Source organism: Pantoea sp. ANP04 (assembly GCF_041982285.1).
Lineage (GTDB): Bacteria > Pseudomonadota > Gammaproteobacteria > Enterobacterales > Enterobacteriaceae > Pantoea > Pantoea eucalypti.
The window spans coordinates 57672-173014 of record NZ_JAUTYS010000007.1 but is presented as its reverse complement, the minus strand read 5'-3'; the positions used below and the strand labels follow the sequence as shown (position 1 = coordinate 173014).

At 55.8% G+C, this 115343-nt stretch carries 94 protein-coding genes, 1 tRNA gene, 1 other RNA gene and 3 pseudogenes (2 of these 99 cut by a window edge); 31 read left to right on the top strand and 68 right to left on the bottom strand.

Features of this window, described 5'->3' with window-relative positions; genetic code table 11:
• The 5 genes from wecB to trxA all read right to left on the bottom strand — a co-directional run.
• A protein-coding gene (gene wecB, locus Q7C21_RS11790; protein WP_008926425.1) for a non-hydrolyzing UDP-N-acetylglucosamine 2-epimerase crosses the window boundary here: on the bottom strand, window positions 1–669 show its 5' portion. Its footprint begins 462 nt before the window's first position; only the first 669 of its 1131 coding nucleotides appear in the window; it begins with the start codon at window positions 667–669; its stop codon lies off the left edge, out of view.
• A 10-nt stretch (window positions 670–679) separates the two neighbouring features.
• Window positions 680–1729, bottom strand: a complete 1050-nt coding sequence (gene wzzE, locus Q7C21_RS11785; protein WP_375150738.1) for an ECA polysaccharide chain length modulation protein — start codon at window positions 1727–1729, stop codon at window positions 680–682.
• Window positions 1730–1759: 30 nt separating this feature from the next.
• The gene (gene wecA, locus Q7C21_RS11780; protein ID WP_003851958.1) at window positions 1760–2839 is read right to left on the bottom strand and encodes a UDP-N-acetylglucosamine--undecaprenyl-phosphate N-acetylglucosaminephosphotransferase; all 1080 of its coding nucleotides are present in this window, start codon (window positions 2837–2839) and stop codon (window positions 1760–1762) included.
• Window positions 2840–3119: 280 nt separating this feature from the next.
• The gene (gene rho / locus Q7C21_RS11775; protein WP_003851960.1) at window positions 3120–4379 is read right to left on the bottom strand and encodes a transcription termination factor Rho; all 1260 of its coding nucleotides are present in this window, start codon (window positions 4377–4379) and stop codon (window positions 3120–3122) included.
• A 351-nt stretch (window positions 4380–4730) separates the two neighbouring features.
• A complete protein-coding gene (gene trxA, locus Q7C21_RS11770; RefSeq protein WP_003851963.1) occupies window positions 4731–5063 on the bottom strand; it encodes a thioredoxin TrxA in 333 nt (110 codons plus the stop codon).
• 117 nt (window positions 5064–5180) lie between these two features.
• Between trxA and rhlB the strand changes: the two genes are divergently transcribed.
• Complete coding sequence (gene rhlB / locus Q7C21_RS11765; protein ID WP_003851965.1) at window positions 5181–6473, top strand: ATP-dependent RNA helicase RhlB; 1293 nt, start codon at window positions 5181–5183, stop codon at window positions 6471–6473.
• Window positions 6474–6479: 6 nt separating this feature from the next.
• On the top strand, window positions 6480–7964 hold the full coding sequence (gppA, locus tag Q7C21_RS11760) for a guanosine-5'-triphosphate,3'-diphosphate diphosphatase (RefSeq protein WP_003851967.1): 1485 nt from the start codon (window positions 6480–6482) through the stop codon (window positions 7962–7964).
• A gap of 43 nt (window positions 7965–8007) precedes the next feature.
• On the opposite strand, the gene rep is transcribed toward gppA, so the two are convergent.
• Entirely contained in the window at window positions 8008–10029 is a 2022-nt protein-coding gene (gene rep / locus Q7C21_RS11755) for a DNA helicase Rep (RefSeq protein ID WP_003851968.1), read from the bottom strand.
• Between the two features lie 75 nt (window positions 10030–10104).
• On the opposite strand from rep, the gene ppiC reads away from it, so the two are divergent.
• On the top strand, window positions 10105–10386 hold the full coding sequence (ppiC, locus tag Q7C21_RS11750) for a peptidylprolyl isomerase PpiC (protein ID WP_008926423.1): 282 nt from the start codon (window positions 10105–10107) through the stop codon (window positions 10384–10386).
• On the opposite strand, the gene Q7C21_RS11745 is transcribed toward ppiC, so the two are convergent.
• Window positions 10387–12447, bottom strand: a complete 2061-nt coding sequence (locus Q7C21_RS11745; RefSeq protein ID WP_003851971.1) for an AsmA family protein — start codon at window positions 12445–12447, stop codon at window positions 10387–10389.
• 63 nt (window positions 12448–12510) lie between these two features.
• The gene (gene pdeH / locus Q7C21_RS11740; protein WP_003851972.1) at window positions 12511–13284 is read right to left on the bottom strand and encodes a cyclic-guanylate-specific phosphodiesterase; all 774 of its coding nucleotides are present in this window, start codon (window positions 13282–13284) and stop codon (window positions 12511–12513) included.
• Between the two features lie 279 nt (window positions 13285–13563).
• Here pdeH and Q7C21_RS11735 point away from each other — a divergent pair, with 279 nt between their 5' ends.
• Window positions 13564–14496: a sugar kinase gene (locus tag Q7C21_RS11735; RefSeq protein WP_003851975.1), complete on the top strand. Its 933-nt coding sequence runs from the start codon at window positions 13564–13566 to the stop codon at window positions 14494–14496.
• A gap of 97 nt (window positions 14497–14593) precedes the next feature.
• Here the strand turns inward: Q7C21_RS11735 and msbA are convergent, their stop codons facing one another.
• Entirely contained in the window at window positions 14594–16351 is a 1758-nt protein-coding gene (gene msbA, locus Q7C21_RS11730) for a lipid A ABC transporter ATP-binding protein/permease MsbA (protein ID WP_003851977.1), read from the bottom strand.
• A gap of 482 nt (window positions 16352–16833) precedes the next feature.
• Here msbA and Q7C21_RS11725 point away from each other — a divergent pair, with 482 nt between their 5' ends.
• Complete coding sequence (locus tag Q7C21_RS11725; RefSeq protein ID WP_003851978.1) at window positions 16834–17706, top strand: alpha/beta hydrolase; 873 nt, start codon at window positions 16834–16836, stop codon at window positions 17704–17706.
• Window positions 17707–17708: 2 nt separating this feature from the next.
• On the opposite strand, the gene Q7C21_RS11720 is transcribed toward Q7C21_RS11725, so the two are convergent.
• The 8 genes from Q7C21_RS11720 to bcsR form a co-directional block, all read right to left on the bottom strand.
• Window positions 17709–19199 (bottom strand): pitrilysin family protein, encoded by a 1491-nt coding sequence (locus Q7C21_RS11720; RefSeq protein WP_187513408.1) that lies wholly within the window; start codon window positions 19197–19199, stop codon window positions 17709–17711.
• A 246-nt stretch (window positions 19200–19445) separates the two neighbouring features.
• Entirely contained in the window at window positions 19446–20735 is a 1290-nt protein-coding gene (locus tag Q7C21_RS11715; protein WP_003851983.1) for a dicarboxylate/amino acid:cation symporter, read from the bottom strand.
• A gap of 225 nt (window positions 20736–20960) precedes the next feature.
• Entirely contained in the window at window positions 20961–22967 is a 2007-nt protein-coding gene (gene hmsP / locus Q7C21_RS11710; RefSeq protein WP_375150737.1) for a biofilm formation regulator HmsP, read from the bottom strand.
• Window positions 22968–23083: 116 nt separating this feature from the next.
• Window positions 23084–26551, bottom strand: coding sequence for a cellulose synthase complex outer membrane protein BcsC (gene bcsC / locus Q7C21_RS11705; RefSeq protein WP_154926826.1), 3468 nt, complete (start codon window positions 26549–26551; stop codon window positions 23084–23086).
• Window positions 26544–28829, bottom strand: coding sequence for a cellulose biosynthesis cyclic di-GMP-binding regulatory protein BcsB (bcsB, locus tag Q7C21_RS11700; RefSeq protein WP_078805049.1), 2286 nt, complete (start codon window positions 28827–28829; stop codon window positions 26544–26546). Before bcsB (Q7C21_RS11700) ends, bcsC begins: the two co-directional genes overlap by 8 nt.
• A 4-nt stretch (window positions 28830–28833) precedes the next feature.
• Window positions 28834–31434, bottom strand: a complete 2601-nt coding sequence (bcsA, locus tag Q7C21_RS11695) for a UDP-forming cellulose synthase catalytic subunit (RefSeq protein WP_154926827.1) — start codon at window positions 31432–31434, stop codon at window positions 28834–28836.
• A complete protein-coding gene (gene bcsQ / locus Q7C21_RS11690) occupies window positions 31431–32162 on the bottom strand; it encodes a cellulose biosynthesis protein BcsQ (protein WP_375150736.1) in 732 nt (243 codons plus the stop codon). Before bcsQ (Q7C21_RS11690) ends, bcsA (Q7C21_RS11695) begins: the two co-directional genes overlap by 4 nt.
• Window positions 32162–32359 carry a cellulose biosynthesis protein BcsR gene (bcsR, locus tag Q7C21_RS11685; RefSeq protein WP_039658691.1) on the bottom strand — a complete coding sequence of 66 codons (198 nt, stop codon included), beginning with the start codon at window positions 32357–32359 and terminating at the stop codon, window positions 32162–32164. The genes bcsQ (Q7C21_RS11690) and bcsR overlap by 1 nt, the downstream gene beginning before the upstream one ends.
• A gap of 201 nt (window positions 32360–32560) precedes the next feature.
• Between bcsR and bcsE the strand changes: the two genes are divergently transcribed.
• The 3 genes from bcsE to bcsG are packed head-to-tail and all read left to right on the top strand — an operon-like array spanning window position 32561 to window position 35944.
• Window positions 32561–34099, top strand: a complete 1539-nt coding sequence (gene bcsE / locus Q7C21_RS11680; RefSeq protein ID WP_375150735.1) for a cellulose biosynthesis protein BcsE — start codon at window positions 32561–32563, stop codon at window positions 34097–34099.
• A complete protein-coding gene (gene bcsF / locus Q7C21_RS11675; protein ID WP_039658630.1) occupies window positions 34096–34293 on the top strand; it encodes a cellulose biosynthesis protein BcsF in 198 nt (65 codons plus the stop codon). Before bcsE ends, bcsF begins: the two co-directional genes overlap by 4 nt.
• A complete protein-coding gene (bcsG, locus tag Q7C21_RS11670) occupies window positions 34283–35944 on the top strand; it encodes a cellulose biosynthesis protein BcsG (protein WP_039658631.1) in 1662 nt (553 codons plus the stop codon). The genes bcsF and bcsG overlap by 11 nt, the downstream gene beginning before the upstream one ends.
• A 115-nt stretch (window positions 35945–36059) precedes the next feature.
• On the opposite strand, the gene Q7C21_RS11665 is transcribed toward bcsG, so the two are convergent.
• From Q7C21_RS11665 to Q7C21_RS11580, 18 genes are all read right to left on the bottom strand, one after another.
• Window positions 36060–37067, bottom strand: a complete 1008-nt coding sequence (locus tag Q7C21_RS11665) for a glycosyl hydrolase family 8 (protein ID WP_078805053.1) — start codon at window positions 37065–37067, stop codon at window positions 36060–36062.
• Window positions 37068–37075: 8 nt separating this feature from the next.
• Window positions 37076–37519: a cellulose biosynthesis protein BcsD gene (gene bcsD, locus Q7C21_RS11660; protein ID WP_375150734.1), complete on the bottom strand. Its 444-nt coding sequence runs from the start codon at window positions 37517–37519 to the stop codon at window positions 37076–37078.
• On the bottom strand, window positions 37519–41334 hold the full coding sequence (locus tag Q7C21_RS11655) for a cellulose biosynthesis protein BcsC (protein WP_182630215.1): 3816 nt from the start codon (window positions 41332–41334) through the stop codon (window positions 37519–37521). Before Q7C21_RS11655 ends, bcsD begins: the two co-directional genes overlap by 1 nt.
• An 11-nt stretch (window positions 41335–41345) precedes the next feature.
• Complete coding sequence (gene bcsB / locus Q7C21_RS11650) at window positions 41346–44252, bottom strand: cellulose biosynthesis cyclic di-GMP-binding regulatory protein BcsB (RefSeq protein WP_078805055.1); 2907 nt, start codon at window positions 44250–44252, stop codon at window positions 41346–41348.
• Window positions 44249–46360, bottom strand: a complete 2112-nt coding sequence (gene bcsA, locus Q7C21_RS11645; RefSeq protein ID WP_052250627.1) for a UDP-forming cellulose synthase catalytic subunit — start codon at window positions 46358–46360, stop codon at window positions 44249–44251. Before bcsA (Q7C21_RS11645) ends, bcsB (Q7C21_RS11650) begins: the two co-directional genes overlap by 4 nt.
• A gap of 48 nt (window positions 46361–46408) precedes the next feature.
• Window positions 46409–47212, bottom strand: coding sequence for a cellulose biosynthesis protein BcsQ (gene bcsQ, locus Q7C21_RS11640; protein WP_039658636.1), 804 nt, complete (start codon window positions 47210–47212; stop codon window positions 46409–46411).
• On the bottom strand, window positions 47203–47790 hold the full coding sequence (gene bcsO / locus Q7C21_RS11635) for a cellulose biosynthesis protein BcsO (RefSeq protein ID WP_039658637.1): 588 nt from the start codon (window positions 47788–47790) through the stop codon (window positions 47203–47205). Before bcsO ends, bcsQ (Q7C21_RS11640) begins: the two co-directional genes overlap by 10 nt.
• Window positions 47791–47971: 181 nt before the next feature.
• Window positions 47972–48349, bottom strand: a complete 378-nt coding sequence (locus Q7C21_RS11630) for a hypothetical protein (RefSeq protein ID WP_154926830.1) — start codon at window positions 48347–48349, stop codon at window positions 47972–47974.
• Window positions 48309–49331, bottom strand: a complete 1023-nt coding sequence (gene dppF / locus Q7C21_RS11625; protein ID WP_140916060.1) for a dipeptide ABC transporter ATP-binding subunit DppF — start codon at window positions 49329–49331, stop codon at window positions 48309–48311. The genes Q7C21_RS11630 and dppF overlap by 41 nt, the downstream gene beginning before the upstream one ends.
• Window positions 49321–50307 (bottom strand): dipeptide ABC transporter ATP-binding protein, encoded by a 987-nt coding sequence (dppD, locus tag Q7C21_RS11620; protein ID WP_003851998.1) that lies wholly within the window; start codon window positions 50305–50307, stop codon window positions 49321–49323. The genes dppF and dppD overlap by 11 nt, the downstream gene beginning before the upstream one ends.
• 12 nt (window positions 50308–50319) lie before the next feature.
• On the bottom strand, window positions 50320–51222 hold the full coding sequence (gene dppC, locus Q7C21_RS11615) for a dipeptide ABC transporter permease DppC (protein WP_003851999.1): 903 nt from the start codon (window positions 51220–51222) through the stop codon (window positions 50320–50322).
• A 9-nt stretch (window positions 51223–51231) separates the two neighbouring features.
• Entirely contained in the window at window positions 51232–52251 is a 1020-nt protein-coding gene (dppB, locus tag Q7C21_RS11610; RefSeq protein WP_003852000.1) for a dipeptide ABC transporter permease DppB, read from the bottom strand.
• Between the two features lie 171 nt (window positions 52252–52422).
• Window positions 52423–54033 (bottom strand): dipeptide ABC transporter periplasmic-binding protein DppA, encoded by a 1611-nt coding sequence (gene dppA, locus Q7C21_RS11605; RefSeq protein WP_003852001.1) that lies wholly within the window; start codon window positions 54031–54033, stop codon window positions 52423–52425.
• Window positions 54034–55212: 1179 nt separating this feature from the next.
• A non-coding RNA gene (locus Q7C21_RS11600) (RtT sRNA) lies at window positions 55213–55342 on the bottom strand.
• Between the two features lie 35 nt (window positions 55343–55377).
• Window positions 55378–55454, bottom strand: a tRNA-Pro gene (locus tag Q7C21_RS11595).
• 125 nt (window positions 55455–55579) lie between these two features.
• On the bottom strand, window positions 55580–57271 hold the full coding sequence (gene eptB, locus Q7C21_RS11590; RefSeq protein ID WP_008926413.1) for a kdo(2)-lipid A phosphoethanolamine 7''-transferase: 1692 nt from the start codon (window positions 57269–57271) through the stop codon (window positions 55580–55582).
• A gap of 318 nt (window positions 57272–57589) precedes the next feature.
• On the bottom strand, window positions 57590–58018 hold the full coding sequence (locus Q7C21_RS11585) for an organic hydroperoxide resistance protein (RefSeq protein ID WP_003848051.1): 429 nt from the start codon (window positions 58016–58018) through the stop codon (window positions 57590–57592).
• 95 nt (window positions 58019–58113) lie between these two features.
• Entirely contained in the window at window positions 58114–58578 is a 465-nt protein-coding gene (locus Q7C21_RS11580; protein ID WP_003848049.1) for a MarR family winged helix-turn-helix transcriptional regulator, read from the bottom strand.
• Between the two features lie 62 nt (window positions 58579–58640).
• Between Q7C21_RS11580 and Q7C21_RS11575 the strand changes: the two genes are divergently transcribed.
• Entirely contained in the window at window positions 58641–59237 is a 597-nt protein-coding gene (locus Q7C21_RS11575; protein ID WP_008926412.1) for an HD domain-containing protein, read from the top strand.
• A 38-nt stretch (window positions 59238–59275) separates the two neighbouring features.
• Here the strand turns inward: Q7C21_RS11575 and Q7C21_RS11570 are convergent, their stop codons facing one another.
• Window positions 59276–59572, bottom strand: a complete 297-nt coding sequence (locus tag Q7C21_RS11570; RefSeq protein WP_003848045.1) for an HTH-type transcriptional regulator — start codon at window positions 59570–59572, stop codon at window positions 59276–59278.
• Window positions 59573–60308: 736 nt separating this feature from the next.
• Here Q7C21_RS11570 and Q7C21_RS11565 point away from each other — a divergent pair.
• The 6 genes from Q7C21_RS11565 (at window position 60309) to Q7C21_RS11540 (ending at window position 67537) form a co-directional block, all read left to right on the top strand.
• A complete protein-coding gene (locus Q7C21_RS11565) occupies window positions 60309–61907 on the top strand; it encodes a gamma-glutamyltransferase family protein (protein WP_003848043.1) in 1599 nt (532 codons plus the stop codon).
• Between the two features lie 226 nt (window positions 61908–62133).
• The gene (locus Q7C21_RS11560) at window positions 62134–62850 is read left to right on the top strand and encodes a DUF3053 domain-containing protein (RefSeq protein WP_008926411.1); all 717 of its coding nucleotides are present in this window, start codon (window positions 62134–62136) and stop codon (window positions 62848–62850) included.
• A 432-nt stretch (window positions 62851–63282) separates the two neighbouring features.
• A complete protein-coding gene (locus Q7C21_RS11555) occupies window positions 63283–65217 on the top strand; it encodes a PTS mannitol transporter subunit IICBA (RefSeq protein WP_003848039.1) in 1935 nt (644 codons plus the stop codon).
• A gap of 95 nt (window positions 65218–65312) precedes the next feature.
• Window positions 65313–66461 carry a mannitol-1-phosphate 5-dehydrogenase gene (gene mtlD, locus Q7C21_RS11550; protein WP_140916058.1) on the top strand — a complete coding sequence of 383 codons (1149 nt, stop codon included), beginning with the start codon at window positions 65313–65315 and terminating at the stop codon, window positions 66459–66461.
• Window positions 66462–66525: 64 nt separating this feature from the next.
• The gene (mtlR, locus tag Q7C21_RS11545; RefSeq protein ID WP_181162247.1) at window positions 66526–67071 is read left to right on the top strand and encodes a mannitol operon repressor MtlR; all 546 of its coding nucleotides are present in this window, start codon (window positions 66526–66528) and stop codon (window positions 67069–67071) included.
• 103 nt (window positions 67072–67174) lie between these two features.
• A complete protein-coding gene (locus Q7C21_RS11540) occupies window positions 67175–67537 on the top strand; it encodes a YibL family ribosome-associated protein (RefSeq protein WP_003848030.1) in 363 nt (120 codons plus the stop codon).
• A gap of 9 nt (window positions 67538–67546) precedes the next feature.
• On the opposite strand, the gene Q7C21_RS11535 is transcribed toward Q7C21_RS11540, so the two are convergent.
• The 3 genes from Q7C21_RS11535 to Q7C21_RS11525 all read right to left on the bottom strand — a co-directional run bounded on the left by Q7C21_RS11535 (window position 67547) and on the right by Q7C21_RS11525 (window position 70957).
• Window positions 67547–68515: a VirK/YbjX family protein gene (locus Q7C21_RS11535; protein WP_003848028.1), complete on the bottom strand. Its 969-nt coding sequence runs from the start codon at window positions 68513–68515 to the stop codon at window positions 67547–67549.
• Window positions 68516–68716: 201 nt separating this feature from the next.
• Window positions 68717–69334: a superoxide dismutase [Mn] gene (gene sodA, locus Q7C21_RS11530; protein ID WP_008926407.1), complete on the bottom strand. Its 618-nt coding sequence runs from the start codon at window positions 69332–69334 to the stop codon at window positions 68717–68719.
• Window positions 69335–69616: 282 nt separating this feature from the next.
• A complete protein-coding gene (locus Q7C21_RS11525) occupies window positions 69617–70957 on the bottom strand; it encodes an aspartate aminotransferase family protein (protein ID WP_003849706.1) in 1341 nt (446 codons plus the stop codon).
• A gap of 207 nt (window positions 70958–71164) precedes the next feature.
• On the opposite strand from Q7C21_RS11525, the gene Q7C21_RS11520 reads away from it, so the two are divergent.
• Complete coding sequence (locus tag Q7C21_RS11520) at window positions 71165–71941, top strand: DeoR/GlpR family DNA-binding transcription regulator (protein ID WP_003849703.1); 777 nt, start codon at window positions 71165–71167, stop codon at window positions 71939–71941.
• On the opposite strand, the gene fdhD is transcribed toward Q7C21_RS11520, so the two are convergent.
• Window positions 71938–72762: a formate dehydrogenase accessory sulfurtransferase FdhD gene (fdhD, locus tag Q7C21_RS11515; RefSeq protein WP_039658642.1), complete on the bottom strand. Its 825-nt coding sequence runs from the start codon at window positions 72760–72762 to the stop codon at window positions 71938–71940. The genes Q7C21_RS11520 and fdhD overlap by 4 nt on opposite strands.
• A gap of 286 nt (window positions 72763–73048) precedes the next feature.
• Here fdhD and Q7C21_RS11510 point away from each other — a divergent pair.
• The 3 genes and pseudogenes from Q7C21_RS11510 to Q7C21_RS11500 form a co-directional block, all read left to right on the top strand.
• Window positions 73049–73426, top strand: a pseudogene (locus Q7C21_RS11510) (formate dehydrogenase cytochrome b556 subunit); the annotation flags it as partial.
• Complete coding sequence (gene fdhE / locus Q7C21_RS11505) at window positions 73426–74349, top strand: formate dehydrogenase accessory protein FdhE (protein ID WP_003849696.1); 924 nt, start codon at window positions 73426–73428, stop codon at window positions 74347–74349. The pseudogene Q7C21_RS11510 and the gene fdhE, both read left to right, overlap by 1 nt.
• A gap of 21 nt (window positions 74350–74370) precedes the next feature.
• Complete coding sequence (locus Q7C21_RS11500; RefSeq protein WP_003849694.1) at window positions 74371–74982, top strand: glutathione S-transferase; 612 nt, start codon at window positions 74371–74373, stop codon at window positions 74980–74982.
• Between the two features lie 136 nt (window positions 74983–75118).
• Here Q7C21_RS11500 and Q7C21_RS11495 read toward each other — a convergent pair whose 3' ends face one another.
• Entirely contained in the window at window positions 75119–75418 is a 300-nt protein-coding gene (locus Q7C21_RS11495) for a type II toxin-antitoxin system RelE/ParE family toxin (protein ID WP_003849691.1), read from the bottom strand.
• The gene (locus tag Q7C21_RS11490; protein ID WP_033743358.1) at window positions 75415–75699 is read right to left on the bottom strand and encodes a damage-inducible protein J; all 285 of its coding nucleotides are present in this window, start codon (window positions 75697–75699) and stop codon (window positions 75415–75417) included. The genes Q7C21_RS11495 and Q7C21_RS11490 overlap by 4 nt, the downstream gene beginning before the upstream one ends.
• Window positions 75700–76083: 384 nt before the next feature.
• On the opposite strand from Q7C21_RS11490, the gene Q7C21_RS11485 reads away from it, so the two are divergent.
• Window positions 76084–76293 carry a SymE family type I addiction module toxin gene (locus Q7C21_RS11485; protein ID WP_003849685.1) on the top strand — a complete coding sequence of 70 codons (210 nt, stop codon included), beginning with the start codon at window positions 76084–76086 and terminating at the stop codon, window positions 76291–76293.
• A 735-nt stretch (window positions 76294–77028) separates the two neighbouring features.
• Here Q7C21_RS11485 and Q7C21_RS11480 read toward each other — a convergent pair.
• The 5 genes and pseudogenes from Q7C21_RS11480 to glyQ all read right to left on the bottom strand — a co-directional run bounded on the left by Q7C21_RS11480 (window position 77029) and on the right by glyQ (window position 81275).
• Window positions 77029–77490, bottom strand: coding sequence for a hypothetical protein (locus Q7C21_RS11480; RefSeq protein ID WP_033761724.1), 462 nt, complete (start codon window positions 77488–77490; stop codon window positions 77029–77031).
• Window positions 77477–77821: pseudogene (locus Q7C21_RS11475) on the bottom strand (polymorphic toxin type 25 domain-containing protein); the annotation flags it as partial. The pseudogene Q7C21_RS11475 and the gene Q7C21_RS11480, both read right to left, overlap by 14 nt.
• A 24-nt stretch (window positions 77822–77845) precedes the next feature.
• A pseudogene (locus Q7C21_RS11470) lies at window positions 77846–78184 on the bottom strand (VENN motif pre-toxin domain-containing protein); the annotation flags it as partial.
• A gap of 100 nt (window positions 78185–78284) precedes the next feature.
• Window positions 78285–80354, bottom strand: a complete 2070-nt coding sequence (glyS, locus tag Q7C21_RS11465) for a glycine--tRNA ligase subunit beta (RefSeq protein ID WP_375150733.1) — start codon at window positions 80352–80354, stop codon at window positions 78285–78287.
• 9 nt (window positions 80355–80363) lie between these two features.
• Entirely contained in the window at window positions 80364–81275 is a 912-nt protein-coding gene (glyQ, locus tag Q7C21_RS11460; protein ID WP_003849680.1) for a glycine--tRNA ligase subunit alpha, read from the bottom strand.
• A 219-nt stretch (window positions 81276–81494) separates the two neighbouring features.
• On the opposite strand from glyQ, the gene Q7C21_RS11455 reads away from it, so the two are divergent.
• Complete coding sequence (locus Q7C21_RS11455) at window positions 81495–82490, top strand: acyltransferase (protein ID WP_003849679.1); 996 nt, start codon at window positions 81495–81497, stop codon at window positions 82488–82490.
• Here Q7C21_RS11455 and Q7C21_RS11450 read toward each other — a convergent pair.
• Both Q7C21_RS11450 and yieH read right to left on the bottom strand, forming a co-directional pair.
• On the bottom strand, window positions 82475–83407 hold the full coding sequence (locus Q7C21_RS11450; RefSeq protein WP_375150732.1) for a GlxA family transcriptional regulator: 933 nt from the start codon (window positions 83405–83407) through the stop codon (window positions 82475–82477). The two genes, Q7C21_RS11455 and Q7C21_RS11450, sit on opposite strands and share 16 nt — an antisense overlap.
• 13 nt (window positions 83408–83420) lie before the next feature.
• Window positions 83421–84080, bottom strand: coding sequence for a 6-phosphogluconate phosphatase (yieH, locus tag Q7C21_RS11445; RefSeq protein ID WP_039658648.1), 660 nt, complete (start codon window positions 84078–84080; stop codon window positions 83421–83423).
• Between the two features lie 151 nt (window positions 84081–84231).
• Between yieH and Q7C21_RS11440 the strand changes: the two genes are divergently transcribed.
• Window positions 84232–85545, top strand: a complete 1314-nt coding sequence (locus Q7C21_RS11440) for an NCS2 family permease (RefSeq protein ID WP_008926398.1) — start codon at window positions 84232–84234, stop codon at window positions 85543–85545.
• Between the two features lie 36 nt (window positions 85546–85581).
• On the opposite strand, the gene Q7C21_RS11435 is transcribed toward Q7C21_RS11440, so the two are convergent.
• The gene (locus tag Q7C21_RS11435; protein ID WP_375150731.1) at window positions 85582–86331 is read right to left on the bottom strand and encodes a 4'-phosphopantetheinyl transferase family protein; all 750 of its coding nucleotides are present in this window, start codon (window positions 86329–86331) and stop codon (window positions 85582–85584) included.
• 332 nt (window positions 86332–86663) lie between these two features.
• Between Q7C21_RS11435 and Q7C21_RS11430 the strand changes: the two genes are divergently transcribed.
• Entirely contained in the window at window positions 86664–87131 is a 468-nt protein-coding gene (locus Q7C21_RS11430; protein WP_375150730.1) for a 2TM domain-containing protein, read from the top strand.
• Window positions 87132–87174: 43 nt separating this feature from the next.
• On the opposite strand, the gene Q7C21_RS11425 is transcribed toward Q7C21_RS11430, so the two are convergent.
• The 6 genes from Q7C21_RS11425 to rpmH form a co-directional block, all read right to left on the bottom strand.
• Window positions 87175–87765, bottom strand: coding sequence for a malonic semialdehyde reductase (locus Q7C21_RS11425; protein ID WP_003849667.1), 591 nt, complete (start codon window positions 87763–87765; stop codon window positions 87175–87177).
• 265 nt (window positions 87766–88030) lie between these two features.
• Window positions 88031–89395, bottom strand: a complete 1365-nt coding sequence (gene mnmE / locus Q7C21_RS11420; RefSeq protein WP_375150729.1) for a tRNA uridine-5-carboxymethylaminomethyl(34) synthesis GTPase MnmE — start codon at window positions 89393–89395, stop codon at window positions 88031–88033.
• Window positions 89396–89487: 92 nt separating this feature from the next.
• Window positions 89488–91134 carry a membrane protein insertase YidC gene (gene yidC, locus Q7C21_RS11415; RefSeq protein WP_003849663.1) on the bottom strand — a complete coding sequence of 549 codons (1647 nt, stop codon included), beginning with the start codon at window positions 91132–91134 and terminating at the stop codon, window positions 89488–89490.
• Window positions 91135–91136: 2 nt separating this feature from the next.
• Window positions 91137–91394, bottom strand: coding sequence for a membrane protein insertion efficiency factor YidD (gene yidD / locus Q7C21_RS11410; RefSeq protein ID WP_008926397.1), 258 nt, complete (start codon window positions 91392–91394; stop codon window positions 91137–91139).
• Window positions 91358–91717, bottom strand: coding sequence for a ribonuclease P protein component (gene rnpA / locus Q7C21_RS11405; RefSeq protein WP_008926396.1), 360 nt, complete (start codon window positions 91715–91717; stop codon window positions 91358–91360). Before rnpA ends, yidD begins: the two co-directional genes overlap by 37 nt.
• Before the next feature lie 14 nt (window positions 91718–91731).
• A complete protein-coding gene (gene rpmH, locus Q7C21_RS11400) occupies window positions 91732–91872 on the bottom strand; it encodes a 50S ribosomal protein L34 (RefSeq protein WP_003849659.1) in 141 nt (46 codons plus the stop codon).
• A 597-nt stretch (window positions 91873–92469) separates the two neighbouring features.
• Between rpmH and dnaA the strand changes: the two genes are divergently transcribed.
• The 6 genes from dnaA (at window position 92470) to Q7C21_RS11370 (ending at window position 101176) form a co-directional block, all read left to right on the top strand.
• A complete protein-coding gene (dnaA, locus tag Q7C21_RS11395) occupies window positions 92470–93885 on the top strand; it encodes a chromosomal replication initiator protein DnaA (protein ID WP_003849649.1) in 1416 nt (471 codons plus the stop codon).
• A gap of 4 nt (window positions 93886–93889) precedes the next feature.
• Window positions 93890–94990, top strand: a complete 1101-nt coding sequence (gene dnaN, locus Q7C21_RS11390) for a DNA polymerase III subunit beta (protein WP_003849646.1) — start codon at window positions 93890–93892, stop codon at window positions 94988–94990.
• A gap of 220 nt (window positions 94991–95210) precedes the next feature.
• On the top strand, window positions 95211–96296 hold the full coding sequence (recF, locus tag Q7C21_RS11385; RefSeq protein ID WP_003849644.1) for a DNA replication/repair protein RecF: 1086 nt from the start codon (window positions 95211–95213) through the stop codon (window positions 96294–96296).
• Window positions 96297–96314: 18 nt separating this feature from the next.
• On the top strand, window positions 96315–98723 hold the full coding sequence (gyrB, locus tag Q7C21_RS11380; RefSeq protein ID WP_140034180.1) for a DNA topoisomerase (ATP-hydrolyzing) subunit B: 2409 nt from the start codon (window positions 96315–96317) through the stop codon (window positions 98721–98723).
• A 258-nt stretch (window positions 98724–98981) separates the two neighbouring features.
• Entirely contained in the window at window positions 98982–99791 is an 810-nt protein-coding gene (gene yidA, locus Q7C21_RS11375; protein WP_039658658.1) for a sugar-phosphatase, read from the top strand.
• A gap of 116 nt (window positions 99792–99907) precedes the next feature.
• A complete protein-coding gene (locus tag Q7C21_RS11370; RefSeq protein ID WP_140034179.1) occupies window positions 99908–101176 on the top strand; it encodes a DUF3748 domain-containing protein in 1269 nt (422 codons plus the stop codon).
• Here the strand turns inward: Q7C21_RS11370 and Q7C21_RS11365 are convergent.
• Window positions 101142–101510, bottom strand: a complete 369-nt coding sequence (locus tag Q7C21_RS11365) for a YceK/YidQ family lipoprotein (protein ID WP_283543753.1) — start codon at window positions 101508–101510, stop codon at window positions 101142–101144. The genes Q7C21_RS11370 and Q7C21_RS11365 overlap by 35 nt on opposite strands.
• A gap of 287 nt (window positions 101511–101797) precedes the next feature.
• Here Q7C21_RS11365 and ibpA point away from each other — a divergent pair, with 287 nt between their 5' ends.
• Window positions 101798–102214 carry a small heat shock chaperone IbpA gene (ibpA, locus tag Q7C21_RS11360; RefSeq protein WP_003849623.1) on the top strand — a complete coding sequence of 139 codons (417 nt, stop codon included), beginning with the start codon at window positions 101798–101800 and terminating at the stop codon, window positions 102212–102214.
• A gap of 431 nt (window positions 102215–102645) precedes the next feature.
• Here the strand turns inward: ibpA and Q7C21_RS11355 are convergent, their stop codons facing one another.
• The 6 genes from Q7C21_RS11355 to Q7C21_RS11330 are packed head-to-tail and all read right to left on the bottom strand — an operon-like array spanning window position 102646 to window position 108381.
• Window positions 102646–103557, bottom strand: a complete 912-nt coding sequence (locus Q7C21_RS11355; RefSeq protein ID WP_154926846.1) for an EamA family transporter — start codon at window positions 103555–103557, stop codon at window positions 102646–102648.
• A 21-nt stretch (window positions 103558–103578) separates the two neighbouring features.
• Complete coding sequence (locus Q7C21_RS11350; RefSeq protein ID WP_003849620.1) at window positions 103579–104079, bottom strand: YbaK/EbsC family protein; 501 nt, start codon at window positions 104077–104079, stop codon at window positions 103579–103581.
• Window positions 104080–104121: 42 nt separating this feature from the next.
• Window positions 104122–104922 (bottom strand): hypothetical protein, encoded by an 801-nt coding sequence (locus Q7C21_RS11345; RefSeq protein ID WP_008926390.1) that lies wholly within the window; start codon window positions 104920–104922, stop codon window positions 104122–104124.
• Between the two features lie 5 nt (window positions 104923–104927).
• Window positions 104928–105635: a class II glutamine amidotransferase gene (locus Q7C21_RS11340; protein ID WP_375150728.1), complete on the bottom strand. Its 708-nt coding sequence runs from the start codon at window positions 105633–105635 to the stop codon at window positions 104928–104930.
• Window positions 105623–106897, bottom strand: a complete 1275-nt coding sequence (locus tag Q7C21_RS11335) for an acetyl-CoA carboxylase biotin carboxylase subunit family protein (protein WP_039658662.1) — start codon at window positions 106895–106897, stop codon at window positions 105623–105625. Before Q7C21_RS11335 ends, Q7C21_RS11340 begins: the two co-directional genes overlap by 13 nt.
• A gap of 17 nt (window positions 106898–106914) precedes the next feature.
• The gene (locus Q7C21_RS11330) at window positions 106915–108381 is read right to left on the bottom strand and encodes a hypothetical protein (protein ID WP_375150727.1); all 1467 of its coding nucleotides are present in this window, start codon (window positions 108379–108381) and stop codon (window positions 106915–106917) included.
• A gap of 166 nt (window positions 108382–108547) precedes the next feature.
• Between Q7C21_RS11330 and Q7C21_RS11325 the strand changes: the two genes are divergently transcribed.
• On the top strand, window positions 108548–110008 hold the full coding sequence (locus tag Q7C21_RS11325) for a PLP-dependent aminotransferase family protein (protein ID WP_008926386.1): 1461 nt from the start codon (window positions 108548–108550) through the stop codon (window positions 110006–110008).
• Here Q7C21_RS11325 and Q7C21_RS11320 read toward each other — a convergent pair.
• The 5 genes from Q7C21_RS11320 to Q7C21_RS11300 all read right to left on the bottom strand — a co-directional run.
• Window positions 110005–111255 carry a valine--pyruvate transaminase gene (locus Q7C21_RS11320; RefSeq protein ID WP_003849606.1) on the bottom strand — a complete coding sequence of 417 codons (1251 nt, stop codon included), beginning with the start codon at window positions 111253–111255 and terminating at the stop codon, window positions 110005–110007. The two genes, Q7C21_RS11325 and Q7C21_RS11320, sit on opposite strands and share 4 nt — an antisense overlap.
• An 80-nt stretch (window positions 111256–111335) precedes the next feature.
• Window positions 111336–112310, bottom strand: coding sequence for a glyoxylate/hydroxypyruvate reductase GhrB (gene ghrB, locus Q7C21_RS11315; RefSeq protein WP_008926385.1), 975 nt, complete (start codon window positions 112308–112310; stop codon window positions 111336–111338).
• A gap of 74 nt (window positions 112311–112384) precedes the next feature.
• Window positions 112385–113665: an MFS transporter gene (locus tag Q7C21_RS11310; protein ID WP_003849602.1), complete on the bottom strand. Its 1281-nt coding sequence runs from the start codon at window positions 113663–113665 to the stop codon at window positions 112385–112387.
• A gap of 32 nt (window positions 113666–113697) precedes the next feature.
• A complete protein-coding gene (locus tag Q7C21_RS11305; protein ID WP_003849600.1) occupies window positions 113698–114657 on the bottom strand; it encodes a sugar kinase in 960 nt (319 codons plus the stop codon).
• A 9-nt stretch (window positions 114658–114666) separates the two neighbouring features.
• On the bottom strand, window positions 114667–115343 hold the 3' portion of the coding sequence (locus tag Q7C21_RS11300; protein WP_375150726.1) for a sugar phosphate isomerase/epimerase family protein. The gene runs 73 nt beyond the window's last position; the window shows 677 of its 750 coding nt (coding positions 74–750); its start codon lies beyond the right edge, outside the window; the stop codon is at window positions 114667–114669.

Sequence of the window (115343 nt, the reverse complement as noted above, 5' to 3'; positions counted from 1 at the left end):
CTCAAAACCGCCGCCAAAGCTTTCACGCCGGTGACCGGTAACCAGCACCAGTTTCTTATCCGGGTCGATAAAGGGATAGCGCGCCGCTAATTGTGCATTCAGATTGCAGTCATCCAGCACCCGATCGCGAACCCACAGCAGCGCATCAATGACCGTATTGCCGGTGACAATGATGCGCGAATCGGGCAGGTTTTCCTGCAACAGGTTCTGACGCGAGCGGGTGGTAGGGGTGAAGTGCAGACGGGCAAGATGACCGGTGAGTTTGCGGTTGCCCTCTTCCGGCCACGGCGAAGCGAGATCGCCGGTACGCAGACCGGCTTCAACATGTCCGACCGGAATTTGCTGATAAAAGGCGGCCAGGCTCGCAGCCAGTGTTGTGGTGGTGTCACCATGCACCAGCACAATGTCTGGTTTGAAATCGAGCAGGACGGTTTTCATGCCCTCTAAAATGCGACAGGTAATCTCAGTCAGTCCCTGCTCAGGGCGCATAATATTAAGGTCATAATCCGGTTCGAGCTTAAACAGACGCAACACCTGATCGAGCATTTCGCGATGCTGTGCGGTGACGCACAGGCGCGATTCAAAAGCAGGATCCTGCGACAGCGCCTGAACCAGTGGCGCCATTTTAATCGCTTCGGGACGAGTACCAAATACGGTCAGAACTTTCACACTGTTTCTCTCACTCATGCGTGTCTGACATCAGACGCGGACGACGTGCCAGCGCCACTCCCGCGCCTGTTAATGCCCCAACGGCACCCCACATAATCATCATGAACAGACGTCGCGGACTGTCACGTGATACCGGCTCTTCCGGTGTGCGCAGATAACGGTAGGTCTGAAACTTGCTGTTCAGTTTTGGTCCGGCCTGCAGCGTGGTCAGCATTGCTCTGTTCTGATCATAGCTGATATCAAAGCTCGGCCCCGTTGCGCGCAGGGTATCCAGCTGGCCCTGTAAAACCGGCTGACCCAGCAGGAACAGATCGCTGTCTGCCAGATTCTCACCCACTTCGCGCGTCTGCTTCTCATTAATGCCCTGCTGGCTGGCGATCTTCAGCGCCTGCTCCAGCCGATGCTGCTGGCGCTGGAACACCGCGTTAGCCACATCTTCCTGACGTTTCACCTGCGCCTGCAGCTGATCGGTACGTACCCGCCAGGCACCTTTTAACTCATCGTTCAGATGACGCGCGGCGCGCTCACTGGCGTAGGCAATGTACTGACGCAGTAAATTATTGGCGTCACCTGCCGTTTCCGCTTTGAGTTTGACGTTATCGGGCAGGTTATGGGCCGCGTCAGCAGGCGTAAACAGGATATTGCCGATCATATCGTCGAGCAGCGCAGCATCGTTATGCGCATTGCCGGTTTTGCGGCTCTTGAAGTAATCCGTCTGTTGCCAGAACTCACGACGCGTATCCCACGACGCGAGTTGCATGATGAACTCCTGATAAACCTGATCCATCACAGTCGGTAACGGTGCTGACAGGGTTAAGGTGTTGCTGCGCGCATCCAGATTGGTCAGGAATTGCTGCTGCGAATAGTATGAACCCAGCATGTTCACCGTGGGACGATCGGTGATCGCGGTGGTGCTCCAGACCTGTTTCAGCAGCAGCGTGACCAGCCAGGCGACCAGAGCAAACAGCAGTGCCAGCCCGATGATCCAGCGTTTGCCACGCCATAAACGGCCGCTCAGGCCGCGAATATCCAGTTCGTTGTCCACAACGTCAGAAGGCATGGAAGAAGTATCCTTTAATCAGCATCGGGTTCATTTATTTTTTGCTTCGCGGTAATGGCTCAGGCGGCGCTTAATGCGCCGGATACGTCGCGCCACGCGCCACGCATGTTTCAGGCAGTAGCCGTAAACCATGAAAGCGCCAAGGAACAACAGCAGCATCACCCACTCCGGAATGAACGCCAGATATTCGCCCAGCACACCGATCCCGGCAAGGATGGCCGCAGCAACAGTTATCAGCACAAAGGCCTGACGTGAGGTGAAACCGGCGCGCATGATCAGATGGTGGATGTGCTGACGGTCAGCCGAGAACGGGCTCATGCCTTTACGCAGACGACGATACATAATCGCCACCATATCCATCAGCGGAATGGCAATAAGCCAGAGTGCGGTGACGGGGGTAATGGGATGGCTCAGGCCCTGCGTTGTTTCCAGCAGAATCCAGATAATGGTGAAACCGATCATGGTACTGCCGGCATCACCCATAAAGACTTTGAAGCGGCGGCCAAGGAAGCCAAGATTAAGCAGAATATAGGGCAGCGTGGCGGCAATCATCGCAAAACACCACATCGCAAGGCTGGTCTGGCCATCGAAGTAGAGGATGATTCCCATGGCGGCAAAGGTGACGGAGGAGAGGCCGCCCAGCAGACCATCGATGCCATCCACCATATTAAAGGCGTTGATTGCAGCCCAGACGGCAAACAGTGTCAGCACATAGCCAAAGGGGCCAACGATAAGCTCGAACGGACCGACGATAAAGCCCAGGCTGAGCAGATAAAGTTTTGCGCCAAACATCATCACCAGCGCGACAATGGCCTGCACGACCGCGCGAAATTTGACGCTGATATCGAAACGGTCATCCAGTGCGCCAACCAGCACCAGCACCCCTGCGCAGCCCAGATAGAGCATCGCGTGTGGCAGGTAATAGTTGGTAATGGCAAACGTAAAGCAGATACCTGCGAACACAGAAATGCCGCCCACCAACGGAATCGCGCCATGATGGCGTTTACGTGAGTTAGGCTTATCAACTAAACCAATTTTTTTAGCTGCTTTTCGAGCAAAAAAGAGGAAAGCCAGGGAAAAGAGAAAAATTAATCCAAGCTCAGTACTCATAGTGAGTAAATTCACGTTAAACGCTCTCAGCTAACATCCCGCACAACAATACGCGAAAAAACGCGCCGGTCGCTGTGTCGGATTCCGAATTCTGCATTAAGAGACAGACGAACGGTCAAAAGTTCGCCATCACTACCACAGTCATTATAAATGCTCCTGCCAGTGTTCAATCCTATAGCTCACAAATGAAAAACGCCACGTTGAGACGTGGCGTAAGGTCGATTTTCTGCGCATCTGGACTAAAAAAGCCGAATCTGTGCTTCGGCCTGGCAATCCCGGATTAAGAACGCTTCATCATGTCGAAGAATTCATCATTGGTTTTGGTCATCGCCAGCTTGTTGATGAGGAACTCCATTGCGTCGATTTCGCCCATTGGGTGAATAATCTTACGCAGGATCCACATCTTCTGCAGCTCTTCCTGAGAGGTCAGCAGCTCTTCTTTACGCGTACCAGAGCGGTTGTAATCAATTGCCGGGAAGACGCGTTTTTCAGCAATTTTACGGGCGAGATGCAGTTCCATGTTACCGGTACCTTTAAACTCTTCGTAAATCACTTCGTCCATCTTCGAACCGGTATCAACCAGCGCGGTCGCGATGATGGTCAGGCTACCGCCCTCTTCCACGTTACGTGCAGCACCAAAGAAACGCTTTGGACGATGCAGGGCGTTGGCATCCACACCACCGGTCAGGACTTTACCTGAAGCAGGAACCACGGTGTTGTAGGCACGCGCCAGACGTGTGATTGAGTCGAGCAGGATGATGACATCTTTCTTGTGTTCAACCAGACGCTTGGCCTTTTCGATCACCATTTCAGCAACCTGAACGTGGCGTGAAGCTGGCTCATCGAAGGTTGAAGCGATAACTTCGCCTTTCACCAGACGCTGCATCTCGGTCACTTCTTCCGGACGCTCATCGATCAGCAGCACCATCAGCACGCAATCCGGGTAGTTATACGCCAGGCTCTGCGCGATATTCTGCAGCAGCATGGTTTTACCGGCTTTCGGCGGTGCCACAATCAGACCACGCTGACCACGACCGATCGGTGAAGCCAGATCGAGTACGCGTGCGGTTAAATCTTCCGTTGAGCCATTACCCCGCTCCATACGCAGACGTTTATTTGCGTGCAACGGCGTGAGGTTTTCGAACAGAATCTTATTACGCGCGTTTTCCGGCTTGTCGTAGTTAACTTCGTTAACTTTCAGCAGCGCAAAATAACGTTCACCTTCTTTTGGTGGACGGATTTTGCCAGAGATGGTGTCACCCGTGCGGAGGTTAAAACGGCGGATTTGGCTGGGAGAAACGTAGATATCATCAGGGCCGGCGAGGTAGGAGCTGTCTCCGGAACGGAGGAATCCAAATCCATCCTGAAGGATCTCCAGCACGCCATCACCGAAGATGTCTTCGCCGCTTTTTGCGTGTTGCTTCAGGATTGAAAAGATAATGTCCTGCTTGCGCATACGAGCCTGGTTTTCCAGTCCCATATTTTCGCCGAGAGTAATCAGCTCAGCAACCGGCGTATTCTTTAATTCGGTAAGATTCATAGTGATGGGTTCTTAAACTCGGGGTAATACTCGGAATGTTTGTCGTGAGTGGTATGGCAATTAATCCATGCCGTTAATGGCTCTTTTCGGCTCTTCCCGACGATCATCGTATGGAATGGCGATCGGTATGCAAGAAGGTGTCCGAATGTGATGCCAGAGTTGGAGCTAACCGTAAGATTGCTGAACCGTTCTATCTTTATAAGGTACAGGGCGACAGGGTTCAACAAGGGAAAACTTTAGATGCTAACTACAAGGTAAGTTCGTAATGCAGTATTGGTAACTTAGCACGCCTGAAAGTGAACGTCCAGCAGCAGGAGATAAATTCACCACTGCCAGACATTCAGTCCTGCATTACGCCAGATTGGCGTTCAGGAACTCTTTCAGCTGGCCTTTAGACAACGCGCCCACTTTGGTCGCGGCGACTTCGCCATTTTTAAACAGCAGCAGCGTCGGGATACCACGAATGCCATACTTCGGTGCCGTGCCTGGGTTATCGTCAATATTCAGCTTAGCGATGGTCAGCTTGCCATCATACTCTTCTGCAACTTCATCAAGGATTGGCGCGATCATTTTGCAAGGACCACACCATTCAGCCCAGAAATCTACCAGTGTAACGCCGTCGGCTTTCAGCACGTCGGTGTCGAAACTGTCATCAGTCAGATGAACGATTTTATCGCTGCTCATGTTTTACTCCACAAGATTATGCCTGGCGAATTGGCGTAAAATATACCAATGTTGGTTGACTTTATTTCATCGGATACGCTTTCGTAAAGCGATAGTAAGCTGATATTCTACCACACTATGAGCAAAACACACTTAACTGAACAGAAGTTTTCCGACTTCGCCCTGCACCCAAAAGTCGTGGAAGCCCTTGATACTAAAGGCTTTCAATACTGCACGCCGATTCAGGCGTTAGCTCTGCCTTTTACGCTTTCAGGGCGTGATGTTGCAGGCCAGGCGCAAACCGGTACCGGCAAAACGATGGCGTTTCTGACGTCAACGTTTCATCATCTTCTCTCTCATCCTGCGGCGGAAGGCCGTCAGGTTAACCAGCCACGGGCATTAATTCTTGCGCCGACGCGTGAACTTGCTGTGCAGATTCATGCAGATGCCGAACCCCTTACCGCCTCAACCGGCCTGAAACTGGGTCTCGCCTATGGCGGAGACGGGTATGACAAACAGCTGAAAGTGCTTGAGCAGGGCGTTGATATTCTGGTGGCAACCACCGGTCGCCTGATCGACTACGCGAAACAGAATCACGTTAACCTCGGTGCTATTCAGGTTATGGTGCTGGACGAAGCCGATCGCATGTTCGATCTCGGCTTTATTAAAGATATTCGCTGGCTGTTCCGTCGCATGCCGCCGGCTACCCAGCGTCTGAGCATGCTGTTCTCGGCCACCCTTTCTTATCGCGTCCGTGAACTGGCATTTGAGCATATGAACAGTGCTGAATATGTGGAAGTGGAACCGGAACAAAAAACCGGCCATCGCATTCAGGAAGAGCTTTTCTATCCGTCTAACGAAGAGAAAATGCGCCTGCTGCAGACCCTGCTGGAAGAAGAGTGGCCCGATCGCGCCATTATTTTTGCCAACACCAAGCACCGCTGTGAAGATGTCTGGGGCCACCTGGCTGCTGATGGACACCGCGTCGGCCTGCTGACCGGCGACGTTGCTCAGAAGAAGCGTCTGCGTATTCTGGATGACTTCACCAAAGGCGATGTAGATATTCTGGTCGCAACTGATGTTGCAGCTCGCGGCCTGCACATCCCGGCGGTAACCCACGTCTTTAACTACGATCTGCCAGACGACTGTGAAGATTATGTTCACCGTATTGGCCGTACCGGTCGTGCGGGCGCCAGCGGACACTCTATCAGCCTGGCCTGTGAAGAGTACGCGCTGAACCTGCCTTCGATTGAAGAATACATTGGCCATAGCATCCCGGTCAGCAAGTACAGCAGTGAAGCGTTGTTAACTGATTTACCGCCGCCTAAGCGTCTGCAACGCAGTCGTTCCGGCAACGGCCCGCGTCGCGGGGGAAATAACGCCAATCGTCGCGGCGCGCCTCGCAACAACAACCGTAAACGTTCAGGTTAGGGCACCATGCTAAGCGCATCGTCACTTTATGCAGCGATTGATTTAGGATCTAACAGCTTTCATATGTTGGTGGTGCGCGAGGTATCTGGCAGTATTCAGACCATCGCAAAAATAAAGCGCAAGGTTCGCCTTGCTGCCGGCCTGGATAAAAATAACCTGCTGTCAGCCGATGCGATGTCGCGTGGCTGGCAATGCCTCAGACTCTTCTCTGAACAACTGCAGGATATTCCCCCCGATCAGATTCGCGTGGTGGCGACCGCCACATTGCGTCTGGCTGCCAATGCGCAGACCTTTCTTGATACGGCTCAACAGATTCTCGGCTGTACTATCAACGTTATCAGCGGTGAAGAAGAGGCGCGCCTGATCTATCAGGGCGTGGCCCACACCACGGGCGGGTCCGACCAGCGTTTAGTGGTCGATATCGGCGGCGGCAGCACCGAGCTGGCCACCGGCGATGGCTCACATGCTTCGGTGTTGTTTAGTCTGTCGATGGGCTGTGTGACGTGGCTGGAGCGCTTCTTCAGCGATCGTCACCTGGCCAAAGAGAACTTTGATCAGGCCGAACTGGCGGCGCGTGAGATGATCCAGCCCGTGGCAGCGCAACTGCGTGAACAGGGCTGGCAGGCCTGTGTCGGGGCATCCGGCACGGTTCAGGCACTGCAGGAGATCATGGTGGCGCAGGGCATGGATGAGCGCATCACGCTGAATAAACTGCAGCAGTTGAAGCAGCGCGCTATTCAGTGCGGCAAACTGGAAGAACTGGAAATCGAAGGGCTGACGCTGGAGCGGGCGCTGGTCTTCCCCAGTGGCCTGTCGATCCTGATCGCCATCTTCCAGGAACTCAGCATTGATAGCATGACACTGGCGGGCGGCGCACTGCGGGAAGGACTGGTCTACGGCATGCTGCATCTGCCCATTGACCGCGATATCCGCACCCGCACGCTGCACAACGTCCAGCGCCGTTTCAGCATCGATGTCGAACAGGCAGACCGCGTGCGTCAACTGGCAGAAAGTTTCTTCCGTCAGGTTTCTGCGCCGTGGAAGCTGGATCAGCGCTGCCGTGAGCTGTTGCTCAGCGCCTGCGCGATCCACGAAATCGGCCTGAGCGTCGACTTCCGTCATGCGCCACAGCACGCGGCGTATCTGGTCCGTCACCTCGACCTTCCCGGCTTCACACCGGCGCAGAAGAAGCTGCTGGCCTGTTTGCTGCAAAACCAGAGCGGCAGCATCGACCTGGCGTTGCTGACCCAGCAAAACGCCCTGCCGCCGCGTCTGGCGGAAAGGATGTGCCGTCTGCTGCGACTGGCGATTATTTTCTCCACCCGCCGTCGCGACGACACCCTGCCTGCTGTGCGGCTACAGGCAGACGACGATGCCCTGCATCTGACCCTGCCCGCAGGCTGGCTGGAAGCGCATCCGTTGCGCAGCGAACTGCTGGAGCAGGAAAGCCACTATCAGTCTTACGTCCACTGGTTGTTAACCCTGTCGTAATGGTACCCGTGTGAGGCGAAATGTCTTCGCCTCCTGCACCGGTTTAACTCTTTTTCGCCTTATCCAGCATCGCTCTCAGACCGGCGACACGGCTCTGTCCGGTTTTCATCCGCTCTTCCGCGCTGACCACTTTGCGCTCGGTCTCCCATTGCAAATCGTCCTGCGGCAGCTCCAGCAGAAAACGGCTGGGTTCAGGCCGGATTAACTCGCCATATTGCCGGCGTTCACGACACAGGGTAAAGGTCAGCTCTTTCTGCGCCCTGGTGATCCCGACGTAAGCCAGCCGTCGCTCCTCTTCGATATTGTTCTCATCAATGCTGCTCTGATGCGGCAACAGCCCCTCTTCCATGCCCACCAGGAACACATAGGGGAACTCCAGTCCTTTAGAGGCGTGCAACGTCATCAGCTGTACCTGATCCAGCTCTTCATCACTTTCACCGCGTTCCATCATGTCGCGCAGAGTAAAGCGCGTTACCACCTGCGCCAGCGTCATCGGCTCATCAATATCAGTGCCTTCCAGCATTTCTGTCATCCACTGAAACAGCGTGTTGACGTTCTTCATCCGCATTTCGGCGGCTTTCGGACTGCCGGAGGTTTCGAACAGCCAGCTTTCGTAGTCGATGCCGCGGATCAAATCGCGCACCGCATTCACGGGTTCACGTTCAGTGAGCTGGATAATCTCATTCAGCCAGTGGGTGAAGCGCTGCAGATGCTCCAGACCACGGCCACTTAGCGTCTGCCCCAGGCCGACATCAAAACTGGCATTAAACAGGCTCTTGCTGCGCAGATTGGCCCACTCACCGAGCTTCTGCAGCGTAGCCGGGCCAATCTCACGGCGCGGCGTATTGACGATACGCAGGAACGCGCTGTCATCTTCAGGATTGGTCAGCACGCGCAAATAGGCGAGCAGATCTTTGATCTCGGGTCGCGAGAAGAACGAAGTGCCACCAGAGATGCGATAAGGGATGCGGTTCTGCATCAGAAACTTTTCAAAGGTCCGTGACTGATGATTGCCGCGATAGAGGATCGCGTAATCTTTATACTGCGTCCGGTTGATAAAGTGATGTGCGATCAGTTCGCCGGTCACCCGTTCCGCCTCATGCTCTTCGCTGTTAGCGGTCAGCACTTTCAGCTCGCTGCCCTGCCCCAGTTCCGAAAACAATTTTTTTTCAAAGACGTGCGGGTTGTTAGCAATCAGGATATTCGCCGCCTTCAGGATGCGCTGCGAAGAGCGGTAGTTCTGCTCCAGCTTCACGACCTCCAGCGCAGGGAAGTCCTGATTCAGCAGCACCAGATTCTGCGGCCGCGCACCACGCCAGGAGTAGATGGACTGATCGTCATCGCCGACCACCGTGAAGCGCGCCCGTGCGCCAACCAGCAGTTTAACCAGCTCATACTGACTGGTGTTGGTGTCCTGATACTCATCCACCAGCAGATAGCGGATACGCTGCTGCCAGCGTTCACGCACCTCCTGATTACGCTGCAGCAGCAGCGTCGGCAGCAGAATCAGGTCATCGAAATCGAGCACGTTGCACGACTTAAGATGCTGGCTGTAAAGGGCATAGCAGTGAGCAAAAATATTATCCTGTTGCGAACGCGCCAGCGCGGCGGCACCCTGCGGATCGATCAGATCATTCTTCCAGTTCGAGATGGTGGAAATGAGTTGCTGTAACAGCGTCTTATCCTCTTCCAGCCACTCTTTGGTCAGCTCTTTCAGCAGCGCAAGCTGATCCTGATCGTCGAACAGGGAGAAGTTGGACTTCATGCCCAGCGCCGCGGTTTCGCGTTTGATGATCTCCAGTCCCAGCGTATGGAAGGTCGAAATCAGCAGGCCGCGTGCCTCTTTGCGGCCCAGGGTTTGCGCCACACGCTCTTTCATTTCGCGCGAGGCCTTATTGGTAAAGGTCACCGCAGCGATATGGCGCGCCTGATAGCCGCATTCACGAATCAGGTGGGCGATTTTATTGGTAATCACGCGGGTTTTGCCCGATCCCGCGCCCGCCAGCACCAGACAGGGACCGGTAACAAATTCGACGGCACGTTGTTGGCTGGGGTTTAAACGCATAGGAGAAATCGCCTGATTAGATCAAAAGAAAGGGGTTTATACTGGGCGGCAATTATACACAACCGAGATATCAACATGGCGAAAACCGCGGCGGCTTTACACATCCTCGTTAAAGAGGAAGCGCTGGCAAAAGAGATTCTGGCGAAACTGGCGAAAGGCGGCAATTTTCAGGAGCTGGCAAAGAAGCACTCAACCTGTCCTTCCGGCCGGAAGGGTGGCGATCTGGGCGAGTTCCGGCAGGGACAGATGGTACCGGCCTTTGATAAAGCGGTCTTTACCTGCCCGCTGCTGACGCCTTACGGGCCGGTAAAGACCGGCTTTGGTTATCACATTATCAAAGTGCTCTACCGCAACTAGTTACTTCTTCTGCTTCATCTGCTGCAGGACGGTGCTGCACTGGTTATCTTCGTTATCACTTGGAGAGATCAGTGCCAGCAGCGCCGCTGCAGGACCTACGACCGCGCCCAGCGCCACGGCAGCGGCACCACGCGCCAGCAGTGGCCCCGTTTTCACGCCCGCATCAGGATTTTTAAAGGTGCCGCGCACATAGAGCGGCGAGCGCAGCGTCACGATGCGAATGCCTTTACTCTCCGGATTCACCGACAAATCAAGCCGCTCGCTGGCGAAGTTTGCGTTGCCGGAGACATTGATAATCGCGTTCTCGGTGTCAAACACAAACAGGTTGGGCGTTGCCACACCATTCTGCAGTTTGAGATCGGTGGCGGCGCAGTTGATGCGCACCTGGTCATCGCCAAACAGTTTACCCACCACATAGTTACCGACATTGAGACCAGCAATTTCCATCAGGCTGCGGCTGATCAGACCGTCATTCATCAGCAGTTTGAGTTGACCGTTACTGGTTCCCAGCAGGTCGGCCACTGAGTTACCGGTGCCGGTAAAGCTGGCATCGCCATTGAGCTGGCCACGGCTGTTCTTCATCGCCTCCACCGTCGGGAAGAGCTGACGCAGTTGCAGCTTACGAACATGAAGGTCAACCCGACCGCGCATTGGCGAGTGGTCACCCTCCAGTCGGATAGTGCTGTTGAGATTGCCGCCCGCTACACCAAAGCGCAGCGGATCCAGCAGCAGATCGCCGTTTTTCATCTGTAAGTGGGTATAGAGATCGCTTAACGGCAGTGAATTACTGTGTTCGATCCGTTTGCCGCTGAACTTCACGTCGGCATCCATCACATCCCAGTTTTTGGTCTCGAATTTATCATGCGGCAGCACGCGATCAGCAGGCTGGTTCGATTTCTCACCGCGACGCGCTTTGGCCTGCGCGGTTTTTTCACTGCCTTTACCGGAGTCCACGCCAATGAGTGGACCCAGATCGGCCATACGCAGTTGCTCAGAGGTCATTTCGCCGCTGAGCGTCGGGCGAGGTTTGACCTGGCTGTAGATCAGCGAGCCATGAATATCGCTGTCACCAATGTGACCATTGAATTTCTCATAGCGGTAGACCGCGCCCTTTTTACCATTGAATTTCGCTATCAGATGGCCGTCAGTTTCATAAGGCGGTGTGTCAGGCAACAGAACACCGGTCAGGCCATAAAGATTAGCCAGCGTATCGCCCGAGAAGCGTAGTCGCACGTTAAGCCCGCCGAGGTTCATTGGATCCTGCAAACCGCCAGTCACCTGAACCCGCGTGGTGCCGTTGCGCACATCGGCCTGAATCGGGAAGGGGGTGTTCTGGCTTCGCAATGACAGCATGCCCCCAATCTTGCCGTCGCCAGTGAGTTTCTCGTTGTTGTAGGTGCCGCTGGCCTGCCAGCCAAAGACAAAGTCGCCTGCGCCTTTCTGCTGGTCATCGCCTCCGGCGATCTGCGTATACGGCACCGGTTTGCCCAGTGGATTGACCTGTACCGTGACATCGGCGCGGTTAATGGCGTCGCGATAACGAATCTGGCCCTGATCAAACAGAATATTATCCAGACGGAAGGACCAGGCCGATGGCGCGGCATTCTTCTCATCCTTGTCGCTGTCAGCAAGGGTAAAGGTCCAGTTGTTCTTTTTATCGGCGGTCTGGATCAGTCGCGCATCGGGTCGCTGCAGCTTAATCCACGGGATGAACAGCTCTTTATGCAGTAACGACAGGGGTGACAGCGTGGCGTCGACACGCTGCAGATGCACCATGGTGACGTCAGAAATGTCAGGCGGGTTGCCCAGCATAATATCTTCCGCATGGATCTGCGGCCACGGCACCCAGCGCCGCCAGCCTGCCTCGTCGCGATTTCGTGCCCAGTCGATGCCCAGATCCCCGCGTATCGCAAAGGGACGGTTTAATTCTGTTGAGACTTTCTGATTAATGGTGGGCTTCAGGCGGTTCCAGTCAAAGGTAGCGATCACAACGATAATCACCACAATCAACAGCACCAGAATACCTGCTACCCAGCTGACGATTTTCCCGGTACGCGACATTACGCTTTCTCCTTGCACATTCACGGTCTGCGTTAAAGATAGTCGAGACCACGAGCAACGGCATCAGGGAAGCTGGAGAGTGAGGTGATTCAATTCAGAAAAGGGGACGGGACGCGAAAAGTAATAGCCCTGTGCAGCAATCGCAGGCGACGCTTTGACCTGCTGCCACTGCGCTTCCGTTTCCACCCCTTCAACAATGACACCGTTACAGTAACGATTAATCAGCGCAAGCAGCATCGAAAAGAGACTCCGCCCTTCATCCGTCGTGCCCAGCATAATAAACAGGTCGCGCGACAGCTTGATGTAATCATATTTCAGTTCAGTCAGCGCTGAGAAATTTGCCATACCTGAACCAAAATCATCCAGCCACAGCGGCCCCAGTTCCGGTATTTTCGCCACTTTCTCCTCCTGCGGCAGCGCCTGATGCTCGGTGAGCTCAAACCGTATCCAGGGCAGCTGGGCAATCAGGCGGCGAATGGCGGGTCGTTGCTGAATGGCGAGCAGTGAAGGACCGTCTATGTTGACCGAAGCGACCATATCACTGCGCTTAAAAAATTCGCTCCATTCTGCCAGCAGTTCAAGCTGCTCATGCACGACATCCAGGCGCCGGGCAATATCGAGTCCGGCAAACCAGGCTTCAGGCGAAAGATTCCGTTCCGGTTCAGAAGGATGCGACACGGCGGTCAGGAGTTCAATGGCAAGTAATTGACCGGTAACCCGGTAGATGGGCTGAAACCGATAGCGTCGATGACATTGTTGCCAGAAGAGCGGGGTTTCCGGGTGGAGTTTAAGGTCGTTTGAAGACGGCAGCCATTGGCTAATACTCTCCATCACCATGCTATTTCCCTGAGTGGTAACAAGTCCCCAAAATGGGTGACTGAGCGATTATCAAAAGTGCCTGTGATATTAAGATGAACGGCATGGCAATATAAAACGGCGAGTTTATCAGCCGTCTCGCTAACATAATCGGCTAAACAAGCCGACGTTAGCCGCGTTTATCTGCCAGATCGAGGCTGTTTCATGCCTTAAGTTAAATTAAAACGGCGTTTTAAAATCATTGACGTCTGCCATACCAGACGCGAGACTAGGACGATATTTCACTACAGGTCTGAAACCATGACGCACAAGAAAATCGCCATTATTGGCGAATGCATGATTGAGCTGTCCGAAAAGGGTGAGAACATCAAACGGGGCTTTGGCGGCGATACGCTTAACACGGCAGTTTATCTCGCCCGCCAGGTCGATGAGCAGCAGTTGCGGGTCGATTATGTCACTGCGCTGGGAACGGATTCGTTCAGCGATCAGATGATCGCCGCCTGGCAGCAGGAGAAGGTGAATACGGACCTGATCCAGCGCCTCGATAATAAGATGCCGGGCCTGTATGTGATTGAAACGGATGCCGATGGCGAGCGTACTTTCTGGTACTGGCGCAGCGATGCTGCGGCGCGTTACTGGCTTGATAGCCCGCAATCTGAGGAGATAGCCGGGCAATTGTCGCACTACGATTATCTCTATCTCAGCGGCATCAGTCTGGCTATTCTGCCGCCGTCCAGCCGTGAGAAGCTAATGACGCTACTGGCCCGTTGCCGGGCAAATGGCGGCAAGGTGATTTTTGATAATAACTACCGCCCGCGTTTATGGGCCGATCGCGCCAGTGCGCAGGCTGCGTATCGCGCCATGCTGAACTGTACCGATATCGCCTTCCTGACACTGGATGATGAGCATCTGCTGTGGGGCGAAGCGCCGCTGGAAGAGGTTATCGCGCGAACCCGTCAGGCGGGCGCCAGCGAAATCGTGATTAAGCGCGGTGCCGATTCCTGTCTGGTGGTCACCGGCGATGCGCCGCTGATTGATGTGCCTGCGGTGCGTCTGGCGAAAGAGAAGGTGATCGATACGACTGCTGCCGGTGATTCATTCAGTGCCGGGTATCTGGCGCGCCGTCTGACCGGGGCTTCTGCGGAGGAAGCCGCGCAGCGTGGGCATCTGACAGCCAGTATCGTGATTCAGCATCGCGGCGCGATAATTCCGGCAGAGGCGATGCCTGAATGATGCTGTAGCCGTTAGCGTCGTGAAGATCGATCGGCGAATGCAGATGACGAAAAATGCGCCCGGAGGCGCATTTTTTAGCTTCTGGCATTCACACCTTTTACGCACACAGCGGCTGACTGAACTGCATCTTATAGAGCCGTGTATACGCGCCGTTCTTCTGCAGGAGCTGCTGATGCGAGCCGCGCTCCACAATCCTCCCCTCCTCTACCAGCAGAATTTCATCGGCCTTTTCAATGGTCGAAAGCCGGTGAGCGATGATCAGCGTGGTCCGGTTCTGCTGCAGCGTCTCCAGCGCAGACTGAATGGCGCGTTCAGATTCGGTATCCAGCGCCGAGGTCGCCTCGTCGAGGATCAGAATTGGACTGTCGCGCAGCAGGGCGCGGGCAATCGCAATGCGCTGGCGCTGTCCACCCGACAACAGCACCCCGTTCTCTCCAATCACTGTATCCAGCCCGTTATCCATTTTACTAATGAATTCCATAGCATGAGCCATCTGTGCCGCCTTTTCGATCGCCTCGCGGCTGAAGACGTCGGTACGGGCATAAGCGATGTTGTTGGCGACCGTGTCGTTGAACAGGTGAACGTGCTGAGAGACCAGTGCCACCTGCTCACGCAGCGAGGCCAGGGTGTAATCACGCAGCGCATGACCATCCAGCAAAATCTCTCCGCTGTCGATGTCGTAAAAGCGTGTCAGCAGGCTGGCGAGAGTCGATTTACCCGAACCGGAACGGCCCACCAGCGCCACAGTTTTACCGGCGGGAATGGTCAGGTTAATATGCTCCAGCGCGGGCGTTTCCGATCCCGGATAGGTAAAGGTGACATCGCGAAATTCTATATTGCCGGTCGCGCGTTCAACCACGTATGTTCCCTCATCTTTCTCCTGTTCAGTATCCAGGATGGCAAACAGTGTCTGACAGGCAGCCATACCGCGCTGGAACTGGGCGTTAACGTTAGTCAGTGACTTTAACGGACGCATCAGCATCAGCATGGCGGAAAACACCGCACTGATAGAACCCGCCGTCAGTGTGGCCATCACAGAGGGAAAACTCGCCGCATAGAGCACAAAGGCGAGCGCAGAGGAGGCGAGCAGCTGAATAATCGGATCGGAGAGCGAGGTCGCTGAGACCATTTTCATCCCCTGGCGACGCATGTTGTTGCTGACCTGTTCGAAGCGGGTCGTCTCGACCTGCTGGCCGCCGAACATCAGTACCTCTTTATGGCCTTTCAGCATCTGCTCTGCATGAGACGTTACCTGCCCCATGGTGTTCTGCATGTTCTTGCTGATACCGCGAAAGCGCCTGGAGACGATGCGAATCGCCAGCGACACAATGGGTGCCAGCACCAGCAGGATCAGGGAAAGCTGCCAGCTGTAGTAGAACATCATCACAAACAGGCCAAGAATAGAGGCTCCCTCACGGACCACCGTCACCAGCGAACCGGACGAAGAGGAGGCGACCTGTTCGCAGTCGTAGCTGATACGTGAGAGCAACGTGCCGGTTGATTGCTGATCAAAAAAAGCCACCGGCATGCCCATCATATGGCTGAACAGTCGACAACGCAGCGCCATGACCACTTTGCCTGACACCCAGGAGATACAGTAACTGGAGATATAGCCGCTCACACCGCGGACCAGGATCAGCCCGATAATCACCAGCGGCATCCAGATCAGAATGCCGTGGTTATTCCTGCCAATCACATCGTCAAGCAGCGTCTTCAGCAACGTCAGCATCAATGGATCGATTGCTGCGTTGACGATCAGGGCGACACCCGCAACCACCAGCCCCAGTCTGAAGGGAGAAATCGTCGGCCACAAACGAGAGAAGGTTTGCCGGGTAGAGAGATCGTTATCAAACATGGAATTCATCTTACCGTTGTGAATGAACGGCTGATGTTATGTTAAACCTCATCAACCAACAGGAAACTGCCCGACGCTGAACATTCCCAAATGAGACTGGCACTTAAGCCCCTGCAGCGAAGTGAACGTGATTCTGGCGGTAAAATCATTATGCTGTCTGAACAGCACACAGCGTGATATCCGGTAAATTTTGGCTAACAAAGCGAGCCATGCCAGCCATTTACCTTAAGCTGCAAATTCGTGGTTAATGACGGACTTCCAGCGGCATCCCTCTTCAATCCGCCTTATAATTTATTGATTAAAATTAATCATTTATATAAATAGATCCACCACCAGGCATAGTCCGAATCTGGTCAGATTTGCCCTTTTCGGATGGACGACTGCCTGAAAAAAGACCATCTTTTAATCAAAAGACAGCAGGACGCTGTTCTCTCCGGCCGCGAACAAAACAATTAAAATATTCCCCGCATCAGGAGCTATTTATGCACACAGAAATTATTAATATCTGGCCACACGGTGATGCGCCAGGCGCCAGCGATTCGCGCGCAGAGCCGCAGATCGTCGATATGGCAAAAGAGTATGAGCCTTACGATCGCGCAGCGACCGGCGTACGTTGCCCGGAGATGGCGATCTGGCATCCGGTCGAATCAAACGGGATTACCCTGCTGGTTGCACCGGGCGGTGGCTATCAGCGCGTGATGATCGATCGTGAAGGCAGCGCCCTGGCCACCTTCTTTACATCGATGGGTTACACCCTGGCGGTCATGACCTATCGCCTGCCCTATGATGGACATCATGAAGGTCCCGACGCGCCATTGGCCGATGCGCAGCGTGCGGTTCGCGTCCTGCGTGAACGGGCACAGCGTGGCCTGAACGGTAAATACATTGTGATGATGGGCTTTTCGGCGGGCGGCCACGTGGCAGCCAGTCTGGGAACGCGTTTCGCAGAGAAACTCTATCCGGTGCAGGATGGCGCAGAAAACTTCTCGCCGCGTCCGGATGCGATGGTACTGGTTTATCCGCTGATCAGCATGCGTGATGGCATTGCCCATGAGGGTGCCAGAACCCGCCTGCTGGGGGCGTGGCCGGATCAGAAAACCATTGAAGCCTATTCAATGGAAACCCGTGTTCATCCGCTGGTGCCACCGACACTGTTGATCCACGCCGCCGACGATGATGATGTCTCGGTGAATCACAGCATGGCGTTTTTTGGCGCGCTGCGTGAGCATAAGGTGCCGGCAGAGGTGCATTTCTATCAGAAAGGCGGGCACGGATTTGGTATCCGTGGCGTGGCAGATTTGCCCCTCGCCAGCTGGCCGATGTTAGTGACCGAGTGGCTCAGGGCAAAAACCTGACGTTAAGCGGCGGGCGGAACGTCTTTGACGTTGCTATCCGGCGGACTGGCTTCATTGCTGGTCGCCGGTGCCGCTGCCGGTGACATCACTTTGTCCCAGCTCTCCTGCAGGCTCTTCACGTTGGTTTCCGCTTCACCTTCCGGCTGAATCAGAACCATCATCAGTTCCTGCGTCAGCTGCTGGCGCAGCTCCTGGTTCAACTGTTCACGGGTCAGGCCGGCCAGGAAAGTCTGACGCAGCTTCTGATACTGCTCAGGCGCAATATCGACCACGGCGTTCTGCTGAGATCGCAGGCGCTGGCTCATCAGCACATCGGTATCGGTGCGGGCATAGGTGGTAAAGAGCTTATTCAGCTCCAGCAGCTTCTGCGCCATCAGCGCATCAAACTCCTCCTGCGGAATGCCTTTATCACGCACGTTCGCCAGCTCGCGCGCCACCAGATTCATATTCTGCGCCAGGTTGTCGTTGCGCCCGTCCATGTTGATCGAGCACTGCGCACGCTGATAGAGCACGCGGCAATCAAATCCTACCTGGATGCCCTGCGCCTTGCTGTCGCTGAGTGCACGCTGGACATGCCAGAACAGCGCTTCACGGGCCAGGTCGCCCTGCCAGTAACGTTGCAGATTCTGGGAGTCCCGAATCGGTTGCCACGGCGTATCCCACACCAGTGAGAGACGATCCTGCGTCATGTTGCTGCTCACCAGATTCACCGGCTCGTGCGGCAGCGGCGACAGGGTGGGCAGAGGTGCAGGCGTTTCACGTTTCCCGGTTAGCGCCGAGAAGGTTTTGTTGATCTGCTCAGAAAGGTTCCGGCTATCAACATTGCCAACAACGTAGAGCGTCATCGCATCAGGGGTGTACCACTGATGATAAAAATCGTTGAGCTGGGTTAAATCGACGGGTGCGCGCGGCTGCGCGGCGGGATCGTGCGCCAGCAGCGCAGAGCCCTTCAGGCGGTAGCGCCACCAGACATCCTGCGAATCTTTCGGCCAGGTCGCCACCGGATCGGAGGCGGCCAGCGCAGTGTTGACCACCTGTTCGGTGATAGCCATATTGCCCGCCGTGGCCGCCAGCCAGTTCAGTGCTTCTTTCAGCAGTTCGGGACGGTTATTCGGCAGACTCAGATTATATTGGGTGGAGTCATAGGAGGTAATGACAGGCGGCAGCGGACGCTGTGGATCCATCGCCTGTTGCCATAGCGCGCGTTGCTGGTTGTTATCAAGCGCGGTGTTATGCACCATCGCCAGGCGCGACAGCAGATGACTGAAGCCCGTCTGTTGCGCACTCTCTACCAGCGAACCGGTATTCACCACCAGCCGCAGTTCAATGCGGTCGCTGGGGCGTTGCGGTGTGGCCAGTAACTGCCAGTTAAATCCATTATCCAGCTTGCCTTCCTGCCAGGCCGGATCCGGTTGCAGCGTTTCTGCCTGGAGACCAAAGCTGCTTGCCAGCACTAATCCACCAACCAAAAGCCGAATTCTGGTGCCCTGCATGTGAACCCCTACTCAAATAATTCAAATATTGTTATCACTGGCGCATATTGCCGCTGTTATTAACGAATCGGCTGGCGCCGAATCGCGCTGTTATCCAACAACAAAGTGTTTGACCACAGGAAGCTCAGGATGTCGCGTAACGAAGTGAAAAACGTCAAAAAAAACAAGTGGGGTTTATTATGCAAATGCCCGCTGTCAGGGCAAGCGACAGCGGGCATTTGTGGGGATTTAAGTTAAATTCAATGATTAAATTGAAGATTCAGTCGCTTTATTCTCTTTATTTCGGCCTGCCAGCGTATCGGTCAGCTGTTTATGATCCAGCTGGTCGACCCATTTCGCCACCACCACGGTCGCTACACCGTTACCAATCAGGTTAGTCAGCGCACGGGCTTCGGACATAAAGCGGTCAATACCGAGAATCAACGCCAGACCCGCCACCGGCAGATGGCCCACCGCAGAGAGCGTCGCCGCCAGCACGATGAATCCACTTCCGGTTACCCCCGCCGCACCTTTGGAAGAGAGCAGCAGCACCACCAGCAGCGTAATCTGATGGAAGATATCCATGTGCGCATTGGTCGCCTGAGCAATAAATACCGCCGCCATGGTCAGGTAAATCGAGGTGCCGTCCAGGTTAAAGGAATAGCCGGTGGGAATCACCAGCCCGACCACCGATTTCTTGCAGCCCAGCTTCTCCATCTTATCCAGCATGCGCGGCAGCGCAGATTCGGAAGAGGAAGTCCCCAGCACAATCAGCAGCTCTTCTTTTATGTAGGCGATAAACTTGAAGATGCTGAACCCGGCAAACAGACGCGCAATCAGCCCCAGCACAATCACCACAAACAGAATACAGGTGATATAGAAACAGATAATCAGCTGGCCGAGTTGCACCAGTGAACCCACGCCATATTTACCGATGGTGAACGCCATTGCGCCAAATGCCCCTATCGGTGCCAGACGCATGATCATATTGATAATGCCGAAAATCACTTTTGAGAAATTTTCAATCACGTTGAAAATCAGCGTGCCGGTGTTACCCAGACGATGCAGGGCAAAACCAAACAGAATGGCAAACAGCAGTACCTGCAGAATGTTGCCGCTGGCAAAGGCGCCAATCACGCTGTTGGGGATAATATCCAGCAGGAAAGCGACGACACCCTGTTGCTCAGCCTGCTGCGCGTACATCGCCACAGCTTTGGCATCCAGCGTGGCAGGATCAACGTTCATCCCGGCACCTGGCTGCACCACGTTCACCACGATCAGGCCGATAAGCAGCGCGATGGTGCTGACAATTTCAAAATAGAGCAGCGCAACCGCACCGGTCCGTCCTACCGCTTTCATGCTTTCCATGCCAGCGATGCCGGTCACCACGGTACAGAAAATGACCGGGGCGATAATCATCTTGATTAACTTAACAAAGGCATCTCCCAGCGGCTTCATCTGGGTCCCTAACTCCGGGTAAAAATGGCCTAACAAAACGCCGATGCCAATCGCCATCAGCACCTGGAAATAAAGGCTTTTAAAAAGTGAGGTTTTCATAAACAGGTGTCCACTAACGCCGTGAGGTGATGTTGTCGGATTCGTTATTGTGACTGTCAGGCAACAGAGGTAGCGCCTGACAGTAACCCGAAAATAACACTCTGTTTACGTGATTAATACAGGGTGACAAACGCCCAGGAAACCCTGGGATCGTAATTCTGAACTGAAACGCTTCAGCAAGGGGTTTTGTAACTAAAATTCTCGCAAAATCAATGAATCAGGCAATTATTGCGGCAGTGAGGAGTTTTCAATCCACGCCTGATTAAATCGGGTCAGAGGCAGGGCTTCAGCGTAGAGATAGCCCTGCCCGATAGCGATACCGCGCGCCAGAAGCCAGTCGCGCTGCTCGGCTGTTTCCACGCCTTCGGCAATCACTTCAAGGTGGATAATCTCGGCGATAGCCGCGACGATACGGACCATTGTGTCGTCATGCGGTAGCGCCGCCACGAAGCTGCGATCCATCTTCAGCTTGTTTACCGGCAACGCTTTCAGCTGATGCAGATAGTTCAGGTTGGAGTAGCCCATGCCAAAATCATCCAGGGCCACGGCGACGCCGGTCTGCTGCAACAGGCGCAGCATCGACATCGCCTGTTCTGCATCATCAAGCTGAGCGGTCTCTGTCACTTCCAGCACCAGCGTGTCGGGTGCGATGCGGTGGCGCGTCAGCAGGGCTTGCAGATGAGAGACCACGCCGGTGTCCCGCAGTTGCACAGCGGAAATATTCACACTCAGCGGCAGCATAATGCCCTGGCGCTGCCAGCCAGCCAGAATGCGGCACGCCTCTTCAAACACCCAGCGACCTATCGCGCTAATCACGCCAATCTCTTCGGCGCTGGCAATAAATTCTTCGGTAAGACCATAACTGCCGTCTGGCTGGCGCATGCGCAACAGGGCTTCGGCGCCGGTTAACGCGCCGGTCCGCATATCGACCTGCGGTTGCAGGTAAAGCGCGAACTGATCATCATGCAGACCCTGCAGGATGTCATGCTCCTGAGTCAGACGCTTCTGCGCGCGCTCAGTCAGTGCGGCATCAAAGAACAGGATCTGATTTTTGCCCTGATGACGGGCCGACATCATCGCCGACGTCGCGCGGTCAAGCAGCTCATTCGCGCTCAGCGGCTGATCCTCATGCAGCGCCAGACCGATGCTGAGATTTGGGCGCAGCTGGAGCTGATGGAGGTTAACCGGCTGATTAAGGCGAATCATCAGATTACGCGCCAGACGCAGCGCGCGGAACGGATTGCTTGCACGCTTCATTAGCAGGACAAAATCGCTGGTCCCGGTCTGCGCCAGCAAAGTATGGTCGTCCAGGGTATTACGGATCTTCTCCACCAGCGTCAGCATCAGTGTATCGCGCTGCTCATCGCTGAGTACGCCGTTAGCTTCCTGGAGGGTTTCAATGCGGATGACCATCAGACCCAGTGACTGTTCAGGCATGCGCATGCACTGATCGACCAGCGCCAGAAACAGAGTGCGGTTGGGCAGATCGGTGACGGGAAAATGGGTCGTCAGCCGGCTCATCTCATCATGGATTGACTCCAGCACCTGCTGATTGCGGTTGTAGCTACGGACCAGCATACCGATTTCATCATCACGGTGGCTCTGCGGTAGCGACAGCTTGTGCGTCAGAATCGACTGGGGCGGCAGCTCCTGCAGTTCGCGAGAGAGATTGCGCAGCGGATGCACCACCAGCCGGTTAATGCACCAGCTGATCGCCACGGAAAGAATCAGCGCCAGCAACAGATAGGTGATAATCATGGTCGAGAGCGTGCTGAGGATAAACTGGTAGACGCGCGTCGAGTTAGCCTGCAACACCAGATAGGCCAGCGGCTTCGGCATCCCGGTATTTTCGACTGAATAGAGCGGCAGGGTAATCTGTACCGGCAGCTCAAACAGGCGGGCGACCAGACGCGGCACCGGTTTTTCCACCTCGAAATCGGCATGCAGTGCCTGGAACGCATTCGGCAGCACCACATCGGCGCGCGATAAAATACCGGCCGGTTTCAGGGAGTGAAGAATACGTTCGGCCTGAGGAATATCGGCGCGCAGCACCGCTTCCGACAGCGGCTGACGGACGGTGTGCGCGATATTCTCCATCTGCTGGGCGTAGTCAATTCTGCGCTGCTGCACAAAATGAAACAGTTGGATGACGATAAAGATACTGATGGTGATAACCGCAACCAGCGAAACTGTCGCCATCTGCTTTATCGTAAGTGACCGGCTTACGCGCAAAAATTCTCTCCTGACGATGAAAAAAGCCCAGATAGCAGACAGTACAATGCCCGCCAGTATATCCCATAAACTGACTTTTTTACCGTCTGAAAAGTCCGGCTTTTTCCCGATCGGGATTATTTAAAATCTGCGTAGGGAACCAGCGGCTGTGGCGGCATATCCAGATCCCCTTCCCAGCCCCCGGCAGCATAGCGTACATAGATCAGGCCGTGGCTCGGGGTGTAATCTTTCGCCTGCTGAATATCGACACCTGCTCCTACAAACCACGCCGACGTCAGCCGCCGCTCAACTACTGCCTGCAGCGTGTAGCCGATCCCCCCGCCGGCGCTGCTTGCGGAAGAGGGATTGCTGGCAAGGGTGAAGCCAGGATTAACCGGATAACGCTGCTGCGCATCCGTTTTCGAATGTGACCACGAAACTGAACCGCCCAGATCAAATGACCAGTTCTCCGTACGCTGCCGCCAGGTGACCGGCACAGCAAAGGAGAGATATTGCTGTGGACTGTAGTAGCCGCCCTGGCCGAAGGTGTAATCACTGAGATCCTTCTGATAGTGCCAGAGCATGCTGTTCAGCCCGATGGTCGCACGGCGATTGTCGGTGTTGATCAGCTTGTAGTAATAGCCGCCCATCAGGCGCTCGCGGCTGTTATCAGCGACATTCTTGCCGGTGATCTGATGCGCACTGATGTCGCCCCAGACACCATGCGCACCGCCCTGATCGTAACTCAGCCCGATGCTGCCGCCCGTTGCCACCACACCGCCCCAGCTTTTACTGCCGTTGACTGCCGGATCGCGCGTCCCGGCATAGGAGAGCAGCGAACTGGCAATTGGCCTGCGTGAAGCGGTCAGCGTCACACCGAGCTGCTTCACATCGGTTTTCCAGCTCAGGCCGCCGGTCCAGTTAGTGACTTCAAAACCCAGCGGCGTGGTGCCGAGGTCGGCCGACCAGATCGCATTATGCCAGCCAGCGGCCAGCGCCGTGCCACTGTCACGCTGGTGAGTCTGAGAAGTGCAGCCGCCGGAATTCACATCGTCACAGCTGCCAAATAAATCATTAAAGCTACCGTTTCGGGTGGTAAAGGTCCCTGCGGAAACGTCCACCCGGTCGAGCCGGAAAAAGCCGCGCCCATCGGCAAACGGATGTTCCGCCTGCAGCATGGTGGTGTGCGCCGTAAAGTCAGAGATGCCGCCCGTACCGCTGTTGCGTGAATAGTCCTGCTGCACTGTCAGCGTGGTTTGCTGCTGACGATAGAGATCGGCCGTGTCGCTGCGCAGGCTGCGCTTCAGCCACTCATCCTGCGGATCGTTGCGGGTGGCGCGGCTGATATTGCCACTGCTATCAATACCGCTGGCCGTCATCGCCTGACGATAATCGGCCAGTGCCTGTTCAGGCTGCTGCTGCGAACGTTCAAGTCGTGCCGCATCACGAAACACCAGCGCCTTATCCTGAGAAGGTGGCAGCGAGGCGGCGCGCTGTTTCAGATCGCTAAACAGCACGGCAGCCCGCGTGGTTTCACCCACCGCCTGCCACGCCAGCGCAGCACGCCTGTCCGCATTGACACTCGCCTGAATCGGCGGCTGTTGCTCAAGCGCCTGTAGGGCTTCGCTGTTGCGCTGCAGGGCAACCAGCGCTTCGATTCGTCCCAGCGCCGCATCGCCGTTTTCCGGCTCGCGAGACAGTACCTGCTGATAGCCTGCCAGCGCCTGCAGCGCGTCACCGCGTGCCAGTGCCCAGTCGGCCAGCGTCAGGTCACGTCGGCTGGAAACTGGCTGCTGCTCAAGCAGCGTTACGGCTGCCGGCTCCCGCCCGGCGGCGCGCAGCGCCTCGGACTGGGCATAGATCTGATTCTGTTTCAGGCGGTCAGCCAGCTGACGCATATCGCTGCTCCACTGCGCATCGGGCAGACGATGCAGCGTGGCCAGTGCCTCGCTGTCGTTATCGTTGCCCGAGAACCAGAGTGCGGTCGCGTAAAGTGCAGTCGCATCCTGCGGATGTTGCTGCGCGACCGCGCGCATTATCGTCTGCGCCTGCTGCACGTCACCACTGTTACGCAGCGCGCCAGCCAGCCGGTAACTGAGCCAGACGTCATCCGGAGCCAGCTCCCGTGCCTGGCGATATTTCTCTGCCGCCTGCGGCCAGCGAGCCTGCTGCGCCAGAGCATCTGCTTCCGTGCGCAGGCTATCGCTGCGCAGCAGGCGCAGCGTGTCAGCCAGGGCGCGCTGCTGCCCGGCGGGTAAGGTAGTAATAAATTCCAGCTCGCGTGCAGGCGACACAGCCTGATAAAGCCCCGCCAGCCGACGCACTGCGGTGATATTGGTGCCATCCAGCCGTCGCGCGCGCTGCCAGAACTGTTCTGCGCCCGCCGCATCTTTACGCGCCATCGCCACATCACCCAGGCCAATCAGGGCATAGCTGTCGCTGCTGTCATACTTCTGGGCCGCACGATAGTGCTGTCCGGCCCCTTCAATATCATGCTGCGCCAGCGCTTTATCGCCCTGCTCAATCGCCAGCCAGTAGCGATTGCTCTGCAGCAGCGACTGCCATTTGCCGATCAGCGTGCTCTGCTGTCCCGCTTTGATGGCGCGTTCCAGCCAGAGAATGGCGGCATCACGATGGCCCGCGCGGGCCTGGGTCTGCCCCATCGCCCCCATTAATTCGGCATTATCGGGATTCGCTTTCAGTGCCCGGTTCAGGATCGCCATCGCGTTATTCACATTGCCTGCATCGACCAGCGCCAGCGCGCGCATCCGTTCGCGATAAGCGGGATCGGCCAGCGTCGTCTGCTGCTTCGAGAGCGCCTCCAGGCCCTGCTGATGCGCATCGCCCTCGGTGAAGACGGTGAGATACTCTTTCAACTGCGCGACGCTACTGTCGCTGACCGGTTGATCGTTAATCTGTTTCAGCCAGAGATCAGCCGCGGCATCACGCCCGCCGCTGCTTTCCGCCAGCCGCTTCAGCTGGACTATCGCCTGCGCCGACTGCTGCCGGGCAAATGCCATGCGGGCAATCTGCAATCCGACGCCAACGTTGCCCGGATAGCGCTGTTCCATCGCCTGCAGCTGCTGCCATACGACCTCTTCCTGGCCAGGAAGGCGCGCCATCAGCCGCCAGTACTCCAGGGCGATGTTGGGATCGGGAAACACGCCGTTGAACAGCGCATCGTACGCGCTTTTTGCTTCCGCCAGCCGCCCTGAGGTAGCAAGCAATCGCGCCTGCTGCAGTTGCTGCCGCCCCTCTGGCGACATCATGCGCAGGCCTGCGGCAGACTCACGCGCCGCCGTCGAGCCGGGCGCCAGCCTGTTGAGCTGATCCAGCAACGTCTGCGCTGCGGTGATATCGCCCTGATGCAGCGCCAGACGCAGACGCGCCGCAAGCACCTGCGGATTATCCGGGTCCATCTTCTCCAGCCGGTAGAGCGATTGCTGTACCAGATCGTATTTGTTAGTCGACTCGCCGGTGCGGACCTGTGCCAGCAGCCACTCGACTGGCGAGACTTCCGGTCCGTCAGTCGGTGCGGCCAGCCCCGGCAGCGCACTTAGCGCACCAAGCAGCATGCCCGCCCGCAGTACCTGAGCGTTATTCATCTTCATCCAGTAAACGACGACGGGTAATAATTCGCATCAGACGCCACGTCATTAGCGCGAACAGCACCACCACAAAGAGTGTGCAGAGTGCCAGCCAGAAGGGATGGGTCGAGAGTAGCGACCAGAGACGCTCCCACCACGGCAGATGACCAACGTAGTAGCTCTCGCCAACCCGCAGACTGTTAACCCCTGACTCGCGGATAATCGCGGTGGAGCCAGACATTGCGCCACGCTTATCGCTGTCACTCATTGCCTCGTTGAGCAGTTGCCAGCCACGCGGCGTGCCATCGGCGAGCAGCGCAACCACGCTGCGCTGATCGTAAAACGGCGACTGGAAGCCAATCACCGTTGCCAGCGGGCCGCGGGAGCTGATGGCAGTGGTGCTTTCTGCCGTCTGATCGCGACCGCTTTGCGGATTCATCTGTGGCGTGACCCGTCGCACGGGTTCTTTCAGCCAGCTGGCGGTGGCGTCGACCAGCGCCGGGATCCGCAGGTCATTCTGAAGATCTTTGGGGATGACACCGATCATCAGCAGATCCACATCCTGCTTTTTCGCCGTGGCCCAGTCGTCGGTCAACTGAACGCGCAGTGCCGGATAGCCAGTCTGTGCACCACTATTGCCCATCGCATTCAACAGTGTGCTGACCTGCTGGACGTCTGGTTTTGGCGGCATCAGCACCAGGGTTTGCGCCAGATCGGCATAACGGCTGAACGGGAAGCCCGCATTTGCCCAGGCACGCAGTGATGGCATTTCGATGTAGTGGCGATAGCCAGAAAAATCGATGCTGGAACTGTCGTCCACCACCACATGATGACCGACCGGCGTCACGGTTTCACAACGCCCGTCAGCATTGCCACCAATAAAGGTGTTGGCATAGTCAAAATCGAAGCGCAGCTGGTTAACCACACCCAGGCGTAACGCCGGAATCAGCAGTTCATGGTTTTTGTCCAGCATTCCCTGAATCAGGGGAATATGCAGCAACTGCTGACCGGCCGTGTTTTTAGGCGGTAGCGGATAATCCTGGATGAACTGATTATTCAGGTTCACCGCCAGCCGTGAGCCATCCGACTGGAAAGGCGCGGTATAGCGATAGCTCAGATCCATGTCGATGCCGCGCGCGCGAACCAGGAAGAGATCGGGCGGCAGATTCAGCGTCAGGCTGATGGGATTGGGCTGCAGGCCGTCAGACTGCAGCTGGTTTTCATACTGAGTCAGTTCAGCAAAGGTGGTGCGGCGATCGGTGCGCACCCAGTTTGGCGCATCATAGGGCTGGCGCGGTGCCAGCAGCGTAACGCGGTCGATGGTCGAGGTGTCCCCGCGTAACAGCAACTCACCCTGCGCAATCCCCTGCACCGCCGTCAGCAAATCGTCGTCGTTGCGTCCCAGGATGAGCAGCATTTTTTCATAGGGACTGTCAGGCTGACTCACTATCTCCACGGTCGGCTTTACAACCGGCGGCAAATCTTTCAGAAAATCCGGGCGCGCATCGTTGGTGGCAAACACCACAGCATGCTGCTGTTGCGGCAGCTGATTGTAGAGCACCTGAAAGCGCTGTCCGCGCCAGGCAGCTTTGCTGCCGAACCAGGAGGCGAGAATCGCGGCAGCCCGCTGCTGCTTTATGTCCGGCTGGGCAGCAAACACCATCGGCAAGGTCAGCGGTCGCGTGTCGCGGGTATCAAAAAAGGGTTCAGGAAAATGGGAGAGGTCATTTTTCAGCGGCAGTTTTTGCAGCGTCAGATCGATGCCGCTCTCTTTGCCGATATCAAGCCAGATGGTGCTGTTGGCCGGATTTTCGCAGATGTTGGCGTAGTGACCAACCAGCTCAAAGCGCACGCGGTTAAAGTCAGCAATATAGTGAGGATCGATTGCCAGCTGCGTCTGAATCTCTTTACCCGGCTGGTCCGGGGTAATGGTGATCAGGCCGATCAGCTCATCGTTGAGATAAACCTTCAGCTGCGACAGCACAGGTAGCAGCGCAGGCGAGGGCCGATAGGTAAGATTAAGCAGCGCACGCGTCACCACCTCATCACTGCGCACACCGAACTCGATCTGCCCGCTGGTACGTGTTCCGCTCAGCGTCATGCTACCCGGCGGTGGTGCCAGCTTAACAAAGCTCAGCTGACTGTTACGCAGCGGTGCAGCAGGCTGTGGCGGCAAAGATTGCACCGCAGTTTCTCCGGGAGTGACCGCCATATTTTCCTGCGCCAGGGCGCAGCTTAGTGTTGTGGAACCCAACAGCAGCGCAGCGACCCACCTGTTTACTCTCGTTATCGTCATATCATCAACTCAATGCGTTTTTTGAAGCTGGCGCACGGATGCCTTGCGGCAACAGCGAAGCCAGCCAGCTCACCCCAACGGTAAGCAGGTTAAACAGCCGACGTAACTGCGGCGGGCCATATTCCGCCAGGCGCAGGTAACCTTTGAAACCGAGGATCATGATATCGGCGAGGCTTTGCACCGGCTTATCTTCCGGAAAACCGTCCTGCCACAGTGCCCAGGTATCGGCGCGAGCGAAGGTACACTGGATAAATTCAATATGCTGCTGGGTGGTCAGCTGATGGAGACGCACGCCAGCCCGGTGGCCAAAGACACGCTGCACCTGGCAGGGGAAGCTGAACTCCTGCTGTCCACGACGCAGCAGCAGCCACACTTTTTCATTCTCCCGCAGCGCATCCGGCTCGCGCATCTCCAGCCCGACGCCGCCATCCGAGTAGTCACGCAGCGTGCAGGGCAGCATATGACCATCTTCGCGTGCGATGGCGGCCGGCATGGCGATCTCTACACGGTGCGCCTCGCGGATCTGCCGGGCTTCAACGGAAACCGCCACCGCACCGCCAAGAATAATCATGTTATAGAGCACCCAAATCAGACTTACGCAGACGGTCAGTATCTCGTTGGCCGGACCGTGCTGCATGCGCCAGAACGCCATCAACACGCCCGCCACATTAAGCAACACCAGCAACATATAGGGTTTGGTTATCACCCAGTCCAGATGCTGCTCCTCGACCAGTCCGCCTTTCGCCGTGACGTTAAACTTACCCTTGTGAGGATTGAACAGCGCCACGGTAGTAGGCCGGGCGATATACCAGGCCAGCACCGTCTCGTAAACTTCGCTCCAGAAAGAGTGACGCCAGCGCCCCTGAATACGCGAGTTGGTCAGGCTGGTGTGCAGCATGTGAGGTAAAACATAGATAGCGATCGCCAGGGCAGGCGCATAGATGATGTAGGCATGGCAGAGTAAAAACGCCAGCGGTGCCAGCAGGAAGATCAGCCGCGGAATACCGGACAAAAAGTGCAGCATAGCGTTGGCATAACAGAGCCGCTGTACCCACTTCAACCCCTTACCAAACAACGGGTTATCAAGGCGGAAAATCTGCACCATCCCGCGTGCCCAGCGAATACGCTGCCCGATATGCGCTGACAGACTTTCGGTCGCCAGCCCGGCCGCCTGAGGAATGCGGATGTAGGCCGAGGTGTAGCCACGCCGGTGCAGACGCAGCGATGTATGGGCATCTTCAGTGACGGTTTCTACGGCAATACCGCCAATCTCTTCCAGCGCAGTGCGGCGCAGAATGGCGCAGGAGCCACAGAAGAAGGCGGCGTCCCAGGTATCGTTACCGTCCTGCACCAGCCCATAAAAGAGCGAACCCTCATTCGGCGTACGGCGAAACCGCCCGAGATTGCGCTCAAACGGATCGGGCGAAAAGAAGTGATGCGGCGTCTGCAGCATCGCCAGCCGGGGATCTTTGATAAACCAGCCCATGGCCATCTGTAAAAAAGCGCGTGTCGGCACATGGTCGCAGTCAAAGATCGACACGAAGTCGCTGCGGCAGTAGTTTTTCAGCGCGTGGTTGATGTTCCCCGCCTTGGCATGTTCGTTAGAGGGACGCGCCACATAGTTAATGCCAATGCTGGTGGCAAACTCGCGGAATTCCGGCCGGTTGCCGTCGTCAAGGAGATAGATATTCAGGCGATCTTTCGGCCAGTCGATACCCAGCGCAGCATAGAGCGTCGGTCTGACAACGCTAAGAGCTTCGTTATAGGTCGGCACCAGCAGGTCCACCGATGGCCACTGCGAACGGTCAGCCGGCATGGAGACGGGTTGCCGGTTAAGCGGCCACAGCGTCTGGAAATAGCCCAGCACCAGCACCACCCAGGCGTAGGTCTCTGCTGCAATAAGCAGCAAACCAAAGATCAGGCTCAGCGGATCGTCCCAGTTCAGCGTCGAGGTATAGCGCCACCAGAGGTAGCGGCACGACACGGTCAACGACAGCACGATCAGCATCATGGTAGGAAAACGACCCGGAATGCGCCGGACCAGCATCGCCAGACCCCAGAGCAGTACGACAAAAATAAACTGCGTCATCAGACCAAAGGGCTGGCTGATACAGAGCAGCGCCAGCAGTGAGGCAAAGAGAGCCGTCACGACAAAGAGGCTGCGTCGCATCGGCGGCGACAGGCGCTTCAGTCGCTGTTCGATGCGCGTATCAATGCCCTGGGTTTGCGAGCGGGCAATAACGTTGTCCAGCCAGCGATAGCCGTGCTGCCGCCAGCCAGAAAGTGCGCTCAGGCCCTTAACGCCATCGCGGGCGCTCGCCTGGGGGAGCCGGATCATAATCAGCCACAGTGTCTGGATCAGATAGCGCAGGATATCCAGCGGACGCGGACGCTCCGGTGAGATGTGCGGATAGAGGCGGCGGCGCTGCTGAATCACACTCTGCCAGCCCGGGCTTTCGAAGCGGAGCAGCATCAGGCCCAGAACAGACCAGAAAAGATGAAGTGCGCTGGCGAAGCGGGAGGCACCATTGCCTCGCGCAGTGGTATAGCCCCGATGCAGCGATTGCCAGGCGGGCGCAGTCAACAGCCAGCGCAACGGATTCAAGAATTTACTCCCTTCAGATTGAGTAACAGCCAGTTAGCCAGCGTGATGATCTCCTCGCTGGCTAACGCATGTGGCCGATATTCACCGACCGGCTGCTTCATCATCAGCGCCTCTGCCAGCGCCTCATCGCGATGAATCAGCAGCGGTATCAGCTGCGCCAGTGAAGCCATCCAAAGCTGATGCAGATCCTGCTGCAGACGGCTGTTAGCATTAAACTGATTGATAACAAAGCGGGTGCGCGCCGGAAAGCGGCGCTGGCTAAGGCGCAAATGACAATTGGCGTCAGGCTGGATGACACAGAGTATGCCGTCCAGCTGTTGATAGAGTGTTTCATGCCACGGCAGGGAGTCGGCAGGCAGATCAAAAATAATCCACTGATAGCGCGCCTGCAGGTCCGGCAATACCTGGAGCATCGGTGCGGCGACAGACTCATTCTGACGGGTGATAGTCAAAGAATGCTGATGAGAAAGCACACCATGTGGCAGCAAGTCAGGCCCATGGGGATAGCACAGCGCGCTGTGCTGCCAGTCTCCCCCTTCGCACAGGGCTTTCATCCAGCCATTCTCCTGCTGAGCGGGCAGATTGAAATGCATGCCGAGCTGACTAACCGGCGAGCCGTCGATCAGCAACACCCGCTCGCCGAGAGCCGCCAGCGCCCAGCCCAGTCCGGCACAAAGAGACGTTGTGCCGACACCGCCCCGCACGCCCTGAAGCGCTATCTGCGGCATCAGTGAGGTTGCTCAGGCTGGCTGGGGACCGTTTCGGCTAACAGCGTCCAGCGTGACAAAATCTCTTTCAGACGCTCTTCGCGCGCAATATCGACATAGCGAAAAGCGTGCAAAGAAAAGGCGTCACGCAAAGCACTAATATCATCCTGACGATCGCCATCGGCGGCCTCAGGGGTATGAAGATTTGGATTTTTCATTACTGTTCGCCAAAGATAAAACACTGTCAGACTCAGAATAGTCGCCTGCGCATAAAAAGGAGGTTCAAAAAGATTTTCAGCAACGCTGCATTTGCCAGACGTTGTGAGCCAGTTTGTCATTGGCAATGTTTAAATTTCTCAGGTTACATCCTGGCCTGTCTATAATAAGCTAGCCTGGACTGGAAAAATAACGAATTCAATATGAAAAATTCTTTTTCGCTAGGGCTGTTGCATGTTCAGCCTGAATTAACGGCATTGCAAACGCCTGGCTGTTATTGGGTGACGTGTGCACGGCAGGATGACGCCCGCATGTTGATTCGACAGGTGATTTCACATCAGCAGGCCGTCACGCTCATCAGCGCTGATCAACCGCCTCGTGATCTCCTGACGCCCGACCCGATCGGCGGCCCCGACCGTATCCCGCTATTTTCTCTTTCCAAAAGCAAACGGAGTCTTTTGCTGCTGGAAAATGATTTTCTGCGTACGCTTGGCAGTAAAAACGGACTGGTGATATTTAACAGCAGCGCAGCGCAATGGGATAAGCTCGATGACGCCGAATTAACCCGGTGGATAAAGGGTATGCGCCGCACGCTACATAAAAGCAAACTCACACTTTTAATCATTACCTCCGGCACCACCATAATAAACCTGAGTAATAATCTTCAGCGTTATTTTCGTCAGCTGGATGGCGTTGCCCATTTGAGCTTTCAGCAGGACAGCTGGCAGTATCGAATTAACTGGTGGTATGCCGCGGAACGCCTGCTCGCCGATCGTGCAATACGTCTGGGCTGTGAAGAAGATCGTTTCTTTGCCTTAAATGAAAAGCAGGAACCTTTGAGCCTTAATGACGAACAACATTATCTCGCGGACAAAATCGTGCTTGAGGGCGCGCCGCCGCTTTCACGCCAGTGGCAGCTCTTTGATGATAATGAGCAGGTCTGGTTCCAGGCACAGCAGGCTAATGCCGCGACAGTTATTTTTAGTCTGACCCGCAGCGACTATATCGGCGAACTGGCGAAGATGGTTCACAGCCTGCGTCGTGCTCGCGGCAACGGAATGAAAATTGTGGTACGTGAGATGGGGGCCAGCCTGCGTTATAGCGACGAGCGGCTGCTGCTGGCCTGCGGAGTCAACACCATCGTGCCGGCTAACGCAGCCATGTCGCGCTTTCTGACCACGCTGGAAGGTCTTCAGGGACAGGTGTTTAACCGTCGCGTTCCCGCCAGTCTTGAGGCGTTAACCGCCTCATTGCAGCCGCTGCATGAGAAAGGCTACCTGCGGCTTGAAGCCTTCTGTCAATCAGTCAGCCAGTTGATCAGTAATACCTTACTGCCGGAAAATGATAAGGGCCTGTTGGTGGCATTGCGGCCAGTGCCGCAGCTTCAACCCCAGCAGATTCTGACGCTCTGTAAACCGCGTCGCTTCGGCGACCTGGTCACGGTGCTGGAAGATCGCGTCATACTGTTTCTCTCCTCCTGCCGCTACAACGATCTCGATAAGGCCTTGAAATATATATTTTCATTGCCTCACGATGAGCTATTTGCAAACCGGATGGTCTGGTTCGAGGATAATCATATTCTTGCGGAAGTCAGCAATATTAAAAAACTGACGCCGATGGCGATTCAGGAACTGACGCCGGTTTCAGAATCTCTGCTCGAATCCACCCTCAAGCCAGTGGATGCGCCTGTACGTTCGGCACCGCAGCCCATCACTTTACTGCCGGAGAAAGAATCCCGATGAACCTGATGGACTGGGTACAGATTGCGCTGCTGGCTATTTTTATCCTGCTGATTCTAAAGCCTGTCTGGCAACGCTGGCTGCCGCGTCGCTGGAACGGCCTGCTGAATCGGCTGTTGCCTGCGCGTGCGCTAAAGTCTGAAGGTGACTGGCAGCGTCAATCTCCAAAAACGGATGCAAAAATTAATGAAAAATGATCAACCCGCTGCGGCCCACTCTTCCGGTTTGTGGTCCTGCTGGCGCGGACTGGGCGGCTGGAATTTCTACTTTTTAGTGAAGTTCGCCCTGCTGTGGTATGGCTATCTCAACTTTCACGCGCTGAGCAACCTGGTGTTTCTCGCCTGGCTGCTCTTCCCGCTGCCGACGGTACGCCTGCATCGCCTGCGCCACTGGGTCTCGATCCCCATTGGTGTCGGGCTGTTCTGGCATGACACCTGGCTGCCCGGACTCAGCAGCATCATGAGCCAGGGCGATCAGCTGGCGGGCTTCTCCGCAGCCTATCTTCTCGATCTGGCAGACCGCTTTATCAACTGGCAAATGATAGGTGCGCTCTTTGTCCTGCTGGTTCTCTATCTCTTTGTTGCGCAGTGGATTCGTATCACCGTGCTGGTTTCATTGATGCTGATCTGGCTCAACGTACTCACTATCGCTGGCCCGGCGATGTCGCTGCTACCGACCCGCGCAGCCACTCCGCAGGTGGTCCTGAATCAGACGCCAGCCGCCAGCCAGCCAGCCGCTACGCCGGATGGGCTCGATCAGTCTGCACCCGCGACCAGTACGAATCTGACCGCCTGGCTCAACCGTTTCTATGAGAGTGAGCGCAAGCGCGTTACCCACTTCCCCGACAGCCTGCCTGCCGATTCACAGCCATTCGACATTCTGGTGATCAACATCTGTTCGCTCGCCTGGTCAGATATGGATGCCTCGCAACTGCGTAATCATCCGCTGTGGCATCACTTCGACATCATGCTGACCAACTACAACTCCGCCACGAGCTACAGCGGACCGGCAGGGATTCGTCTGCTGCGTGCCAGCTGCGGTCAGACCTCGCACAGCGATCTCTACAAACCCACTGATTCACGCTGCTATCTGTTCGATAATCTGGCGAAGCTGGGCTTTAAAGAGCAGCTGATGATGGACCACACCGGCGTGTTTGGTAACTATCTCAAAGAACTGCGCGAAGGCGGGGATATTCAGGCACCGCTGATGTCGCAGGCGGGTATTGCGCCGGAGGTGACTTCATTCGACAGCACGCCGGTGTTCAATGATGCCCAACTGATGCAGCGCTGGCTCGACGATCGCAGCAAGAGCAGCGATGCCCGCAGCGCCACCTTCTATAACCTGATCCCGCTGCACGACGGCACCCGCGAACTGGGCAGCACCCAGACAGCCCCATGGAAGCCGCGCGCTCAGTTGCTGTTTGATCAGATCGACGCCTTCCTTACTCAGCTGGAGAAGTCAGGCCGTCGGGTGATGGTGCTGGTGGTGCCGGAGCATGGGGCCGCCCTGCAGGGCGATAAGATGCAGATGTCAGGGCTGCGCGACATTCCCAGCCCGGGTATTACGCATGTGCCGGTCGGGATTAAGTTTGTCGGCATGAAAGCCCCGCATCAGGGACAGCCACTCAATATTGATGCGCCAACCAGTCTGCTGGCAGTCTCAGAGATTGTGTCTCGCGTGGTGGATGGGCAGGTATTTAATGCGCCCAATGTCAATATGTCGGTGCTGACTGACAAGCTGCCGCAGACGCCAGTGGTGTCGGAAAACGACGGTGCAGTGGTGATGATGTATCAGGGCAAGCCCTGGATCAGGCTAAATGGCGGAGACTGGGTGCCCTATCCGGAGTAACGCATCACTGCCGGAAAGCAGAAGTGCGGGTCAGCCGCCGCTTAGCGCCTGACCCATTTTTATCGTGTTACTGTCGGCAGCAGAATAGCGGCCAGCGCCGCCGTTCTGCCTGTTATCAGCGCTTCTCCTGAAACGCCTGCCAGGTCAGCAGCTGCAGACTGGCGGAAAAGTAGTTCTGATCCGCAGCCAGCTTATCGCTCAGATAGCCGGTCTCATTCAGCGTGAGGTCGCGCACCGCCAGCAGACCGCCCTCAAGATGATAAGGTGCAGGTGCATTTGCCAGCACGTCGAACCAGGCGGGAGTCAGCATACGGCTGTAACCCTGCCAGACGCGCTGAAACGGCACCAGCGCCAGACTGTGCGGGTCATACCACCAGATGTTCAGCGGTACGCGAATCGCGTCATAACTGAAGCGGTTTGAGTAACCGACAGCCGGGGCAACCGAACCGTCGGCATTCAGCGCAACCCAGTCCAGCGGCAGACCGGTTTTGCCAAAACTCAGCTTACCCAGCAGCGTAAAACCATCATTAATCAGCTTATCCCAGACCTGCAGATGACTGCGCTCGCCAAACTCACGCCACGCCTGAAACAGGAAATAGGAAGGGTTAAGCACCACGTAACTGGTTTTATTGAAACCCTGCGCGCCCGGCAGCAGGACGGTATAGCCGCCAAAGTTCGTGACATCCAGCTTGATGATGGCGCGCTGAATACGGTCAGATGCCTGCTGGTAGCTCTCCACCTGCCATTTCTGAGCAGCACGCTGCAGCGCCCAGGCCAGCAGCACATCACCATCCGAGGCGTTGTTCTTATCAGCAACCGGATTGTCACTGCCTGGCACATAGCGCCAGTAGAAGAGATCGGTCTGCGGATTACCTAACTGGGTGCGTGTCCACTGCCACAACCTGTCAAACGTGGCGCGATCATTGTTGGCTACCGCCAGCAACATGCCATAACCCTGACCTTCGGTGTGACTGACATTGTTATTGGCGGTGTCCGTGATCCGCCCTTCCGCCGTCAGAAAACGACCTTTAAACGTGTCCCAGCCGCTGGCACTCGCCTGCGCACTGCAGGCCAGCAGTAAAACAGAGCAGATCCAGCCCATCCAGAATGGCTTACGTTTCATTTCCGATCCTATTGATATCGATAGTGCAGCGTGCTGCCATCATTGAGTTCAAGTGTAACCGGCACAATCCTGCTGCCGCCCTGGCCCTGTAACCAGCCTGAAAACAGTCCGGCTATGACTGCGCCAAATACTGCCTGCCAGTCAGCCGGAGAATGGGTATTGTCGCCAGCCGGTAAGGCGTGATACGTCATCAGCAGCGCCGTCTCTTCCGGCTGAAGCTGCACAAAGCCCCAGTTAAATCGCGCCAGCTGTAAGTTGGCCTCGCGCTCCAGATCCCGCACGGTGCGTGACGCTGGCAAAGGATAGCGGGTCGCCAGTGATTCACCCATTTTATAGAGAAAGGCCTCCGCCTCCCGCTGACCCGCGTTGGCCACCATCCCGTCAATCATCACGCTGACCAGGTCAAACCAGCCCGGCTGATGTGGATGTGATACCGCAGAATGTTCACTCATTACTTCTCTCCAAACAGATAACGGACATAGAGCTGCGCGCTGCTTTCGTTGTAGTCACCAAAGGTGTCATAGCCCAGCTGGCCGCCAATCGTCACATCTTTGTTGAGTTTGTAGTCCGCCCCGGCGTGCAGGTTGTAGCCGATGCCGTTTTTGCTGCCACCAGAATAGTAAGCGTCTTTTACACTGCCTCTTGCGGCAAGGGCTTCCAGCTCAGATTGCAGGCTGGCATTTGCAGGGAAGTACGCGCTCTTATCCTGACTGTAGGTCTGATAACCAGCCGCACCGCCAATATTCACGTTGAGATCGTCAAATTTACGTGAGAACTCTATCGGGAATGAGACCGACGCGTAGTTCTGCGGGCTGAAGTAGCCGCCCTGACCGTAACTGAAGTAGCTGAGGTTTTTCGAGAAATCCATCCACGACAGGCTCATGCCTACTTTCAGCTCGCGATCGTCACTGTGGAACGGACGGACATAAGCGCCAGCGGTTGCCTGCAGATTGTTATTGCTGGCGACATTCTCGCCAAGGTAGCTGTACGCGCCCGCGCCAGCATAGAAGCCTGCATCGCCATTGTCATAGCTTAACAGGGCGTTCGCGCCGTTCTTCGTGACGCGTCCCCAGCGTTTGCCGCTGGTTTTATCTTCTGCGCCGACGTAGGAGAGCAGGCTATCAGTAATCGCACGACGCTCACCGGTGAGGATCAGCGTCAGGAAGTCAGTGAGTTTCGGTGACCACTGCACGCCACCGACCAGTGTACTGAGATCCTGGCCCAGTGGCGTGCTGCCAATGTCCACTTTATAACTGTCGCCCTTCAGTGCCAGATTCAGCTCCACGCCAGAGGCGGTTTGCGAATCGGTAACGCCGTTCGGCAGATCATTCACCGTCGCACCGCCTGCGGCGACAACCCGGCCCTGACTCAGTGCATTGGTGCCGAAACGACGCCAGGCATCGGCTGCGCCACTACCCGCCGTGAGTGAGACCGGCGTGGCGGTAAAGTCGAGACGCGCCGTTTCAAACGGCACGGTTGAGAAGGTCAGCGGCGCTTTGGCTTCTGTCAGCTTACTGAGGCCTGACTCGCCATCACGCCCGCGCACCTGCACCATGCCCTGACTCCAGGTGCCGGTTTTCTCCTGAAGCGAATCCATCATGGTATCGACGTCGTGCAGAACCTGTGACTGATGAGAGACGGTTTCGCTGCCCGCGGCCAGATCGCCCTGCGCTGTGACGCCCGTTGCAATGCCCACAGGTGCCGCCTGCCAGGGCAGCACAGTGCCGTAGCTGGACGGCGAACGTCCCACTGGTGAGGTATTACGGTTGATAAACGGATTATCCGCCAGCGCCAGGCCGCCCACGCTCGGCACGCTGCCAGGCTGTGCACCCTGCAGGCCAATCAGCTGCCCGCGTGCTGAACGCAGATATGCCATCGCCTGCGAATGGTCGCCATTGGCTTCCGCGACTCGCGCCAGCAGCAGCAGTCGATCCGGCGTCTGCGTGGTGGTGTTGAGGCCGCGACTCAGCTCGTTAGCGCGTTGTAGATTGTTCTGCGCCAGCGCGACGTTGATGGCCCCGACGCGCGCATCCTGCGTCGGTGTATCCTGGGTCATCAGGTAGTCATAGACCACACCCGCATCCCGGTTCATCTTGCCGTCCTGGTAAAGACGGGCCATCGCAAACATCAGATCACGGTTCTGCGGATCCTGCTGTAGTGCGCCAATCAGCTTGTCATACGCCACCGCGTACTGGCGCTGCTGCCGCAGGCGATCCACTTCGTTAATGAGATAGCCGTTGCGAATACCCGCCAGCTGCGTCGGCGTACTGCGCGCCTGCAGTTCCGGGTTACTGAGGAAGCGCTGCGCCTCACTGCCGAGACCCGCCTGATTCAGCACTGCCATCTGTGCAGCATAATCGCCAGCATTGCCCTGCACGCCGCGCTGCAGGTTAGCCTGCACCACCGAAACGGCGCTGGTGAGATCGCCCGCCTGCGCCAGCTTCTGCGCCAGGTTTCCGGCATCAACCGGATTGGTCGGTGGCGTGACCGCGAGCGCTTTCAGGGTATTGGCTGCTGCTGCCGTCGCGCCCTGTGCCAGGTATTGATCGGCGGTGCTCATCTGCAGATTAAAATTCACCCGCTGCGCCAGTTCACGCATCGCCTCCGTTTTAGCATTAGCGGGAATGCGCGCCAGCAAGGCGCTGGCCTGCTGCCAGCCGCCGCTTTCGCTGGCATTGAGCGCACCAGCATACAGCTCGCTGGTGCTGGCCCCGTTGCGCATCACCGGTTGCATTACGTTGGCCGCCAGCAGCGTATCGCCCTGCTGACGATAAAGCCGCGCTAAATCGAGCCGCAGCCAGCCATCCGAGGGATAGCGCTGAACGCCCTGCTGCAACGTCGCGATGGCCGCGGCGTTGTTGCCAGCGGCAAGCTGACGCTTCGCCTGCTGACGCAACGCATCGGCTTCATTGGCCCGTGGCGTAACGCTCTGACGCACGCTGTCCGGCAGCGCGCCCAGCAGCGTACTGGCTTCGGCATTCCGATTCTGCTGACGCAGAACGTAGAAGAGTCCTTCTTTGGCGCTGCGGTTATTCGCATCGCTTTGCAGAATGCTGCGGTAAATTTGCTCTGCCTGCTGCGGTTGATTGGTGCGGCGCAGCACGTCGGCGCGGAACAGCCTGGCGGCCAGCCCTTTCTCACCGTCAGCCTGCACCAGCGGTTCACTTAAGGTCAGCGCCTGCGCAGTGTCCCCGCTTTTTAGCGCCTGCTGGGCGCTGGCCAGTTGTGCATAAAAGCGCGCATCGTCCGCCTGTTGCTGACGTGAAGCACCCTGATCGCCGCCGAGCTGTGCAGCGCGCTGCAGATAATCTGCCGCTTCCTGATAATGTCCGGCACGCTCGGCCACATAGCCCATACCCGCTAACGCATCAGCATCCTGCGGATTGGCGCCCAGCACTTTTTCAAAACTGGCCTGCGCTCCACCAACGTCACCGCTGTTCAGCGCGCTGAATCCGGCCCCTTTTTCTGCGCCACCGACATTTTTACGGTAGTAGTCGATTACCGCTGAGTCCTGCGGGTGACGCTGCTGCCAGGTCTGATAGAGTGCCGCATCTGACGGCTGAGGGCCAAGCCATAGCAGTGCCTGACGCAGTGAGCGATCGGCATCCTGATTACCACTCGCCAGCGCGCTCAGCATCTCAATGCCTTCGCGACGGGTCTGTTCCTGATAAGTCAGCGCCTTACCCAGCGCCAGCTTCGCCCCCGTATCCTGCGGGTGCTGAGCCGCAAACTGGCGCAGCGCCTCAACCGCCTGCGGCAGCAGCGTCCGGTCACCCGCCATAGTGAGATAATATTCTGCCGCGACGCTGGGTGGTGGCTCATTGCCGCTAAAGGTATTGCGCCAGGTCTGTAACGCCGCCGGAATATTGCCGCTGCGCGCTTGCTGACGCGCCAACGAAAGCTGCGCCTGTGGAATGGTCTGCAGCTGGCGTGCACTGTCCAGTTCGCCGAGGTGCGGATCGTTGGGAGAGACCTGACTAAGCCGGGCGCGATACTGCGCCGCGGCGGCATTATCGCCGCCCTGCTGTGAATAAAGTGCCAGCAGATAAAGTGCCTGGGTATTGCCGGGTTCAACCATCAGCACCTTTTGCAGCGAGGCTTTCGCCAGATCATCATGCGCTTTCTGATGCCAGTAAGAGGCCTGATCGAACAGCGCCTGCAGCGCCGGATTGGTGCTTTCCGCCGCCAGAAGCGGCGGTGACAGAGCCAGCGCGCTGCCCAGCAGCAACGCCTTACGAATACCGGCACTCAACAGATTATTTTTCATTATTATTATCCTTACTTCCTGCCGGAATCACGATCTTGCTTTGGGTTCAGACGCCGCCACGCATGACGCTTCAGCATCACCCAGGCCGCACTGCCCACCAGCGCAGAGAGCAGCATCGCCGCCAGCGCCAGCAGCACCGAATGCTGGTTGGCATACCACACCACCATCATGTACCAGGGCATTTCGCCGCTGGGGAATTGCGCCCCGACGCGGAAACTGCGAATACCGTTTTCATCGGTAATAATCGCGGTATCGCCCCGAATTCCGGCGTTAATCTGCGCCGAACTCAAATCGTTATGCAGTCGCAGCAGCTGATCGTCGCTGGTTGCCACCGTCATCACCACCAGCCGATCGCGATTCCACGGCGATCGGTAGCTGAGGAAGCCTCGCCACGCCTCGTTGGAGGAGAAATAACGGTCGGCATCCAGCTGCTGGAGACTCCAGTCGCCCGTCAGCCAGCCGCGTAATTTTTCCAGCGTATCGGGCTCTTTCACACCAAAGGTGCTGCTCGTGGCGTCATACGGTGATGCTGCCAGCATCGCCTGATTAAAGGCGCTGTTGCCGGTCGTACTGACCGCCAGCAGATCGCTCTGTTGTAAGCGCGCCATGTTGGTGCCGCCGTTGGGCAGACCAAACAGCACCTGATTCTGCGTCAGTGCCACCCCCGTAGCGTTACCGGCACGCGCCGCCAGATCCAGCAACGTCGATAGCTCGGCATTGCTGGGCGTTTCCGGCAGCAGGAGCGTGGTCTGGCCGAAATCGGCCAGACGCGAGAACGGGAACGAGGCACCCACAAAGTAAGAGAGGTTTGGCAGCATGCTGAAGTGACGGGTATGGCTCAGATCGATCCATGAGTCCTCTTCAATCCGGCTCTTAATGTTGTTGTTCAGGAGTACACCGCAGGGCGCATCGGCTCGCGGTTTAATATTGAAGTAGAGTGCAAGCTGGTTGTCGCCATAAATCAGATAGGGTTCGAGATTCAGCTGATACTGCTCCTGACGCGCGTCACCGCCTAAACGATGCCAGACGTTTTCCAGCAGCCCGACTTTATTCACCGTCAGGTTGCGCAGGAACGTACCGTTAAGCATGACGTTGAGAAACGAGTTGTCCTCATCAATCCAGCTTTCCGACGGGAAACGATAGTGCAGGTTGACCGGCACCGTTTTTCCATCCCACAGGAACAGGTCAGGTGCAGCGCGGAAGTTAACGCGTAGCGCATCATGCCAGATGCCACTGCTGGTCAGACTCTGATCCTTACGCAGCAGTTCGCTCAGACGTACCGGTCGGTCGGTGTTAATCCAGCGTGGTGCATCGTAAGGTTTGCGGTTGCCAATGGTCTGTACAGGAACCTGCAGCTGGCTCTCATCGGTCGCGAATGGCTGCGTCGTCAGCCGGTTCGCTGCCTGACGCAACTGCTCTTCATTGTTGCCACTCACCAGCAGCAATTTGTAAACCGGGTTGTTGGGATTATCCACCACCTGCAACATCGGGCCATTACTGGCCGGGAACGTCAGGGTACCGATCCGATCGCCAGGATGACCAAACAGGATACCGTTGTTTTCCGGCAGTTCGCCGCGTACTACCGGGAAGCGGATGCCACGATAATCACTCTGAATACCGAGCCAGGAAGCGACCAGTGCCGCCGCGCTGACCGCATCGGGTGAGAGGTTACTGGCAAAGCCCATCGTGATAGTGGACGCCGTCATCCGCTGAGGATCCAGGAAGGGACGCGGAAAATTGCGCAGACTGGTACCGATATTAAGCTGCTGCCCCTCAAGGTGCAGCGAGGTCTTCGGCAGAATGGTGACCTGGTACTGCTGCGCGCTCTCTTTCTCACACAGCAATTTGTCCGCATCGTTAATTTTAAAACTCAGGTTGTTGCTCGACACCACCATCGCCGCGGGAACATCCAGCTCATAGTCACTGACGTCGCTGTCAGTGGCTCCCAGCGGCAGTGTGCCGAGTGGCTGACCATTCAGCATCAACTGCAGCGACGTATTGCGTGCGGCCAGGGCGGCAGAGACGCGCAGCGTCAGATTCAGTCGTGCATTGGTAATGACTTCATCGCTGGGCAGGGTAAAGGTGATGCCCGACTGTAACTGGCCGCCGGTCAACGTAATGCCACGTGACTGGCCCATCTGAGCCACTGAGATCGTGCTGCTGATGGGCTGATTGATGGCTGCGGTAATCGGCAGCTGCGGTTCTGCAACCGGCATCGTCGCCTGGCCTGGCGCGTAGGGCAGCGCACTGGCAGCCGCTTCCAGCGCCGGATCGGCGTTGCTCAGTCCCTGTGGCAGTGGCACCGCGGACAGCGCGCTGCTGTCCTGGGTCACGGCACCGGTGCTCGTCACGGGTGCGGCGGCCGGCGCAGAAGCCTCACCGGTCGCTGACGCCTGAGATGCTGATGTTGTATCACCAGCGGGTGCATAGGATGGGGTCGTGGCTGCTGGTGTCGCATCCGGTGCGGCACTCTGTGGCGCAGAAGCCGAAGCCGATTCTGTAGCCTGGGTAGCCGGGGCCGCTGATGGCACTGACTGCGTGGCAGACTCGCCACCGCTGACCGGGGCCGTCACCTGGGCTGAACCGGCTGTCGGCGTGGCACTATTATTCATCGGTGCCGCAGGCGCGGCATCACTGACCGGCGCCTGATTTGTCACTGGCGCACTGCCCGCTGCATTAGCTGGCTGCGAAGCAGAAACGGCATCAGGCGGTGTCGGCGCTGAACTGTTTACCGGCGCACTGGCTGCTGCATCGGCTGGCTGCGTAGCAGAAACGGCACCATACGGCGTCGGCGCAGGACTGTTTAACGGGGCACTGCTGCTGTTATCAACAACTGCCGGCGTTTCCGCGCCAGCGGGCGTCAGCCATAACGCTGCGGTCAGTGAACTGGCCAGCAAAGTTTGCGTCAGGATCTTCATGCCACGCCATCCTCTTTCGCCGCGGCAGCCACCGGATCGACATTTTTACGTTTATCGTGGCGGCCCTTCCAGGTCAGCCAGAACAGCTCAAATACGGTACGGATAATGGTGCCCAGCGAAATCAGTGGGTTGTCCTGCTTATACTCCGGCTGAATCCAGGCATCCGCACGCGCCAGCACCACACGGACCAGCTCGCGACGGCGCGCCAGCGGCATCGCCTCAAAGCGCAGACGAATGCTCTCCTCATCACCGGAAATCTTACTGACCGGAATGGTGATCGCGCCGGATTTCAGCATCAGATCAATCTCTTCAATCTCATCCGTTTCATGGCGTCCATCTGGCGCGTCGAGTTGCGCACCGCCCATCGAAAGGTTGCTGGTCTGGGTGCGTGAGGAAATGCCGCTGGCGTAGTGAATAATCGCCGGGATTTGCACATCTACGCGGATAGTTTTACGCACCTGTTTGGTTTCGCGCGCCACGGCAATCGCCGCCATCAGAATGATCAGGCTGAAAATTGCCCAGCCGACGTTGAGTGCGATGACATAAGGATCGACGCCAAAGTAGTCATGCATCACGGCACGCACTACACCCGCCACAATTCCGATGCCCAGCAGCAGCGCCACAATCACGTGCGGACGCACGATATGGAAATCGAAGAACCCCTGATCCAGCACGCCGCCTTTATCGGTGACGTTAAACTTCCCATGTTTTGGCGACAGCAGGGTCAGGAGGGTCGGGATCACCAGATGGAAGCACATCACCGTTTCATAAATCTCACCCCAGAAGGTGTAACGGAAACGGCCATTCATGCGGGAGTTAACATAGAGCGACATGACCAGGTGCGGCAGCACGTAGGCGAAGATCAGCGACGCCGAGGAATGAATAATATTCAGGTTAAACAGCAGGTAGGCCAGCGGCGCAGTCAGGAAGGCAACGCGTGGCAGACCAAACTGGAAGTGCAGCATGGCATTAAGGTAGCAAAGACGCTGCTGCCATTTCAGGCCACGACCAAACAGCGGGTTATCAACGCGGAAAATCTGCGTCATGCCGCGCGCCCAGCGGGTACGCTGAATGATATGCAGGCCCAGACGCTCGGTTGCCAGACCGGCAGCCAGCGGAATGGCCAGAAAGGCGGAGCCCCAGCCCAGCCGCTGCATTTTCAGGGCGGTATGCGCATCTTCGGTGACAGTTTCAACAGCAAAGCCGCCAATCTCTTCCAGCGCTGAACGACGGATCACCGCACAGGAGCCACAGAAGAAGGTGGCATTCCAGTTGTCGTTGCCCTGCTGAACCGGGCCATAAAAGAGTGAGCCTTCGTTTGGAATGCTGCGCGCGGCGCGCAGGTTACGCTCAAAGGGATCGGGAGAATAGAAATAGTGTGGTGTCTGCAGCAGCGCCAGCTTCGAATCTTTCAGGAACGGCCCCACCGTTGCCTGCAGAAAGGTACGGGTCGCCACGTGGTCGCAGTCAAAGATGCAAATCAGCTCACCTTTGGTGATCTTCATCGCATGGTTGAGGTTACCCGCTTTAGCATGTTTGTTGTCGTCTCGGGTGATGTACCCTACCCCGACATCTGCCGCAAAACGGGCAAATTCGCTGCGCTTACCATCATCCAGCAGATAAACTTTAAGTTTGTCACGCGGGTAGTCGATACATTGCGCGGCCAGTACAGTGTCGCGCACCACATCCAGACTTTCATTATAGGAAGGCACATAAATATCAACCGTCGGCCACAGACTGGTATCGTCTGGCAAAGGTTCAATCGTGCGTTTTAAGGGCCACGTGGTTTGCAGGAAGCCGAGAATTAAGATCAGCCAGACGTAAAGCTCCGCCAGATATAAGCCAATCCCTAAAATAGCCTCAACTTCGGAATTAAAGTGCAGCGTCTCAGTAGTGCGCCACCAGATATAGCGGCTGGACATCAAGGCAGAGAGAATCACCATCACCACAGTTATTTTGCGGCTCTTGCTGAAACCCAATAAAAACATCATGCCAATGCTGATCAGACCAAAAATATACTGTTTCTGGCTGTCCATTGGCGTAATGATGATCACCGCGGCAACGGGTGCAAGCACCAGCAGCAGCAGGTAAAACCCGATTTTACTCATGATTCACCCTGAGAAGAGCTGTGTTAGATAGTCGCCTGCAGAAGTCGGCTAATAGTGGTTTGTGCGGATGGGAGCCTGAACTTCGCCATTACCCACGGTGATATTCAGAATGCTGCTGACACGCTTCGCGATCAGTTCAATATCAAATGCCGCTGCCGAAGCCGGGCTGAAATCATAAACAGACTGCTGGGAAGCATTGGCTTCACCCACGCTTTCATCACGGTGAACCACGCCCAGTAAGTTATCGCCCAGACGCTGCTGCATAAATGCGGTGACATCGCGATTAATATTCCGGCGGTTGTCGCACTGGTTCAGGATAAAATAGTGACCCTGCTTATTATTGAGCGGTTTACCGGTCATCCGGTTCTCTTCAATCTGCGGTAATAACGACACTGACGCGGTATCCGCTAACATCACCACTAAATGCATATCGGCCAGCGCCGTCATTGCTTTAAGGGCAGGACCGGGACCAGGCGGAAAATCAGCCACAATTACCAGGCCGGGATAATTGAGCACCGTATCCAGACCGCGTTTAATAAAGTGGGGATCTTTCATCAGGTTCTCTTCGAACCGTTCACGTTGGGGCTCGGTGACGTCGCCATAAGGCAGGACAAAAATATTGCCGCCGGTGGTGAGAATTGACTGGCTCCAGTCCGCCTGCTCTTCTGAGCGCGCTACAAATCCACGACCATCATGAAGCGGCACGCCAAAGTGCAGACGCAATGCATTCTGCACATCAAAATCAATCGCCAGAACTTTGCTACCGGAACGTGCCAGACTCCAGGCCAGATTCGCCGCCAGCGTCGTTTTTCCCACGCCTCCCTTCGGCGAGCACACACAAACTAACGGCATAACGCAATCTTCTCCAGTAACGGTTTGAGTAAGGTTTCTTTCGGCAGAGTCACATCGCGCGAGCGGAACAGCGCGCCAAACCGTTCGGGTTCAGAATGGGGGGCGGAGGGCGAGATGACAGGCTGTCGATCCGCCACCGGGGCGCGCAGGACGGGCTCTGCACGAAGGGCAGCAACAGGCTCAGCCACTTGTGGTCGTGGTGGCGGCGGTAGCGGAAAAAGTGACGAAGGACCGCGTTCAGCGGCACTGGTTGCTGTCAGGCTGCTGCCTGACAGGCTATCGAGAATCGACGTGCGGGCAGCCATTGCCGGTTGCACATTCAGGGTCGCAGGTCGTGCAGGAGCGTCAGGCAGAGGAGCAGTGAACTCATCACCGCGCAGCGGCTGAGGTTGAGGCAGGTCGATACGCTGACCGCTGCCCAATGGCGTCTGCTGTTCTTCTTTCGCCAGCTGACGAATCAATGCCCATTTACTGTGTTCCGCCGCTTCCTGCGTCTGGCCAGACATATCTTTAAAGTCGATGTCAAGCGTTTGCGTTTTCTCTTTAAAACGCTGCAAATCATCGTAATTATTCTTCATTGACCGTGGCCTGCAACAAGGGGGGAATTTTCCTGGAATATAACACATCCCTTGAATGTCAGTCAGAAAAACCTGATTACAAAAAGAGCAAATTCAATAAAATAGTTTAATCATAAAGATTAAACCCTGCCGACTAAAAGCCATTCTTAGCGTATAACCCCAGATAATTAATAAATTAAATTTAAGTTAAATTGTCTGGATATTTTTTAAAATTTTGCGGAAATAGCCGCTGTGGCAACGAATGGCCCAGCCAGAAGGACTCATACCAAACAGCGTATTTAACAGCGATAAGGCCATTCAGGTGCAGCAAAAAGCCGCTCGCCACCATGAGGGATTGATGGCATTTATCTTTTTCCGCTGAAAATATCACCAGAAAAAAACAGGTTAAAAGTGGTAAAGAAAACAGGAGGGAAATAATCAGAATATGAGTGCGGAACCGCCAGCGGTGCGGCTTGCCACTGAATTGAGATAAAAAAAGGCTCCAGAAAGGAGCCTTCGGCTGGATGCCAGATGATTGCTCAGCTGACGTTTTCTGCCACCCCAACCGGCTGATTCTCATCCTGATCAACCGCGAAGCAGGCAATTTCCTGCCCGCCATAGTTTTTCAACTTTGGCTGCAGCTGTACACAGGTGCTGAAACGCCGATGGCAGCGTGCATTAAAGGCGCAGCCTGGTGGCGGATTCAGCGGGCTTGGCAGCTCGCCGGTCAGCTTAATACGCTCACGACGGTCGTCAGGATTAAGACGCGGTGTCGCTGACAGTAAAGCCTGGGTATAAGGATGGCGCGGATTTGCGAAAATCGCCTCTTTACTGCCCTTTTCTACGCAACGGCCGAGGTACATCACCATTACCTCATCGGCTATGTGTTCTACCACGGATAAATCGTGCGAGATAAAGACGTATGAGAGGCCCATATCCTGCTGCAGATCCATCATCAGGTTCAGCACCTGAGCACGCACCGACACGTCGAGCGCCGAAACTGGCTCATCAGCAATCAGCACGTCCGGATCGAGCATCAGCCCGCGCGCAATCGCGATACGCTGGCGCTGTCCACCGGAGAACATGTGTGGATAGCGGTCATAATGTTCAGTTTTCAGGCCGACTTTCGCCATCATTTCCAGCGTCTTCTCGCGACGTTCCGCTTTGGTAAGCATGGTATTGATCACCAACGGCTCTTCCAGAATCTGGCTCACTTTTTTACGCGGATTGAGTGAGCCATACGGGTTCTGGAACACGATCTGGATTTTCTGACGACGCAGCTTCTGCGCCTGAGGATCGTGTTTCAGCAGATCCTGACCGTGCCAGTAGAGCTGCCCTTCGGTCGGGGTTTCAATCATGGTCAGCAGTCGGCCCAGCGTGGATTTACCACAGCCTGACTCGCCAACCACTGCCAGCGTTTTACCGCGTTCCAGATTAAAAGAGACGCCATCAAGTGCCTTGACCAGACGCTCCTGACCAAACAGTCCCTTCTTCACCGGGTAGTGCTTCTTCAGATCAATCGCCTGTAACAGAAACTGATCTTTCTTAATTTCATGACTCATAAGTGGGTCTCCCGGCATCGTCCAGCGGATAGTGACACTTGGACTGGCGTCCTGGAATGGTGCGCAGTTCAGGTTCTTCCTGACGACAAAGGTCAGTCGCATAAGGGCAGCGTGGATTCAGCAGACAGCCAACCGGGCGATCATATTTACCCGGCACGACGCCCGGCAGCGAGGCCAGACGCGCTTTATCCGCCGCAAACTCTGGCAACGCACGCAGCAGCGCCTGCGTATAGGGATGGCGCGGCGCTTTGAAAATATCGGTCGCTTTGCCGCTCTCCACCACCTGACCGGCATACATCACGATAATGTGGTGAGCCGCTTCTGCCACTAACGCCAGATCGTGCGTAATCAGAATCAGCGCCATGTTCTCCTGCCGCTGTAACTCCAGCAGCAGTTCGATGATCTGTGCCTGGATAGTCACGTCGAGCGCTGTGGTCGGCTCATCGGCGATGAGCAGCTTTGGCCGGCAGGCGATCGCCATCGCAATCATCACACGCTGGCTCATGCCGCCCGACAGCTGGTGCGGATAGACATCGAGACGTGACGCAGGATCGGGAATACCGACCTGATTCAGCAGGTCGATTGCCCGCTGACGCCGCGTGCGTTTATTGCCGCCCTGATGCACCTTGATCGCTTCCATAATCTGGAAACCCACGGTGTAGCAGGGATTCAGGCTGGTCATCGGGTCCTGAAAAATCATCGCCACTTCTGCACCCACCAGCTGGCGGCGCTCGCGTTCGGAGATGTGTTGCAGGTCGCGCTGGTTGAACTCCAGCTTCTCAGCCATCACTTTGCCGGGGAAATCGATCAGCCCCATGATCGCCAGCGAACTGACTGATTTACCGGAGCCAGACTCGCCCACGATACCCACAACCTGGCCCTGCTCTACCTGATAACTGATGCGGTCAACCGCACGGAACGGTGCTTTATCGTCGCCGAAATGCACCGATAGTTTGTCTACATTTAATAACGCCATCTCGGTGCCTCTTTACTGCTTGAGTTTCGGGTCGAGGGCATCACGCAAACCATCGCCCATCAGGTTAAATGCCAGCACGGTAAGCAGAATGACCAATCCAGGGAAGGTCACTACCCACCAGGCACTTTGCGCATACTGCAGAACGTCGGAGAGCATGGTGCCCCACTCCGGCGTTGGCGGTTGCGCACCCATACCGAGAAAGCCCAGCGCCGCCATATCGAGAATGGCGTTGGAGAAACCTAATGACGCCTGCACGATCAGCGGTGCAAGGCAGTTAGGCAGAATATTCACGAACATCTGGCGCAGCATACCCGCACCGGCCACGCCGGAAGCGGTGACATAGTCGCGGTTCACTTCGACCAGCACCGCCGCGCGGGTCAGACGGATATAGTGCGGCAGTGCCACAAAGGTCAGCGCGATGGAGGCGTTGACGATTGAGGGGCCAAAGATGGCGACCAGCACCAGCGCCAGCAGCAGACTTGGCAGCGCCAGCATGATATCGACTACACGCATGATGATGGCATCGACCACGCCGCCGAGATAACCGGCCAGCAGGCCAAATATCACGCCGAAAATCAGTGACAGCACCACGACCAGACAGCCCACCAGCAGTGACAGGCGCGCACCGTACATCAGACGCGACAGCACATCGCGGCCCACGTCGTCGGTGCCCAGGATGTAGCTCCAGTTACCGCCTTCCTGCCAGACCGGCGGATGCAGCAGCGCATCGCGGAACTGCTCAGCAGGTGCATGCGGGGCCAGTACATCGGCAAAGATAGCGCACAGCAATACAATGATGATGTAGACCAGGCCCACAACGGCGCCTTTGTTACGTTTAAAGTAGTGCCAGAATTCCTGGAACGGGGTCATCGGCGTGGGTGCAACGGTAACGCTGCCGGGATCAACAACAGACATGATGCCCCCTTATTTCTTGTGACGTATGCGCGGGTTAACCACGCCATACAGCAGATCAACCAGCAGGTTGACCACGATGATCAGTACTGCGGTCAGCAGCACGCCGCCCTGCACCACCGGATAGTCACGGCGCTGCAACGCTTCAATCAGCCAGCGACCCAGACCCGGCCATGAAAAGATGGTTTCGGTAAGAATCGCCCCGGCCAGCAGCGTGCCGACCTGCAGACCAATTACCGTGACCACCGGCAGCATGGCGTTTCGCAGCGCATGCACCACGATCACACGCATCCGCGTCAGGCCTTTAGCACGCGCCGTACGGATGTAATCTTCACCCAGTACTTCAAGCATCGCCGACCGCGTCATACGCACTATCACCGCCAGCGGAATGGTGCCGAGCACGATGGCTGGCAGAATCATGTGCATGACCGCATCGTGGAAGTCGCCCGGCTCACCCCAGAAGAAGGTGTCGATGAGCATAAAGCCGGTCAGTGGCATGCTGTCATCCAGGAAGACGGTGTCGCCGACCCGCCCGGAAACGGGTGTCAGGTTGAACTGAACCGAAACCAGCATGATCAACATGATGCCCCACCAGAAGATCGGCATGGAGTAGCCGGTCAGTGAGATTCCCACAGCGGTGTGATCGAAAATCGAACCGCGCTTCACCGCCGCCAGAACCCCTACCGGGATGCCAATGGCCACGGCAAATATCATGGCGCAGATACCGAGTTCCAGCGTCGCTTTGAAGCGCGGAACAAACTCATCCCAGACCGGGATGCGGCTTTTAAGTGAAATGCCCAGGTCGCCATGTAATACGCCATTAATGTAGTGCAGGTACTGTTTCCACAGTGGCTGATCCAGCCCTAACAGGGCCATTAACTGTGCATGACGTTCAGGAGAAATACCGCGCTCGCCCGCCATGATCAGCACCGGATCGCCGGGGATCATGTGAACAAACGCGAAGGTGAGTAATGTAATGCCGATAAACGTTGGGATAACAAGGCCCAGACGTCGGAGTATGAACTGCAGCATAATCCGGGTTCTCTCTTGTCCGCGCGACCGTCGCCGCGAGGGTTGTTATTGCTTACATCTGACGATCGGGTAGGCCCGACCGCGACGCAGACTGGCTGCGCCTCTACCGTTTCCAGTAAAACAGGGAGATAAATCCGGGGCGACGCGCAGCCGCCCCGGAAAAGGCGACAATTATTCTTTAATGTCTACCTGAGCAAAGTAGTGTCCGCCCAGCGGATCGACTTTGTACCCGGAGACTTTCTTGCTGACCGGTTCGTATACCGTTGAGTGCGCGATCATCAGCGCCGGTACCTGGTCATGCATCACAACCTGAGCCTGTTTGTAGTACTCGATGCGCTTCGCCTGATCGGCAGTCGCGCGAGCGGGCTGGATCTGGTCCTCGAAGGACTTATCGCACCAGCGCGAGTAGTTAGAGCCATCTTTAGCCGCTGAACAGCTGAACAGGGTGGCCAGGAAGTTATCCGGATCCCCATTGTCACCGGTCCAGCCCATCATGACGGTCTGGTGCTCGCCCGCTTTGGCGCGCTTCAGATATTCGCCCCACTCGTAGGTGACGATTTTGGCTTTGACGCCAATCTTCGCCCAGTCACTCTGAATCATTTCAGCCATGCGGCGTGCGTTCGGGTTGTAAGGACGCTGAACCGGCATTGCCCACAGGTCGATTGAGAAACCGTCTGCCATGCCCGCTTCTTTCAGCAGCGCTTTGGCTTTCTCAGGATCGTATGCGTAGTCTTTCACCGCGTCGTTATAGCCCCACATTGTTGGTGGGATCAGGTTTTTAGCAGGCTGACCTGCACCCTGATAAACGGCGTCGATAATCGCCTTTTTGTTGACCGCCATGGTCAGTGCCTGACGTACTTTCAGGTTATCCAGCGGTTTTTTCTCAACGTTGTATGACAGATAGCCGACGTTCAGGCCCGCCTGCTCATACAGGTTGATGTTCTTGTCCTGCTTCATACGCGCAATGTCAGCCGGATTTGGATAAGGCATGACCTGGCATTCGCCCTTCTGCAGTTTGGCGTAACGCACTGAAGCATCCGGGGTAATGGAGAAGACTAAGCGATCGATTTTTGGCTTGGTGCCCCAGTAATTCGGGTTAGCTTTGTAAAGGATGCGCGAATCTTTCTGGTACTGCAGCAGCTGGAACGGACCGGTACCGACCGGGTTCAGGTCGACGTTTTGCGGGGTACCCGCTTTCAGCATGTTGTCTGCGTACTCTTTCGACAGAATCGAGGCGAAATCCATGCCGAGGTCGGCGAGGAACGGCGATTCAGGACGGGTCAGCACGAAGCGAACGGTGTTGTCGTCCACTTTCTCAATTTTGCTGATCAGCTTAGGCATATCCATGCCTTCGAAATATTCGTAGCTGCCGCCGGAGACGCCGTGATAGGCGTTGTTTTTATCCAGCTGACGCTCAAAGGTGAACACCACATCATCCGCGTTGAAGTCACGCGTCGGTTTGAAATCTTTAGTGGTCTGCCACTTCACGCCTTTGCGCAGGTGGAAGGTGTAAGTTTTACCGTCTTCGCTGACATCCCACTTCTCTGCCAGTGCAGCGTGCAGTTCGGTGGTGCCGATGGTGAACTCAACCAGTCGGTTGTAGATCTGACGTGAGCTGGCATCGTAGGTGGTGCCCGAAGTGAACAACTGCGGGTTAAAGCCTTCCGGAGAACCTTCAGAACAGTAAACGAGGGTTTTTGCCTGAACACCGGCGGCGACAGTCATAGCAATCAGGCTCAGACCGACCTTCAGCATCCCGGATTTAGCCAGGGAGTTGATCATGCGTTTGCTCCATTGTGATGTGATGTTGTGTGTATTGCCTGACCTCTGATTTTTTTATGCGGTTCAGGCGTACCACCGAACAGGTGGTTAACGCGCGCTACGATTTTTTGTTTTTTCAGATGCAGGTTATGCATTCAGAAAATTCCGTAACTGCGCATTTATTGACGCATCAATTTGTCAACAGTTGCAAAGAACGTCAATACAACGGTTACTTATTTACACAGAGTGTGAGGAATCGCATGCAACGGTAATAAAAACCGTTTCTGTCCAAATGCCATACAATGCACAGCAGAGCTGACCTGAATTCCGTGTATTGTGCTGGAAGCCTGCTCTATCGCTAGTGATTCTCACCGCTAAAAAACTTAAAACTTTTACCGGCAAATGTTGAATAACTGAACGATTCACCGTGCGTTATGACGTTCATCCAGCGGAATATGCTGGTAAAGAAGCATAAGAAATCAGCATGTTGCCGCTTTCGGTCATAAGAAGAATGTGTCGCGAATTATGATCGCATCGCTTATGGGGTAAGGCCTGCCAGCGGGAAAGAAGGGATAATTATTGTCAGTAAGTGGAACGCGCGGAAGATGGGGTTTACTGGAACTTTCTGGAAGGTAACAAAAATGATTTGGATTTCTCAGGCGTTCTGAAGCGCCCATGTAAGTACCCGATGCGTCTGCCAGACGTGAAGCGAAGGGAGCATACGCCTGTAGCAAAGCATCGCGGGCCAGGGACAAAAACGCCGGGAGCGTTTTTGAGCAACGCAATGCGTTGGCCCGGCCACGGGCGCACCTCAGGGATGAGGTGCGTAATCGGCCGCGCTGAGCATGCCAGGGATGGCGTCTTTTGCGTCTTTGCGGAAGGCGTATGCTCCCTGAAGCCCGCTCAGCTGATAAGAGTGTGAATGCTTAGCGGTCAGATTGAGATCTGCCTCAGGAACACGGGCAGATCGGAAAGTCGCTTAAACCATCCATGGACGCTCGGCCCACGCCGTCCATGGCGTGGGACGCTTTCCTCCTCTGCCCGTGTTCCCTCCGCCTTGAATTTATGCGCTGCTGTCAGATTCACTCGGGTTTAGATCTTTCAGCCGTCTGAACCCCGCACAGCGCTAATTCTTTGCCTGCAAATCACTTTTCTACAGACGAAAAAAAACCTGTCTTTTCAGACAGGTTTTCTTAAATATGGTCGGCGAGAGAGGATTACTCTGCTCTTCGAGCAGCGCCCTTCGGGCCGTTGCTGAAGCAACGTTGTCTCGCTACGCTCGGCTCAAACCTCCTTCGGAGGTCCTCATCCTCATTTGTTACAGACGAAAAAAAACCTGTCTTTTCAGACAGGTTTTCTTAAATATGGTCGGCGAGAGAGGATTCGAACCTCCGACCCACTGGTCCCAAACCAGTTGCGCTACCAAGCTGCGCTACTCGCCGATGGGGGCGCATGTTACTGCTACCCCCGATCAGCGTCAACCGCTTTTTATGCTTTTGCCGCCAATCGCCTGGAAAGCACGCGGTTACCCGTAATCAACCACCTGCCCTGCCCTTTTCGCTCACTATTACAGCGCTTTAGCCTGACCTTTTGCCGGTGCCTGACACCAGTTGTTGGCGGGGTTAATACCGCCATCTGGCGAGGTATAACCCAGACAGCCCAGAATGGTGTCGAACAACTCAACATGGCGATGAGTGCGGCCTACGCGCTGCTGCGCCTGCAAACGCTCAAAGTTGCTGCGGTTCTGACTGTCTTCCAGATACTTATCGGAGGCCCAGACCATCATGGGCACGCGGAACTGCTCAGGTGGCGCCATCTCGCGCGGCGTGCCGTGCAAATGCATATTCTCGCTAATCGACTCACCGTGATCAGAGGCATAGAAAACGATCGCCTTCTTATCACGCAGCTGATCCAGCACGCTATCCAGCATACTATCGACATACAGCACCGAGTTGTCATAAGCGTTAATCAACTGCGCTTTGCTGCAGGTCTCATCCACGCCCATACATTCCGGCTGATATTTCGCGAAACTGCGCGGATAACGCTGTGAATAGAGGTAGTGCGACCCTTTAGTGTGCAACACGATCAGATGCTTACCTTTCGGGAAACGATCCAGTGACGCTTTCATCTCCGGCACCAGCAGCATGTCATCCACCGCTTTGCCCTGATTACGCTTCTCTGAACCAATCTGCTCACGGAAAGCAAAGTTGTTGGCATTGATGTTGTCGTAGAACCAGACTTCGCTCTGCATCGCAAACAACTCAGACGTGAAGCCCAGCTCTTTCATCACCGCAAACACGTTCTGCTCTTTCAGCGTACGACCTGGGTTATCCATGGTGCCGCCTTCGCGTACGAACATGCAGCGCAATGACAGCTTGGTCGCGGTATCACAGGATTCGCCCCGGAACGCCACAAGATTCTTCTCTTTCGACAACTTTGGCGTGGTGTCACGCTCGTAGCCCAGCATCCCCATGTGATCCCAGCGGGTGGTCTCACCAATCACAAACACCACATAGGTGTCGTCCAGTCCGGCAGGCGCGACGTAGGTAAACTTCTTCGCCGGATCCAGCAATTCCTCGCTATTCAGCGTCTCATCCACGCGGGTCCAGGCAAAGAGTCCTACAGCTGCAAGCCAGTTTGAAGGAAGATAAGAGTGTGCCACGACACCGCCGTAGCTCGGTAGATCGACGTTGGTAATCTCTTCGTTTTGCTTCTGCAGTTTGTCCAGAAAGCGAATCGGCAACCAGACCAGCGCCACGCAAAGCAGCATGATCACGGAGGGTTTAAGACGCTGTCCCGGCGTGCGCAGCTGCTCATTCAACGTCATGCTCAGCTTATTACGCCAGATCATCAGCAGCGGCAGCGCGCTGACCAGCACCATCCACAGAATGAAATGGTAGCCAACCACCTCTTTAGAAAGATCGGTATCAGTGGTCATCACCGAAGCCACAATGCCGTAGCCAATTACGACGTTAAAAAATGCCATGTAATAAGCAGCGGCAACGGAAATCAGCACTATCAGCGTGGCCAGCACGCGATAAAACCACTTTCCACCCAGCGACAGCAGCCGCATCAGGAAGAAAGTCAGCAGCACAATGGCCACCACTTCAGTGACGGCAGTCAGCCAGTTCGTTATCGTAGAGTGCGAAAGAAAACCATCAAAACGACGATAGAAAATTGGTAAATTCAGTAAGATACCGAGGTAGAGCGCCAGCAGTAACGATAACTTCTGCTGAGTCAGGGTTTTAATATAATTCATGAAAAAAGGTGTTTCTCCGGTGTGAAGCGCTTAACCAAATCTTTTATGTGACTGCCGAAACGCGGCAGAGTTCGCTGAATAAGCGGACCGGACAAGATGAAGGAAAATTCTGAACGGATTTATAGGCTATAACGCGAGGTGGCTCAGTAAAGCATGAGGGCGTTTTATAGACCAGATAATAATCGCTGTCGACCTGATTAGCACATTTTTTGTACACAGCGCGGAGGATTAACCGGACATGCTGACGCAGTGAGACGGAAGTGTGGGATTGAATAACAGGCAAAAGTGCGGGCCTGATAATTCAGGCCCGCAGCATGCTTAGCGAATGATGTTCAGCGTCACGTCGATGTTGTTGCGAGTGGCGTTTGAGTAAGGACACACGATGTGTGCCGCATCCACCAGCTTCTGCGCTTCTGCTTCATCCATTCCCGGCAGGTGAATATTCAGCGTCGCTTCGATGCCAAAGCCGTTGGGGATCGGGCCGATACCTACTTCACCTTCAATCCACGCATCTTTTGGCATCGCGATTTTGTCGCGACCCGCAACAAACTTCATCGCACCGATGAAGCAGGCAGAATAGCCCGCCGCAAACAGCTGCTCAGGGTTGGTCACTTCGCCGCCTGCACCGCCCATCTCTTTTGGCACGCCCAGTTTAACGTCCAGTACACCGTCAGAAGAGGTTGCACGACCATCACGACCACCGGTAGCTTTGGCTTTGGCGCGGTAAACCACTTGTTCTAAAGACATGACATTTCTCCGTTACACTATTTAATCGCCTGCTACTTATTTAACCGTAATCAGGCGGTGAGGTTCAACGGGTGCAATGCACCCGTCGGCAATATTTATCGTGACTGAATCAGGTTATCACGCAATCCATCAAGCTGTAATTTCAGCGCCAGCAGGGCATCATCGTCACAGGCAGTGGCACATTTAACCGCTTCAGGAATGGCTTCAGCCTTAACGCGCAGCGCACGGCCAGCCTCGGTCAGTGTTACTGCAACCTGCCGTTCATCCTGACGGGTACGCTGCCGGTTAATCAGACCCGCGCTTTCCAGTCGCTTCAGCAGTGGCGTTAATGTTGCCGAGTCTAAAAAAAGCTGCTCGCCAATCTCTGACACCGTAACATCATCTTTCTGCCACAACACCAGCATCACCAGATATTGTGGATAGGTAATGTCGAGCTGGCTCAGCAACTGGCGATACACTTTATTCATTGCCAGATTGGCAGAATAAAGCGCAAAGCAGAGTTGCTGATCGACCAACAGTGGCATCGTTTTCACTTTTTTGTCATCTTGATCACAGTTCATGGTGTTCAATATATATAGCGCGCTAGATAATTGCAAGCAAACTTTTAGTCAGGGGTAAAAGCATGCTGGATTCACTGGAAGAACAGGCGCGTCGATTCGCCACCGAGGCACATGCCAGTGCCGGTCAGCGCCGCAAATATACCGATGAGCCTTATATTGTTCATCCGGCCGCGGTGGTGGAACTGGTGCGCAGCGTCAGCCATGACGAGGCATTGTTAGCGGCAGCCTGGCTGCACGATACCGTAGAAGATACCTCCACGACCCAGAGCGATATCGAAGCCCACTTTGGCGCGCGCGTGGCCAGCCTGGTGGAGATGCTGACCGATAGCGCACCGGCTACGGCGAAAAATCGGGCGGCCCGGAAGCTTGCGCACTTTCGCCATACGGCCAGCGCCAGTCCTGAGGCCCAGACTATCAAGCTGGCGGACATCATCGACAATACCCGCGCGATTGTACGTTTTGATCCTGACTTTGCGCGGGTCTACCTGGTGGAAAAGCAGATACAGATTGCGTTGCTGAAGCAGGGCGATGCACAGTTGTGGCAGCAGGCTTCGACGATCATAGAAAGCGGGCTTGCCCGGTTGCGGGAGCCGCCCTACAGCGTGCCGGAGAGCTGGTTTGTCAAACAGGCCGCTAAATACAGCATAAAACACGCATAAAAAAACCCGCCAGCGGCGGGTGTTTTCATGATGCCTGATTATTCAAGCAACTGGCGTCCCAGATAGGGATTGGCCTGTAATAACTTCATCAGTTTCTGCGCCGTCGCGGATGGACGGGTACGCCGGGCTTCCCAGCTTTTCACGGAAGATACGCTCACGCCCATCACTTTAGCAAACTCATCAACCTGCATGCCGGTCATTTCGCGCAGACGCTGTGGCTCTGGCTGGGCGGGTTGCTGACGCTGAATAAGTAACTCGGCGGCGCGATCATCACGTGTCAAAACAATCTGCTCAAGGCTGCTGAGCAATTCAAACATCGGGTCTTTTAATTCCATAGAGAACTCCTTAAAAACTCACTATGAAGCACGTGAAAGTAGAGAGGTACGAGCCTGAAGTCAGGACTCTGAAACCGGGCCTGTTCAGGCTGGATCCCGCAAGGGTTTGTTTTTGTTATGAGAAAAACCATTACGGGACACAGCCTGCGGTGCACTGCTTATAAAGGTGTCAGAACAATGCAACAAATGCCGGGAGACTAAGTATGGATAGAGACCTGACTATTTGCCGCGCAATTTATAATTATTTTTTTAACTAACGTGTGCCGAAAACGCTCCAGCGCTTCTAACCTACTGAGGCGGTTGATTTTTGCGCCTGCACAGCGGGCAAAAAAATCAAATGGTGTTTGCTATTTATGTGGATGCCATCAAGCTTTTGGCGGGCACATTCTCATTTCTGTGAGGCATTACACCTCTTCAGGTAGTGATTGCAAAATATACGCCAATGGTTTACTTCATGAACACTTATATTCACAGTTCTGATTAATTTAAGAATAGTCCTGGTTTGCCGCTGAGCCCTGGCGCGCGGCGGCTCACAGCGACGTGCGGAGAAATATTTTATTCTGAACGCCGCCATATCGTCAGCGAAATCAACAGTCACTCTAACGAAACGGCAGATGCCTCATGCCGGTGCAGTCAGCCGTCCTTAATCGCGCTGATGCGCGCTAAAAGTGCAGCCTTGTGATTGCGCACTCATGACGGGTAAAAAGAGACCTGCCACCTGAAAGGATGAAGAGCGATGCGAGAAACAGATTTTGACGTCGGATACCCTTCTCATCGCGTACCGATGATGGGACGCAATGCCGTGGCGACCTCACAACCGCTGGCGGCGCAGGCGGGCTTACGGATGCTGCAGCAGGGCGGAAATGCTGTAGATGCCGCTGTCGCTACCGCCATCGCCTTAACTGTGCTGGAGCCAACCGGAAACGGCATCGGCAGCGATGCGTTTGCCATTGTCTGGGACGGCAGCGAGCTGCATGGATTAAACGCCTCAGGCCGTTCGCCCGCCGCGTGGCATCCTGAGCGCTTCGCCGGTTTGAGTGCAATGCCAGAAACCGGCTGGGAGTCCGTTACCGTCCCGGGTGCCGTCTCGGCGTGGGTCACGCTGGCGCAGCGCTTCGGGACCCTACCGCTGACCACACTGGCGCAACCCGCAATTGACTATGCGCGCAACGGTTTTCCGGTATCACCGCTGATTGGTCAGCTGTGGCAGCGAGGCTATGACAAGCTGCGGGATCAGCCTGGCTTCATCGACTGCTTTGCGCCGCAGGGCCGTCCACCCCGTGCGGGCGAGTTATTCCGCAATCCGGCTCAGGCCCGGACCCTGCAGACGATCGCTGAGACACAGGGTGAAAGTTTTTATCGCGGTGCACTGGCGCAGAAGATGACAGCCTTTGCCCGTGAACATGGCGCGGCGCTGACGCTGGACGATTTGAAAAACCATCGCGCCGACTGGGTTACCCTGCTGTCACATCCGTTTGCCGGGGGATCGGTGCAGGAGTTGCCGCCTAACGGTCAGGGCATTGCGACATTGATTGCGCTCGGCATTCTGGAAGCGTGGGAGATCAACCGTTATGCGCCTGATTCGCCGCAGTGGCTGCATCTCTCCATTGAGGCGATGAAACTGGCACTGGTTGATCTGGAGCGTTATGTCACCGATGAAGATCATCTCGAGTTCCCGGCAGCATTACTGCTGAGTAAAGAGTATATCCGCCAGCGGGCAGCGTTGATTGATCCTGACAAAGCGGGAGATTTCCGCTTTGGATCACCGCAGCAGAGCGGCACGGTGTATGTTGCGACGGCTGATGCCAGCGGTATGATGGTCTCATTCATTCAGTCTAACTACATGGGCTTTGGCTCCGGCGTGGTGGTGCCCGACACCGGCATCAGCCTGCAGAACCGTGGGGCGGGCTTTTCACTCGATCCAGACCATCCTAACGTGGTGGCAGGCGGTAAGCGCCCTTTTCACACCATCATCCCAGCCTTTGCGCTGGATGAGCAGGGTCAGCCGCTGATGGCGTTTGGTGTGATGGGTGGCCCGATGCAGGCGCAGGGTCATGTCCAGCTGGCGCTGCGAATTATGCTGCACCGCCAGAATCCGCAGGCTGCGATTGATGCGCCGCGCTGGCGGGTGGTACAGGGACGCGAGGTGGTGTTTGAATCGACACTCGATCGCAATACCCTGAGCACGCTGCGCCGCATGGGGCACAATGTGGTACTGGAAGATCCCCTGAGCAATTACAACTTTGGTGGCGCGCAGGCGATAGTGCGCGATCCGCAGGGTTTCTATATTGCAGCCAGCGAGAGTCGCAAAGATGGTCAGGCGGTGGTGTTTTAAGGCTGCAGCCGTGATCGCCATACCGCTAAACTGACGTTCAGGTTAACGCATGATGGCAGGAAACGTATCGCGCTCTGACGTGCGGGCGATCCCGTTGTATCACCGGCGTTTAAGAAAGCCTCTGCTTCACAGGCGGTTTCACATTGTGCCGTGACGGCGGTTTGTTCTATTCTTTAGGCCATTCCCACCTGGACATCAGACAGTACTACCGACAGGAGTTGACCCAATGGCTTCAGGACTTACACGCCTTATGGCACGCGGCGGCATTATGCTCGCTGGCGCGCTCATCGTGCTGCAACTCACCGCATGCGGTGACAAAGAAGGCGAGCAGCGTAAAGCATTTATTGATTTCCTCCAGAATACCGTGATGCGCAGTGGCGAGCATCTCCCTAGTCTCAGCGAAAACCAGAAGCAAAGCTTTGGCAACTTCGCCAGCGATTACGCCATCATGTACGGCTTTTCGCAGCAGGCGAACAAAGCCGTTGAACAGGGGATGCGTCCGGTGGTGGATGAACTGTCTGCCATTCGCGTTCCGCAGGATTATCTCAGCCGTCGTGATTCCCTGCGTCAGGCCACGAGCGCACTGGTCATTGTTACCCAGCAGATTGAGAGCGCAAAAATGCAGGCGGACAGCAGCAAAGCGGCCCTAAAGCAGACGGATGATCTGAAAAAAGTCTACGACACCGCCTATAACAAAGTGGTGACGGTACCCGCCAATCAGCTGATTCCGCTGCTGCCTAAACTTCAGGCGCTGAGCCAGGCTGCCGTGCAGACCGGCGAATTCCTGCAAACTCAGGGTACCCGCGTCAGCTTCAATGATGGCGGCGTGCAGTTCCCGACGCAGGATCAGGCTTCACAATACAACGCGATAATGAGCACGTTATCCGCGAATGCACAGGCGCTTCCTCAGGCACAAGCGGCCGTTCAGGGTGGCCTGCAGTAAATCTGCTTTATGGGCAGGCGTAGGTCGCCTGCCCGTCTCCACGCCTTTTCTAATCTCATCCGATAGCCTGTCGAATAAAGTGTGATCTGGCGCATTTTCGACCAAAAATAGTTTGTGATCTGAGTCACATTTATATAACAAACCCCCGCCCTTTTAGTGTGATCAAACTCACAGATAATCAGCTATCACGCGTAAAAACCAGGCAAAACAACACGTAACCGTTATAAAAATGTGATCAATGTCACGCTAATCACCCCTGCCACCACCCTTAATCAGTGATGTAGATCACACTTTTCCCACGTGCTACGCAGTGCCAAATTCGCGTGATAGAGTCCGCGTGCATACAGTAATACCACCGGCTGCGAGTCGGGGTGGCTAAACAAAAACAAACGCGCTCTCCTATTGCAGCGCGTCTCAATAAGGGGTGGGTTTATGTCCTCATCAGTGAAGGTCAAAGTACAGAGCTTTGGTCGCTTTCTGAGTAATATGGTGATGCCAAACATCGGGGCGTTCATCGCCTGGGGTATCATCACCGCGCTGTTTATTCCAACTGGCTGGATCCCGAACGAAACGCTGGCCAAACTGGTTGGCCCAATGATCACCTACCTGCTGCCACTGCTGATCGGTTTTACCGGTGGGCGTCTGGTGGGCGGCGATCGTGGCGGTGTGGTCGGTGCAATTACGACAATGGGTGTGATTGTCGGTGCGGATATGCCGATGTTCCTCGGTGCAATGATTGCCGGTCCACTGGGCGGCTGGGCAATTAAGTCGTTTGACCGGGCGATTGACGGCAAAATCAAAAGCGGCTTCGAGATGCTGGTTAACAACTTCTCGGCCGGTATTATCGGGATGATTCTGGCACTGCTGGCGTTCCTGGCGATTGGTCCGCTGGTAGAAGGTCTGTCACACATTCTCGCCGCAGGCGTGAATCTGATGGTGCAGAACAACCTGCTGCCGCTGACCTCAATCTTCGTGGAACCGGCAAAAATCCTGTTCCTGAACAACGCCATCAACCACGGGATCTTCTCACCGCTGGGTATCCAGCAAGCCAGTGAGGCGGGCAAGTCGATCTTCTTCCTGATCGAAGCCAACCCGGGTCCGGGTATGGGCGTGCTGATGGCCTACATGTTCTTTGGTCGTGGTAGTGCTAAACAGTCTGCAGGCGGTGCGGCAATTATCCACTTCCTTGGCGGCATCCATGAGATCTACTTCCCGTATGTGCTGATGGCGCCTCGCCTGCTGCTGGCGGTCATCCTGGGAGGCATGACGGGTGTCTTCACACTGACCGTGCTGAACGGTGGCCTGGTCTCGCCTGCTTCACCGGGTTCAATCCTGGCGGTGCTGGCGATGACACCAAAGGGTGCCTACTTTGCGAACATCGCTGCCATTGCTGCCGCTTTCGCCGTCTCCTTCGTAGTTTCCGCTATCCTGCTGAAAACCAGCAAGGTTAAAGAAGATGACGATATCGAAGCCGCGACTCAGCGCATGCATGAGATGAAAGCGCAGTCGAAAGGCCAGAGCGTGGCGGGTGCACCCGTCGCCAGCGATGCGATGAGCGTCGAGCTGCATCACGTGCGCAAAATTATCGTCGCCTGTGATGCCGGTATGGGCTCAAGCGCCATGGGTGCAGGTGTTCTGCGTAAGAAAGTGCAGGATGCAGGTCTGAGCAATGTGTCGGTGACGAATACCGCGATCAATGCCCTGCCAGGCGATGTCGATCTGGTGATTACCCATCGTGATCTGACAGAGCGTGCTATTCGCCAGGCTCCGCATGCGCAGCACATCTCGCTGAATAACTTCCTCGACAGTGCGCTCTACAGCACGCTGACCGAACGTCTGGTTGCCGCTAATCGCAGCGACGTGCATCGTCAAACGGTCACCACTGCGCTCTCTGACAGTTACGATGAAGGCAACGCACACCTGTTTAAACTGGGTGCAGATAACGTCTTCCTCGGCCTGACCGCCAGCAACAAAGAACAGGCGATTCGTTTTGCTGGTGAACAGCTGGTGAAAGGCGGTTATGTAGAGCCAGAATATGTTGACGCGATGCTGGCGCGTGAAAAACTGACGCCGACCTACCTCGGTGAGTCGATTGCGGTGCCGCACGGGACCGTTGAAGCGAAAGATCGCGTGCTGAAAACTGGCGTGGTGTTCTGTCAGTATCCGGCAGGCGTCCTGTTTGGCGAAGAGCCAGACGACGTCGCGCGCCTGGTGATTGGTATTGCTGCCCGTAATAACGAGCACATTCAGGTGATTACCAGCCTGACCAATGCGCTGGATGATGACAGCGTGATTGAGAAGCTGGCGAACACCACCCGCGTGCAGGAAGTGCTGGATCTGCTGTCAGGCAAGCCTGCCGTCGCGTAATTCAGAGCAATTCTTTCCCTGGGGCGGTCATGCCCGTCCCGATTTCCTGGGGCGGGTTTGCCCGCCCCATCGTCATTTGATATGGGTCAAAAATTATGAAAGCGTTACATTTCGGAGCAGGAAACATTGGTCGCGGCTTTATCGGCAAATTACTGGCTGATGCAGGTATCGAACTGGTTTTTGCTGATGTGAATCAGACGGTGCTGGATGCACTGAACGCGCGTCATGAGTATCCCGTTCATGTGGTTGGCGAACAGGCCAAAGTGGAAACCGTTAAAGGCGTCAGTGCCGTAAACAGCACCAGCGATGAGATCATCACCCTGGTCTCTGACGTCGATCTTGTTACCACCGCCGTGGGTCCGCAGATTCTGGAGCGTATTGCCGCCAGTGTGGCAAAAGGTCTGGCAAAACGCAGCGACAACGGTAACACCCGTCCATTAAATATCATCGCCTGTGAGAATATGGTGCGCGGCACCAGCCAGCTAAAACAGCATGTGCTGAAGGCGCTGCCGGCGCAGTATCACGCCTGGCTGGAAGAGCATGTCGGCTTTGTGGATTCCGCTGTCGATCGCATCGTGCCCCCTTCTGAAGCAGGCAGCACCGATCCACTGGAAGTGACCGTTGAAACCTTTAGCGAATGGATCGTCGATCAAACCCAGTTTAAAGGTGACCTGCCAGCCATTCCTGGCATGGAACTGACCGACAATCTGATGGCCTTTGTTGAGCGTAAACTCTTCACCCTGAACACCGGTCACGCCATTACCGCCTACCTCGGCCAGCTGGCGGGTCACCAGACCATTCGTGACGCCATCCTTGATGAAAAAATCCGGGCCGTAGTGAAAGGCGCAATGGAAGAGAGTGGCGCGGTACTGATTAAACGTTACGGTTTTGACGCGGAAAAACATGCGGCCTATATCCAGAAAATACTGGGTCGTTTTGAAAATCCTTATCTGAAAGATGATGTTGAGCGCGTAGGCCGTCAGCCGCTGCGTAAACTCAGCGCGGGCGATCGCCTGATTAAGCCCACGCTGGGCACAATGGAGTATGGTTTACCGCACGCCAGCCTGGTGCAGGGTATTGCTGCTGCCATGCACTATCACAGCGATCAGGACCCGCAGGCACAGGAACTGGCCGCGCTGCTGGCAGAAAAAGGCCCGCAGGCTACGCTGGCTGAGATTTCAGGACTGGATGCCGACAGCGAAGTGGTGGCTTCTGTGGTGAGCGCCTGGCACGCTATGGCATAATGCGCACGTGTTAGTGACGCAAGCCGGGCGCAGTTCGCCTGCGCCCAACGGCGGTATTGAACCCATGCAGGCAATAATGGAAGAGAAGCAGGCTTTTGAGAACCGGGTGCTTGAGCGCCTGAACGCCGGTCGTTCGGTGAGAAGCTTTCTGATCGCCGCCGTTGAGCTATTGGCTGAAGCCGTCAATCTGCTGGTGCTGCAGGTGTTCCGCAAAGATGACTATGCGGTTAAATATGCCGTAGAACCGCTGCTGCTGGGTAATGGCCCTTTGGGCGAACTCTCGGTTCGCCTGAAGCTGATTTACGGACTTGGCGTCATCAGCCGGCACGAATATGAAGATGGTGAACTGCTGCTGGCGCTGCGCGAAGAGCTGAATCACGACCACGGCGATTATCGTTTTACTGACGACGAGATTCTCGGCCCGTTTGGGGAACTGCACTGTGTCACGGCCTGGCCACCCGCGCCGGTGTTTAATACTGAAGATCCCGAGCTGCGCAGTATGCAGCAGCAGCGCTATCTGCAGATGGTGCGCTCCACCATGGTCCTGTCACTCACCGAGCTGATCGCGCGCATCAGTATGAAGCAGGCGTTTAAAAAGTCCGGTAGCTGATCCTGTCAGGCGCCATCACGGCGCCTTTTTCGTCTTAACCTGAACGGGAATATGCGCCAGATTTGGTGTATCCTTGCCCTGTTTTCCTCAACGAGTTGTTGTCATGAAAGAGCAAGAAAAGAACGAAATCAAACTTCTCAGCGATAAGCTGGACGCATTGAACCGCAAAGAACCGCAGCTACTTGAATCGGGTGATGTCGAGAAACTGGGCGCGTTGCTGAAAGAGAAAGAAGCGCTGGTCATTGAGATTGAGCGCCTGCGCGGTCAGCGGGTTGAAAAACTCAGTGCCGAAGCGCAGAAGCTGCAGAAAATGGGCTTCAGCCGCGAAATTACCAAGAAAGAGCAGGCAAATCTGGGCGCGCTGAAAAAAAGCGTGCGCGGCCTGGTGGTGGTGCATCCAATGACCGCGCTGGGACGTGAGATGGGTCTGACAGCGATGACCGGCTTCGCTAAAACCGCATTCTGACGGAGTCGATCAGGCAGCTGCCTGATCGACATCGGCTTTGCGTTCGCCAGCGGCGGCGTACACCTGCTCCGCCAGCGCATCCAGCAGTTCATAGCGACGGCGATACTCTGCCCGCTTCTTACTGGCGATCTCCTCCAGTGTCTTGCGCGGCAGGCTCAGCGGCAGAGTAAACATCCCATCTTTGCGCGCTTCACCGCTCAGCGACAGCCAGAATTCACTGTAGCTGGCAAAGAACTTATCCCCTTTGCTATGGCGATAACGCAGACTGCGGAAGACATGTGTCTCATCACCTACCGCCAGAATATTTTCCACACCGCACTGCTTCGCAACAATAAATACCGCTTCCATTAACAGACGCTTTGGAAAGAGACCGTGAGCCGCTTTGGTCGCCTCGCGGATCATCTCATTATTGATATGTTTCCGCGGCCCCTGTAGTCCACCAATTAACAGGGTGCGCTGGCTATTTTCGTTGAGAATAGAAAATGAGAGCGACGCAATAATTTCGTCGTTATAACGCAATACCAGTGTCACTTCCCCTTCCCGGTCGAAATAACCAGAGCTGCACGAGAGGATAAAGTTTTCGCCATTTTTACCGGTCAGTGTGGCCAGTGGATTATCCGTAGCGCTTTGCAACAGCTGGCGCAGCATAGGATTTTCCAGATTATTCATCAGGCTGTAATGATCAAGTATCGCCTGCGCACGTGCTGCAATGCTCAGTCCTGAACGCAGATAGGGCCGGTGCAGCTTAGCGGGCAACAATCCCTGCGTGCTCATCAGCAGCGGGAGTTGCGGTAAATGCGACAACGCGTGCAGATAATGCAGCGTCGTCAGTGGCGATATTAAGGTTCTTAACACAAATTTCAGGCGGAAACGTTTACTTTTCCAGAGTTTATCCGGAACATATTTCCCGCTAATTAACTGAAAAAAAAGAGAAGCAGAGGATTCGGTCGTATTTTCCTGAGTAGTTATAATTGACATAGTCAGCGACACACAATGAGTTAAACAAGAATGTCACTGAAAATAACATAGTCAATATCAACGGCAGGTTAATGCGGAATAACATTAAAACTCATATCTGATGACTTCGGGTCCGAATCTGGAATACACAAAATAGAGATAAAAAAAACCGGCGAAATAAATTTCACCGGTTTATCTTCATTGCGTTTACGCTTTGTTAACTTACTGAGCAGCAGCGAAGCGGGCTGCCGCTTCGTCCCAGTTAACCACGTTCCAGAACGCTTTGATGTAGTCAGGACGCTTGTTCTGATACTTCAGATAGTAAGCGTGTTCCCACACATCCAGACCGATGATCGGGAAGCCAGAAACGCCGGCAACCGCTTCACCCATCAGCGGGTTATCCTGGTTTGCGGTAGAAACCACAGCCAGTTTGTCGCCTTTCTTAACCAGCCATGCCCAGCCAGAACCGAAACGGGTCGCAGCGGCTTTCTCGAACTCTTCCTGGAATTTTTCCACGCTACCGAAATCTTTCTCGATAGCCGCTTTCAGGTCACCCTGCAGCGTGGTACCGGTTTTCAGGCCTTTCCAGAACAGGCTGTGGTTAGCGTGACCGCCTGCGTTGTTACGCAGTGGGCCTTTTTTGTCTGCTGGCAGCTGATCCAGTTTGGTGATCAGCTCTTCTACCGGCAGATTAGCAAATTCAGTACCTTCCAGCGCGGCGTTAGCGTTGTTCACATAGGTCTGGTGGTGTTTGGTGTGATGGATCTCCATCGTCTGCTTGTCGAAATGCGGTTCCAGTGCGTCGTATGCGTAAGGCAGGGATGGCAGTGAATAACTCATGTTCTTCCTCTCCATTTAGTTTGAGCAGCACGACGAATTCGGGACGTGCCGCGTAAGCAGTCGAATCATTATAGTTAAATTCATGTAGCGTAAAAGGGTAATCAATGCCCTATTAACCATAAGGATTTGCGAAAGCCGGCATTAGCAACCCGTTGTTTTTACAGTGTGCTGATGCTGGCTCTGCCTTTTCAGACGTGCCAGGCAGGGAGAGCAGCACGCTGATGCCAGGCTATCAGCCAGCACGCCTCCCGCCTGAACGCCGCGTCGGCCCTGCTCTGCGCGTTACTGACCCAGCTCGCGCAGGGCGCTGTCGAGTGCGCCAACCAGCCAGTCGATATCGCTCTCCTGGAAAGCCAGTGGTGGACGCAGTTTCAGCACATTCCCATACGGACCGGCGACCGAGGTGAGCACACGATGTTCACGAAGCTTCTCAATCAAATCCAGCGCCAGCGTTTTGTCCGGCGTTTTGCTGTGACGATCGGTGACCAGTTCAAAGCCGATAAACAGTCCGGCACCGCGCACATCCCCCACACACTCATAGCGATCCATCAGGGTTCGCAGCTCAGCCAGAAGCTTCGCGCCGACCACGCGGCTGTGTTCCTGTAATCCCTCTTCGGTAATCACGTTCAGCACCGCCTGCGCCGCCGCCATCGCGACCGGATTCCCCCCAAAGGTATTGAAGTAGGGAATCGAATCGCTGAAGGCTGCCAGCACATCACTTTTTGCCAGCAGTCCGGAAACCGGAATGCCATTGCCCATCGGCTTGCCAGTGGTAATCACATCAGGCACCACATCGTGGCGACCAAAGCCCCAGAACGCGTCGCCAGTTCGGCCAAAGCCAGGCTGAACTTCGTCGGCAATAAAAATGCCGCCGTTGGCATGCACCACCTCAATCGCTTTTTTCAGGAAGCCGCGTGGATTGGGCAGAACGCCGTCCGAGGAGAAAATCGAGTCCGCCAGGAAACCGGCAAATTTAATGCCGTGCGCCGCCATGTCATCAATCTGCTGCTGAATCTGGTCTGCGAACCAGTCACCCAGGTCGGGCGCATCCACACGGTAGGCATCTGGCGGCATCACCAGCCGCGTGGTCGGTGCCAGTGGCTGTCCACTGCCCAGTGCCGGAGACGCGCCGGAGGTCAGCTCACTGGTGCCGTGATAGGCCTCTTTACTGACGATAATTCCGGTACCGCCGCTGAACGCGCGCGCCACGCGAATCGCCAGATCGTTGGCTTCCGATCCGGTGCACATGTACATCGCGCGATCGATCGCCGCAGGTGTCGTTGCCAGCAGCGCTTCACTGTAATCCAGAATCTTTTCATGCAGGTAACGCGTGTGGGTGTTCAGCATTTTCATCTGCTGCGTCACCGCCTCAATCACGGCCGGATGGCAATGACCAATGCTCGCCACGTTGTTGTAAACGTCGAGATATTTATCGCCCGCTGCGTCCCACAGATATTGCCCTTCACCCCGCACCAGATGAACCGGTTTTCGATAGAACAGGCGATAGGATTCGCCAAGCACTTTGCTGCGTTTATCGGTCAGTTTGCGTGTGTCACTGTCGAGCGCATCGGCATGTTCAGCACGAAAACTGTTGGTATCCATAATGGTGGAACGCGTGGCCATATTGACTCCCGTTACAAGGATGAAGGAAGAAGAGCGGACTCCTGTATCATGCCTGCCTGAATCTAAAATGCAACAAAATACACAAAAGCAATAAAATACACATGACGCCGTCAAGCCGCCGCGCTAAGCTTGCTCTCTGATCCAGACAGAATCTTTCGCGTCACTGGCGTATCATCCATGCTCTTCGCGCTTTATAAGGATTTCTCTATGCTGCAGGAAACGCGCCTTCATCGCATCCGTGCCTTACTGACCCGGCTAAACCAGGTCAGTACCGAGCGCATTATCAGGGAGCTGGGGGTATCACGCGAAACCGCGCGCCGCGACATCATTGAGATGGAAGCGCTGGGTCTGGCACGCCGCGTCCACGGTGGCCTGGTGGCCATTGAAACCCAGGCTGAACCGCCGCTCACGGAACGTCGCAGCACCCAGACCCGGGAGAAACGCGCAATCGCCCGCGCCGCTGCGCAATTGCTGCAGCCCGGACAGACGCTGTTTCTTGATGCGGGCAGCACCACCACGCTGCTGGCAGAGGAGTTACACGCCCTTTCCGGCCTGACGATAGTGACCAACAGCCTGCAGGCCGCGCTGGCACTGAGCGCTGGAGAAGAAAACCAGCCGTTGAATAATCAGATTATTTTGCTGGGTGGGACGATGTCGGCGGGTGCGCAACAGACGCGCGGCGAAATCACCGTTGGCGAGATTATCCGCTACCGAGCCGATGTCGCGCTGCTGTCGCCCGTGGGTATTGACGCAGAGTGCGGTGGCAGCAGTTTTCACCCGCACGAAGCGGCTATCGCCAGAGCAATGGTGCAGCAATCCGCTGCCTGCTATCTGCTGGCCGATCACACCAAACTCGGCGTGGTCAGCCGCACGGTTTACGCGCCGCCGCAGGCGATCTCCCTGCTGATTACTGACAGTGGCGGCGACAACGGTGCCGCACTTGAGGCGTTGCAGCAGACATTGCCAGCGGTAATGGTGGTTTAACGCAGACGCTGAGGATGGCTGTAGACTGTGGCGCGGCCAGGTTTACTGAATCCAACCAGCGTCAGGTTGCAGCGCTCAGCCACCTCAACCGCCAGGCGGGTCGCCGCCGAGACCGCAAACAGGATCTCCACGCCGCACATGGCAGACTTCTGCACCATTTCATAGCTGGCGCGGCTGGAGACCAGCACCGCGCCCGGTCCCCACGCAGCCTGACTGCGATAACCCAGCAACTTATCCAGTGCCACATGGCGCCCCACATCTTCACAGCCACCCGCCAGTTGACCATCAGGCTGGATCCACGCAGCAGCATGGGTGCAGCCCGTTTTCTGTCCGACCGGCTGATAATCTTTCAGCTGGCCCAGCGCCCGATCCAGGTGGTCCAGCGCGAAGGTCTGGGTAAACGGCAGCGGAGAGAGCGGCTTGCCAATCTGGTCCAGCTGTTCAACACCGCACACGCCGCAGCCGGTCCGGCCTGCCAGCGCGCGACGCTGTTCTTTCAGCGCCATAAAGCGGCGGCTGGACAGCTCAATCTGCACCTCAATACCGTGACAGCCCGGCACAATATCCATGCCGAAAATGTCGCCAGGTGCGTCGATAATGCCCTCTGATAGCGAAAAGCCCAGCGCAAAAGCCTCCAGGTCTTTGGGCGTGGTCATCATCACCACGTGTGATATACCGTTATAGACCAGCGCCACCGGAACTTCGTCTGCCAGCCAGTCATCCTGTGCATCGGTCAGACTGGCGCGCTGCCACACCTGCGTCCTGCTAACGCCGGTTTGAATTGTTAAATCTTCGCCTGAATCAGGCTGGATAGCTTTCAAAAATATAACCTGTTGTTAAGAGATGATCTCATTCGGTGCCCGGTAATGCAGAGCATAGACGCGCTCTGATTCTGCCTTTTAGCCCCCGAGAGCGCAAATAAACAGCGAGGCAATTGATGCGGTTTCTTCAGTGAAAATAACTGTCGCCCTGCCTGCTGGCGGCCCCATGAGAAAAGGTCTTTTTCATGTGTTAACGCCGGGGAAATCTGCAAATCACTGGGGTGTTAATGCGGATGTTTTGGGGAACCCGAAACACATGCCAATCCGTCGCCTTACCCTTTAACGGGCCAGAGAGATTCATCAGATTACAGTGAATAAAGAGGCAGGAGACACCCGTAAAAAGAACTTTGGTCAGAAGAGTCTGTTCTGGACTGCTATCATCAGCTTAGTACTGCCGCCTGCCAGCGGCATTGTGATCCGGGGACCGTACTTTTCAGATGCCTTTGTCATTCCGCTGAGTCGGCTGGCACTGATTGTGCATTCTGTTTCGGCAGTGACGCTGATCATCGTGATTATGGTGCCCGCTTATGCCGCATTATGGGTCAGAGGCACACTGGCCGCGAGGGTAGAAAGCTGAATATGCTCTTAATGAGCCAGACAGCATTATCCTTGTGGATATCGTGAGCGGCGTAATTCGCCAATAAAACAGGAAAAACGCCCCTGATGAGTATTCGTATAATCCCGCAGGATCCGCTGGAGAAAGGCGAAAAAACAACGGAGGAGATGATTCCGCCGTTACTTTTTCCACGGTTGAAAAATTTATACAGCCGTCGTGCCGCGCGACTGCGCGATCTTGCGGCGAAAAATCCACTCGGCGATTATCTGCGCTTTGCGGCGGTGATCGCTGAAGCGCAGGAAATTGTGCTGTATGACCATCCTCTGCATCTCGATCTGCATGCCCGACTGACGCAGAGCGCCAGCGAGGGCAAGCCACCGCTGAACATCCATACTCTGCCGCGCGATCCACACTGGCAACGGCTGCTGCACTCGCTGATTGCTGAGCTGAAGCCGGAGATGAGCGGTCAGGCGCTGGCGGTGCTGGAGAATCTGGAGAAGGCCTCAGCCACAGAGCTGGAGACACTGGCCGGTGCGCTGTTTACCGGCGAGTATGCACAGGTGAGCAACGATAAAGCGCCCTTTATCTGGGCAGCACTCTCGCTCTACTGGGCGCAGATGGCAGCCCTGATACCCGGTAAGGCACACGCTGAAATGGGGAATCAGCGTCAGTTCTGTCCGGTCTGCGCCAGTATGCCGGTCGCCAGCATCGTTCATATGGGCAGTCATGAAAGCGCGCGTTATCTGCACTGCAATCTGTGCGAAAGTGAATGGCATGTCGTGGGCAGCAAATGTACCCAGTGCGAACAGTCCCGTGACCTGCACTACTGGTCGCTCAGCAGCGAGAAAGCAGCCGTGAAGGCGGAAAGCTGTGGCGACTGCGGCACCTATCTGAAGATGCTCTATCAGGAGAACGATCCGGCCATTGAACCGGTGGCCGATGACCTGGCGTCGCTGATACTGGATGCAAAAATGGAGCAGGAAGGCTTCGCGCGCAGCAGTCTCAATCCTTTTATGTTTCCTGGCGAATAGTCACTGAATCCGGAGAACCTGATGAAACTGATTGGCAGCTATACCAGCCCGTTTGTGCGTAAGATTTCGATTATCCTGTTGGAAAAAGGCATCACGTTTGAATTCGTTAATGCATCGCCTTACAGCGATGACAGTCACGTGCCGCACTACAATCCGCTGGGCAAAGTTCCGGCGCTGGTCGCTGACGATAAGCAAATCTGGTTCGACTCCAGCATCATCGCGGAATTTCTGGAACTGCGCGGTGAGGAGCCGGCCCTGCTGCCTGCCGATCCGCTTAAGTCGCTCAACATCCGTCAGCTGGAGAAGCTGGCAGATGGCGTCAGCGATGCTGCGCTGGTGATTGTTCGCGAGCAGATGCGTCCGGGTAATTTGCAGTCCGAAGAGGTCCTGCTGCGTAATCGTGAAAAGATTAAGCGCAGCCTCGACATGCTGGAAGCCGTGGCCGCTGAAGGAAAATGGCTGAACAACGGCCAGCTCAGTCTGGCGGATATCGCCACCGGCTGCATGATCGGCTATCTCAATTTCCGCCGCGTGGTGCCAAACTGGTGTGTCGAACGACCGGCGCTGGTGAAGCTGGCGGAAACGCTGTTTCAGCGCGAGAGCTTTGCGCGGACAACGCCGCCTGCGGCGTGATGTGTGCTGTAGCTGGCAGGTGGCTGGATTCAAAGATGCGGTTTTGGGGCTAATTGTCTAATCCAGCTCTGAAGCGCGCCGTTCTTTCTGAGGACGTCCTTATATCTGACTTTCTGAGACACAAGTAACTGGCTGACTATCTTTGATAGCGGCCTGTTATTTTTCGGGATGTATGCAGTATACGCAGAATACGAACCCCATCTGTTTCAGCCACATAGAGAATGATAAAGGGAAAGCGTGGGACTGCCAGCTTACGCTGTTTTTCTGTGCTGACTTTCGTGCCCGCCAGGGGGTTTTCGCTAAGCAGACTGGCCATACGGATAAACTTAACGTCTGTTGCACTGGCTACCCGTACGCCAGCCTCACGATACAGATAACGAAATATCGTCTCCCTGTCCGCCTGCGCCTGTTTTTCCCATTGAACGGCTGATATCACAATGTTCCCCGCGCGGCCTGCGCTTTCAGCTCTTCCATGCGGGCATTCATTTCATCGTTACTGATGAACTCACTTTCACCGGCATCATAACGACTGAACGCCGCCGTTATTTGCTCTTCCAGCCATGCATCATGTTTACCCTCCTGATATTGCCGCTCTTCAGCAGCCAGCTCTTCCGCTCGCTGACGCATAACCTCAGTCAGCGTCTTCTTCTGGCGCTCGGCTGCCCGCATGGCGAGTCGTTTAACGTCGTCATCGATTCTGAAGTGGATAGTGCTCATGGCCGGACTCTCGTGTGGTGTCATTTGTGTTGTCATCATGCCTGTCATCCCTTTCTCTGTCATCCCCATTCCACTCTTATAGTGATGCCGACAATAGTGATGCCGAAAATCACCACGCTATTATGAATAAGCGGCTGATTGCAGTTGCTGAAAAGAATATTGAGAAGAAGATGTAAACGAAATGGCAAAGTGAAAAACAATTCGTTTGCCAGAGACGCCTCGCAATCTATTACTTAGCGTTCAGCAGACTTACGAAGCAGACGATATATATGTGAACAGAAGAAAACAGTAAAGGAAGAACGTAACGAGAGATTTTTAGCGCGGACTGAAGGTGGTGGAACACCAACAGCCCGCTGACCACAACTAACTGAATCGGAGTTAATTATGGCTGGAAGAGATTCTACGTCAGAACCCGCTGTACCCCAAGCACGTAAAAGCGTCGTCGGTTACCGCCCCAACGGCGGCAGACCGAATCCATTACCTCAACTGACCATCAAAGGACGATGGCTGGAGCAGTGGGGATTCGTCAAAGGCCAGCCAGTCAGCATTATCGCCGAACAGGGCCAACTGATTATCCGGCTGGCTAAGGAGTGATCGGCAGGTAAAAAAATCCCGGCATTTAAAGGCCGGGATTGAGTGTTTATTCAGGTGGGAATTTCTGCTTTTTTCTTTTCTTTAACCACATTTTTATACAGATTCTGATACCCAGGATAAGGCCACCGACCTATCCAGATTTAAAGAAAGATGCAAAAAAATCATTCCAACTTAACGCTGCTCACCTAATTGAATTGATTTATTAAAGAAATATTGAGCTTTAGAATCACTTAAATCCATTGGTGTTCTCCAGCCGCCTATAGCATCTTTAGGGCCAGGAACATATTTACTGTCTTCAAATAAATAAGCCAGATCAGCCGTATTCTGCTCCGCAATCGGTGTTTCCGTAATACTTCCATCTGTATTCAGCGCGCCTTCAATATTCTCCGTATGGCTTGCTACTTGCTCACCAGATCTAGCTGGCGTAACTAACGACGTCCCTTTATTTTCATCCTGAACTGGATTTACCAGTTTGCCAATGTTTTCTGTGCCTGCAAGTTGAGCACCACCAGTATTTAAATGGGCATACTAATCCTGCAACGAACTCAGATACTTCCCAATAATCTCATCGTTATCCATTATCTACAGGGTGACAAGACGCTCCAGTCATTGGAGGGCATTTTATCAGCTACATCTTTAATGGCCAGTCCGGCAGGCCCTGCTTTTACCCCGATTTCCAGCAACTGCTCTGCGACCTTTTTCCGGCAGCAATATAGTGTAATGCAAGATTACTTTTTAATTGCAAAGAACTACAATTAACCATGCTGTATAAGCCAGTCTTGATAGCCAGAGAAAAATCGAGCCAAAGGATAGATCTGTTTTTGTCAAAAAAACCTTTATGAAATAAAAGGGGCTTTTATCATCAGTAAATCCTTGGTGGAGATACTTCCCGTACAATGCAAAAAGAAAAAATGCAAGTCCTCCGGAAAAATTAGACATTAACAATAATTCATCCGCCCCCCTTCGATACTCCGCTATCGCTGCAGACATATATCCAAGAACAAGAAAAACCAATGCACAGTTTGATAAAGCATCCCGTTTAAAAAACATATAATTGAAATAAAGCATGGAGTCCTTACCTACCTTAGCGCCACCAAGATTTTTATAAACAAAAATAAAAAAACAACCACCCCATAACAATAAAAAACATAACAACATAAAGGATGAAACATTGAAAATAATATCATTCGAAATCATAGCGGTATATTTCCTTAGTGGAGTCACCGTTCATATCTATTTTTTTATCATAGGAATCAATAGCAGAACCTGTAAAACCAATTCCCAGTCCAGAGAAAACGAAATACCAATGCCATCTTTCCCGCCAGACATTTCCTACAGAACCGGGACCAAAACCGACGCTAGTTGAATAATCACGATTTAAGTCTCCAAACAATCCCGGGAAATATGGACCAAAGTCAATACCGATTGAAGCTCCAGCCTTAATACCAAATTCTTTAGTGTATCCTGTAGAAATAGAGAAGTAATCATTATTAATCTCAGATCCTCTTTTCAAAGCAAGTCCCACGCCACCTGAAACTTCAACTTTTCCATTAGGTTTAACCTTATATTCAGTCCCCCAGGAAGGCCCTTCACCAATAGCAATATGATTCATCCCTTCCTGAATTTTTTCTGGTGTCAGATTATTGTCCTTGCCATACTGATTCCACGAGCCTACGGTCAGTCCGTAATCATTTGTTCCTGATGACAACATGCTGTTCCAGCCATCATTGAGCGAGTTATTCTCAATCGCATTTTCCCCCGCCTGAGCACCCGCCACAACATCCGCCGTACTGTCACCCACGACTCCACCCGCAAGTCCCGCCGCCAGCGTCCCCAGAGCGCTGATCGTCTGCCGCTGCTCTTCGCTCAGGTCGTCACGCTTAACCCCCGGATTTACGAAAAAGCATACGTATACTCAGGCTATCCCGGCCCAAAACATTCCATAAAAAAAAGGGACGATTGCTCGTCCCTTTTCCGCACCGCTAATCACATTACTGCAGCAGCGAGATATCCGCGACCTGCAGGAACAGCTCACGCAGTTTTGACAGCAGCGTCAGGCGATTGACCCGCACCGCCTGATCTTCGGCGTTAACCATCACTTTATCGAAGAAGTTATCTACCGCAGTACGCAGCTGAGCCAGTTCGACCAGCGCATCCTGATAACGACCTTCCGCGAAGTAAGGCTGCAGCTTGCTGCTCAGCGCGGTGACAAAGGTCGCCAGCTGGATCTCTTCGTTCTCTTTCAGCAGCGACGCCTGCACGCTCTCATTCAGCGTTTCGGTCGATTTCGCCAGAATGTTAGAGACGCGCTTGTTCGCCGCCGCCAGTGCTGAGGCTGCTTCCAGCGTACGGAAGTGCGACACCGCTTTCATGCGTGCATCAAAGTCAGCCGGACGGGTCGGACGACGCGCCAGAACGGCCTGCAGCGTGTCGATGCTGTGACCCTCTTCCTGATACCAGGTGCGGAAGCGACCCAGCATAAAGTCGATCACATCATCGACCACGCGGGTGTTGCTCAGCTTGCTGCCATACAGACGCACCGCTTCGTCAGTCAGCGTTTGCAGATCGAGCGGCAGATTCTTCTCAACGATGATACGCAGCACGCCCAGCGCCGCACGACGCAGTGCGAACGGATCCTTGTCGCCTTTTGGATGCTGACCGATGCCAAAAATACCGGCCAGCGTATCCATTTTGTCAGCAATCGCCAGCGCACAGGCAACCGGGCTTGACGGCAGATCATCACCGGCAAAGCGCGGCTGGTACTGCTCGTTCAGCGCGACCGCCACATCTTCTGCTTCGCCGTCGTGACGCGCATAGTGCATGCCCATCACGCCCTGCGTGTCGGTGAACTCAAAGACCATGTTGGTCATCAGGTCACACTTCGACAGCAGGCCTGCGCGGGTGGCGTGATTCACATCGGCGCCAATTTCACCGGCAATCCAGCCCGCCAGAGCCTGAATGCGGTCGGTTTTATCGCGCAGTGTGCCCAGCTCTTTCTGGAACAGGACGGTTTCCAGACGCGGCAGATGATCTTCCAGACGCTTTTTGCGGTCGGTGTTAAAGAAGAACTCCGCATCGGCCAGGCGTGGACGTACCACTTTTTCGTTGCCGGAGATGATCTGGCGTGGTTCGCTGGACTCGATGTTGGTGACGAAAATGAAGTTCGGCATCAGATTGCCGTCATTGTCATACACCGGGAAATATTTCTGATCGCCTTTCATGGTGTAGACCAGCGCTTCCGCAGGCACCTTGAGGAATTTCTCTTCAAAGGTCGCGGTCAGGACCACCGGCCACTCCACCAGCGAGGTCACCTCTTCCAGCAGGCTGTCGCTGATATCGGCGTTGCCGCCTAAGCGACGTGCGGCTGCTTCTGCATCGGCTTTAATCATCGCTTTGCGAACCTGATAGTCTGCAATGACCTGGCCGCGTTTTTCCAGCACATCAGGGTACTGATCGGCGTTGTCGAGCGTGATTTCGCTTTCACCCATAAAGCGGTGACCACGAATAACCCGGTCTGACTTAATGCCCAGAATGGTGCCAGGGATCAGTTCATCGCCCAGCAGCATCGTCACAGTGTGAACCGGACGAACGAATTGCACATCGCTGTCGCCCCAGCGCATCAGTTTTGGCACTGGCAGCTTGCTGAGTGCGGTCGCAATCATCGCAGGGAGCAGCGCCTGAGCGGCTTCGCCTTTGACCTGAGCGCGGTAAACCAGCCATTCGCCTTTATCGGTGGCAAGGCGTTCAGCCTGATCGACAGTAATGCCGTTACCACGCGCCCAGCCTTCGGCGGCTTTGGTGGCGTTGCCATCAGCATCAAACGCTGCGGAAACAGCTGGACCGCGCTTCTCCACTTCCCGATCGGGTTGTGAGGCGCTCAGGTTTGCCACTTTCAGTGCCAGACGACGCGGTGCAGCAAACCAGCTGACCTCGCCGTGGCTCAGGTTGGCGGCATCCAGTTCAGCGGTGACCTGCGCGGCAAAGGCTTCTGCCAGGCTGCGCAGGGCTTTTGGTGGCAGCTCTTCGGTGCCGATCTCCACCAGGAAGGTTTGTTCAGTCATGGCTGCCTCTTACTTTTTGTTATTGCACATCGGGAAGCCCATTGCCTCGCGAGAGGCGTAGTAAGCTTCAGCCACGGCTTTGGTCAGGGTACGAATGCGCAGAATATAGCGCTGACGCTCTGTTACCGAGATCGCTTTGCGGGCATCCAGCAGGTTGAAGCTGTGTGCCGCTTTCAGAATGCGTTCATAGGCGGGCAGTGGTAGCGGTTTTTCCAGCGCCAGCAGATGCTGCGCCTCTTTCTCGTACTGCTCGAAGCAGGTAAAGAGGAAATCGACGTCGGCGTATTCGAAGTTATAGGTGGATTGCTCCACTTCGTTCTGATGGAACACATCGCCGTAGGTGGTTTTGCCCAGCGGGCCGTCGCTCCAGACCAGATCGTAAACGCTGTCGACGCCCTGGATATACATCGCCAGACGCTCCAGGCCGTAGGTAATCTCGCCGGTCACCGGCTTACACTCCAGGCCGCCAACCTGCTGGAAGTAGGTGAACTGCGTCACTTCCATGCCGTTGAGCCACACTTCCCAGCCGAGTCCCCAGGCACCCAGCGTCGGGTTTTCCCAGTTATCTTCCACGAAGCGAATGTCATGCACCGTCGGATCCATACCCAGCTCTTTCAGCGAGCCGAGATAGAGCTCCTGAATGTTGTCCGGTGACGGTTTGATGATCACCTGGAACTGGTAATAGTGCTGCAGACGGTTCGGGTTTTCACCGTAGCGACCATCGGTTGGACGGCGTGATGGCTGCACGTAGGCGGCGGCGATCGGCTCCGGGCCGAGTGCGCGCAGGCAGGTCATCGGGTGTGAAGTGCCAGCGCCCACTTCCATGTCCAGCGGTTGGACAATGGTGCAGCCCTGACGCGCCCAGTAATCCTGCAAGGTCAGGATCAGCCCCTGAAAGGTTTTGGTATCAAACTTTTGCATGTTGAGTGTGCACGCGCTTCGGTTAGATTAAAAAAGAGGCCGACAGTATACCCTTTGACCGCGCGATGTGCAGCCGTAAATCCCAGGCGCAACCGGCACGTTTTCGCAGTGATTCAGGGCGCTGGCATACAGATGCCTCTGAATCCTGTTGGCAGCAGTTGTTGCTCTGGTCGCATTTGACTACCCTTTGGCGCACGGAGCGATGCGCAAGAGGACGCCATGCCGCAGAAGATTTACTGGATAGACAATTTACGCGCGGTCGCCTGCCTGATGGTGATCGTGATTCACACCACCACCTGGTATATCACCGGGCCGATGGCGGTGACGGGCACCACCTGGGATGTGGCAAATCTGCTGAACTCGGCATCACGCGTCTGCGTTCCGCTGTTCTTTATGATCTCCGGCTATCTGTTTTTCGGCGAACGCAGCGCCCAGCCGCGCCACATGGTCAGGCTGGTGCTCTGTCTGCTGTTCTACAGCGCGGTTTCGCTGGCCTATATCACCTGGCTGACGCCGATCAGCGAAGGACGGTCGATCCTGAAGATGCTGCAGAAGCCGGTGTTCTATCACCTGTGGTTCTTCTTTGCGCTAATTGGCATCTATCTGATGTCGCCGCTGATTCAGGTAAAAAATGTGCAGGCGCGTTATGTGGCGCTACTGGTGCTGGTGCTGGCGGTGCTGGCCAACCCCAATACGGTCAGTCAGTCGCTGGGCCCGTTTCATTTCCTGCCGGTTAACCTCTATGTCAGCGGTGACAGCATTTACTACCTGCTCTATGCACTACTGGGACGGGCGATTGGCACCATGGATACGACCCGGCGCGGCCTGACGCCGCTGGCTACCGGACTGTTTATCGCCTGTGTGATTGGTATTACGCTGGGGACGAAAAAGGCGCTGATCGTCAACGGCGCGTTTAACGATACCTGGTATCTTTACTGCGGACCGCTGGTGTTTATCGCCGCCATCAGCCTGCTGATCGTGTTTAAAAACAGCCTGAACCAGCGCACTCTTCCCGGTTTAACGCTGATTGCCCGTTATTCACTGCCAATCTACGGCTTTCACGCGCTCTTCATTCACTATCTGCGCACGCATCACTACGATGATATGTCGCGTCCCTGGCTCGACCTGCCCTGGGTGTTTGGGCTGACGCTGGGCGGCAGCCTGCTGCTGGGAATGGCACTGAAACGCGTCGATACCCGTCATTTCGTCAGCTGATCGGCTTCACGCTGGCGGGCGCGTCGTAGCTGGCGCGCCGATGAAAACCCCGCCGCCAGCGCCGCTTTTTCGGCAGACTCACCCTGCTGCTGACGCTGGCGCGCCACGCCAACCCGCAGCTGCTCATGGTATTCCCGCACGCTGATCCCCAGATGCTGACGAAACAGACGCGCCAGATGGCGGCTGCTGACGTGGGTGCGTCCGGCCAGTTCGGTCAGCGTCCAGCCATGCTCTGGATGGGCAATCATCAGATCCTGCGCGCGGTGAATGGCCGGATGCATGTGGTTGCGATAACGCAGCCAGGGTGAAAGCTGTGGGTCGTCACCAGCGCGGCGAAACCAGACCACCATTTCCCGCGCCACCGCCAGCGCGGTGGGGGTATCACAGAGCTGAGCGATCAGATGCAGTGCCAGGTCGATCCCGGCCGTGATGCCCGCGCTGGTCCAGATATTCTCATGCCCGACAAACACCCGATTCTCCTGCACACGTGCACGTGGAGCCGCCGCTTTCAGCCGGGCAATCACATCATGATGAGTGGTGCAGAGTACGTCATCGAGCATGCCCGCCTGCGCCGCCAGCAGCGCACCCGAACAGACGCAGACCAGCATAAAGGTCTGCGCGCACAGCGCGCCGTTCTGGCGCCTCAGCCAGTCGCGTGCTTCTGCGGCCTGAGGTGTGGCATAACAGATTTGCGAATCATAGACGCCCGGCACCACCAGAAGGCTCCCTGCTGGCAACTGTTCCGGTAAGGGTTCAATGCCGCCAATGGTCATGCCGGTGGAGCAGACCACCTCCGGCTGCGGACCAATATAGCGCAGCGAAAAGCGATCGCCCGCCAGCTGCAGCGTCTCAGCCGGGCCGGTCAGATCCAGCGCCATCACGCCAGGCAGGGTTAAAAACCAGACGGTACGAGTCATATTCTGGCCAGCGCTACGCCAGATCCCAGCCACGGGCGCGCCACAACGCAGGCAGTTGCGCCATATCGTCGAAGCGGGTCACCAGCGGGTGGTCCAGTTCAGGGTTGTGTGGGTCAGCGCAGTAGTAGTAGACAGGAATGCCAGCGGCGATACCGGCGCGGGCGCCCGCTTCGGAGTCATCCACCAGAATGCAGCGCTCAATCGGCACCTGCATCTGTTCTGCAGCGTGGTACATCAGTTCCGGATCGGGCTTCCAGTGCAGAATGTCATAGCCGCTGTAGAGGTGCTCCTCGAAAAGCGGCAGCATGCCGGTTAAGCCCAGCGAGTGCTGCATCTTTTTTACGGTTCCGTTTGAGACTACGCACATCGGCACTTTTATCTGCTCAACCAGCGCTTTCGCGCCTGGGATGGGCTGCAGTTGCAGATCAAACAGTCTTGCCACTTCCGCGCGATAAGCTGTTTCCACCTCTTCCATCGGCAGCGTTACCTGATGCGCATCGCCCACGTCACGAATGATGTCGTAGAGTTTGACGCCTTTATACTTTTCAAACATCTGCTGCAGCGACAGCGCCAGGCCGTAACGGGCAAAGGTGTTAACGTAGGCCTGGGTACAGAGCAACTCACTGTCGACCAGCGTGCCATCGCAATCAAAAAAGACGCATTCTACTGACATCAGACTCTATCCTTCGATTCGGGGTGTATTCCACACTCTACCGCACTCAGCGCAGATTGCGAGACTGGCAATCGGTTGCGAAAAATCATTGTATTGCCCCGGTAAAATCGCCAGGATACGCGCCGATGATTTTTTCTTCTGGATGGATGGCATGAGCAAGCAAGGCGTTTTGCAGCGCATCTTCAGGCTGCAGGAACATGGCACCACGGTGCGCACCGAAGTGATCGCGGGTATCACCACTTTTCTGACGATGGTCTATATCGTCTTCGTCAATCCGCAGATCCTCGGCGTCGCCGGCATGGATACCCAGGCGGTGTTTGTGACCACCTGTCTGATCGCCGCCTTCGGCAGCATTCTGATGGGACTGTTTGCTAATCTGCCGGTGGCGCTGGCACCCGCAATGGGGCTGAATGCCTTCTTCGCCTTTGTAGTGGTCGGGGCGATGGGCTATTCGTGGCAGGTCGGTATGGGCGCGATTTTCTGGGGCGCGGTTGGCCTGCTGATCCTGACGCTGCTGCGGGTGCGCTACTGGATGATTGCCAATATCCCGCTGAGCCTGCGCGTTGGCATCACCGCCGGTATCGGCCTGTTTATCGCGATGATGGGGCTGAAAAATGCCGGCATTATCGTACCAAATCCCGATACCCTGGTGGCGGTAGGGAATCTGACCTCGCACAGCGTCCTGCTGGGCGCACTCGGCTTCTTTATTATCGCCATTCTGGCATCACGCAATATCCACGCAGCGGTGTTGATCTCAATGGTGATCACCACCGGCATCGGCTGGATGCTGGGCGACGTGAAGTTTGTCGGCCTGTTTTCAGCACCCCCATCGATAACGTCTGTAGTCGGTCAGGTCGATATTAAAGGCGCATTCAACATTGGCATGGCGGGGGTGATCTTCTCCTTTATGCTGGTCAATCTGTTCGACTCCTCCGGCACACTGATCGGCGTTACCGATAAAGCGGGACTGACCGATGAAACCGGCACCTTCCCGCGCATGCAGCAGGCGCTTTATGTCGACAGCATTAGTTCGGTGAGTGGCGCGCTGGCGGGCACCTCATCCGTGACCGCCTATATCGAGAGCACGTCGGGCGTGGCGATTGGGGGTCGTACCGGGCTGATGGCCGTGGTGACCGGCCTGCTGTTTCTGCTGGTAACCTTCCTGTCACCGCTGGCCGCAATGGTGCCATCCTACGCTGCGGCGGGCGCGCTGATTTACGTAGGCGTGTTAATGACCGCCAGCCTGTCGCGCGTGCGCTGGGATGATCTGACCGAGGCCGTTCCGGCCTTTGTGACCGCTGCCATGATGCCCTTCAGCTTTTCCATCACCGAAGGCATTGCGCTGGGGTTTATCGCTTACTGCGTAATGAAGCTCGGCACCGGACGCTGGCGTGAAATCAGCCCCTGCGTAGTGATTGTTGCGCTGCTGTTTGTTCTGAAGATTGTTTTTGTGGACGGGCACTAAGCACATTCAGGGCCGCAACCTTCGGGTTGCGGCTTTTTACATTTCAGGATGCAGGCTGCGCTCGCTGGGCAGGCTGGTCAGCCGCAGGGCAAGAGGCCCGATATTGGGCTTACCCATCTCGATTTCGCGTAATGCGCGCCACTGAAAGTCGCTATCCATCTCCCACAGGTGCAGACGCTGGGTCGCAGACGACAGCGCGCACGACCAGACCAGCACAGGCTCCGCATCGCACACCACCTGGATATCAGGATAAAGTGACGATCGCAGCCGACCCGCTCCCGGCAACAGCCGCAGCGAATCCAGTCCCCGATCGCCCTCTCCCGTCAGCTTGAGAATGCTTTGCCGTAACGTCCAGATCTGCGTCACCGCTTCCATGGCATCCTGCTGGGCATTAATCCAGGCGATCTCGCCCGAGGTGAATCCCTGAATCAACTGGTCCTGCGTCTGACGGCTCCGCGCATGGACGATCTCCATATCCAGACCGGCACGTCCTCCTTCTTCGGCCAACAGGACGCCCACCGTATTTCCCGCATAGGCGATACTGAAATCGGGCAGTTCGCTGTCAGCAAACACCGGACGTCCATTGCTCTGGATAATCAGGCGCGGCAGTGTCTGAATGCCATAAACCCGCAGCATAAGCTGTGCGAGCAGGGTTCGTGCGGCAAGAAATCGCCCACGGCGTTTGTCAGCAAACTGCTGTGCCGTGTCGGTAATCGCCTGGGGAATACACATATCTTTCGCCGGGAAGCCGGGGTCGCCCGTCCAGCGTACAAAATGACCAGCCATCTGTCGCTCCGTGAAAATGGTCAGATAATCATCAGAAGCATTGTAGGAATTTTCTTAACACATTGCATCCGTCAACGCGAACATTAGTTTAAATTCAGAATAGGATGAGCGGCGTCGCGAGGGTCAGAACTGGCGAATGGTGTTTCATCAGGGGACACCCTTAGCAGAACCGGGTTTGATGCGCGTGCCTGGTTAGCCATCCCGCGGGCAGCCAGCGTAGCTGCGACACTGCTGTCATGCGGGTGTCAGGCTGCTGTCGGGTCAGGATCGTGTTACTGCCGGACGTTCCGCCGCACACTTTTCCTTCCTGTCTGTTACTTCGGAGAATAAGAATGAGCAGCATCAACAGATTTAAAGAACATCGCCTGGTACGGGCGTGGTCACAGGAACAGCTGGCGGAAATGGCGGGACTGAGCACCCGCACCGTGCAGCGTATTGAAAATGGTGAGCGGCCGGGACTGGAAACCCTGAGTGCGCTGGCTGCCGTCTTTGAGGTGAACGTTGCTGATCTGACCGGTCCGCAGAACGGCGAGGATCAGGCACTGGATCAGCGGATTACTGATGCGCGCAGCAGGATCGCCGATGAAGCACGCTTTTACCGTTCACTGATTACTGCGGTGGTGGTTTGCGGACTGCTGTTCGTCCTGAATCATGTGACGGCGCCGGATGATCACTGGTCGCTCTGGGTTGCGGCAATCTGGGGAGCGCTGCTGATTGTCCGGACGATGCGGACCTTTGTGTTTCATGGGCTGACGCAGCGCTGGCAGCAAAAGCGCCTGCAGAAAATGCTGCGCCGTTAATGCGGTGCTCCGCGTCGCGAACTGAATCGCGACGCGGAGAGCATCAGGCGAAGCGGCTCGCCTGATCAAAGCTCAGTCGCGGCAGACGCGGATGCAGTTTTGATGCGTCACCATATCCGAGGTTGATCAGCAGGTTAACCTGATACTGACCGTCCGGGAAAAAGGCGTCATTGACTTTGGCCGGATCAAAACCGGACATCGGACCGGCATCCAGACCCAGCGAGCGAGCCGCCAGAATCAGATAACCTGCCTGCAGGCTGCTGTTACGGAAAGCCGTCTCTTTCGCCGCTTCCGGGCTGCCGGTAAACCAGCTACGCGCATCCGCATGCGGGAACAGCGCGGGCAGTTGTTCATAGAACTCGCGATCCCAGGCCACTATCACCGTGACCGGCGCGCTCATGGTTTTGTCCAGATTGCCGGAAGAGAGTGCCGGTTTCAGCTTCTCTTTGCCTTCCGCAGACGTTACGAAAACAAAACGCGCTGGCGAGCAGTTCGCCGAGGTCGGGCCCAGTGCCGTTAAGGCATAGAGCTGTTCCAGCAGGGCGTTATCGACAGGCTTATCCTGCCAGTAACTGTGAGTGCGGGCGTCATTAAACAGCGTGTCCAGTGCGGCAGTGTCGAGCGGTGTACTCATGTAACTCTCCTGTTACAGGCGAAAAGCTTCGCCCAAGGGTGTTCACGTTGTGGATTTGCGCCCGGCCCGACGCGGCTGGATGAGGCGGGGATCATTCACCGCAATCTGTAGCCGCCGTCAGATCGGCGCGTCTACCGTTATACGACAACGCGGTGCCGTCGCAAAATAACTTATCAGCAAGAATGAACGCAGAGGCGGGAATAGCAGAAGATAGCGCGAGGCGGGAAATCAGGCCTGACAGCGTATCGCCATCAGGCCAGTGAGGCTATTTACCAATACAGAAGCTGGAGAAGATACGACCCAGCAGATCGTCAGAGGTGAACTCGCCGGTGATTTCACTCAGCGCCTGCTGAGCGACACGCAGCTCTTCGGCCAGTAACTCACCCGCCCGGGCACCGAGCAGCTGTGCTCGGCCCTGCTGTAAGTGCATTGCCGCCAGCTCCAGCGCCTGGAGATGACGACGGCGTGCCAGGAAGCCGCCTTCCATGTTGCCTGCAAATCCCATGCTCTGCTTCAGGTGATCACGCAGTTCATCAACGCCTTCACTGGTACGTGCCGACAGACGAATCAGTGAATGACCGTTTATTTCTGTCAGACCGGGAGGCTCACCGGTGACGTCTGCTTTGTTGCGGACCACGGTAATCGGCAGTTCCGGCGGCAGACGGGAGACAAAATCGGGCCAGATAGCCGCTGCTTCGGTGGCATCGGTGGTGGTGCCATCGACCATAAACAGCACGCGATCAGCCTGCTCTATCTCCTGCCAGGCACGCTCAATCCCGATACGTTCAACTTCATCGCTGGCCTCACGCAGACCGGCGGTGTCGATGATATGCAGCGGCATGCCATCGATATGAATATGCTCACGCAGTACGTCCCGGGTGGTGCCCGCAATGTCTGTAACGATGGCGGCATCACGGCCCGCCAGCGCATTCAGCAGGCTCGATTTACCCGCATTAGGCCGGCCCGCAATCACCACTTTCATCCCTTCACGCAGCAGGCTGCCCTGACGCGCTTCGGCGCGGACCGCATCCAGATCGCCGATCACCGTATTCAGCTGCGCTTCGATTCTGCCGTCAGAAAGGAAATCGATCTCCTCATCCGGGAAGTCGATAGCCGCTTCGACATAAATCCGCAGATGAGTAAGGGCTTCCACAAGATGATTGATGCGGGTGGAGAACGCGCCCTGCAGCGAGTTGACCGCTGACCGTGCCGCCTGCTCAGAGCTGGCATCAATCAGGTCGGCAATCGCTTCGGCCTGCGCCAGATCCAGCTTGTCATTCAGAAACGCCCGCTCAGAAAACTCACCCGGCTGGGCAATACGCACGCCAGGCAGCGCCACGATGCGCTTCAGCAGCAGGTCAAGAATAACCGGACCGCCGTGCCCCTGCAGCTCCAGCACATCTTCGCCGGTAAAGGAGTTGGGGCCAGGAAACCACAGCGCAATGCCCTGATCCAGCACGCTGCCGTCACTATCGGTAAACGGCAGATAATCGGCGTAACGCGGCTTAGGCAGTTTACCCAGTAGCTGGCGGGCAACCTCTGCCGCCTGGGCGCCAGAGACGCGCAGAATGCCTACGCCGCCGCGTCCAAGCGGTGTTGCCTGGGCAACAATGGTATCGCTGTGGCTCATAAATTTTCTCTCGCTACAAAAAACACAGGCGGTCGCTTTGACCGCCTGAGAATAGACTATTTAAGGGCGGGATGACTCCCGCGCTGAATCGCTTACGCTTTCTTCTTATCGCGGCTATGCAGACCACGTTTTTCCAGGCCGCGATAAATCAGCTGCTGCTGGAGAATGGTGACCAGGTTGCTGACGATGTAGTACAGCACCAGACCTGACGGGAACCACAGGAAGAACACGGTGAAAATCACCGGCATGTAAGTCATGATCTTCTGCTGCATCGGATCGGTCACGGTGGTCGGTGACATCTTCTGAATGAAGAACATGGTGATGCCCATCAGAATCGGCAGGATGTAGTACGGGTCCTGCGCTGACAGGTCATGGATCCACAGAACGAATGGGGCATGACGCAGTTCAACCGAGCCTGACAGCATATAGTAGAGCGCCAGGAAGATTGGCATCTGAATCACCAGCGGCAGACAGCCACCCAGCGGATTCACTTTCTCTGCTTTATACAGCGCCATCATTTCCTGGCTCTGCTTCTGCTTGTCATCACCCAGACGCTCACGCATCGCCTGAATTTTCGGCTGCAGCATGCGCATCTTGGCCATCGAGGTGTACTGCGCTTTAGTCAGCGGGTACATGATGCCGCGCACGATGAAGGTGATCACGATAATGGAGAAGCCCCAGTTACCGATGAAGCTGTGGATGAATTTCAGCAGTTTGAACAGCGGCTGAGAGATAAACCACAACCAGCCGTAATCCACGGTCAGATCAAGGTGCGGCGCAATCGCGGCCATCTTGTCCTGAATTTCCGGGCCGACCCACAGCGTTGCACCCAGATTCTGCTGTGCGCCTGCGGCAATGGTGACCGGTGCAGATTTATAGCCAATTGCCGCAACGCCGTTACCCAGGTTGCTGGTGTAAAGGGTGTTGGTGCCTTCGGTACGCGGAACCCATGCCGTCGCAAAGTACTGTTGCAGCATCGCCACCCAGCCATTGCTGGTGGTCGCGTTCAGGTTCTCGTTGTCCGCGATAGTGTCGAATTTATACTTCTCATATTTCGACTCGCTGGTGGAGTAGGCCGCACCACGGAAGGTGTGCAGCGCAAAGTTGTTGCTGCCGGTATCACGATGCTTTGGCAGATCAATCGTCTGCTTCAGCTGGCCAAACAACGACACTTCCAGCGGCTGCTGCGTGGTGTTGTTGACATGATAATCGACATTAACGGCATATTCGCCACGCTTGAAGATGAAGGTTTTGGTATAAACCACGCCATTTTCAGCGGTATAGGTCATCGGCACACGCAGTTCGGACTGGCCATCAGCCATCTCGAAGTGATTCTGTGCAGCGTTGAACAGCGGACGTGCACCGTTGTTCGGGTTATCCGGGCCATTACGACCGGTTAAACCGCTCTGAGCCTGATAAAGGAATGCTGGCGTTGTTTCAAGCAGCTGGAACGGCTGGTCTGAACCCAGTTTGTCCGGGAAAGTCAGCAGCTGTGCTTGTTCAACATCACCGCCTCGGGTGTTGATATTCAATGACAGGACATCAGTCTTAACGGTGATCGTCTGGCCCTGACCGCTGGCCGGTACACCCTGACTGGCGGCATCACCCGCTACGCTGTTGGTGCCCTGTGTGGTCTGCGTCTGCTGTGGCTGCGGAGCGTGGTCCGTCTGCCAGGCTTGCCAGATCATAAAGGTCACGAACAGAAAAGCGATGAGAAAGAGATTGCGTTGCGAATCCATCGTTAATGTTCTCTGGTATCAAAGGTTTTTGGCGGCACAGGATCGTCACCACCCGGGTTCAAGGGGTGGCATTTTAATACGCGTTTTAATGTCAACCAACTGCCTTTTATCAGGCCGAACCTGCGTAATGCCTCAATTCCGTAATGAGAGCAGGTCGGGTGAAACCGACAGTGTGGTCCCAGTAATGGACTGATACCGCGTTGATAGACGCGTATCAGGACGATCAGGAGCCGCGCGCCAGGCGACAGTGACGACGCCATAATTTCTCCAACGCTTCCGCCAGCATACGGTTATCCAGATCGGCAACCCCCTTCTTCGCGACCACCACGAAGTCCATCGACGGCAGTTCATGTTGACGCAGACGAAAGCTTTCGCGGGTCAATCGCTTGATCCGGTTGCGTTCATGAGCGCGTTTCACATGTTTTTTAGCGACGGTGAGACCGATGCGGGGATGCCCCAGCGCGTTAAGGCGGCCGAGAATAGTAATTTGCGGCGTGCCAGCCCGTTGTGGCTGCTGGAAGACGAAAGTGAAATGAGTGGGAGTTAACAAACGTAACTCCCTGGGAAATGCGAGCTTACCCATCAGGGCTTGCTTTATTACTTAGAAACGGTCAGACGAGAACGGCCTTTAGCACGACGACGTGCCAGAACCTGACGACCATTTTTTGTTGCCATACGAGCACGGAAACCGTGTGAACGGTTGCGCTTCAGTACGGACGGTTGAAAAGTGCGTTTCATGGCGGTTTCTACCTAAACTTGAAAATTTTCACTGGGTGACGCGTTTCGGGCCAGAAAATCGACCTACGCCTCAATGTGTCTTTAATAAAGAGGCGGGATTGTAATAATTGTACAGTCCCGAGTCAATTTACTTCGCGTGTCATAGTGCCTGAAAACCCGCATACAGCCCGCAGAGTCCCGACTTTGCGCCTGATGGCTCAATGTCGGGTGGAGAATTATACGGGCTCCGCACTAAAGCGCAAGGATCGCGCGGGATCTTATTGCGATCGGCTCACCGGATCCTGGGGATAAAATGAGATAACGTCCGAAATTTTCATCTATTGCGTCAGATCTCTGCTGGTTTTTCCCGCAACTGGCGTAAACTTCTTTGCGCGCCTCTGGCCTGTGGATAAAAAGGATCAAAACTGTGTAGAAAGGGGAGATCTCTGCCTCGCTTTGCGCTATGATCCGCCCTTCCGCTGACGATCCTCCGGTGATTGCAGGACGGAAAACCGCTGATAGCGGTCGCAGGCGCTTTCTTAGTGTCTGTGTCAAAAATGAACGTTTCTTAGAGTAACGCCTACTATTCTTTTCGAATTTGTACGAGTGGAGTCCGCCGTGTCACTTACGCTTTGGCAACAGTGTCTTGCCCGTTTGCAGGATGAGCTTCCTGCCACCGAATTCAGCATGTGGATCCGTCCACTCCAGGCTGAGTTAAACGACAATACGCTTGCCTTGTATGCTCCAAATCGCTTCGTACTCGACTGGGTTCGGGACAAATACCTTAATAGCATCAACGCACTGCTAAATGAATTTTGTGGTCCAAACGTGCCTGCACTGCGTTTTGAAGTAGGTACGCGCCCGGTTCAGCAGCAAGCGGCAGCGGTCAGCCAGCCCGTCATGGCCAGCGTCAGCGCGCCCGTGATGCCCGTACAGAGCCATATTCGTCCGGCCCCGGCGCAGATCATGCGTCCCAGCTGGGATAATGTCCCGGCTCCGGCCGACGTCACTTACCGCTCGAATGTGAATAACCGTCATAACTTCGATAACTTCGTTGAAGGTAAATCCAACCAGCTGGCGCGCGCGGCGGCACGTCAGGTGGCGGATAATCCAGGCGGCGCTTATAACCCACTTTTTCTGTATGGCGGCACGGGTCTCGGTAAAACGCACCTGTTGCATGCGGTGGGCAACGGCATTATTGCCCGCAAACCCAATGCAAAAGTGGTTTACATGCACTCCGAGCGTTTTGTACAGGATATGGTTAAAGCGCTGCAGAACAATGCAATTGAAGAGTTCAAACGCTACTACCGTTCTGTGGATGCGCTATTGATCGATGACATTCAGTTCTTTGCGAATAAAGAGCGCTCACAGGAAGAGTTCTTCCACACCTTTAATGCCTTATTAGAAGGCAATCAGCAGATCATCCTCACCTCGGATCGCTATCCCAAAGAGATCAACGGTGTAGAGGATCGTCTTAAATCGCGCTTCGGCTGGGGTTTAACGGTGGCGATCGAGCCGCCTGAGCTGGAAACGCGTGTGGCGATCCTGATGAAAAAAGCGGATGAGAACGACATCCGTCTGCCGGGTGAAGTTGCCTTCTTTATTGCCAAGCGTTTGCGCTCTAACGTGCGTGAACTGGAAGGTGCACTGAACCGCGTCATCGCCAATGCTAACTTTACCGGTCGGGCGATCACCATCGACTTCGTGCGTGAAGCGCTGCGCGATCTGCTGGCGCTGCAGGAAAAGCTGGTCACCATCGATAATATTCAGAAGACCGTGGCTGAGTACTACAAGATTAAGGTGGCAGATCTGCTTTCCAAACGCCGTTCGCGCTCGGTAGCGCGTCCGCGCCAGATGGCGATGGCGATGGCGAAAGAGTTGACGAACCACAGCTTGCCAGAAATTGGCGACGCTTTTGGGGGTCGCGACCACACAACGGTGCTTCATGCCTGCCGCAAGATTGAGCAGCTGCGTGAAGAGAGCCACGATATCAAAGAAGATTTCTCTAATCTCATCAGAACATTATCTTCCTGACGCTATGAAATTTATTGTTGAACGTGAGCAGCTGCTGAAGCCGCTGCAACAAGTTAGTGGCCCACTGGGTGGTCGTCCGACGCTGCCGATTCTCGGAAACCTGCTGCTGCAGGTTACAGAAGGTTCGCTGCTGCTGACCGGTACCGATCTGGAAATGGAGATGGTCGCACGTGTGGCGCTGACGCAGGCGCATGAGCCTGGCTCCACCACCGTTCCGGCGCGAAAATTTTTGGATATCTGTCGCGGATTGCCGGATGGTGCAGAAATCACGCTGGCGCTGGAAGGCGATCGTATGCTGGTTCGCTCTGGCCGCAGCCGTTTTTCGCTGTCGACCCTGCCCGCCAGTGACTTCCCGAATCTCGACGACTGGCAGAGTGAAGTTGAATTCACCCTGCCGCAGGCGACCCTGAAACGGCTGATCGAAGCGACTCAGTTCTCGATGGCCCATCAGGATGTGCGTTACTACCTCAACGGCATGATGTTTGAAACCGAAGGGGAAGAGCTGCGCACTGTAGCCACTGATGGTCACCGTCTGGCCGTTTGCTCCATGCCGATTGGTCAGGCACTGCCGAGTCATTCCGTGATTGTGCCACGTAAAGGCGTCATTGAGCTGCTGCGTCTGCTGGATGGCGGCGATACGCCTCTGCAGGTCCGGATTGGCGGCAGCAATATCCGCGCGCACGTCGGCGACTATATCTTTACCTCTAAGCTGGTTGATGGTCGCTTCCCTGACTATCGCCGCGTATTGCCGAAGAATCCCGATAAAGTGCTGGAAGCGGGCTGCGATCTGCTCAAACAGGCCTTTGCCCGTGCTGCCATCCTTTCTAACGAGAAGTTCCGCGGTGTTCGCCTCTATATCACCGAAAATCAGCTAAAAATTACCGCCAATAACCCTGAACAGGAAGAAGCGGAAGAGATGCTGGATGTCAGCTATAACGGCACGGAACTGGAGATCGGTTTTAACGTCAGTTACGTGCTGGATGTGCTGAACGCGCTGAAGTGCGAAAACGTCCGCCTGCTGCTGACGGATTCAGTGTCGAGCGTGCAGATCGAAGATGTGGCGAGTCCCGCAGCAGCTTACGTCGTCATGCCCATGCGCTTGTAGGTGTGATATATCGGCCTGGCTTACTTGCTATGTTGTGCCCCGGCAGTGCTCGCCATCATCACGTACTTCAGTACGCTCCGGTGGCTGTGCGCTGGCGAGGCGCAACGTAGCGGCGACGCCGACGGCCTCGTGACTGGGATGTCGGCCAAACCTGCTTTGCCGTTAACGCACTTGATCGCCAGGTCCAAAAACTTTATTGCCCTTCACGCTGGATTGATTCATGGCTTTAACCCGCCTTCTTATCAAAGATTTTCGTAATATTGAGCAGGCCGACCTGCAACTGGCCCCCGGATTTAATTTCCTGGTGGGTGCCAACGGCAGTGGGAAAACCAGCGTTTTAGAGGCGATTCATACGCTGGGGCATGGTCGATCGTTTCGCAGTTTGCAGGCGGGTCGCGTCATTCGTCACGACGAGGCGGCGTTCGTCTTGCACGGGCGTCTGGAAAACGCAGAGCGGGAAATTTCTGTCGGGCTGACCAAAAACCGGGCCGGTGACAGCAAAGTGCGTATTGATGGCAGCGATGGTCATAAAGTCGCAGAGCTGGCGCAGCTGCTGCCGATGCAGTTAATCACGCCTGAAGGTTTTAGTCTGCTGAATGGCGGTCCCAAATACCGCCGGGCCTATGTCGACTGGGGCTGCTTCCATAACACGCCCGGCTTTTTCAACGCATGGAACAACATGCGTCGCCTGCTTAAACAGCGGAACGCGGCGCTTCGCCAGGTCTCACGTTACAGCCAGATTCGCCCCTGGGATCAGGAGCTGGTTCCGCTGGCTGAACAGATTAGCCAGTGGCGCGCGGAATACAGTGCGGCGATATCTGCAGAGATCACCGCCACCTGTAGCCAGTTTCTGCCAGAGTTTGAACTGCGCTTCTCCTTCCAGCGTGGCTGGGACAAAGAGAGTGATTACGGCGAACTGCTGGAACGTAACTTCGAGCGCGATCGTGCGCTGACTTATACCGCCAGCGGCCCCCATAAAGCCGATTTTCGTATTCGGGCTGAAGGGACGCCGGTGGAAGATTTACTCTCACGCGGGCAGTTAAAACTGCTGATGTGTGCATTGCGTCTGGCACAGGGCGAGTTCCTGACAAGCCAGAGCGGACGCCGCTGTATTTACCTCATTGATGACTTTGCTTCTGAGCTGGATGAGAGCCGACGACGCCTGCTGGCGGACCGGTTAAAAGCCACTCAGGCGCAGGTGTTTGTCAGCGCTATTTCTGCCGGGCATGTAATCGACATGACTGACGAAAAGGGCAAGATGTTCCGCGTGGAACAGGGTAAAATAGCGGTTCAACCTGAAGATTAAAATGAGCGAGAAACGTTGATGTCGAATTCTTATGACTCCTCAAGTATTAAAGTCCTGAAAGGACTTGATGCGGTACGCAAACGCCCGGGCATGTATATCGGCGATACCGATGACGGTACCGGTCTGCATCACATGGTATTCGAGGTCGTGGATAACGCAATCGACGAAGCGCTCGCTGGTCACTGTAGTGACATTGTGGTCACCATCCACGCGGATAACTCCGTTTCGGTGCAGGATGATGGACGCGGCATTCCAACCGGTATTCACGAAGAAGAGGGCATCTCTGCCGCTGAAGTGATCATGACCGTGCTGCATGCTGGCGGTAAGTTCGATGATAACTCCTATAAAGTCTCCGGCGGCCTGCATGGCGTGGGCGTCTCCGTGGTTAACGCCCTGTCGCAGAAGCTGGAGCTGACCATTCGTCGCGAAGGCAAAGTGCATCAGCAGGTTTACGTCCATGGCGTACCGCAGGCACCGCTGGCGGTAACGGGTGAAACCGACATTACCGGGACCCGCGTGCGTTTCTGGCCGAGCCACGAAACCTTTACCAACGTGCGCGATTTTGAGTATGACATTCTGGCGAAACGCCTGCGTGAACTCTCATTCCTCAACTCGGGCGTGTCTATTCGTCTGGAAGATAAGCGCGATGGCAAAAACGATCACTTCCATTACGAAGGCGGCATCCGGGCGTTTGTTGAGTACCTGAACAAAAACAAAACCCCTATTCACCCTACCGTGTTCTATTTCTCTACTGAGAAAGATGGCATCGGTGTGGAAGTGGCACTGCAGTGGAACGACGGTTTCCAGGAAAACATCTACTGCTTTACCAACAATATCCCGCAGCGTGACGGTGGTACACACCTCGCCGGTTTCCGTGCGGCGATGACCCGTACCCTGAATGCCTACATGGACAAAGAGGGTTACAGCAAGAAAGCCAAAGTCAGCGCCACCGGTGATGATGCCCGTGAAGGTCTGATCGCCGTAGTGTCGGTGAAAGTGCCGGATCCAAAATTCTCCTCGCAGACCAAAGATAAACTGGTCTCCTCCGAGGTGAAATCGGCGGTTGAGCAGCAGATGAATGAGCTGCTGGCAGAATACCTGCTGGAAAATCCATCAGACGCCAAAATCGTCGTCGGCAAAATCATCGACGCAGCCCGTGCCCGTGAAGCGGCCCGCCGCGCCCGTGAAATGACCCGCCGTAAAGGCGCGCTGGATCTGGCAGGTCTGCCAGGCAAACTGGCGGATTGCCAGGAGCGCGACCCGGCGTTGTCCGAAATCTACCTGGTGGAGGGTGACTCCGCAGGCGGCTCGGCTAAACAGGGCCGTAACCGTAAGAACCAGGCGATTCTGCCGCTGAAAGGTAAAATCCTTAACGTTGAGAAAGCGCGTTTCGACAAGATGCTTGCTTCCCAGGAAGTTGCCACGCTGATCACCGCGCTGGGCTGTGGTATTGGTCGCGATGAGTACAACCCGGACAAGCTGCGTTATCACAGCATCATCATCATGACCGATGCCGACGTCGATGGTTCACACATCCGTACCCTGCTGCTGACCTTCTTCTATCGTCAGATGCCTGAAATCATTGAACGCGGCCATGTTTATATCGCCCAGCCGCCACTCTACAAAGTGAAGAAAGGTAAGCAGGAGCAGTACATCAAAGATGACGAGGCGATGGATCAATACCAGATCGCTATCGCGCTTGATGGTGCGACGCTGCACACCAATGCCAGCGCACCCGCGCTGGGCGGTGAGCCGCTGGAGACACTGGTCTCTGACTTCAACAGTACCCAGAAGATGATCAAGCGTATGGAACGCCGTTATCCGATGGCGATGCTGCGTGCGATGATTTATCACGACACGCTGAGCGATCTGAGCAACGAAGCAGAGGTCACCACCTGGCTGAACGGTCTGGTGAGCTATCTGACCGAACGCGAAGCGCACGGCAGCACCTATCTGGCACAGGTGCGTGAAAACCGCGAAACGAACCTGTTCGAGCCGGTGCTGCGCGTCCGTACCCACGGTGTGGATACCGACTATCCGCTGGAAGCGGATTTCATTCAGGGGCCTGAGTATCGCAAAATCTGCGCGCTGGGTAGCCAGCTGCGTGGTCTGCTGGAAGAAGATGCTTACATTGAGCGTGGCGAACGTCGTCAGCCAGTGGCAAGTTTCGAACAGGCGATTGAGTGGCTGGTGAAAGAGTCGCGTCGTGGCCTCTCCGTCCAGCGCTACAAAGGTCTGGGTGAGATGAACCCGGATCAGCTGTGGGAAACCACCATGGATCCAGACAGCCGTCGTATGCTGCGCGTCACCATTAAAGATGCGATTGGCGCTGACCAGCTGTTCACTACGTTGATGGGCGATGCGGTGGAACCGCGTCGCGCCTTCATCGAAGAGAATGCGCTGAAAGCCGCCAATATCGATATCTAACCGGCAGCGGACGTAACAGGCCATCACTCAGGTGATGGCCTTTTTTTTGTACCGTACGGGCGAAAATCCATCAGGCCGCGCCCCGGCTGTTCGCCAGGCGAACCCGCAACTATCCGAAAAGCCGTGATTTAAATCCACCGCGATCTCTTTGCCGCCTGAACCCAGCGGTTTGCTGCCCGTTCCTGCCTGCCATGAAGCTGGTCAATGTGCGCTGAATCGCGCTAGCATTGAATAAAACCCAGACGCTACGAGGATTGTATGGCTATTAAATTGATCGCTATCGACATGGATGGCACCCTGCTCAACCCGCAACATGAGATCACACCAGGGGTGAAATCTGCCCTGGATCGCGCCCGCCAGAAAGGTGTGTCGATTGTGCTGACCACCGGCCGGCCATTTGTGGGTATCCAGCGCTATCTGATGGAGCTGGATATGCAGACGCCCGGCCAGTATGCGATCAGCAACAACGGTGCGCTGGTTCATCAGGCCGAAGATGGTGAGTGCGTGGCGGAAGTGACGCTGACCTTTGACGACTACCTCTACATCGAGAATCTGGCGCGCGAGCTTGGTGTGCATTTCCAGGCGTTCGACAAATCCCATCTCTACACACCCAATAAAGACATCAGTGAATACACCATCCATGAAGCGAGCCTGACCGGCATTCCGGTGCGCTATCGCGCCGTGGAAGAGATGGATCGCGCCATGCGCTTCCCGAAACTGATGATGATTGACCGCCCGGACCTGCTCGACGCGGCGATTGCCCGTCTGCCCGAACATGCTCACCAGACTTATACCATCCTGAAGAGCGCGCCTTACTACCTGGAAATTCTCGATTGTCGGGTGAATAAAGGCCAGGGCGTCAAAATGCTGGCTGACAAGCTCGGTCTTAAGCAGGAAGAGGTGATGGCGATTGGCGACCAGGAGAATGACCTGGCGATGATTGAATACGCCGGAACCGGCGTCGCAATGGGTAATGCCATTGATTCTGTTAAGAAAATCGCGCAGTTCATCACCAAAACCAATATGGAAGATGGTGTGGCGCATGCCATTGAAGAGTTAGTGCTTTAACGGCTCTGTTCTCTGCCGGGCCGCAGCGGCCCGGCTCCCTGCATCCGGCAAAAAAGCTGCACCGCAAAACAGAATCGCGTAATTTGTCGGGCAACGCTGTCTCCGTGGGTTTTATCATGTCAGAAAAACAGATCACCTTTGCTGCCCGTCAGCATCAGCTCACCAATATCAATATCTGGACTGCCGACAGTCAGTGGCTGGCGTTTGACGTCCGCCCCTCGGGCGCGTCGTTTACCAGCCAGACCATTGAGCGGGTCAATGTGATGACCGGAGAGGTAGAGGTGCTCTATCAGGCCCGACACGGAGCCCACGTCGGTGTCGTTACGGTCAGTCCCGACCTGCCGCCACGCTACGTCTGCATTCATGGCCCGGAACATCCTGATGCCAGCTGGCAGTATGATTTCCACCACCGGCGCGGTGTGATCGTTCAGAACGGCACGGCGGTGAATCTGGATGCCTGCGATATCACGCCGCCGTTCACCCCTGGCGCGTTGCGTGGCGGTTCACATGTTCATGTCTTTAGTCCTGATGGTTCACGCCTGAGTTTTACCTACAATGACCACGTGATGCATGAACTGGATAGCCGTCTGGATCTGCGCAATGTCGGCGTCGGCGTGCCGCTGTGTACTGTCACGCCTGTAAAGCAGCATCCGCGTGAATATGACGGCACTTTTTTCTGCGTGCTGGTGAGCCAGACGCATGCGGAACCACAACCCGGCAGCGACCAGATCAATCGTGCCTATGAGGAGTGCTGGGTCGGTGAGCGCGGTTATCAGAAACCAGACGGCAGCTGGCAGCGCTGGGCTATCGCTTTTATTGGCGACACCGTGACGGCACAGGGCGAGAAACGGCCTGAAGTTTTTATTGTTGATCTGCCTGACGCGCTGGAGGAGTACGCCCGCGCCGGAGAGAAGCCACTGGAGGGCAGCAGCCAGCAGCTACCTGCGCCACCGGCTGGCGTGCAGCAGCGTCGCCTGACGCACAGCCGCGGCGTGGCGCTGCAACCGCGCCACTGGCTGCGTGCTGCACCGGATGGCAGCCAGATCGCGTTTCTGATGGCGGATGCAGGAGAGGTGATCCAGCTCTGGGTGGTGTCGCCCAACGGCGGCGAACCGCGTCAGATCACCCATCTCAGCCACAGCATTCAGTCCGCCTTTAGCTGGCATCCTGATGGCCAGGCGATTGCCTTTATCTGTGATAACAACGTGATGCGATGTGACATTGAGAGCGGCGCGTGTCAGCGGCTGACCGGCAGAACGGAAGAAGCACCGTCAGGTGACGCGGTGGTCTGGTCACCGGACGGAACACAGATTGCTTATATGCGTGAGGTGAATGGCTGGCGGCAACTCTTTACGGTTGCGGCTGCGACCGCACAGGAGGCATAGGCTGCGCCTGTGCCAGGCTTTCGTTGGTATGCGCGAGTCTTTCGCTCTGCAGGATGCGTTCACGTGGGGAGTCGAGAGTTTTGTCCTGGTCGCTACGGTAGTAGTCCCACGGCAGCAGCAGCGTATCCAGCACGGCAGAGAAAGGAAGATCGATTAACGCCAGCGGCTTCAGCGCCCAGCTGGTATCACCATCGGCCAGCATGTCAGCGCTGGCACGGGTGCCGGGATAGTAGCCCTGACTCGCACCGGTGTGAGACATCACGCTGGAACAGCCGGTTGTCACCATTGCGCAGCACACTATTCCAGCCAGAGGTAAGGTCTTTAATTTCATCATCATCATCCCTTCAGTCATGGCATAAGCCTGGCTGAGTTTGCTTGCCAGACAACGTCAACACTCTGGGGCGAAGTCCGTTCTGGTCTGGCAAAAGTAGTCCTGAGTGTATGTCATTTCCTCAGATTGGCGAAAAAAATTGCATTTTACCCTCTTGAAAATCCTCTTCTGACACCCATTTTTACTTTACGGACGCACTCACGGTTGCCGCAAGGGACAGTGAGGTGCCGTATCCAGCCTGTCCACTAGTGGAAGGTTGCCAAAACTTGCTGAACTTCAGGAGTCTTAATATGCGTAATTTTGATCTCACCCCACTTTATCGCTCTGCTATCGGTTTTGATCGCCTGTTTAACCTGCTCGAATCTAATCAGAATCAGAGCAATGGCGGCTATCCTCCTTATAACGTAGAACTGGTCGATGAAAATCACTATCGCATTACGATTGCGGTGGCCGGTTTTTCTCAGAGCGAACTGGATATTACAGCGCACGATAACGTGCTGATTGTGCGGGGAGCCCATCCTGAAGAGCAGGCCGAGCGTAAATACCTGTATCAGGGAATCGCCGAGCGCAACTTCGAGCGTAAATTCCAGCTCGCCGACCACATTGTGGTGCGCGATGCTCGTCTCGAAAATGGTCTGCTGAGCATCGACCTTGAACGTCTGGTGCCGGAAGAGGCGAAACCACGCCGTATTGAGATTCTGAAGTAAGATTGAGATTCTGTATTAACTATGACAAACGCCGCTTATGCGGCGTTTTTTGTTTTTGATGTCAGTGGGAGCGCAGGCTCAGGGAGCATACGCAGCGTCAGCGGCGTTTCAGACTGCTGGCATACCCAAATCAGGGTGAATCTGGCCGCAACGAGTAAACTCAACGCGCAGGAAACACGGGCAGAAGAGGAAAGCGTCCCGTGCCATGGACAAAAACGTCGGGAGCGTTTTTGAACAACGCGAAGCGTTGGCCCGGCAACGGGCGCACCTCAGGGATGAGGTGCGTAATCGCGCGGGCCGAGCGTGCCATGGAGGGCGGTTTTTGCGTCTTTCCGATCTGACCGTGCTTCCTGCGCTTGCTCGGTCTCACAGCTAACCGGGTCAGATTTTATCAACAACCTCTAACGCCGTGGCAGCGGCGTTTTTTAACTTTACGGCTGCGTTCTCATCGCTAAACGCTGACCCAGCACGCCACCAAACACATTGACCAGCAACCCCAGAATAATCACTGCCGCGCCCAGCATCTGCTGCCCGGAGAGATGCTCATCCAGCACCAGTGCAGCGGTAACAATCCCCACGACCGGCACCAGCAGCGACAGCGGCGCGACGCGCCAGGTTTCATAGCGACTTAGCAGATTCCCCCAGATGGCATAGCCCACAATGGTGGCGACAAACGCCAGATAGAACAGCGCCAGCACGGTCTGCAGGCCGATATGCAGCAGGCTGTTAACGATGGCGGCCTCGCCATCAAACAGCAGAGAGCAGGCAAAGAAGGGAATGACCGGTACCAGTGCACTCCAGACCACCAGCGACATGATCGGCACACTGCGGTTCCGCATAATGATCTTATTAGTGATATTGCCCAGCCCCCATGACAGCGCCGCCGAGAGTGTCAGCATCATGGTGGTCAGCGTAATACCGGCGCTGGTCTGCCCTTCCATGCCTGCTGTTGCCAGCATAAACATCCCCAGCGTGGCGATGATAATCCCGACAATATGATTCCAGCGCAGCTTTTCCGCCAGCAGCAGCGCGCCCAGCAACAGGGTAAAGAAGGCCTGCGCCTGCAGCACCAGCGAGGCCAGACCGGCTGGCATACCAAGTTTGATCGCCAGGAACAGAAACGCGAACTGACCAAAACTGATGGTCATGCCGTAAACGACCAGCCAGCGCAGCGGGATCGGCGGGCGACGCACAAAGAAAATGGCGGGAAAGGCGACCAGAGAGAAACGCAGTCCGGCGAGCAAAAAGGGCGGCATGCCCTGCAGCCCCAGCTTAATCACCACAAAATTCACGCCCCACGCCACCACCACGCACAGCGCTAACAGTATATCTTTTACCGACATCAGAAACTCCTTGTGCCGCCGTCAGGCGGTGACCGCAATCGGGGTGGCGATATCAGCACAACACGCGTCCCCCACGATGCGAAAATAATCCTCTGCAGCCAGCGCGATCGACTTCTCCAGTTCGCCCGCGTTAAACCATAATGTGCCGACCTGTTGCAGCCGGGAATCCACCCGCAGCGCCAGCCGGTCATCAAAACTAAATGGCGGCACAGCGCCCATGACACAGTCGGTCAGTGCCTGTGCCAGCTCCGGCGCGGCGAAAGAGGATTTTTTGCCACCGATCGCGCGCGCCGCATTTTTAAAATTGATCCGGCAGTCGCCCGGCACAATGGCCAGCAGCTGTCGCGAGGGCGCACCATCCGGCATGCTCACCTCCAGCACCATCGCTTTGGCCGCCTGACCCAGTGCGTTGCCGCGTATCTGGCTGATCTGCTCGGTTTGCCCTACCGCCTCATGCTCCACCACACGGTAGCTGGCCTGATGCTGATCCAGCAGCGCAGTAATCTTTTCAAACGTCGTCATTCCCTTCTCCTTTTCTGGCACAACTTAATGGCACAACCTGGCTTAGCTCCAGGCGATAGCATGTTTCATCTTTTTATCGGTCAGCCCGAAAAAGAACCCCATCGTGATACGGGTATCGCCTTCGACCCGATCAATCTCATGATAAAAAGCGGGATTAAACAGATAGACATCGCCACTGCGCGGTGAAAATTCGCAGATCTCGCTGTGATCAATGACCCCACTGCGATAGCCCAGCTCACCGGCGGTTTTGAACTGCTCATCCTCCGGCGACCACTTTTTGTTGTAGATGCGCAGCGCACCACCCGCGCTGCACTCCTGCAGGCAGACCACGCAGCTGAGCTGATGCAATATTTGTGTCACAACCAGGGAGGTTCCTGCAGCATCGCGCACGATATTGTCGTTATGTAGCGGGTTCGCGACGCCATCAGCATGAAAGCGCACGATAGAACCGGCGTAGTCACCACAACCCGGTTCGTGGGCGATGTTTAAGCTCTCCAGCCGCAGCGCGTGCTGCACCCAGCGGTAAATCTGTTCGCGCAGTGTGTTGAGTGATGCCGGCAGCGCCGGCTGGATATCGCGCAGCTCAGTGAAATAGTTATCAGGTGCCGCCGTATGGCGTGCCAGATAGGGACCCAGCGTGGTCAGCGCGCCATTGGGATAGTGAGAGACACGGATCTTTTCCCGACAGCTCTGCAGGTCAGTCACCACCGCTTGCCGCACGTCTGGCGTCAGAAAGTTACGCAGCACCAGTAGCGGCACCCGTGCAGTGACGATGTCATCCAGCCAGGTCGATTCCACAAACATGTTGGGATTAATCACGCGGAACTGATTGAAAATTGCCATGTTTATCACTCCCTAAACGGTATTTCATAGAGTTCATGATTATTCATTCGCCGCCAGCTGCCGGCGCTGCCTGGTATTGTCACGGGTTCAGAGGCGATCAGCGTGCAACCGTCCTGTTGCCGAAAATGCATCGTAAAATAGTCCGGCCAGGGGGTGTCGTGCGGATACCACTGCCACGCCCAGGCTTTGTCGCGGGTGACGAAAATGGCATTGCCTGCGCTGCCGCCTGGCTCAACCTGCGCCATCTTTGCGCGCAGATAGTCCCGGGTGAAATCAGCAGGGGTGGCCTGATCCACTAAATAGCGCAGATACTCTTCAGAATCGAAGCGTGATTCCGTCAGGCCGAGCTGACGGTAAATGGTCGGCAGAAAGCCGTTATGCATCATGTACCACTGATGTCCGGCGCTGTTGCGCCACAGCGGATGCGAAAACTCGATCCCCTGATTTTTACTCAATGTGGCGTGACGCACATGAACCGCCAGAAACCGACTGCGCAGACGATCCACGTCAATACCCGGCAGGGCGTCTGCGAACGGGCCGGTGCCATGCAGGGTGTGAATCTCGCCCTGTTCCAGCCACAGACAGCCCCAGCCATTGGGATGCGATTTGATCGGGCCATCGTGTTCGGCGCCTTCGCCGCAGCTCATGGCGCGTGCTGCCTCCAGGATCTGTGCGCTGTCAAACTGGCCATATGCCAGAATCATCCTGCACATACTTTGTCTCTCCCGGCGGTGACTGACTGCGCGGCAATCACCTGCTTAAACGTGGTCATGATTGGCTCACGTGCTGTATCTGTCAGACTGAAGGTGGCGAGGATACCCGCATGACGGGTCAGATCGGCATAGAGCGAGGAGCGTGGCGAAACCTGCAGTGCAGGCAATCTGAGGGGGGGCAACAGCGCACCCTGCTGATGCTGTTCGATCCAGCTTTCGGCAGCCTGCAGCTGCGCCGGTTGCCGTAACCGCAGCTGTCCAACCGCACCGGATCCGGTGAAAGCAAAAGCAGGCAGTGGATCGCCCGCCTCCAGCCGGAAGGTGACATCCGCCCAGTTGATGCCCGTTGCCTCCTGCACCAGCATTGCCACCCCCATGCCGGAAAGCCGGAATCCCATCTCAAGGAAATGCGGTACGCCATTAACCACAATAAAATCGATATGAAACGCGCCCTGACGATAGCCAAAGGTTTCACAACAGAAGGTCATCAGGCTACTGAACGATGCCGGCAAGGCCGCTGCCGCCATTGCTACATGCCCCGACTCATAAAAACTGACGCATCCCTGGCTATCCCGGTGCTGCTCAATCACCTTCTGGCAGCAGGTCAGTGCCTGGGGATGCCCCTGATGCACCACACCCTGCAACGAAAACTCAGTACCTGTCAGCGCACTTTCCACAATAAAGCCGCTGAAGCCGCGACCGCCATAGTTCATGGTCTGCACCAGCTGTTTCACCACACTGCGCAGTTGATCGGCGCGTTCAATCAGAAAGATGCCCAGGCCGCCGCCGCCATCCACTGGTTTCACGACACACGGATAGATCAGCGCCTGTTCCGCATCCAGAATGCTGAGCGGTGACGCGAAAAAGCGGAACTCTGGCTGCGGGAAGCGCGGCCAGGCTTTTTTCAGCGCCATGCGCTGCGCATATTTATCCATGGGAATAAAGGCGGCAGGCGCGTCTGGCCCGGCCAGCATCTCACGCAGCCGTCCGGCGCTGGCGTTGTAAGCTTCAAAGCCTGCCAGCACCACCAGCGGATGCGCCAGTAAACCGGCATGCAGATAAGCCTGCATGAGCTCCCACGGATTCTCAGGACGGTCGAGGCGAATAATCAGATCAAACGGCAACGCCAGACTGAGCGACTGGTAATCGACAAAATCACCCATTTCCGCCAGCACGGTAAAATAGCCGTCGCGCTTCGCCACCGCGCAATAAGGATTTTGTCCGTCGCGGGTGGCGCCAATTTGCAGGAAAATCTTTTTCATCGCCTCGCCTTACCGGGTTAACGCCCGGAAATGATTTCTGTCACGATGTCATTGAGCACACCGTTATTGACCTGAATCACCGCTTTGTGAGGATCAAAACGCAGGACGCGCGACAGCGGATCGGTGCTTTTGCCCTCCAGCAGCGAACTGACCGGCCTGCTCTGCCAGCAGTGGCGCATCTGCGTCAGCGTCAGGCCGGAGAGCTGTGTTAACTGCTGAGCCAGTTCGACGTCGTTATTGCGTTGTTCAATCAGATCGCGAATAGCGGCTTCCTCCAGCGCAATCTGCTGCTGCGACAGCCAGTGTCCCAGCTGCTCTCCGTGCGCCAGGAAGGGTGAGTAAATCATGCAGATCAGCTGATCTTCACTGAGGTTAAACGCCTGCATGGCGAAATCTGCCGCGCGCTGCCGCTGCTGCCGGATGGCGTCGTCGTCCTGATAGCGCGCCGCCATCTCATTAATGAGCGCGGACGGAAAATCTTTCTTCACCATCAGCCCCAGCGCGAAGCGCACATACTCGCGGATCCCTTCGGCATAGTGGCGCTGCAGCAGCGTTTCAGCCCGCAGTCCGCGCAGATGCGCCATCAGCGTTGGATTACCGCAGTCGGACTCGGAAAAGCTGAACATCAGTTCATCAAAACGGAAGCGCATAAATTCGCTGAGCAGCGCCCAGTGCGCGCCCGCTTCATAGGCGGTGTCCTGATAAATGTTGAAAAACAGCGGGTCACGTGCGAGCTGATGGGTGATGCGGTGCGCGGCTGTCAGCTGTTCGGCCCCGTAAACGTCAGAGAAGTAGCGCTCTGCCACACCGTCCAGCGTCTGGAGAAATCCGCTGAAGCCCCGGCTTTTGTCCGCTACCGGCGCATCAAACAGCCGGGAAAGGTGTCTCGCCCAGGCGACATAGGCGGCCTGCTCCTGCGGCGAGTCGCCGGTGATAATCAGATCCACGCCGCCGTTGTAGTCTGCCGCCAGACCAAAGGAGTTCACCATGCTGAGATTACAGGCGTTGCAGAAGGTCGAGCGCGCATCAGCGCGAAAACGGTGGCCATTCATCAGCACGTCATTGCGGTTCTGCTGCCGTACGCTCTCAGGAATCGTCAGGTCGCGGGCAAACGGTCGGATCAGCAGGCCATCTACCACCAGGCATTCTGTCCGGTCATCGTCATGCATCGCCAGCGCCTGATAAACGCGGTGGATGTTCTCCATCACGCTCTGATTCATCGCCGCATGACGGTTAGTACTGACCCGCAGATGAAACGTGCTGCCCTGCTGCAGCCAGATCAGCCCCTGAAGGTAACGCACGTAAGCCACCATGTAGCTACTGTCTTTTCCGCCGCCATAGGCGAGCAGAACGCGGTTATTTTCCAGCATCTGCTGATCCGGCAACGCCGCCAGCAGGCGAACAGAGCAGCGCTGAGCCGATTCAATGATGGCGGGCGACAGATACGCTTCAATCTCCTTCATCATGGCGGGCAGATTGTTCATTTTTCACGTTTCCCTCAGTTGAACAGTATCACTTTATGGCCTGAAGCCGGCGGCTGAAGGGGCGTCGGGCCGTTTAGCGTCATGAATAATTAAGAGATGCAGCCTAAACTACTTTGAATGTACTCTGTTGAATATGCACAGATCAGCGCGATATGGGGTGGAACAGATGGCCGATATTATCGGGGAACAGGAGAGTCAGAACAGTCGTTACCGCCAGATCGCAGAACAGATTAAGCAGGCCATTCACGGCGGTTCACTGGCACCCGACAGCCGTCTGCCGTCGGTGCGGACGCTGGCAACACAGTACAATGTCAGCCTCACCACCGCCCTGAAAACACTGCGCACGCTGGAAGATGAGCGCTACGCCGTTGCCCGTCCAAAATCGGGCTTTTTTGTTGCCTCGCAGCGGCCTGCCTCGCGTCAGCTGCCCGCCGTCAGCGAACAGCCGCGCGCCATCGCGCCGCTGGATGAGCAGACAGAACTGCATCTGGCGATGCTCGGCTCAGACTGCCGGGTGCGTCTCGATCTGGCTAACGGCGACAGCGCCCTTTATCCGGTCAAGCGCATCGGCCTGCTGATGCGCCAGATGGGCTACAGCAAACCGGCGCTGCTCGGCAATACGGTCAAAGGTACCGGCTATGCGCCGCTGAAAACTGAGATTGCCCGACGCGCGGTCGATTACGGCTGCAATATCAGCGCCGACGACATTCTGATCACCAACGGCTGCATAGAGGCGATTTCGCTGTCCCTGCGCGCCACCACCCAGCCGGGCGATGTGGTGGCAGTAGAGTCACCCTGCTATTTCGTGCTGCTGCAGATGCTGCATAACCTCAATTTACGGGTGATTGAAGTGGAAGCCGGGCCGGAAGGGTATGTGAATGTGGCGAAGCTGACCGGATTATTTCAGCGCAAGGCGGTACGGGTTTTTCTGACCCTGTGCAACGTCAATAATCCGCTGGGCAAGAGCATTCCTAACGAGCATAAAGCCTATATTGCGCGGCAGGCGGATGAAAACGATGTGGTGATCATTGAGGATGATATTTTTGGCGATACCGCCTTTGGTGAGCGTCGCCCCTTCCCGATGCGCGCCTTCAGCCCCAACGCCATTCTCTGCAGCGGCTTTTCCAAAACCGTGGCACCTGGCATTCGCATTGGCTGGGTTCACAGCGTCAATTACATGCGCAAAATCGCCTCGCTGAAATATACCTCGACGATGGGCACCTCGGTGCTGTCACAGGCGGCAGTGGCGGAGTTGCTGCGCAGCGGCGGCTATGATGCGCATCTGCGCAAGCTGCGTCGCGAGCTGGCACGGCAAATTCGCGAAATGCGTCAATCGGTGCTGCGGGAATTTCCGGCGGGAACGCGGGTGTCCGATCCGGAAGGAGGCTATGTGCTGTGGGTCGAGATGCCGGGAAAGGCGCTGAACGTGCGCGAACTGTTTCTGAAAGCGCGTAATGCGGGTATCGGCATTGCACCGGGCCACATTTTTGCCACCGATGATCGCTACGATCACTGTTTCCGGCTGAATGCCGGTTTCGGCTGGAATGCGGAGGTGGAACAGGCCATTAAGCAGCTGGCACAGTGGTGCCAGCTGTCATTAACCGATCCACAGGAAGAGCAGGATTAGCTGTCGCGCCAGGCGATCTCAATCTCTTCCGCCAGAATCTGCACCGCCCGCTCGATATTCTCTGCATCCGGCACGTAGTTCATCCGCATACATTGATGAGTGTGCGGCCACGCCTGTTCGAGACCCGGGAAGAAGAAGTGGCCCGGCACCATCAGCACGCCGCGCGCTTTAAGCCGCTGATAAAGCAATTCAGTGGTGATTGGCAGATCGCGGAACCAGAGCCAGAGGAAAATCGCGCCTTCCGGCTTGTGGATCAGACAGCGCTCTTCCGGCAGATAGCGCCGCAGGATTGCAATGGTCTGCTGCACCTTCTGATGATAGAACGGCTTGATCACCTCTTCGGAGAGCCGCAACAGATCGCCGCGACGGATCATCTCATTGGCGATGGCCGGACCGATGCTGCCCGGAGCCAGACTGATAATGCCGTTCATGTTGCTCAGTGCAGTAATCGTCTTCTCGTCAGCAATAATAATGCCGCAACGCGCACCCGGCAGGCCGAGCTTCGACAGACTCATGCAGAGAATGATGTTGGGATTCCACAGCGGGCGCACCTCGCTGAAGATGATGCCGGGGAACGGCACACCATAGGCATTGTCGATCAGCAGCGGCACGTCATGCTGCTGTGCCAGCGCATCGAGCTGCATCAGCTCATCATCAGTGATCACATTACCGGTAGGATTTGTCGGGCGCGAGACGCAGATCAGCCCGACCTCATCGTTCATCGGCAGATGCTCGAAATCGACATGATATTTAAACTGGCCTTCCGGCAGCAGCTCAATGTTCGGCTTCGCCGAGACAAACAGCGCCTCTTCCAGACCGGCATCCGCATAGCCAAGATACTCAGGCGCCAGCGGGAACAGCACTCGCTTCTTGCTGCCATCGGCCCGGCGACCGGCATACAGGTTAAACAGATAGAAGAAAGCGCTCTGACTGCCGTTGGTCAGTGCGATATTCTCTGCGGTGATCGGCCAGCCAAGCTGTTCACGCAGCAATTCAGCCAGTGACGCCAGCAGCGTCGCTTTGCCACGCGGACCGTCATAATTGCACAGCGCTTCGCTGAGTTTGCCTTCCTCGTGCATCTGCTGCAGCAGTTGCTGAAAGTAGTCGTTCATGGCCGGAATTTGCGCCGGATTGCCGCCACCCAGCATGATGGTGCCGGGCGTGCGGAGGCCCGCGCCCATATCTTCCATCAGACGTGAGATGCCGGAATGTTGGGTAAATTTGTCGCCGAACTGAGAAAAGGACATAGCGGTTAAATATTTGTGTAACGAATCGGGGGTCCACCATAACGCCCGCCATCGGCGGGCGCAATGGGAAGGCGTGGGGATTACTTCAGTGCCTGCGGGTTAACGCAGTTCTTCTCGACGCTTCCGCCAAGTGCGGCGATGAGATTTTCTACCGCATCCTGCATCATGCCGTAACGGGTTTCGTGTGTCGCAGAACCGATGTGCGGCAGCGTCACCACATTGGGCAATGACAGCAGTGGGGAGTCGGCAGAGACCGGCTCCTGCTCAAACACATCCAGTCCGGCGGCATGCAGTTTGCCTGCCTGCAAGGCAGCGATCAGCGCCTTCTCATCCACCACCGGTCCGCGCCCGGCGTTGATCAGCACCGCATCCGGTTTCATCAGGTCCAGCTCGGCGGCCCCAATCAGATGGTGTGTCTCTTCAGTCAGCGGCAGGCTAATGCAGACGAAATCACTCTGCTTCAGCAGCGCTTCCCGTTCACAGCGCTGTGCGCCAAAGCGTGACTGTGCCTCCTCATGCTCACGGCGGGCGTTATAGAGGATTTTCATGCCAAAACCAAAGTGCGCCCGCTGCGCAAGCGCCATCCCGATACGTCCCATGCCGAGAATACCCAGCGTTTTATGGTGTACGTCGATGCCGAACTGCGCCGGTCCGATGCTCTTCTGCCAGTTACCCGCTTTAACCCAGGCATCCAGTTCCGGCACCCGGCGCGCCGTGCTCAGCACCAGCGCCATCATGGTGTCTGCCACGGTTTCGGTCAGCACGGTCGGCGTGTGCATCAGCACCACGTTACGCTGATTCAGGGCGTCTACATCAAAATTATCGTAGCCCACAGAGACGCTGGAGCAGACGCGAAGATTGGGCATTTTCGCCAGCAGCTCGCCATTCACTTTACCGCCCGATCCCAGCAGACCTTCTGCCTGCTGGAAATCCGCAGCATACTTCTGCTGGCTCTCTGGTGAGAGATCGCTGATTTCCGTCACGTCACACTGTTCAGCCAGGCGGGCATAAAGATCGTCAGGCAGTTTTTTATAAAGAATTACAGCGGGTTTCATTCGGTGGCTCCCGGTCAATAAGTTACGGGCGGCTTGCAGGCCGCCCGGAGAAATAGAGGCTAACGTTTACGCTTTCAGGCCGGTTTCGCACCCTGCAACGGTGGCGCTTTATTCTGCGCCGGCTTCACAATCAGCGTCAGCCACACCGAAACCAGCAGGGCCGATCCCATAAAGATGTAGGAGGCGGATGGGCTGCCGGTTGCTCCATTAAGATAGCCGACAATCCATGAACCGATAAACGATCCCAGCGCACCCATGCTGTTGATCAACGCCATTGCACCACCGGCAACATTACGCGGCAGCATTTCAGGGATGATGGCAAAGAACGGTCCGTAAGGCGCATACATCGCGGCACCGGCAATCACCAACAGGGTGTAGGACATCCAGAAGTGGTTAGATCCCACCAGGTACGAGCCGAGGAAAGCCAGCGCACCGATCAGCAGCAGTGGCCAGACGAACAGCTTGCGGTTCTGGGTTTTGTCAGACGCCCAGGAGACAATCACCATCGCAATGGTTGCCGCCAGATAAGGCACCGCTGACAACCAGCCCGCTTCGACCATGCCCATCTGCGTGCCGTTACGCAGAATCGACGGCAGCCACAGCACAAAGCCATACACGCCGATGCTCCAGGCAAAATATTGCAGACAGAGAATGATCACGTTGCGGTTACGGAACGCTTCACCGTAGTTGCGCACCGCTTTGATGTTTTCCTGCTCTTTCTGCAGTTCAGCCTGCAACGCCGCTTTCTCGGCATCGCTCATCCAGCGCGCCTGTGCGGGTTTATCCTGCACAAGGAACCACCAGGCGATCGCCCAGATCACCGCAGGAATCCCTTCGATGATAAACATCTCACGCCAGCCAAAGGATTCGATCAGATAGCCCGACACCACCGACATCCACAGCACCGTGACGGGATTCCCCAGGATCAGGAAGGTGTTGGCGCGCGAACGCTCCGATTTGGTAAACCAGTTGCTGATATAAATCAGCATCGCAGGCATTACCGCAGCTTCCACCACGCCCAGAACAAAGCGAATGGCTGCCAGCATCGGAATGTTGCTGACCACGCCGGTCAGCGAGGCGCAGCCGCCCCACAGAATCAGGCAAACGAAGATCAGTTTTTTGACGCTGCGGCGTTCGGCGTAAATCGCACCCGGGATCTGGAAGAAGAAGTAACCCAGGAAGAACAGCGCACCCAGCAGCGAGGACATGCCTTTGGTGATGCCGAGATCGTCATTAATCCCGGCAGCAGAAGCGAAGCTAAAATTTGCACGATCAAGATACGCCAGGCTGTAGGTGATAAACACGATGGGCATGATGAACCACCAGCGTTTTGGCGCGATTGTCTGCTTTTTCATCGGGAACTCCTGTGACTGTAGAGGGGCGCGAACTACACGTCGCCCAGTTGCTGACGCGTCGGCAGACCTTCGCTGTCACCAATGACCTGAATCGCCATCGAACCAATTTTGTTGCCGCGACGAATCGCCTGCGGCAGCGACTGACCTTCCAGCAGGGCGCTGATAACGCCAACGGCAAAACCGTCACCGGCACCCACGGTATCCACCACGTTATCGACTTTTATCGCCTCAACCTGACCCTTTTCGCCCTGCGACGTTTTATACCAGGCACCGTCACAACCGGTTTTTATGACCACGGCTTTGACACCCTTGTCGAGATAGAAATCGGCGATCGCTTCCGGCTGACGATAACCGGTCAGAATCAGCCCCTCTTTTTCGCCCGGCAGCACCCAGTCGGCATACTCCGCCAGCAGATTGAGTTGCTTACGCATCTCCTCTTCGCTGCGCCACAACACCGGCCGCAGGTTAGGGTCAAACGAAATAGTTTTACCGCGTGCACGCATTTCTTTGGCGGTGTGCTTCAGCAGCGCCAGCGAGCTCTCTGACAGCGCCGCCGCCACACCGCTCAGGTGCAGATGACGCGCCGAGCCGAAATAGTCTGCATCAAAATCGTCAACCGACAGATGGCTGGCCGCCGAGCCTTTACGAAAATATTCCACCAGCGGATCAGAACCGTCATCGACTTTGGACTTGAGCTGAAAACCGGTGGGATAGCGTTTATCGACCGTCACACAGGCGTGGTCGATACCCTCTTTTTCCAGCTGCTGGCAGATAAACCGGCCGAAAGCGTCATCGCCGATACGGCTGACCCAGCCCACTTTCAGGCCAAGACGTGCCAGGCCGGTCGCCACATTGAGTTCAGCGCCCGCAGCACGTTTAACAAAGGTCTCTGCTGCGGCCAGATCGCCAGTCTCGCGGGCGATAAACATCGCCATCGCTTCACCGATGGTGACCACATCAAGCTGACCGTTGTGATGATTAATGTGCGTCATATCTGTTCCTTACACGTTACGCAGCAGCGACACGTAGTGGCGTGTCACCGCAGTCAGATCGTCGCCTTCCAGCGGAAATTCTATACCGCGCGGTGCCTGTGCGGGCAGCTGTTGCAGCAGCGTGCGCCAGTGGTCATCCGCCTCATCCAGCGCAATCGCCCGGAAGCTATCCTGGTGCGGCACGGCCGCTTTGACGTGCACATAACCCACCTGCGCGGCCAGTTGTTGCGCTGCCTGGTCGGCATCTTCCCCGGTCCAGCGCCAGTTACCCATATCAAAGGTCATGCTGATCGGCAGATCGGCTTCCCTGACCGCCGTAAAAAATGCGACGGACGGCGCCAGTCGACCATGCTCAGTCTGGTCATTTTCCACGGTCAGCTGAAACGGCAGATCCGCCAGCAGCGCCTGCAACGTTTCGCGAGGGAGTGCACCGGTAAAGTCTCCCAGCGCCACTTTCAGCCGCTGAGCGTTTAACTGGCGTGCTTCTTCAACGTAGTGGATCAGGCGTGGATTGATTTCGCCGCCGTCACAAAACAGCGTATCGGGCACCGAATAGCTGGCGTGCAGCTGATGCTGCGCCACCGCCCGGCCCAGCGCGGGCAGATCGGTAAGCGCCGTGTCATCAAGCAGTTCGCGGCGGATTTCAACGCCGTCAGCGCCCGCCTGCTGAATAATCGGCAGCAGCG

What these genes read in the sequence shown, in the direction of transcription:
- wzzE (WP_375150738.1), bottom strand. Translation starts at nt 1,729, where the DNA reads ATGCCTTCTGACGTTGTGGACAACGAACTGGATATTCGCGGCCTGAGC.
- wecA (WP_003851958.1), bottom strand. Translation starts at nt 2,839, where the DNA reads ATGAGTACTGAGCTTGGATTAATTTTTCTCTTTTCCCTGGCTTTCCTC.
- rho (WP_003851960.1), bottom strand. Translation starts at nt 4,379, where the DNA reads ATGAATCTTACCGAATTAAAGAATACGCCGGTTGCTGAGCTGATTACT.
- trxA (WP_003851963.1), bottom strand. Translation starts at nt 5,063, where the DNA reads ATGAGCAGCGATAAAATCGTTCATCTGACTGATGACAGTTTCGACACC.
- rhlB (WP_003851965.1), top strand. Translation starts at nt 5,181, where the DNA reads ATGAGCAAAACACACTTAACTGAACAGAAGTTTTCCGACTTCGCCCTG.
- gppA (WP_003851967.1), top strand. Translation starts at nt 6,480, where the DNA reads ATGCTAAGCGCATCGTCACTTTATGCAGCGATTGATTTAGGATCTAAC.
- rep (WP_003851968.1), bottom strand. Translation starts at nt 10,029, where the DNA reads ATGCGTTTAAACCCCAGCCAACAACGTGCCGTCGAATTTGTTACCGGT.
- ppiC (WP_008926423.1), top strand. Translation starts at nt 10,105, where the DNA reads ATGGCGAAAACCGCGGCGGCTTTACACATCCTCGTTAAAGAGGAAGCG.
- Q7C21_RS11745 (WP_003851971.1), bottom strand. Translation starts at nt 12,447, where the DNA reads ATGTCGCGTACCGGGAAAATCGTCAGCTGGGTAGCAGGTATTCTGGTG.
- pdeH (WP_003851972.1), bottom strand. Translation starts at nt 13,284, where the DNA reads ATGGTGATGGAGAGTATTAGCCAATGGCTGCCGTCTTCAAACGACCTT.
- Q7C21_RS11735 (WP_003851975.1), top strand. Translation starts at nt 13,564, where the DNA reads ATGACGCACAAGAAAATCGCCATTATTGGCGAATGCATGATTGAGCTG.
- msbA (WP_003851977.1), bottom strand. Translation starts at nt 16,351, where the DNA reads ATGTTTGATAACGATCTCTCTACCCGGCAAACCTTCTCTCGTTTGTGG.
- Q7C21_RS11725 (WP_003851978.1), top strand. Translation starts at nt 16,834, where the DNA reads ATGCACACAGAAATTATTAATATCTGGCCACACGGTGATGCGCCAGGC.
- Q7C21_RS11720 (WP_187513408.1), bottom strand. Translation starts at nt 19,199, where the DNA reads ATGCAGGGCACCAGAATTCGGCTTTTGGTTGGTGGATTAGTGCTGGCA.
- Q7C21_RS11715 (WP_003851983.1), bottom strand. Translation starts at nt 20,735, where the DNA reads ATGAAAACCTCACTTTTTAAAAGCCTTTATTTCCAGGTGCTGATGGCG.
- bcsC (WP_154926826.1), bottom strand. Translation starts at nt 26,551, where the DNA reads ATGAATAACGCTCAGGTACTGCGGGCGGGCATGCTGCTTGGTGCGCTA.
- bcsB (WP_078805049.1), bottom strand. Translation starts at nt 28,829, where the DNA reads ATGACGATAACGAGAGTAAACAGGTGGGTCGCTGCGCTGCTGTTGGGT.
- bcsQ (WP_375150736.1), bottom strand. Translation starts at nt 32,162, where the DNA reads ATGCCGCAGATAGCGCTTCAGGGCGTGCGGGGCGGTGTCGGCACAACG.
- bcsR (WP_039658691.1), bottom strand. Translation starts at nt 32,359, where the DNA reads ATGAAAAATCCAAATCTTCATACCCCTGAGGCCGCCGATGGCGATCGT.
- bcsE (WP_375150735.1), top strand. Translation starts at nt 32,561, where the DNA reads ATGAAAAATTCTTTTTCGCTAGGGCTGTTGCATGTTCAGCCTGAATTA.
- bcsF (WP_039658630.1), top strand. Translation starts at nt 34,096, where the DNA reads ATGAACCTGATGGACTGGGTACAGATTGCGCTGCTGGCTATTTTTATC.
- bcsG (WP_039658631.1), top strand. Translation starts at nt 34,283, where the DNA reads ATGAAAAATGATCAACCCGCTGCGGCCCACTCTTCCGGTTTGTGGTCC.
- Q7C21_RS11665 (WP_078805053.1), bottom strand. Translation starts at nt 37,067, where the DNA reads ATGAAACGTAAGCCATTCTGGATGGGCTGGATCTGCTCTGTTTTACTG.
- bcsD (WP_375150734.1), bottom strand. Translation starts at nt 37,519, where the DNA reads ATGAGTGAACATTCTGCGGTATCACATCCACATCAGCCGGGCTGGTTT.
- Q7C21_RS11655 (WP_182630215.1), bottom strand. Translation starts at nt 41,334, where the DNA reads ATGAAAAATAATCTGTTGAGTGCCGGTATTCGTAAGGCGTTGCTGCTG.
- bcsB (WP_078805055.1), bottom strand. Translation starts at nt 44,252, where the DNA reads ATGAAGATCCTGACGCAAACTTTGCTGGCCAGTTCACTGACCGCAGCG.
- bcsA (WP_052250627.1), bottom strand. Translation starts at nt 46,360, where the DNA reads ATGAGTAAAATCGGGTTTTACCTGCTGCTGCTGGTGCTTGCACCCGTT.
- bcsQ (WP_039658636.1), bottom strand. Translation starts at nt 47,212, where the DNA reads ATGCCGTTAGTTTGTGTGTGCTCGCCGAAGGGAGGCGTGGGAAAAACG.
- bcsO (WP_039658637.1), bottom strand. Translation starts at nt 47,790, where the DNA reads ATGAAGAATAATTACGATGATTTGCAGCGTTTTAAAGAGAAAACGCAA.
- Q7C21_RS11630 (WP_154926830.1), bottom strand. Translation starts at nt 48,349, where the DNA reads ATGAGAATCAGCCGGTTGGGGTGGCAGAAAACGTCAGCTGAGCAATCA.
- dppF (WP_140916060.1), bottom strand. Translation starts at nt 49,331, where the DNA reads ATGAGTCATGAAATTAAGAAAGATCAGTTTCTGTTACAGGCGATTGAT.
- dppD (WP_003851998.1), bottom strand. Translation starts at nt 50,307, where the DNA reads ATGGCGTTATTAAATGTAGACAAACTATCGGTGCATTTCGGCGACGAT.
- dppC (WP_003851999.1), bottom strand. Translation starts at nt 51,222, where the DNA reads ATGTCTGTTGTTGATCCCGGCAGCGTTACCGTTGCACCCACGCCGATG.
- dppB (WP_003852000.1), bottom strand. Translation starts at nt 52,251, where the DNA reads ATGCTGCAGTTCATACTCCGACGTCTGGGCCTTGTTATCCCAACGTTT.
- dppA (WP_003852001.1), bottom strand. Translation starts at nt 54,033, where the DNA reads ATGATCAACTCCCTGGCTAAATCCGGGATGCTGAAGGTCGGTCTGAGC.
- eptB (WP_008926413.1), bottom strand. Translation starts at nt 57,271, where the DNA reads ATGAATTATATTAAAACCCTGACTCAGCAGAAGTTATCGTTACTGCTG.
- Q7C21_RS11585 (WP_003848051.1), bottom strand. Translation starts at nt 58,018, where the DNA reads ATGTCTTTAGAACAAGTGGTTTACCGCGCCAAAGCCAAAGCTACCGGT.
- Q7C21_RS11580 (WP_003848049.1), bottom strand. Translation starts at nt 58,578, where the DNA reads ATGAACTGTGATCAAGATGACAAAAAAGTGAAAACGATGCCACTGTTG.
- Q7C21_RS11575 (WP_008926412.1), top strand. Translation starts at nt 58,641, where the DNA reads ATGCTGGATTCACTGGAAGAACAGGCGCGTCGATTCGCCACCGAGGCA.
- Q7C21_RS11570 (WP_003848045.1), bottom strand. Translation starts at nt 59,572, where the DNA reads ATGGAATTAAAAGACCCGATGTTTGAATTGCTCAGCAGCCTTGAGCAG.
- Q7C21_RS11565 (WP_003848043.1), top strand. Translation starts at nt 60,309, where the DNA reads ATGCGAGAAACAGATTTTGACGTCGGATACCCTTCTCATCGCGTACCG.
- Q7C21_RS11560 (WP_008926411.1), top strand. Translation starts at nt 62,134, where the DNA reads ATGGCTTCAGGACTTACACGCCTTATGGCACGCGGCGGCATTATGCTC.
- Q7C21_RS11555 (WP_003848039.1), top strand. Translation starts at nt 63,283, where the DNA reads ATGTCCTCATCAGTGAAGGTCAAAGTACAGAGCTTTGGTCGCTTTCTG.
- mtlD (WP_140916058.1), top strand. Translation starts at nt 65,313, where the DNA reads ATGAAAGCGTTACATTTCGGAGCAGGAAACATTGGTCGCGGCTTTATC.
- mtlR (WP_181162247.1), top strand. Translation starts at nt 66,526, where the DNA reads ATGCAGGCAATAATGGAAGAGAAGCAGGCTTTTGAGAACCGGGTGCTT.
- Q7C21_RS11540 (WP_003848030.1), top strand. Translation starts at nt 67,175, where the DNA reads ATGAAAGAGCAAGAAAAGAACGAAATCAAACTTCTCAGCGATAAGCTG.
- Q7C21_RS11535 (WP_003848028.1), bottom strand. Translation starts at nt 68,515, where the DNA reads ATGTCAATTATAACTACTCAGGAAAATACGACCGAATCCTCTGCTTCT.
- sodA (WP_008926407.1), bottom strand. Translation starts at nt 69,334, where the DNA reads ATGAGTTATTCACTGCCATCCCTGCCTTACGCATACGACGCACTGGAA.
- Q7C21_RS11525 (WP_003849706.1), bottom strand. Translation starts at nt 70,957, where the DNA reads ATGGCCACGCGTTCCACCATTATGGATACCAACAGTTTTCGTGCTGAA.
- Q7C21_RS11520 (WP_003849703.1), top strand. Translation starts at nt 71,165, where the DNA reads ATGCTGCAGGAAACGCGCCTTCATCGCATCCGTGCCTTACTGACCCGG.
- fdhE (WP_003849696.1), top strand. Translation starts at nt 73,426, where the DNA reads ATGAGTATTCGTATAATCCCGCAGGATCCGCTGGAGAAAGGCGAAAAA.
- Q7C21_RS11500 (WP_003849694.1), top strand. Translation starts at nt 74,371, where the DNA reads ATGAAACTGATTGGCAGCTATACCAGCCCGTTTGTGCGTAAGATTTCG.
- Q7C21_RS11490 (WP_033743358.1), bottom strand. Translation starts at nt 75,699, where the DNA reads ATGAGCACTATCCACTTCAGAATCGATGACGACGTTAAACGACTCGCC.
- Q7C21_RS11485 (WP_003849685.1), top strand. Translation starts at nt 76,084, where the DNA reads ATGGCTGGAAGAGATTCTACGTCAGAACCCGCTGTACCCCAAGCACGT.
- Q7C21_RS11480 (WP_033761724.1), bottom strand. Translation starts at nt 77,490, where the DNA reads ATGATTTCGAATGATATTATTTTCAATGTTTCATCCTTTATGTTGTTA.
- glyS (WP_375150733.1), bottom strand. Translation starts at nt 80,354, where the DNA reads ATGACTGAACAAACCTTCCTGGTGGAGATCGGCACCGAAGAGCTGCCA.
- glyQ (WP_003849680.1), bottom strand. Translation starts at nt 81,275, where the DNA reads ATGCAAAAGTTTGATACCAAAACCTTTCAGGGGCTGATCCTGACCTTG.
- Q7C21_RS11455 (WP_003849679.1), top strand. Translation starts at nt 81,495, where the DNA reads ATGCCGCAGAAGATTTACTGGATAGACAATTTACGCGCGGTCGCCTGC.
- Q7C21_RS11450 (WP_375150732.1), bottom strand. Translation starts at nt 83,407, where the DNA reads ATGACTCGTACCGTCTGGTTTTTAACCCTGCCTGGCGTGATGGCGCTG.
- yieH (WP_039658648.1), bottom strand. Translation starts at nt 84,080, where the DNA reads ATGTCAGTAGAATGCGTCTTTTTTGATTGCGATGGCACGCTGGTCGAC.
- Q7C21_RS11440 (WP_008926398.1), top strand. Translation starts at nt 84,232, where the DNA reads ATGAGCAAGCAAGGCGTTTTGCAGCGCATCTTCAGGCTGCAGGAACAT.
- Q7C21_RS11435 (WP_375150731.1), bottom strand. Translation starts at nt 86,331, where the DNA reads ATGGCTGGTCATTTTGTACGCTGGACGGGCGACCCCGGCTTCCCGGCG.
- Q7C21_RS11430 (WP_375150730.1), top strand. Translation starts at nt 86,664, where the DNA reads ATGAGCAGCATCAACAGATTTAAAGAACATCGCCTGGTACGGGCGTGG.
- Q7C21_RS11425 (WP_003849667.1), bottom strand. Translation starts at nt 87,765, where the DNA reads ATGAGTACACCGCTCGACACTGCCGCACTGGACACGCTGTTTAATGAC.
- mnmE (WP_375150729.1), bottom strand. Translation starts at nt 89,395, where the DNA reads ATGAGCCACAGCGATACCATTGTTGCCCAGGCAACACCGCTTGGACGC.
- yidC (WP_003849663.1), bottom strand. Translation starts at nt 91,134, where the DNA reads ATGGATTCGCAACGCAATCTCTTTCTCATCGCTTTTCTGTTCGTGACC.
- yidD (WP_008926397.1), bottom strand. Translation starts at nt 91,394, where the DNA reads ATGGCGTCGTCACTGTCGCCTGGCGCGCGGCTCCTGATCGTCCTGATA.
- rnpA (WP_008926396.1), bottom strand. Translation starts at nt 91,717, where the DNA reads ATGGGTAAGCTCGCATTTCCCAGGGAGTTACGTTTGTTAACTCCCACT.
- rpmH (WP_003849659.1), bottom strand. Translation starts at nt 91,872, where the DNA reads ATGAAACGCACTTTTCAACCGTCCGTACTGAAGCGCAACCGTTCACAC.
- dnaN (WP_003849646.1), top strand. Translation starts at nt 93,890, where the DNA reads ATGAAATTTATTGTTGAACGTGAGCAGCTGCTGAAGCCGCTGCAACAA.
- recF (WP_003849644.1), top strand. Translation starts at nt 95,211, where the DNA reads ATGGCTTTAACCCGCCTTCTTATCAAAGATTTTCGTAATATTGAGCAG.
- gyrB (WP_140034180.1), top strand. Translation starts at nt 96,315, where the DNA reads ATGTCGAATTCTTATGACTCCTCAAGTATTAAAGTCCTGAAAGGACTT.
- yidA (WP_039658658.1), top strand. Translation starts at nt 98,982, where the DNA reads ATGGCTATTAAATTGATCGCTATCGACATGGATGGCACCCTGCTCAAC.
- Q7C21_RS11370 (WP_140034179.1), top strand. Translation starts at nt 99,908, where the DNA reads ATGTCAGAAAAACAGATCACCTTTGCTGCCCGTCAGCATCAGCTCACC.
- Q7C21_RS11365 (WP_283543753.1), bottom strand. Translation starts at nt 101,510, where the DNA reads ATGATGAAATTAAAGACCTTACCTCTGGCTGGAATAGTGTGCTGCGCA.
- ibpA (WP_003849623.1), top strand. Translation starts at nt 101,798, where the DNA reads ATGCGTAATTTTGATCTCACCCCACTTTATCGCTCTGCTATCGGTTTT.
- Q7C21_RS11355 (WP_154926846.1), bottom strand. Translation starts at nt 103,557, where the DNA reads ATGTCGGTAAAAGATATACTGTTAGCGCTGTGCGTGGTGGTGGCGTGG.
- Q7C21_RS11350 (WP_003849620.1), bottom strand. Translation starts at nt 104,079, where the DNA reads ATGACGACGTTTGAAAAGATTACTGCGCTGCTGGATCAGCATCAGGCC.
- Q7C21_RS11345 (WP_008926390.1), bottom strand. Translation starts at nt 104,922, where the DNA reads ATGGCAATTTTCAATCAGTTCCGCGTGATTAATCCCAACATGTTTGTG.
- Q7C21_RS11340 (WP_375150728.1), bottom strand. Translation starts at nt 105,635, where the DNA reads ATGTGCAGGATGATTCTGGCATATGGCCAGTTTGACAGCGCACAGATC.
- Q7C21_RS11335 (WP_039658662.1), bottom strand. Translation starts at nt 106,897, where the DNA reads ATGAAAAAGATTTTCCTGCAAATTGGCGCCACCCGCGACGGACAAAAT.
- Q7C21_RS11330 (WP_375150727.1), bottom strand. Translation starts at nt 108,381, where the DNA reads ATGAACAATCTGCCCGCCATGATGAAGGAGATTGAAGCGTATCTGTCG.
- Q7C21_RS11325 (WP_008926386.1), top strand. Translation starts at nt 108,548, where the DNA reads ATGGCCGATATTATCGGGGAACAGGAGAGTCAGAACAGTCGTTACCGC.
- Q7C21_RS11320 (WP_003849606.1), bottom strand. Translation starts at nt 111,255, where the DNA reads ATGTCCTTTTCTCAGTTCGGCGACAAATTTACCCAACATTCCGGCATC.
- ghrB (WP_008926385.1), bottom strand. Translation starts at nt 112,310, where the DNA reads ATGAAACCCGCTGTAATTCTTTATAAAAAACTGCCTGACGATCTTTAT.
- Q7C21_RS11310 (WP_003849602.1), bottom strand. Translation starts at nt 113,665, where the DNA reads ATGAAAAAGCAGACAATCGCGCCAAAACGCTGGTGGTTCATCATGCCC.
- Q7C21_RS11305 (WP_003849600.1), bottom strand. Translation starts at nt 114,657, where the DNA reads ATGACGCACATTAATCATCACAACGGTCAGCTTGATGTGGTCACCATC.